Origin of the sequence: Streptomyces gottesmaniae (genome assembly GCF_031845845.1) — a bacterium.
In the GTDB taxonomy this organism is placed as follows: domain Bacteria; phylum Actinomycetota; class Actinomycetes; order Streptomycetales; family Streptomycetaceae; genus Streptomyces; species Streptomyces akebiae.
Window position 1 is genome coordinate 57672 of the sequence record NZ_JAVRFJ010000015.1, and the last position, 112561, is coordinate 170232.

The following is a 112561-nucleotide window of genomic DNA, read 5'->3' on the forward strand; positions in this document are numbered from 1 at the left end:
GCAGGGAGGTGGTCGGGGCGGCGACGATGCCGCCGGTCGGCTGGTACGTCAGGGCCTTGAGGGTGATCAGGGAGCGGGCGACGGCGTCACGGTAGGGCCCGTCGTAGGTGAGTCTGCGCAGCCAGCGGCGCCAGTACGACTCGGTGCTGCGCAGTGCCTCGAAGGCGTCCACCTGGTGCGGTGCGGACAGGTGGGAGGGGTGCCAGGTCAGCACGAAGGGGATCCGTTCGCCCGCCGTGACCGGGAAGACGGCGGTGTGGGCCGTGCCGTGGGCGACCGGCCGCACGGGCGTGCGCAGCCACACCGACTCGGGTCCGGCGGTGCCCGTCAGCGCGCCGCCGCGGCGGCGCATCCAGGGCAGGACACGCCCGTAGTCGAAGCGGAGCCGCAGGTCCATACGCATGTCGACGGTGCCGGAGAGACCTTCGACGATGCGGACGACGCTGGGGGCGCCGGTCTTGCGGCACGGCATGAAGTCGGTGACCAGGACCTGGCCGGTCGTCGTCTCCCACTCCGTCTCCAGGATCGCCGTGTCGTCGCGGTAGCGGCGGCGGGCGTACGGGCCGTCCTCGTCGGCGGGGGCGATGCGCCAGCGGCCGTTGTCCTCGTCGCCGAGCAGGGCGGCGAAACAGGCGGGCGAGTCGAAGCGGGGGAGGCAGAGCCAGTCGATGCTGCCGTCCTTGCCCACGAGGGCGGCGGTGAGGAGGTCGCCGATGAGAGCGTAGTCCTCGATGCGGCTGGGCTGTCCTGGCATGGGGTCAGTTTCGGGGGACCGGGGGTGCGCGGCATGCGGGGTGGAGCGTTCGAGTTCCGCCGTGACCGACCCGTGCGCGGGAGGACTGACGAGGGGTCGGCCCGGTACTCGGCCGAGAAGGTGAGGGCGGGCAGGGGGTGGGCGGCGAGGGCGCGACCGAGGTTCTTCACCTTCCGGACGGTCGCGGGCAACGCCACCGCAAGGACCACTCCCCCGCACGGACCGAAGCTGCTCACGACCCTGTTCAGCTGCTCACGACCCTGTTCCGAGTACCGCGCCACCCCGTACCGAGTCCCGACGGCTCGACCGCGACACCGGTGAACGCCCACGGAAAGGACCAGCTCTTGACCGCCTCCACGAAGACCCCGGAGATCTCCCCGACCGAGCGGATCCGTACCCTCGCGCACATCCTCTCCGGCAGGATCACGCCGAGGGAGGCCGCCCGCCGCCACGACCTCCCGGTGCGGGTCGTCCGGCAGTGGCTGCGAGAGATCCCGGTGGCCGCGCCGACGGACGCGGCGGACCGAAGCGACCGGCCGGCCCGAGCGCACCCGACGGGGCCGGCCGGCCGAACCGACCTACCGGACCCTGCGGACCGACCCGACCTACCGGCCCCTGCGAACCGAGCCGACAGAGGCTCCGTCGAGGACACGGCGCCGGCGCGAACGGACCGGCGCCCGTTGCCCCGCTGTCGGGTGGTCGTCGACCAGATGGTGCAGGGGCTCGGGCTCTGACCGACCGCCTCCTCAGCCGCTACGCTCCCCACCATGAGACTGCGGAACACCCGCCCCCTGGACATCAGTTCGGCTCATGTCATCGTCACCGGCGGGTCGAGCGGCATCGGTCTGGCCACGGCCCGGCTGCTGGCGGCGCGCGGCGCGAAGGTCTCGCTCGTCGCGCGGGGCGCCGAGCGCCTGGAGGCGGCGGCGAAGAAGATCTCGGCCGCCGGCGCCCCGGTCCCTGACCACACCCGGGCCCCGGTCGCCGCGCGGGCCGCCGACGTCGCCGACCGGACGGCCCTCACCCGTGCCATCGCCGAGCTGGAGGCCGAACAGGCGCAGCCCTGCGACATCCTGATCACCTCGGCCGGGCTCGCCCGCCCGGGCCACTTCCTCGAACTGTCCGACGAGGTCTTCCGGCAGATGATCGAGGTCGACTACTTCGGCACGCTCCATGCCGTGCGCACCGTCGCCCCCGGCATGGTGGAGCGCGGACACGGCAGCGTGGTCGCCGTGTCGTCCGCCGCCGGGCTGCTCGGCATCTTCGGCTACAGCGCCTACGGGCCGGCCAAGTTCGCCGTACGCGGCCTGATGGAGTCGGTACGGGCCGAGCTGACCCCGCGCGGGGTGCATGTCGGCGTCGTGTTCCCGCCGGACGTGGACACTCCCCAGCTCGCCGAGGAGAACCGATGGAAGCCGGAGGAGACCCGTGTCGTCGGCGGCACGATCAGACCGCTCACGGCGGAGAAGGTCGCGGCCGCGATCGTGAAGGGCATCGACCGGCGGCGTTTCACCATCTGCCCGGACACGGGCACCCGCGCTCTGGCCCGCTTCGGCAGTGTGCTCACCCCGCTGCTGAACCGGGAGTTCGACCGGCGGGTGCGGGCGGTCCAGCGGTCGACGCCGAGCACGTGACGTGACCGCGACGGCCCTCACCGACACGCTCCCCCTTCGACGGGGCGCCCCGGTGTGGTGGTCCTCCGTCGACTCAGACCGCCGCCGCGACCCGAAAACCTATGTTCCCCGCAGCGCTGTCGGGGGTGTTGGAGGAGCGGGCGGCCACCCGGTAGCGGTTGCAGTAGGAGGCGTGGCACATGTGGGAGCCTCCGCGCATCACCCGGGCCGGGCCGTCGGGCGGCCCCGTCGGGTCCGTGCGCGGGCCGGTGCGATGGAAGTCCGGGCTGAACCGGTCGGCACACCACTCCCACACATTGCCGACGGTGTTGTACAGGCCGTAGCCGTTGGGTGCGAAGGCGTCCACGGGGGCTGTCGAACCGTGGCCGTCGGCCGCGGTGTTGTCGGTCGGGAAGGTACCGCGCCAGATGTTGCAGGTGTGCCGGCCGTCGGGGGCCAGGTCGTCGCCCCACGGATAGCGCCGCTGCTCCAGGCCACCGCGGGCCGCGTACTCCCACTCGGCCTCGGTGGGCAGACGGGTGCCCGACCAGGCGCAGTAGGCCTGCGCGTCGTTCCAGGACACGTGGACCACCGGGTGGTCCGGGATCGCCTCGGCCGAGGAGCCGGGTCCCGTCGGCCGTCGCCAGTCGGCACCCCGGACGCCGCGCCACCAGGGGGTGCCGGGGACGCGCGGTGAGACGGCGCGCAGTTCGTCGGGGAGGAAGCCCTCGAAGACGAAGGAGAAGTCGAAGCGCTCGGACTCGGTCACATGTCCGGTCGCGTCCACGAACTCGGCGAACCGCTCGTTGGTGACGGTCGTGGCGGCGATACGGAACGGGCTCAGCACGACCGCACGCACCGGGCCCTCGCCGTCCGCCGGGTAACCGACCTCGTCCTCGGACCCCATCAGGAAGGACCCGCCGGGCAGCGCCAGCAACCGTTCGTGGTTCGGCTCAGCCGAACCCCGAACTCCGGCCGACGGCAGGGCGAGCGGACCGCCCGACGGCTCTCGGCCGGGGGCGCAGCAGGGCTTGTCGTCGGACATCGCGCTGTCCTCGGGAACGTAGGGCGGTGTGTGCGGCGTGGTGCGGTGCGGCGTGGTGCGGTGCGGTGCGGCGTGAGGACGTGGCCCCACCCCGTGCCGTGCCGTACCTGAAGAGTAGCCCGCGCCCCATGCCGCCCCGCCCGGCCGGGACGCGCTGTCGGGGTATTCCACGGCACAGCGCCATGTGACATAGTACTGGCGTGACCGAGCGACTGACCTGCGACGTCGTGGTTGTCGGAGCGGGAATGGTGGGTGCGGCCTGCGCCCTGTACGCGGCCCGGGCGGGTCTGAGCGTCGCCGTGGTGGACCGCGGCCCGGTGGCCGGCGGCACGACCGGCGCCGGTGAGGGCAATGTCCTGGTCTCCGACAAGGAGCCCGGTCCCGAACTCGAACTCGCCCTGCTGTCCACCCGCTTGTGGGCGGAGCTGGCCGCCGAGCCGGGCCTGGGTACGGCGTTCGAGTACGAGCCCAAGGGTGGGGTCGTCGTGGCGTCCGCGCCGGAGGGTCTCGCCGCGTTGGAGCTGTTCGCTGCCGGGCAACGGGCAGCCGGTGTCGAGGCGTTCACCGTAGCCGCCGATCAACTCGCCGACCTGGAACCACACTTGGCACCCGGCCTCGCGGGCGGCATCCACTATCCCCAGGACGCCCAGGTCATGCCGACCCTGGCCGCCGCCCGTCTCGTACGGGCCTCCGGGTGCCGACTGTTCACCGGCCGGACCGTGACCGAGGTGCTGCGCACGCGGGCCGGTGCCGTGCGCGGCGTACGGACCGACCGGGGCGACGTCCACGCCACGGCGGTGGTCAACGCCGCCGGGACCTGGGGCGGTCGACTGGCCGCGCTCGCCGGGGTCGGCCTCCCGGTCCTCCCCCGGCGCGGCTTCGTACTCGTCACGGAACCGCTGCCGCCGATGGTGCGGCACAAGGTGTACGCCGCCGACTACGTGGCCGACGTGGCCAGCGACTCGGCGGCGCTGCAGACCTCCCCGGTGGTCGAGGGCACGGCCGCCGGACCCGTGCTGATCGGCGCGAGCCGCGAACGGGTGGGCTTCGACCGGTCGTTCTCGCTCCCCGTCGTGCGGGCGCTGGCGGCGGGCGCGACCGGGCTGTTCCCGTTCCTTCAGGAGGTGCGCGCGATGCGGACGTACGTCGGCTTCCGGCCGTACATGCCGGACCATCTGCCCGCGATCGGGCCGGATCCCAGGGTGCCGGGCCTGTTCCACGCCTGCGGGCACGAGGGCGCCGGGATCGGGCTCGCCACCGGTACCGGCCATCTGATCGCCCAGTTGCTCTCGGGCGGGACGCCCGAGCTGGATCTCGCGCCGTTCCGCCCGGACCGGTTCGCGGAGCACGAGGGGGACGCGGCATGAACCCGCTGGAACTGGCGCGGGCGGTGCCGGGGCCCGCCTTCACCGTCACCCTCGACGGGCGGGAGCTGGAGGCGCTGCCGGGCCAGACGGTCGCGGCCACGCTCTGGGCCGCCGGCGTGACGTCCTGGCGCACCACCCGGGGCGCGGGGCGGCCACGCGGGATCTTCTGCGGCATCGGTGTCTGCCACGACTGCCTGGTCACCGTCAACGAACGGCCCAATCAACGGGCTTGTCTGGTTCCGGTACGACCGGGCGACGCGATCCGCACGCAGGAGGGCACGGGCCATGAGCACTGAACCCGGGCCGCCCCGTCTGACGATCGTCGGCGCGGGTCCCGCGGGTCTCGCCGCGGCCCTGGCGGCAGCCGGACGAGGCGTACGGGTCACCGTGGTCGATGCCGCCCGGGCGGCCGGTGGCCAGTTCTACCGGCAGCCCTCGGCCGGGCTCGGCGCGCGGCGGCCGCAGGCCCTGCACCATCAGTGGCGCACCTGGCAACGGCTGCGCGACGGCCTCGCACGCGAGGTCGCCGCCGGACGCGTCACCCATCTGACGGACCACCATGTGTGGTGCGTGGAGCGGCACTCGGACGGCTCCGGGCGCTTCACCGTGCACGCGCTGGTCGGGCCCGAGCAGGAGAAGCCCGTCGAGGTGCGCGCGGACGCCGTCCTGCTCGCGACCGGCGGCTACGAGAAGGTGCTGCCCTTCCCCGGCTGGACCCTGCCGGGCGTGGTCACCGCCGGCGGTGCGCAGGCCATGCTGAAGGGCACGCTCGCGGTGTCGGGCCGTACGGCCGTCGTCGCCGGGACGGGCCCGCTGCTGCTGCCGGTGGCGACCGGGCTCGCGGCGGCTGGAGTCACGGTCGCCGCGCTGGTGGAGTCCGCGAACCCGGCGGCCCTGGTGCGGCGGACCGGGGCATTGACGCGCAGGGCGGACAAGCTCGCCGAAGGGGCCTGGTACGCGGCGGAGTTGCTGCGCCACCGGGTACGGACCCTCGTACGCCACACCGTCGTCGAGGCGCACGGCGACGACCGGTTGGAGGCCGTGACCGTCGCCGCGCTCGACGCCGAGGGCCGGGTCCGGCGCGGTACCGGGCGGCGCATCCCCTGCGACACGCTCGCCGTCGGACACGGCTTGCTGCCGCACACCGATCTCGCCGAGGCGCTCGGCTGCCGGATCGAGTCCACGGGTCCGCGCGTCCGGGTCGACGAGGAGCAGCGCACCGATGTGCCGGGCGTCTGGGCGGCGGGCGAGACCACCGGGATCGGCGGCGCGGCCCTCTCCCTCGCCGAGGGCCACATCGCCGGCCGGTCGGCCGCCGCCCGCCTGGGGGGCCGGGTGCCGGACCCGGGCGAGTGGGCGGGGGCCGCCAAGGCCCGTGAGGAACTGCGGGAGTTCTTCGGTGCCGTCGACGCCGTGTACGTCCCACCGGCGCACTGGACCGAGCAGGTCACGGACGACACGGTGGTCTGCCGGTGCGAGGAGGTCACCGCCGGAGCCGTCCGCGAGGCCGTCGGGGAGCTGGGCGCGGCGGACGTCCGGACCGTGAAGCTCCTCACCCGTGCCGGGATGGGCTGGTGCCAGGGCCGGATCTGCGAACCGGGGGTCGCGGGCATCGCCGGATGCGGGCAGGCCGTGGCCCGGCGACCGTTCGCCCTACCGGTGCCCCTCGGCGTGTTGGCGCGGGCGGGCGAGAGCGGGGAGGACGACGGGGACGGCGGCCCGCCGTGAGCCCAGACCCTGATCACCACACCATCAGTGACATGTCACACCTCATGGAGAGGGGCACCACACATGGCGACCGAGAGCACCGAGAGCACCGAGAGCACCGAGAGCACCGAGAACCGTCCCTGGCGCGGCGTCCTCGTCGCCACCGCGCTCCCCCTGCGTGACGACCTCTCCGTCGATCACGACGCGTACGCCGAGCACTGCGCCTGGCTCGTCGAGAACGGCTGTGACGGCGTCGTACCGAACGGCTCGCTCGGCGAGTACCAGGTGCTGACGCCCGAGGAGCGCGCCGCGGTGGTGGAGACCGCCGTCGCCGCGATCGGGGGCGCGCGGGTGATGCCGGGCGTCGCCGCGTACGGGTCCGCCGAGTCCCGGCGCTGGGCCGAGCAGGCGAGGGACGCGGGCTGCGCGGCGGTGATGCTGCTGCCGCCGAACGCGTACCGTGCCGACGAACGGTCCGTGCTCGCGCACTACGCCGAGGTCGCGAAGGCGGGCGTCCCGGTCGTGGCGTACAACAACCCGATCGACACCAAGGTCGACCTCGTCCCCGACCTGCTCGCCAAGCTGTACGGCGAGGGGTGCATCCGGGCGGTGAAGGAGTTCTCCGGCGATGTGCGCCGGGCCTACCAGCTTGCCGAACTCGTCCCGGAACTGGACCTGTTGATCGGCGCGGACGACGTACTGCTGGAGCTGGCGCTGGCCGGCGCCAAGGGCTGGGTGGCCGGATACCCGAACGCGCTGCCCGCCTCGACGGTGGAGCTGTACCACGCGGCCGTGGACGGCGACCTCGCCACGGCGAAGAGGCTCTACGAGCAGTTGCACCCGCTGCTGCGCTGGGACTCCAAGGTCGAGTTCGTGCAGGCCATCAAGTTGTCGATGGACATCGTGGGCCGGCCCGGGGGACGCTGCCGGCCGCCTCGGGTGGAACTGCTGCCGGAGCAGGAGGCCGTGATCCGGGCGGCCACGGAGAAGGCCGTCGCCGCGGGCCTCGCGTAACCCGCGCGGGACGCGGCGAGAACGAGCGAGAAGGAGACCGGAGCATGCGCAGCACACTCGTCCTGCACGCCGTCGACTCGCACACCGAGGGCATGCCCACCCGGGTGATCACCGGCGGGATCGGCACGATCCCCGGCGCGACCATGAACGAACGCCGACTGTGGTTCCGTGAACACCGCGACGACATCAAGCAGTTGCTGATGAACGAGCCGCGCGGGCACGCGGCGATGAGCGGCGCGATCCTCCAGCCACCGACCCGCCCCGACTGCGACTACGGCGTGGTCTACATCGAGGTCTCCGGCTATCTGCCCATGTGCGGCCACGGCACGATCGGCGTGGCGACCGTGCTCGTGGAGACCGGCATGGTCGAGGTGGTCGAGCCGGTCACCACCATCCGCCTCGACACCCCGGCGGGCCTCGTCGTGGCCGAGGTGGCGGTGGAGGACGGCGCGGCCAAGGCGGTCACCCTGCGGAACGTGCCGTCGTTCTCCGTCGGCCTCGACCGCGAGGCCACGCTCGCCGACGGCCGGACCGTGACCTACGACCTCGCCTACGGCGGCAACTTCTACGCGATCCTGCCGCTGGAGCAGTTCGGACTGCCCTTCGACCGTGGCCGCAAGGACGACATCCTGCGGGCGGGCCTCGACCTGATGGAGGCCATCAACGCCGAGGGGGGACCCGTGCATCCGGAGGACCCGTCGATCCACGGCGTCCACCACGTCCACCTCTACGCCCCCGGCGCCACCGCCCGCCACTCTCGGCACGCGATGGCCATCCACCCCGGCTGGTTCGACCGCTCCCCCTGCGGCACGGGCACCAGCGCGCGCATGGCCCAGCTCCACGCGCGCGGCGAACTCCCGCTGCACACCGAGTTCGTGAACGAGTCCTTCATCGGCACCCACTTCACCGGCAGGCTGCTCGGCGAGACCGAGGTCGCCGGGCTCCCGGCCGTCCTGCCGAGTTTCACCGGCCGCGCCTGGGTCACCGGCACCGCCCAGTACCTGCTCGACCCGTCCGACCCCTTCCCGTCCGGGTTCGTCCTCTAGGATTCCGGGACTTCGAACTTCAGGAGAGACCGCATGCCCCCCACGGAGTCGCGGCGCGGCGGCGTACCGTCCGTCTCCACCGCTGCCGCCGCCGCTCCCCCGGCCCCCGCCCTGCCGGTGCTCGGCGGCAAGAAGAGCAGCTACCGCGAGCGGGTCGCCGACGCGTTGCGGGCCGCGCTGATCGCCGGTGAGCTGCGGCCGGGCGAGGTGTACTCCGCGCCGGCGCTCGCCGGCCGCTTCGGTGTCTCGGCGACGCCGGTGCGCGAGGCGATGCTGGATCTGGCCAAGGAGGGGCTGGTCGACACCGTGCCCAACAAGGGGTTCCGGGTCACCGCCGTCACCGAGCGGCAGCTCGACGAGTACACGCATGTCCGCTCGCTGATCGAGATCCCGACCACGGCCGGCCTGGCCAGGACCGCCGACCCGGTCTCCCTTGAGGCCCTGCGGCCCGCCGCCCGCGAGATCGTCGCCGCCGCGGCCGCCGGTGACCTCATCGCGTACGTCGAGGCCGACACCCGCTTCCACCTCGGTCTGCTCGCCCTCGCGGGCAACGCGCACCTCGTCGAGGTCGTCGGCGACCTGCGCAAACGCGCCCGCCTCTACGGCCTGACCGCGCTCGCCGAGTCGGGGCGGCTGCTGTCCTCGGCCCAGGAGCACCTGGAACTCCTGGACGCGCTGCTCGCCCACGACGAGGAGGCCGTACGCGGGGTGATGACCCGCCACCTCGGTCATGTGCGCGGAATGTGGGCCGCGCAGGAGTGATCGTCCACGCCGCGCATGGGGACGGAGCGACGGGGCATCTCTGACAGGTGTGATCGGAGCGACGCGCGCTCCGACTGACGTTGAAAGTATGATCAGCCAATGTCTGACATGACCGAAACCACGCCGGGCTGGCTGACGTCCGACGAGCTCGAGTCGGCGCGCGCCAGGATGCCGATCCTGTACGTCGAGGCCGTGCCCGTGCGCGTCGACGACAGCGGCGAAGTGACCAGCATCGGCCTGCTGCTGCGTATCGGCCCGGACGGAACGGTCAGCCGCACGCTGGTCTCCGGCCGCGTGATGCACCACGAGCGGGTGCGTGACGCGCTGCTGCGCCATCTGGAGAAGGACCTCGGCCCGGTGGCGCTGCCCCGCGTCCCGTCCGCCCTCCAGCCCTTCACCGTCGCCGAGTACTTCCCGACGCAGGGCATCACCCCGTTCCACGACCCGCGTCAGCACGCGGTCTCCCTCGCCTACATCGTCCCGGTGTCCGGCGACTGCCGCCCCCGGCAGGACGCGCTCGACCTGGTGTGGTTCAGCCCCCAGGAGGCGGCGTCGGCCTCCGTCCAGAGCGAGATGCCGGGCGGACAGGGAGTCCTGCTGAAGCAGGCCCTGGCACATGTGGGCTGTCTGGGCTAGCGGAGGGGGCGGGCGGGGGGCGCCCTCGCCGAGGCTCAAGGTTCCCGGCCGGGACTCGGCTCGGCCTAGGGCTTTCGGCCGGGCTCGGCCCCAGGCACTCCGGCCGGGCTCAAGCCTCCCGGCCGGCACGCGGGATTCACGCCGGGCTCAGGGTTTCCGTCCGAGGTGGGTGACGTGCCGGTTCCCGCTCAGCCTCGCCGCGGCGGGGGCCGCCAGTTCGGTCGCCGTGGCGCGGGCGACGGCGGCGCGGCCCGCTTCCCCGAGGGCGTCGGCGAGGCGGGCCCGGCCGAGCCAGTTGTAGGGGCTGTGGGGGCTCAGACCGGCACGTTCGCCGAGCAGGAGCCGGGCCAGGTCGTCCCGGCGTGCGCGGAGTGCCGCCTCCAGGAGGGTCCGCTGGACGGCGTCCCGCTGGGCGTGGCTCCCACCGAAGGTGTGCAGTCGCCGGCGAACGGGCCACAGCAGCTCCACCACGGTCGCGTAGTCCTCACGGACGAACGCCACCAGCGCCTCGCACACGGGCAGCCCGATCTCGGCCGTCATCACGCGGTTGGTGCGGGGCCGGGCGCCTTCCCGGGCCGCGCCCAGCCAGCGCCGCCGGTCGGCGACGAACTCGTCCGCCGTGTCCAGCCGCCCCGCGCCCGCGAAGGCCATGACGGCGTGCACGTCGTTGAAGGCGTAGAACGGCGGGTCCTCGCGGGCGGCCCACGCGTCGGCCAGCGCCTGCCAACGGGCTCCCTGGTCCGAACCGTCCAGGAGGAACCGCCACAACAGCGAGGCGGCGTCGAGGAGTTCCATGACGAAGCCGGACGAGTCCTCGTGGTGCAGCACGGCGTCGTAGATCCGCAGGGCCGCTGCGGTGTCGCCCGCCTCCAGCGCGTACAGGGCGTAGTGCCACCAGCTGTGCACGGTCAGCAGGCTGCCGCTCGCCCAGTCGTCGAGGCGCGCGTCGAGGAAGTCGAGCCCCTCGGCGAACCGGCCCTGCATCTCGTGCACATGGACGACCGCGTGGATGGCCCAGATGTCACGGGAGTTCCGCTCGACGGCGGCGCTGGCCACCTCCTGGGCCCGGTCATAGTGGCCCGACTCCTCCAGGCCGAACGCGTACATGCCCAGCAGTGGCCCCCGGTGCGGCTCGTCCGTGTCCCACGCCGGCAGGGCGCCGCCGATCCTGTCCCGCAGCCGCGTGGCGTCCCCGGTGAAGAAGTCGAGCTGATGGCCCACCGCGAGGGCGAGCGGATCACGGGGGCACTCGACGACCAGATCCTCCAGGATCCGGCCGGCCCGCCCCAGGTCACCGCCGAGCCAGGCCTCGGCCGCGGCCATGTGCATGCGCTCCCGCCGGGGCAGCGCCGAACGATCCAGCCCTGCGCTGAAGTCCTGGAACGTGCGGCCCGCCTGCTCGGCGTCCCGCGGCTCGGTCCCCAGCATCCCCAGATACGCCGCGAACGCCTGGGCCAGCGGCGCGCGCGGACACGCGGCCACGGCGTCCGCGACGGCGGTCGGGAACTCCGGCCGGAAGAACAACAGCCCTTCCACGGCCCGGTCCAGATGCCCCGCTCCGTCGGCGGTGCACTCGTACAGGCGGTTGCCGTACCGGTCGGTCACCATCGCAGCTCATCTCCGGCGCGCGTCGAGTGTCGTCGATCGGCCCGCGGCCCCGTCGACCGTGACACCGCGGACCAGCCCGAGTCCCCATCCAACCGACCACCCCACCGCCAAGTCCACCGAGCACCCCTGACACGCCCCCCATCACCACCGCGCGCCGCGAGACCGGGTACGCGCACCCAGCACCCAGCACCCAGCAGGAGCCGCGTTCTGCTGCTCACCCGTCTCGTGTTCGGCGTACAAGCACCCCACACCACGCTCGATCCACACCACGCTCGATCCGCCGTCGCGGAGCAGTGCGAGACAGGTGCGGACATCGGCCGGCAGCCGCGGGCCCCCGACCCCGCCGTGGCCGGGCACGACCACGCGCGGATGCCGCGCCCACAGCCTGGAAACCGTCGCGCGTCACCGGCACCATCGAACCGGCCCTGATCCGTCTCCCGGCCACCCCCGCTCCGGAAGGACAGCCATGCACGCGAAGCACACGACTTCGTCCCACCCCTCCGACTCCTCCGGCGCGTTACCCAGGCGCGCGCTGCTCGGGGCCCTCGGCGCCGTCGCCGTGACCGGTGCCGTCTCCCGTCCGGCCGCGGCCGCCGGCTCGGCCATCGCCAGTTCCCGGTCCGCCTCCGCGTCCGCCGCCTACGTCCTGCTGTCGCGGCAGGCCTGGGGCGCGGACGAGAGCCTGCGCTTCGGCCCGGACGGCAGCGAGACCTGGCCGCCCGACTACCACCCGGTGCAGACCCTGTCCGTGCACCACACCGGCAGCGCCAACGGCGAGGCCAACCCCGCGGCCCGGGTCCGCACCATCTACCGCGACCAGACGGTCGGTCAGGACTGGGGCGACATCGGCTACCACTATCTGATCGACGCGGCCGGACTGGTCTACGAGGGACGCTGGTCCGGCACCGACGGAGACCCCGCGCACAACGCGGCGGGACGGCTGGTCACCGCCGCTCACATCGCCACGTACAACTCCGGGAACGTCGGGATCGCCCTGCTCGGGACATTCACCACCAGCGCGCCCACGTCCGCCGCGCGCGGCGCACTCGTCCAACTGCTGGCGGAACTCGCCACCCGGCACTCCATCGACCCCCTCCAGCAGAAGGTGGGCTACGTCAACCCGGTCAACGGCGCCACCTGGAGCGGCCCGGCCATCTCCGGCCACCGCGACTGGGCGGCCACCGCCTGCCCCGGCGGCGTACTGCACGCCCAACTACCGGCGATCCGCGCGGACGTGGCGGCCCTGATGGGGTGACGCGACCGGCACGCCCGCACGGCCGCGTCGATACCAGCGGCGACACGACTGGCGCTTCTCGTGCAGGGCTGCCGCACCTCGTGCACGGCTGACGCACTCCGGGCGTGGCTGACGCATCCTGGGCGCCGTCGGCCATGCCCGCGCGCCGCCGACGGCACCCGTGCCGTCGGCGGTGCCCCTGGTCCGCGGTGCCCCGGACGGCGAGCGAGGCGCCGCTCACCGCACGGTGATCACCGCCTTTCCCCGGGCGTGGCCCCGCTCCATGTGGCGTACGCCCTCGGCCGTGTCCGCCAGGGGGTAGGTCCGGTCGACCACCGGGGTGAGTTCGCCGGACTCGATGAGGGCGGCGACGGCGAGCAGGTCGTCGTGGGTCGGTCCGGACGGGGGCGAGGGCAGGATCGGGCGGAGCCGTCGGCGGGTGACCAGGTCGGCCGCGGCCAGTCGCGCCATGGAACCCATCGCCCCGAACACCCGGCCGGGCGAGCCGCCGCCGTTGGCCAGCAGCGTCCCCGCCGGCGTGAGCGCCCGGCGCAGTCGCCGCAGCGGACGGTTGCCCACGTTGTCGAGGATCACGTCGTAGCACGTACGCCCTGCGGTGAAGTCCTCCCGGGCGTAGTCGACGGCGTGCGCGGCGCCCAGGGAGCGCACGAGATCGACGCTGCGGGCGCTGCACACGCCGGTCACCTCGGCGCCCAGGGCCACGGCGATCTGTACGGCGAACGTGCCCACGCCGCCGCCCGCCCCGTTGACCAGTACCCGCTGCCCGGCTTTCACCCGCCCCACGGTCCGGATTCCGCGCAGGGCGGTCACCGCCGCCACCGGCACAGCCGCGGCCTGCTCGAACGTGAGGTTCGCGGGCTTGCGCACCAGCAGATCCGCAGTGGTGCACGCGAACTCCGCGAACGAACCCGGGCAGAAGCCCATGACCTCGTCCCCGGGCCGCAGCCCCCGCACCTCGGCACCGACCGCCTCGACCTCGCCCGCCGCGTCGATCCCTGCGACCCGGGTCTTCGGCCGGGTCAGCCCCACGACTCCCGACAGCCGCGCCACGTACGGGTCGCCGCGCATCATGTGCCAGTCGTACGGATTGAGCGCGGCGGCGCGTATCCGTACGGACACCTGGTCGGCTCCGACCTCCGGACGGTCGATGTCCGTCAGCCGCAGGATGTCCGGCGGACCGAACCGCTCCTGCACGATCGCCTTCATCGCCCTCCCCCTCACTTCGTGGCCCCCGGTGTACGGCGTACACCTTCTTGGAGGCAAGGTAGGTGTACGCCGTACACCCGTCAAGGGGCGCGGCTCGGTGGGGGCGTTGGGTTCCGGGGGTTCAGGCAGTCGCCGACGGATCGGCGCGGGTCAGGGCGCGCGGAGGAGCCGCTCCAGGCCGTCCAGCGTCAGGTCCAGGGCGAACTCGAACTCGAACTGGTCGTCACAGCCCGAGCCGACGACCGAATCACGGTCGTGGGCGACCGCCATGGCCAGCGCGGTGATGTGCGGGTAGCGCGCGGCCATCTCCTCGGGCGACAGGGCGTCCGGGTCGGGCGCACGGCCGGCGGAGTCCGAGAACAGCTCCTGGGAGAAGCCCAGCAGGCGGCTGCCCATGACATGCATCGCGTGATGCGTCAGATCGAGCGAGAAGCCCCCGGCCCGGAAGATCCCGATCATCGAGTCCAGGTACTCCATGACCGCGGGTGTCGGGGCGGTCCGCGCCTTGATGCGCGACTCGATGACCTCGGGCGCCCACGGGTGGCGCAGCAGCATACGGCGGGCGGAGAGAACCCGTCCGCGGACGGCGGTTCTCCAGTCGGCGTCGGCGACCGGCGGGTCGATCTCGCCGACGAGGGCGTCGATCATGCCGTCCAGCAACTCGTTCTTGTTCGCCACGTGCTTGTAGAGCGCCATGGGCACGACGCCGAGCGCCTGCGCGATCTTGCGCATGCTCAGCGCGTCGACTCCACCCTCGTCGGCCAGGGCGACGGCGGCAGCCAGAACACGCCCTCTGCTCAAGGGCGTTCGCGACTCCCCGACGGGGCCCGCCTGCGTGCTCGTCTCCACGATCCCCTCTCGTACGGTGCGCTCACCGTCCGAAGTCGACCACCTTCCCGTCGCCGACGGTACAGCGTCCCCCGATGCCACCGAAGCCGCCGGAGCCGCGCCGGAACACACCCTCATGACATCAACCGATGATCGCACCATCGAGCCCGTGGCCGAATCCGCTCACTCTCCGGCGGGATTTCCACTGATGCTTGTCGGATGCCGCACCCATCCAGGCCGAGCTGGTCGGGAGGCCGGGCCCGGCCGGCCGACATCGGCCACACCCTGGCCCACCGCCGCCGAACGCGCGGGCCGAGTGAACACCGCCTCGAACCCCGACACCGGCGGACTGCTGGGTCTTCCCCGGCATGGGCCCGCGGGGTGGGCGATGGGACGCCGGCGGGTCGCTGACCGAGGAACTCGCCGCCGACGAGCGCAGTCCCGCATGACCGGGACCTGGCTCGCCCAGCCCCCAACTTCGCCCTCCACATCGGGCTGGCCGCGCTCTGTCTGACGGACCGTGCCCGGGACCTTGCCCGGCCCCGGTCCCGTGTACCGCCACTGCCGCGTTCATCGACCGGGGTGCGACGCGCAGGTCGCGGGCAGTTCCACGGTGACGCTGATCCCGCCGACGGGGCGCGGCGTGACAGTGAGGGTTCCGTCGTGTGCGTCGGCGATGGTCTTGACGATGGCCAGGCCGAGGCCGACGCCGGCGTGGTCGGTGTGTACGCGTTCCGTGCCGCGCCGGAACGGTTCGGCGAGGGTCGAGGCCAGTTGGGCGGTCAGCTTCTCGCCGGTGTTCTCGACCGTGAGCACGACGGTCTTGGGATGGACGTCGGGGTTCACTCCGGTGTTCACCCACACCGCGCCCTGGTCGGGCAGGTTGTGGACGATCGCGTTGTGCACGAGGTTCGTGGTCAGCTGCAGCAGGAGCGCCGGTGATCCGTTCGTGAACGCGATGTCCCCGCCGGTCTCGATGGTGACGCCGTGCTTCTCCGCGAGGGGCAGTAGCGTCTCGGTGGCTTCTTCGGCCATGAGGGACAGGTCGACGTGCTCCCGGGTGAAGGAGCGCCGCTCGGCGCGGCTGACCAGCAGCAGTGCCTCGGTGAGGTCGATCGCTCGGGCGTTGACGCTGTGCAGGCGTTCGATGAGTGCGCCGGTGTCGTGGTTCGGATCGGTGCGGGCCACGTCGAGCAGCGCCTTCGAGATCGCCAGGGGGGTGCGCAACTCGTGAGAGGCGTTGGCAGCGAACCTCCGTTGTTCGGCGATGTGCGCTTCGAGCCCGGCGAGCATCGTGTCGAAGGCGTCGGCGAGTTCGCGGAACTCGTCCTCGCGGCCCGGAAGCCGGATCCGGTGGGAGAGTGATCCGTTCGTGGCCATGCGGGTGGCGTGGGTGATGCGGGACAGGGGGGCGAGCATGCGACCGGCGAGGATCCACCCTCCCAGGAGCCCGAACACCAGCAGGAACGCCAGTACCGCGGCCGCCTTCGGGGCGAAGACGTCCAGGAGGGCGGACCGGACGGGAAAGACGCCGTGCCCCGGCTGGTCATCGGGGTTGATGAGCATCGCCCGGTCGGGGACGTACCGCAGCAGGAACACCCACACCGCCGCGAGCAGCAGGACACCGGCGAGCATGAGGAACCCGGCGTAACTGAGGGTGAGCCTGACGCGAACGCTCAATCCAGGTGGCCTATCCACGTCCGTCTCCCTCCCGTCCGGCCTCAGGCCGGGTGTCGATGCGGTAGCCGACACCCGGCACGGTGGCGATGATCCAGGGTTCGCCGAGCCGCTTGCGCAGGGCGGAGACGGTGATGCGCACGGCGTTGGTGAACGGGTCGGCGTTCTCGTCCCACGCGCGCTCCAGGAGTTCCTCGGCGCTGACCACACCGCCTTCGGCGGCGACGAGGACTTCGAGGACGGCGAACTGCTTCCTGGTCAGCGCGACGTAGCGGCCGTCGCGGTAGACCTCTCTGCGGAACGCGTCCAGGCGCAGACCCGCGATCTCCCGCACGGGTGGCCTGCTGTGGGCGCGCCTGCGGTCGAGGGCTCGGAGACGGAGCGCGAGTTCCTGGAGTTCGAACGGCTTCGTGAGGTAGTCGTCGGCTCCGAGCGCGAACCCGGAGACCTTGTCGTCGAGCCGGTCGGCCGCGGTGAGCATGAGGATGGGCATCCCGCTGCCGGAGGCGACGAGGTGTTCGGCGATCTCGTCACCGGAAGGTCCGGGGACGTCACGGTCGAGGACGGCGATGTCGTAGGTGTTGACGCTCAGCAGTTCCAGAGCGGTGTCGCCGTCACCGGCGATGTCGGCCGCGATCGCTTCCAGGCGCAGACCGTCGCGGATGGCCTCCGCCAGGTACGGTTCGTCCTCCACCACCAAGACACGCATGCTCCGAGGCTACGAGCCCACGCGTATCGACGGCGTATCGAGAACCGCATACGTGCCGGCAACACCGCGCCGCCTTGGCTGGCCCCATGACGCGAACAGTGACCGGCGATGAGCGAGGACGGACGACGGCGCGGGTGGGCACGGCGGAGACCCGACAGGGCGACGCCGGACGCCCCGACCCCGCCTCCGGTACCCGGCGCGCGGGCATCCGCCGGGCGCTCCGCATCGCCTCCCGGCCCGAGCACTGGAGGCGCGGCCCGGTCCTGGCGTCGTCGGCGCTCCTGCTGGGCCTGATCATGCTGCTCCACGCGGAGATCCCGAACCGGATCGGGAACGTCGGCAGCCTGGTGGAGACCCTCCTGCCGTGGTTCGGCCTGTTCATCCCGGTGCTGCTGGCCGCGTCGCTCCGGCGCCGCTCGGCCTCCGCGGTGGCCGCGCTGCTGCTGCCGCTCACGGTGTGGCTGAACCTCTTCGGCGGGCTGCTCGGTGACAAGTCCCAGCCGGGCGGCGACCTCACCCTGGTCAGCCACAACGTCGGCGCCGACAACCCCGACCCGGTCGGCACCGCCCGCGCCCTGGCCGCCTCCGGCGCGCAGGTGCTGGCCCTGGAGGAGCTGACCGAGCAGGCCAGGGGCACGTACGAGAAGGAACTGGCGAAGGCGTACCCGCACCACACCGTGCAGGGGACGGTCGGGCTGTGGAGCAAGCTGCCCCTGTCGGACACCCGGCCGGTCGACATCGCGCAGGACGTCGGGCCGCTGGCGGACTCCAAGCCGGTCGACGTCAAACTGGCGTACAACCGGGCACTGCGCACCACGGTGGCCACGGACCAGGGACCACTGGCGGTGTACGTCGCCCACCTGGGGTCCGTACGGCTGAACCCCAGGGCGGGCTTCTGGACGGAGTCGCGGGACAGGAACGCACAGGCGCTCGGCGAGGCCGTCGCCGCCGAGCGGAACGAACGGGTGGTGCTGCTCGGCGACCTGAACGGCACGATGGACGACCGGGCGTTCGACGCCATCACCTCGCAGTTGCGCTCGGCGCAGACCGCCGCCGGGGACGGCTTCGGCTTCAGCTGGCCGGCGAGGTTCCCGGTGGCGCGCATCGACCAGATCCTGGTCCGCGGTGTGCAGCCGCGGAGCTCATGGGTCCTCCCCGCGACCGGCAGCGATCACCTGCCGGTCGCGGCCCGGATCAGCTGATGAAGGAGGGAGGCGGCCGTGTGGAACCCGACCGGCGGACGACTCGCGAAGGGGCTGTATCCGATCTCTCTCCGGCACGGGGATGCGCATCGCGCCCCGTGCCGTGCGTCGTCAGTCCGCTCTCATCGGATGCGTGAGGTTCGCTCCGGTCCCCGGGTCGAACACGTGGGCCTTGGCCATGTCGACCCGCAGTTCCACCGGTTCGCCCTCGCGGGCCCGTGTGGCGGCGTCCAGGCGGGCCACGATGTGCTGGGTGTCGGTGCCGGTGTCGCGCAGGCCCGAGTCCTTGGCGAGCTCCTCCAGTTCGGTGGTCGTCGCGGGCCCTCCCTCCGCGGTGAAGTAGACGTACGCATCGGAGCCCAGCGACTCCAGTACCTCCACGGTGACGGTGAGGACCGGGCCCGTGCGGGCCCCCTCGTGTGACAGGGCCGCGTCCTCGAACGCCTCCGGTCGCAGCCCGACGATGACCTCGCGGGGCGCGTTCTGGCGTTCCAGCGCCTGCCTCGTGCGGTCGTCGAGGGTGAGGTCGCCGAGGGACGAGCGCAGGGCACCGGCCTCCAGGGTGGCGTTCAGGAAGTTCATCGCCGGGGAGCCGATGAAGCCCGCGACGAAGAGGTTGCGCGGCAGGTCGTACAGCTCGGCCGGTGTGCCGATCTGCTGGACCAGGCCCTGTCTCATGACCACGACGCGGTCGCCGAGCGTCATCGCCTCGGTCTGGTCGTGGGTGACGTACACGGTGGTCGTGCCGAGGCGCCGCTGCAGCCGGGAGATCTGGGTGCGCATCTGCACCCGGAGTTTGGCGTCCAGGTTGGACAGCGGCTCGTCCATCAGGAACGCCTTCGGATCACGGACGATTGCCCGTCCCATGGCCACCCGCTGGCGCTGACCGCCCGAGAGGTTGGCGGGCTTGCGGTCCAGGTGCTCGGTGAGGTCGAGGATCCGGGCGGCGTCCGTCACCTTGGCGTCGATGGTGGCCTTGTCCACCTTGGCCAGGCGCAGCGGGAAGCCCATGTTCTCCCGGACGTTCATGTGCGGGTACAGGGCGTAGCTCTGGAACACCATGGCGACGTCGCGCTCCTTGGGAGCCAGGTCGTTGACGACTCGGCCACCGATGCGCAGGGTGCCCTCGGTGATGTCCTCAAGTCCGGCGATCATGTTCAGCGTGGTGGACTTGCCGCATCCCGACGGGCCGACCAGGATCACGAACTCGCCGTCGGCGATGGCGAGGTCCACGTCCTTCACGGCGAGCGCCCCGTCGGGAAAGCGCTTGGTGACTCCCTCGAGGATGATCTCGGCCATGGTGGTGCCTCCTTGCCTTCCCCGTTCAGCCCTTGACTGCCCCGGAGGTCAGTCCGGCGACGATCCGCCGCTGGAAGAGCAGGACGAAAACGATGATCGGGATGGTGATCACCACGGCGGCGGCGGCGATCGACCCTGTGGGCTGCTGGAACTGGGAGCTGCCGGTGAAGAACGCGATCGCCGCGGGCACGGTGCGCGCGGACTCGGTGGACGTCAGCGAGATCGCGAACAGGAAGTCGTTCCAGCAGAAGATGAACACGAGAATGGCCGTGGTGAACACGCCCGGTGCGGCCAGCGGCACGATGACCAGCCGGAAGGCCTGCGCGGGCGTCGCCCCGTCGACCTTGGCGGCCTTCTCCAGGTCCCAGGGGATCTCCCGGAAGAACGCCGACAGGGTGTAGATCGCGAGCGGCAGGGAGAAGGTCATGTACGGGATGATCAGCCCGATCCAGGTGTCGAAGATCCCGATGATCCGCTCGATGTTGAACAGCGGTGACACCAGGGAGATCGGCGGGAACATGGCGATCAGCAGTGACATGCCGATGAGGACCCGCTTGCCGGGGAACCGCAGCCGGGCCACCGCGTAGGCGGCCATGGTGCCCAGCGCCACGGCGATCACCGTGGCGATCAGCGCGATGCCGATCGAGTTGATCAGCGCCCGGGTGAACTCGGCGGTCTCGAAGATTCCTCGGTAGTTCTCCCAGGTCCAGTCCGTGGGGATGTAGTTGCCGTCCGTCAGGGTGCTGGGGTCCTTGAACGACAGCGCGGCGATCCACCACACCGGGAACAGGGCGTACAGCACGACCACCACGTTCAGGACGCCCCATCGGGTGGCGTGCGTCTTGCCCACGGCGGCCATCAGCGCTTCACCTCCGCACCGGGTGCTGCGGTGCCGAACAGTTTGACGAAGGTGAAGGCGATGATCCCGACGCAGATGAAGATCAGGACCGAGATCGCCGACCCGATGCCCAGGTTCAGCGCGGTGAACAGGTTGTCGTACCCGAGGATCGACACGGATCCGGTGCCCTGGGCGCCCGCGGTCAGGATGTAGATGTTGTCGAAGATCCGGAACGCGTCCAGGGTGCGGAAGAGCAGTGCCACCAGGATGGCCGGTTTCATCAGCGGCAGCATGACCTTGGTGAAGCGCTGCCAGGCAGTGGCACCGTCCACCATGGCTGCCTTCAGCGTCTCCTCGGGGACGAGCGCGAGGCCCGCGAGCAGCAGCAGGGCCATGAACGGCGTCGTCTTCCACACCTCGGCGAGGATGATCAGCCAGAGGGCGGGCCACTGCTCGGTCAGCGGGGCCTCCCCGCTGGGCAACAGCTCGGCGAGGTAGCCGAGTTCCGGGGTCCAGGCGTACTGCCAGGAGAAGGCGGCGACCACGGTGACGATCCCGTACGGAACGAGGACCGACGTGCGGACGACGCCGCGCCAGAAGATCGTGCGGTGCATCACCAGGGCGAGCCCCATGCCGAGGACCAGTTCGATCGCCACGGACACCGCGGTGATGAACAGCGTGACCCAGAAGGCGTCCCACCAGAACGGGGAGGACAGCACCGCGCCGTAGTTGCTCAGACCCACGAACTCCGCCCGTCCGGGAAAGCGCAGGTCGTACCGCTGGAGGGACAGATAGACGGCGTACCCGATGGGGTAGGCGGTCACGGCGATCATGACGACGACGGCGGGCGCGCAGAGCAGCCAGCCGAGCCGCCGCTCCTGCCGGGCGCCCGCCGAGAGTTCCGCCCGGTCCGGCCCCGCCTGCTCCGTCCGCGCTTCCGGGGGCGGTGGGGTTCCGGCGGGTCGCGCCCGCGTGCTCATCGCGGGCCGCCCGGGGACGAGGCCCGCGCGCCGGGGCGCCGGGCGACGCAGTGGCGCGGGAGGTGGTGCTTCACGGGATGGTTCACGGGATCACACCCTCGGATCGCAGGGCATCGTCGATCTGCTCGCCGATGGTGTCGACGGAGCTCTCCGGTTCGATCCCGGACGGCGGGGACAGCGTGTGGGAGACCGCGATCGACACGTTCTGGTAGACCGGGGTGATCGGGCGCACGCTCGCCGACTCCAGGGCGGCCAGAACGTCCTTGGAGAACGGGTACTCCTTCATGAACGCGGGCTCGTCGTACAGGGCGCGCAGGGTGGGCGGCAGACCGCCCTCCAGCGCGGCGCTGAGCTGGTTCTCCCGGTTGCGCAGGCACAGTGCCGCCTCGAAGGCCAGGTCGGGGTGGCGCGAGTAGGCGCTCACCGCCAGATCGATGCCGCCGATGGTGGGCCGCGCGGGGCGGTTCGGATCGACCCGGGGGTACGGCGCCCAGCGGAAGTTCTTGAACAGCTCGGGGTTGTTCGCCTTCATCGACGGATAGACGAACGGGTAGTTGAGCTCGAACGCCGCCGTCCCCGACTCCATGGCGAGCCGGTTCTGGTCCTCCATCTGGTTGGGCAGGGAGGGGTCGGCCGCCGGGGACCTCGCCAGATCGCGCATGATTCCGGCGGCCCGCACAGCTGGCCGGCCGAGAGAGGGCTCGGTCGCGTTCGCGTTGAGGATGGAACCGCCGGCACTGTTGATCAGCGTGTTGAACCAGACGGTCAGGCCCTCGTACTGGGCGCCCTGGATCTCCACGAAGTGCGGCTTGCCCTGCCGGGCGAGGGCGCCGGCCATTTCCAGCATCTCGGCCCAGGTCCTGGGCGGGGTGGGCACCAGGTCCTTGCGGTACCACAGGAGTTGGGTGTTGGTGTTGTACGGGACGGCGTACAGCTTGCCCTTCCAGGTGGAGGTCCGCAGCGGTACGCGCAGGGTGCCCTCGACGGCCTGCCGCTTCGCCGCCCCCGTCCATTCCCGGATCCAGCGCGCCTCGGCGAACTCCGCCGCCCAGGTGACGTCCAGGCCCAGGATGTCGAGCGAGTCGTCCTCGGCGGCGAGTCTGCGGACGAGCTGCTGGCGCTGGCCGTCCGCGGCGCGAGGGAGCTTGTTGTAGCTGATCGAGTAGCGACCGCCCGACGCCTGGCTGCACCGGTCGGCCGCCTTCTGCAGCGCCCCGGAGTCGTCCGGGAAGTTGTACCAGTTGAGGGTGGGCCTGCCGGAGCCCTCGTCACCGCCGCAAGCGGCGAGCACCGACGCCAGCAACGGCATCACGGCGAACGCCCGCAGCCATCGCGTTGCTCCGCGACGTCCCTTCTGACCTGAAACCGGCCGGCAGCCGCACCTCGCGTGCACGCGCTCCACACCTCGTTTCCGGACGGTGGCACGGGACTGGGATCTCGCAGCTCTCGCTCCCGGCGAACACTAAAGTCCACATAAGGGACGATCAAGCACATAAGGCGTGATCAAGCTGATGAATCACCCGATCGCCCGGCGGTACACCCCGTGACGGTCGACCCCGATCCGGCCCAAAAACGATCAAGGGCCGGTTTCGGATTTCTCCGAAACCGGCCCTCATCTGCGACTTTCTCAAGTCGGGACGACAGGATTTGAACCTGCGACCCCTTGACCCCCAGTCAAGTGCGCTACCAAGCTGCGCCACGTCCCGATGCCCGTCTGACCTGGGGTTTCCCCTGGTTGAACGCGCACGGAAACAATACCGCACTCGGGCCGGTGGTCGCGCACGCGTTTATCGGGGCGCGGCGGGAACGCAAGGCCTCCGACGCCACCCCTTGACCTGAAGCTTGGTTGAGGTTGCAGGCTCTCCCCCATGACGACGACGTACGGATTCACGGAGCTGCCCGAGCTGATGGGCCTGATGACGGGCGCGGAGAAGCACGGACCGGCGGCCACGTCCACGCTGGACGTGCTGTGGGTGCTCTACGACCGGGTGTTACGGGTGGAGCCCGGGCGATCGGAGGACCCGGAGCGGGATCGGTTCCTGCTGTCGAAGGGACACGGGCCGATGGCGTACTACGCGGTGCTCGCGGCGAAGGGCTTCGTGCCGGTCGAGTGGCTGCCCGGCTTCGGCTCGTACGACTCGCCGCTCGGCCACCACCCGGACCGGGTGCTGGTGCCGGGTGCGGAGATCGGCAGCGGATCGCTCGGGCACGGCCTGCCGATCGCGGTCGGGACGGCGCTCGGGCTGCGGGCCCAGGGGCGGGTCGACCCGGCGGTATGGGTGCTGATCGGGGACGCGGAGCTGGACGAGGGCAGCAATCACGAGGCGATCGCGTACGCCGGTCCCGCCGGGCTCGACCGGCTGCACACCGTCGTGATCGACAACTCCTCGGCCAGTCATGCGCTGCCGGGCGGGATCGCCGCGCGGTTCGAGGTGGCGGGCTGGTCCGCCGAGACCGTGGACGGGCGCGACCACGAGGCCTTGCACGCCGCCTTCACCGCGCCGCACCCGGGGCGGCCGCGGGTCGTGGTGGCCCGTGCGGAGCCGAAGAACGCCTGACCCCCGCCGGAAGCCCGCGCAACCACCTTGAAAGGACGAAAGACTTCATGGACACCATGCGTGACCGTTTCGCACCCGTCGTCTCCGGCATGCTCGACGCGGATCCCCGGGTCGCGGTGGTCCTCGCCGAGATCGGCCGGGACGGCTTCGTGGAAGCGACGCGCCGCCATCCGGACCGGGTGATCAACGTCGGCATCCGGGAGCAACTGCTGATCGGCGCGGGCGCGGGCCTGGCGCTGGCCGGGATGCGGCCCGTGGTGCACACCTTCGCGAGCTTCCTCGTGGAACGGCCCTTCGAGCAGGTGAAGCTGGATCTGGGGCACCAGAACGTGGGTGCGGTGCTGGTCAGCGCCGCCGCGTCCTACGACTGGCCCGCCGGCGGCTTCACCCACATGGCACCCGGCGACGTGGCCGTCCTGGACACACTGGACGGGTGGACCGTCCATGTGCCGGGGCACCCCGACGAGGCCGAGACGCTGCTCCGGCACGCGGTCGGCGCGGGCGAGGGCAAGGACGACAAGGTGTACGTGCGACTGTCCGCGCAGTCCAACGAGCAGGCACGGGGCGGTGGACGGACAGCGGTTCCTCACCGTGCGGGAGGGGCGCCGCGGGGTGGTCGTCGCCGTGGGGCCCATGCTCGACGCCGTCCTCGCGGCCACCGAGGGGCTCGACGTGACCGTGCTGTACGCATCGACCGTACGTCCGTTCGACTCTGCCGCGTTGCGCCGGGCCACCGACTCGGCCGGCGCGGACGTCGTCCTCGTCGAGCCCTTCCTGGCGGGCACGTCGACTGCTGCCGCCAATGACGCGCTCCTCCATGTGCCGCACCGGGTGCTCGGGCTGGGGGTGGGCCGACGAGAGCTGCGGCGCTACGGGCAGCTCGGGGAGCATGTGGCCGCGCACGGGTTGGACGCGGCCTCGTTGCGGGAGCGGATCACGGGCTTCCTGCGGTAGCGGCACGCCGGGCCGGGGCTCCTCAGCCGTCGGCGGGGAGCCCCAACTCGGGGTAGGCGTCGAGGAGTTCGGTCGGTGCCGCCTGACGCCAGGAGTCGGCGAGGACGTCGCGCAGCTCGGCCTCGTCCTCCAGGGCGGAGAGCCGCACCCGCACCCAGGCGAACCCTGCCTCGTGGTCGGCGATCCAGAACTTGCCGGGCTCGGCGAGGACCAACTCGTCCCGCTCCACCTTGGGGCAGCGCACGGCCATGGACGTCTCGTCCTCCGGCAGCGTCGCGAACATCTTCCCCGCCACCCGGAAGGTGGGCATGTTCCAGGCGACCTTCTCCGTACTGTCGGGCAGGGAGAGGGCGACACGTCGTACGTCTTCTGCATCGGGCATGCAACGCACGGTAGCGGTGACCACTGACAATCACCGAGGGGCCCAGGGCCCCTCACCAGTTCGTCAGGCGGAGATCCCGGCTTCGGCCCCAGCCCCGACTCCCACCCGCTTGTAGTAGATCGACGTAGGCCGCAGCCTCCCGTGCGGGTCCGTCGCGTAGTCGGGGATCGTTCCGATGCGGGTCCAGCCGGCCCCGCCGTAGAGGCGCTCGGCGGGGCTGTCGGTCTCGGTGTCCAGGTGGAGCAGGGTGACGCCCGCGTCGGCGGCGGCGCCCTCGGCGGTCGCGAGGAGCGCGCGGCCGAGACCCCGGCCCCGGGCGGCCCGGTGCACCATCAGCTTGACGAGTTCGGCGCGGTGGCCGCTGTTGGGCTTGTCCGGGAGGGCCAGGCCGACCGTGCCGACCACTCGGCCGTCGTCGCGCGCCACCCACACGACGAGCGCGCCCGCCGACACCGCATCGACGCGCCGCTGCCACCAGTCGACGGCCGCCGCACGGTCGAGCGGCGCAAGAAAGCCGACCGACGCCCCGCCGTCCACGGTGTCCACCAGCAGATCCGCCAACTCGTCGATCAGGGCCCGGAGTCGGGCGCCGTCGAGGCGCGTGATCACGCTCATGGCCGCACCACCACCAGTGCGTACCGCACGTCCTCGGGCCCCGGGCATCGGAACCGCGTCGCCCCCCACACCCGCATCCGCAGACAGTCCCCGGTGGCCAGCCGGTGTTCGACGTCCCGGTCGGTGACCCGGAGGGTGCCGTCCAGGACCCAGATGTGCTGTTCGAGGCCGGGCACGGGCGGTCCGTCGTAGGCGATGTCGGCGCCCGCCGTGAGCCGTCCCTCCACGAGCTCGCCGCGCAGCCCGGCCGTCGGCGGCGACACGGACCGCCGTACGAATCCGGACGCGCCGTCCGCCCAGACGGACTGCTCCGCCGCGCGCACGACGGAGACCGGCTCGGACTCGACCTCGCTGAGCAGCTGGGACATCGTCCTGCCGTACACCTGGCAGAGGCGGTTCAGCAGAGCCGCCGTGGGGCTGGTCTCCGCACGCTCGGCCCGCGAGAGCGTCGAACGGCTGACACCGCTGCGGTCCGCCAACTCCCCGAGAGACCAACCCTGTTCGGCCCGAAGTTCGGATAGGCGGGCGGCCAGACGGAGGTCTACCTGGTCCGGTCCCGGCCCTTCTTCAACGCTTCCCATATTAGAGATGTTATCCCGAATACGGGAAGCGCTGGGTGCGTGAGGTGCCGTCCTGCTCGGCCGCTTCCCCCAGCGCCTCCAGCACCGGCCGGATCAGCGGGTGCCCCTCCGCACCACGGCGCACTGCGGCGAAGACCCGGCGCGTGGGGGCCACGCCGTCGACGGGGCGTACGACGACGCCCGTGAGGTCCGTGCCGCGCAGCGCCGAGCGGGGCACGAGGGCGACGCCCGCGTCGGCGGAGGCGAGGGCGACCACGGCACGGAAGTCGTCGGAGGAGTGTTCGAGACGCGGCTGGAAGCCGGCGTTCTCGCAGGCCAGGACGACGACGTCATGGCAGGGGTTGCCGGGATAGGGGCCGATCCAGGGGTCCTTGGCCAGTTCGGCGAGCGGCACCTCGGCCGAGTCGGCGAGGCGGTGGCTGACGGGCACGACCGCGTCGAACGGCTCGGCGTACAGCGCGACATGGGTGAGGCGGGGGTCGTCGGCGGCCGGCGCGCCCCGGTACTCGACGGCCACCGCGATGTCGACCTGTCGGTCCAGGACCATCGGCAGGCTCGCGTCGCCCTCGGCGTCCTGGACGCGGAGGCGGATGCCGGGCGCGGACTCGGCCAGGCGGGCCAGCGCGGGTGCCACGACCTGGGCGATACCGGTGGCGAAGGAGGCGACCGTGACGGTGCCGGCCTCGCCCGAGCTGTACGCGGCCAGCTCAGCCGCCGCCAGTTCCAGCCGGGCGAGGACCGCGTTGGTGTGGCCGAGCAGGATCTCGCCCGCCGGAGTCAGCCGTACGCCCTTCGCGCCCCGCTCGACCAGACGGTGCCCGGTCTCCTGTTCCAGGGCGGTGAGCTGCTGGGAGACGGCGGAGGGGGTGAGATACAGCGCGGCGGCAGCCGCCGTCACCGTGCGGTGGTCGGCCACCGCACGCAGGATGTGGAGCCGCCGTGCTTCGATCATGGGATCGATTCTCTCAAATGCCCGCTTTCCCCCCGAGCCGCGCGCTTCGGGCCTCCGCCTCTGCCGAACCGCTCCGTTCAGCGCTCCAGCTCGGCCCGCGCCGCCACGAACGCGTCCACCGCCCGGTGCACGTCCGCCGTCGAGTGCGCGGCGGAGAGCTGGACGCGGATGCGGGCCTGGCCCTGCGGGACGACCGGGTAGGAGAAGCCGATCACATAGACGCCGCGTTCCAGGAGCAGTTCGGCCAGGCGGCCCGCCTTCGCCGCGTCGCCGATCATGACGGGCGCGATGGGGTGGTCACCGGGGAGGATGTCGAAGCCCGCCTCGGTCATGCGCCCGCGGAACAGCGCCGTGTTCTCGGCGAGGCGGACACGCAGGTCGTCGGCCGACTCCAGGAGGTCGAGCACCTTCAGGGAGGCCGCCGCGATCACCGGGGCGAGGGTGTTCGAGAAGAGGTACGGGCGGGAGCGCTGGCGCAGCAGGGCGACGATCTCGGCGCGGGCGGCGACGTAGCCGCCGGACGCGCCGCCGAGGGCCTTGCCGAGGGTGCCGGTGATGATGTCGACGCGGTCCATGACGCCGTGCAGCTCGGGGGTGCCGCGGCCGCCGGGGCCGGTGAAGCCGACGGCGTGGGAGTCGTCGACCATGACCATGGCGTCGTGACGGTCGGCGAGGTCGCAGATCTCGCGGAGCGGGGCCACGTAGCCGTCCATGGAGAAGACGCCGTCGGTGACGATCAGCTTCCGGCGGGCACCGCCCTCGGCGGCCTCCTTCAACTGCCGTTCCAGGTCGGCCAGATCGCGGTTGGCGTAGCGGAAGCGGCGGGCCTTGGACAGCCGGATGCCGTCGATGATGGAGGCGTGGTTGAGGGCGTCGGAGATCACCGCGTCCTCGGGGCCGAGCAGGGTCTCGAAGACGCCGCCGTTGGCGTCGAAGCAGGAGGAGTAGAGGATCGTGTCCTCCTGGCCGAGGAACGCCGACAGCCGCGCCTCCAGTTCCTTGTGGACCTCCTGGGTGCCGCAGATGAAGCGGACGGAGGCCATGCCGTAGCCCCAGCGGTCGAGGGCCTCGTGGGCGGCGGCGATCACCTCGGGGTGGTCGGCGAGGCCGAGGTAGTTGTTGGCGCAGAAGTTGAGGACCTCACCGGGACGGCCCCCGGCGGTGACCGCGACGGTCGCCGACTGCGGGCTGCCGATGACCCGCTCGGGCTTGTGCAGTCCGGCGGCCCGGATCTCGTCGAGGGTGGCGCGCAGGTCGTCGCGCACGGAGTCGAACATCAGGGAGCTCCTAGGGTGCGATGAAGAGCGAGTGAGCCGAAAGGGACACACCTGTGGCGAGAGGGGCGAGCATGATCGGCCTCGCGACACTGGCTTTGGCGCCCCGGGAGGCGAGCCGAGCCAAGACTCAGACAGACCAGTCGAGGATGACCTTGCCGCCGCTGCCGCTCGCCGCGTCCGCGAACGCCGCCTCGTGGTCGCGGTAGCCGTACCGGCCGGTGATGACGGGGGCCAGGTCGAGGCCGCCCTCCAGGAGCACCGTCATCGCGTACCAGGTCTCGAACATCTCTCGGCCGTAGATCCCCTTGATGGTGATCATGGACGTGACGACGCGGGACCAGTCGACGGCGAACTCCTCCGACGGCAGCCCGAGCATGGCGATCCGGCCGCCGTGCGTCATGTTGGCGATCATGTCGCGCATCGCGGCGGGGTTGCCGGACATCTCCAGGCCTATGTCGAAGCCCTCCCGCAGACCGAGGGTCCGCTGCCCGTCGGCGATGGTCGACTCCCGCACGTCGAGCGCGAGGCTGACCCCGATCTTGCGGGCGAGTTCCAGCCGGTCCTCGCTGACGTCCGTGACCACGACATGCCGGGCGCCGGCGTGCCGGGCGACGGCGGCGGCCATCAGGCCGATGGGGCCCGCCCCGGTGATCAGAACGTCCTCACCGACCAGCGGGAAGGAGAGCGCGGTGTGCACGGCGTTGCCGAACGGGTCGAAGATCGCGGCCACATCGAGGTCGACGGGGACGCGGTGCACCCAGACGTTGCTCGCGGGCAGGGCCACGTACTCGGCGAAGGCGCCGTCGCGTCCGACGCCGAGGCCGACGGTGGCACGGCACAGGTGGCGGCGGCCGGCGAGACAGTTACGGCACTTTCCGCACACGAGGTGGCCCTCGCCGCTGACGCGGTCGCCGACCTGGATCTCTGTGACGGCACGGCCGGTCTCCACGACCTCGCCGACGAACTCGTGGCCGGCCACGAGCGGGGTGCGGATGGTCTGCCGGGCCCAACCGTCCCAGGACCGGATGTGCAGGTCGGTGCCGCAGATCCCGGTCCGCAGGACCTTGATCAGCACGTCACCGGGGCCGATCTCGGGCTCCGGGACGTCGACGAGCCACAACCCGGGCTCCGCCTTCTCCTTGACCAGCGCTTTCAACGCTACGGCTCCTGTGGGTGCGCCCCCGGCGCGGTCCATGACGAGCGGTCCATGACGAGCGGTCCATGACGAACAGGCCCGTACCGGGGAGAGAGGTGGGATCGCCGATCAATCTGCCGCACGCCGGCACCCCGGGTCCATCGAGGTTTTCTTAACCTCCGCCGCAGCTTTCCTTCACACCCCCACCGCGCCCGGCACCGCGGAGTAGAACGATGTGCTCATGACCAACGAGCCCGAGGAGCGCCCAGGACCTGGATCGCCGACGAGTAGCCTCATCCGCGATCCGCCATGAAGTGCCACCCGCTTCGCAGGTCACGGGAACGCCTCCCGCCCCTCGATCCGGGCGGCCAGTTCCGCGGCCATCGACTTGATGGTCTCCAGTCCCGCCCTGCCCCAGGGGCGCGGCTGCACGTCCATGACGCAGACCGTGCCGAGGGCGATGCCCGTGCGGTCGAGGAGAGGCGCCCCGAGATAGGAGCGAATGCCGTGGTCGTCGACGACGGGGTTGCCGGCGAACTTCGGGTATTCACGCACGTCTTCGAGGACGAGCCCTTTGCGGCGGACCACCACATAGGGGCAGAACCCGTGGTCACGGGCGAGGTGACGATCGGCCCCGAGGACCGTGGTGTCCGCCGTGGGCTGCGCCGACACATGCAGGCCGGCGAAGAACTGCCGTTCCTCGTCGATGAAGTTGACCGTCGCGTACGGCACCGCGGCGACCTCTGCGAGCCGGTCCGCGAAGGCGTCGAAGGCCGGTTCGGCGTACTCGCCGAGCCCCAGCAGCCGCAGCCGCCGCACGCGCTCGGGAGCGTCCCGGTCCTCAGGGGTGAGCAGCAGCCGGCCGACCGGACGCGGCGGGTCGTACGTCACGTGTGGGCTCCGTGGCTCGGCAGCTGCGCCGGGGTGTGGGCGAGGAGGTGCCGGACGAGGGTGAGCAGGGTCTGGACGCCCGAACTGGAGATACGGGCGTCGCAGCAGACGACGGGGATCTCCGGGTCGAGGTCCAGGGCCGCGCGCACCTCGTCGGCGTCGTAGCGGAAGGAGCCGTCGAACTCGTTGATGGCGACGATGAAGCCGAGGCCGCGCTGTTCGAAGAAGTCGACGGCGGCGAAGCAGTCCTCCAGGCGGCGCGTGTCGGCGAGGATGACCGCGCCGAGGGCGCCCTCGGAGAGTTCGTCCCACATGAACCAGAACCGCTGCTGTCCGGGGGTGCCGAACAGGTAGAGCACATGGCGCGGATCCAGGGTGATGCGACCGAAGTCCATCGCGACGGTCGTCTCGACCTTGTTCTCGATGCCGTCGAGATTGTCGGTGGCGGCGCTCACGGTGGTGAGCAGTTCCTCCGTGCTCAGCGGCGCGATCTCGCTCACCGCGCCGACGAAGGTCGTCTTGCCGACCCCGAACCCTCCCGCCACCAGGATCTTGAGTGCGGTGGGGAAGGGGTCAGAGCTGTCGTCGTAGTCCATCGAGCACTGCCTCCAGAAGAGACCGGTCTGTCGGGTTGTGGTGGAAAACCGGGGGCTTGGTGGTGAGGGCTCCGCAGTCGACGAGGTCGGACAGCAGCACCTTGGTGACCGTCGCCGGCAACTTGAGGTGCGCGGCGATCTCGGCGACCGAGACGGGTGCCCGGCACAGGTCGAGTGCGGTCGCGTGCTCGGGGCCCAGATAGCCGAGGGGGGTCGCCCCGGTGGCCATCACCTGTGAGAGGAGATCGAGCGCGGTGGTCGGCCGGGTCCGGCCGTTGATGACGGTGTAGGGGCGCACGAGACGCCCGGCGGCGTCGTCGTACAGGGGTCCGTCGCCGGCCTCGGGCACGGTCAAGGCCTCATCGCGGAGGGTTCGACGGCTTGCCGGGGCTGGGTGACCAGGTACGGGCGGACGCTCTTGACCAGCATCGCCATCTCGTAGCCGAGGACGGCGGCGTCGGCCTCCCGTCCGGCGAGCACGGCGAGGCAGGTGCCGGAACCGGCGGTGGAGACGAACAGCAGGCTCGAGTCGAGTTCGACGACGACCTGTCGGACGTCGCCGCCGTCGCCGAAGCGGACGCCTGCGCTGCGCCCCAGGGAGTACAGGCCGGAGGCCAGGGCCGCCATGTGGTCGGCGCTGTCCGGGTCGAGGCCGTGGACCGACTTCACCAACCCGTCGCAGGAGAGCAGCACCGCGCTCGTGGTGTGCGGTACGCGCTGGACGAGGCCGCTCATCAGCCAGTCGAGGTCGGATACATGGCCGGTCGGCGCATCGCTCGCCATGGTGGATCGACTCCTTGGGGTGCGTTGGTCTGCGGGAGCGCAGGGGGTGGGGACCGCGGTGGGGGTGGTGAGGGGGGTGGTCATCCGGCCGGGGTGCTCCCGTCCTGCCGGGACGTGAAATCGTGTGCCGCGTCGAGGGTCGACGGGGGTACGGCTATGGGGGCGCCGCCCCTTGGGTGTCCGCCCAGGGGTTGCACGGCGTCCTTGTGGGGTGCGTCCATGTGGGCCAGCTCCATGTGGAGAGCGGCGCCGCCCGTGCCGCCGTGCGGTGCAGGGTTCGGGTGGCCCGTGTTCGGGTGGCCCGTGTTCGGGTGGCCCGTGTTCGGGCTCGTGCGCAGCTGTCCCGTGTCGATGCGGGAGGCGGCGTCGGGGGCGGGCGGTGCGAAGTCGGCGGGGGCGGCGAAGTCCGCCGGGGGCGTGTCCAGGGTGGAGGTGTCCCAGTCGGAGCTCTCCAGCTGGCGTGCCTCGGCGAGTCCGATGCCGCGCTGGAAGGCGGCCATCAGCCCGGGGTCGTGGCCGACGTAGTGGTCGGGGTCCTGGCGGGGCGTGGGCGGGGGGCCGCCGCGGAGCTGGGGCACGATGTGCTGCTGGGCGCGGCGCCGGGGCAGCTGGGGCTTGCCCATGGTGCCGCGGACGGCGCCGCCGACCCGGGGGGTCGGGGGCTTGCCGGTGTTCTCCTCGACGGTCCGCCGGTCGTCGGGGCGGATGCCGGGCACGGCCTCGGCCGGGTTGGGCCGCTCCTCCCGGGCGCCACGCACCGGCAGCGGGGTCGGGCCGGTGGTCCCTCTGGCCGAGCCCTGCTGGCCACTGCCCCGGCCGGGGCCCTGCTGCCGGGGCACGGTGGCACGCGCGGGGCTCGGGACGCCGCGGTGGCCGGGTTCGGGACGCGTGGACGGCGCGGGGGCCGGACGGCCGGACCGGTCGTTGGCGTTTGCGGCGCGGGCGGGTCCGCCGGTGGTCGGGCGGTCGGCGGGGCCGGGCGCGGACGCCCGTGGGGGCGTGGCCGCCTGTGTGTGGAGCGGTCCGGCGGGTCGGCGTGCGCCGGTGCTCTGCTCGGGGACGCCGTGGGTGTGCGGCAGATCGCCGGGCTCGCTGCCGAGGAGGCCCTGGGGGACGACGAACGCGGCTTGGACCCCGCCGTAGATGTTGCTCTGGAGTCGGACCTGGATGCCGTGGCGGCGGGCCAGCTGGGAGACGACGAAGAGGCCGATGCGGCCGTCCTGGAGGAGGCTGGCGACGTTGACCTGGTCGGGGTCGGCGAGCAGGGCGTTCATCTTGTTCTGCTCGGTGACGGGCATGCCGAGGCCGCGGTCCTCGACCTCGACGGCGAGCCCGGAGGTGACGAGGTTGGCGCGGAGCAGTACCTGCGTGTGCGGGGCGGAGAACACCGTGGCGTTCTCGACGAGTTCGGCGAGGAGGTGGATGACGTCGGCGACGGCGTGCCCGCGCAGGGTGCCGTCGACCGGGGGCACCAGCTTGACCCGGGAGTACTGCTCGACCTCGGCGATCGCGGAGCGCAGCACCTCGGTCATGGAGACGGGGTTGCTCCACTGGCGGCGGGAGACGGCGCCGCCGAGGACGGCGAGGTTCTCGGCGTGGCGGCGGATGCGGGTGGCGAGGTGGTCGACGTGGAAGAGGCCCTTGAGCAGGTCCGGGTCCTCGATCTCGTTCTCCAGGTCGTCGAGGATGGAGATCTCGCGCTGGACGAGGGACTGGAGCCGGCGGGCCAGGTTCACGAAGACTTCGAGCTTCTGTTCGCTACCTGCGTGGCTGGAGAGCTGGGAGGCCTGGACGACGGCGGTGACGGCGCTGTCGTGGGCGCGGGCGAGGTCGGCGGCGAGTGGCTCGAAGTCGTCGGCGCCGGCGGCGGTTCTGACGCGGGGCCCGCGGGCGGGCGGCTGGTCGCCGCGCCGGAGCGCGTCGACCAGGGAGCGCAGGTCGTCCTCGCTCCTGCTGCTGGCCTGACGCAGGCTGCCCAGCCGCTCACGGACGGACTTGGCGGTGCGCCCGGCGGCCACGGCGCCGATGGCGATGCCGGTGAGGGCCACGGCGGCGGCTCCGGCGAGAACCGCCCACAGGGTGAGGCTGGGGCGGGCGCCGCCGGCGCGGAAGGTGAAGAGGACGGCGGCGCAGGCGCTGAGGGCGACCGCGGTGGGGGGCAGGACCGCGAGTCGTACCAGCTGTGGCCGTATGTGGATCTCGGGCAGCGAGGGGACGGCGGCGCGGGCGGCCGATCGCCCGTGCCGCCCGCCCTCCCGGCGGTCTGCGCGGGCGGCCGGTGCGCGAAGGTGAGACATCAGCGTCCTCGTACTGGTCCGTCTGGGGTGTGGGGGGTGCCGCGTCTGGGCGACTTGGGCATGCGCCATCGCGTGTCGGTTGCGAGAGTCGAAGAATTCGGCTCAGCGTCGTCCGACGGCGACTCACAGTAGTCGCCGACGCGTCATGTGCGGTGCGCAGTTGACAAAGAGCGCCGTAATGCGTCCCGCTCTGGTATGAGGCTTCGTGCGACAGTCCGATAATTATTCGGACGCCTGTTCCCGCTGAATTCTTTTTGCGCCCGCATTTCGATCAGAGCTGATCAGAATAGGTCGACAAAAGACGATGAGGGCCGGGGAGCGTTGTGCTCCCCGGCCCTCGACGTCCTTCGAAAAATCACCCTGTCGGGAGAATTCCCGACCCGTTTCTCAGCCCTCCGCCACCAGGTCCAGCCGCTCCCCCACCGGGGGCCAGGCGGCCCAGCCGCCGACCGGCTGCTGGGAGACCGCACGCCACCACGGACTCACCGGCGGGGTGTTCTTCGGCTCGAACGGCTCCCCGGGTCGCGGCGCGGCCATCGTGACCCCTGCGGCGTGGGTGGCCCACATCATGCGCTCGCCCGGCTCCGCCCAGGCGTGCATCGCCAGATTGAACGTCGCCCAGTGGATCGGCATCATCACCCCGCCGGGCTCGCCGCCCTGAAGGTCGAGGTGGGTCTGCAGCCCCTCGTCGGGCGTCATGTGGATGTCGGGCCAGAACTCCGAATAGGCACCCACCTGGATCATGGTGAGGTCGAACGGGCCGTGCGCGGCGCCGATGTCCTTGAACCCCTTGAAGTACCCCGTGTCGCCGCTGTGGTAGATCCGGTGCTCGTCACCGGCGACGACCCAGGAGGCCCAGAGCGTGTGCTGGGTGTTGCGCAGACCCCGGCCGCAGAAGTGCCGGGCGGGGGTCGCGGTCAGGGTGAGGCCGCCGACCTTCGTGGCCTCGTGCCAGTCCAGCTCGCGGATCCGGTCCGCGGAGACACCCCAGTGCTCCAGATGGGCACCGACGCCGAGAGGAACAGCGAAGAGCGTGTCCGTACCCGCCAGCTCCTTGATCGAGGGCATGTCGAGGTGGTCGTAGTGGTCGTGCGAGATGACGACGACGTCGACCGGGCCGAGCGCGGCCAGCGGCACCGGCACGGGGTGCAGCCGCTTGGGCCCGGCGAAGGGGAACGGGGAGCAGCGCTCACCCCAGACCGGGTCGAAGAGCACCCGGTGGCCGTCGATCTCGGCGAGCACGCTGGAATGTCCCATCCAGGTGGTCCGCAGTCCGCTCGCCGGGGGGCGGGCCAGGTCGGCGAGGGTCGTGGAGTGCACGGGGATCAGCCCCGCCGGGGCCCGCCGCACCCTCTCGTCCTTGCGGAAGTAACTCTTGGCCATCTCCACGGCGGCGCCCCCCGAGGGGCGGACCTGGGCGCCCTCGGGGTTGACGAAGACCCCGTTCGCGAAATGCGGGGATCTGCGGATCCGCTCCATTCGGGCACCGCTCGGATCCGCGCCGAAGGCGGCGGGCCGCGCAGCGCGCAGCCCCGAGCTCAAAGAACGGGATCCGGAACCGGACACGGCACCTCCAGGTGGATTCGCTCAGGCATCCCATTATGGTCCGCCCCTCCGACAGCGCCGGGTCCGACTGTCCCCGCACGATGCAATACTGACCAACTATTCAGTAGATCCTTTTGTTCCCGGGGAGCCTCATGACCATCACTCCTTTCATGTCGCTCGCCTGGACCGACCACCTCACCGGTCGACAAGGCTTCCTCGTCGTGGACCGGTTGGTGCGCGGGGTCTGCAGCGGCGGCCTGCGCATGCGCCCCGGCTGCACGCTGGACGAGGTCGCCGGACTCGCGCGCGGCATGACCATGAAGGAGGCGTTGCACTACTCCCCCGAGAACCGCTACGTCCCGCTCGGCGGCGCCAAGGGCGGCATCGACTGCGACCCCCGGGACCCGGAGGCCTACGGCGTCCTGGTGCGCTACCTGCGCGCGATGCGCCCGTACGTCGAGAGCTTCTGGACCACCGGCGAGGACCTCGGTCTCACGCAGGACCTGGTGGACCGCGCCGCGGCCGCCGAGGCGGGCCTGGTGTCGACGATCCAGGCGGTGTACCCCCTCCTGGACGACGAGGGAGCGGCCCGACGGCGTCTCGCGGACGCCTTCGCCGTCCAGGTGGACGGGATCGGCCTCGACGAACTGGTCGGCGGCTGCGGTGTCGCCGAGTCCGTGCTCACCGCCCTGGACCGGACGGGTACGCCGTACGCCGGGACACGGGTCGCCGTGCAGGGCCTGGGCACCATGGGCGGCGCCACCGCCCGCTTCCTCGCCCGCGCCGGCCTCACGGTCGTCGCCGTCGCCGACATCAAGGGCACCGTCACCAACCCGGCCGGCCTGGACGTCGAGGCCCTGCTCGCCGCGCGCGACGCGCACGGCACGATCGACCGCACCGCGCTGCGGCCCACGGACCACGAGACCTCCGCCGACGCCTGGCTGGCCACCGAGGCCGACGTGCTCGTCCCCGCGGCCGTCTCCTACGCGATCGACACCACCAACCACCACCTCGTCACGGCCCCTCTGATCGTGGAGGCGGCCAACATGCCCGTCTTGCCGGAGGCCGAGGAAACGCTCACCTCCCGCGGCGTCACCGTCCTGCCCGACGTCGTGGTCAACTCCGGTACGAACGCCTGGTGGTGGTGGACCCTGTTCGGCGACATCGGCCCCACCGCCGACGAGGCGTTCGCCCACACCCGCCGTTCCATGCGCGCCCTCGTCGACCTGATGCTGACCCGGGCCGAGGCCGACGGCACCACGCCCCGCGCCGCCGCCCACGCCATCGCCGCCGACCGCCTGCCGACGATCACGGACCGCTTCGGCTGGCACCGCTGACGGCCCCCGCCCCGCCGGGGTGGCTCGAAGCCAGCGGCGCCGCGCGGGGGCCTGGGTAGGGTTGCCATGTGGGCAGGGTGCGGTTGAGCGTGGCCGAGCGGCGAGCGGAGCTGCTCCGGGCCGCCATCGAACAGATCGAGGAGCGGGGCGTCGCGGCCGTACGGATCGCCGACGTGGCCGCCGTCCTCGGTGTGAGCAGCGCCCTGGTGCTCTACCACTTCTCCACCAAGGAGAGACTGGTGGCCGAGGCCTTCCGCCATGCCGCCGAGGACGACCTGGCCCATCTGCGCAAGATCCTGGGCCGCCGCACCACGGCCCTGCGCCGACTCCGGGCGGCTGTCCGCTGGTACGCCCCCACCGGCCAGGCCAAGGGCTGGCGGCTCTGGATCGAGGGGTGGGCCGTGTCCCTCCGTGACCCGGCCCTGCGCGAGGTCACCCGCGACCTGGACCGCCAGTGGAAGGCCGCCCTCACCGAGGTCATCGAAGCCGGCGTGGCCGCCGACGAGTTCCGCTGCCCGGACCCCACGGCGTCCGCCCTCCGCCTCACCGCGCTCCTGGACGGCCTGGCCGTGCAGATGACGACCTACGACGGAGCCGTCTCCCGCACCCGGGCCCAGAACTGGGCTGACAGGGCCCTGGCCCACGAACTGGGCCTGGACCCCGCGTCGTTGACGCGCGCCGACCGCTGAACGCGACGAGGCCCCCGCCCGAAGGGGGCGCGGGGAACCGCGCTTGCGACCACGCCGGACCGACGCCGCCCACGGAGCAGCACGCGCCGCACGGCGAGGACGCGCACGACGAGAACGCGCCCGTCGCGGGGCTCAGGCCACGGACTCGATCCGCAACCTGATGTCGTCCGGCGACAGCTGTCCCTTGGCCGACACATGGTCCCCGGAGGACTCCCCCCGCAGCCGCCGACCGATCCACGGCACGAGATACTCCCGCGCCCAGGTGATGTTGTCCCGCCGCATCTCCAGCGTCCCGCGCGGCGGCAACGGCGGCCACGGCTGATCGGGATCGGCCGGAACGTCGACCCCCAGCACCTGCCCGGCCCGCAGGGCGACCCGTGTGTGCCCCTCCGGCGAGAGATGCAGCCGGTCCAGGTCCCAGGCCCGACGGTCCTGCACCGTCTTCAGCGACCACAGGTCCAGCACGGGGCATCCGTACCGGTCGGCGATGGCCCGCACATGCAGGTTGTACGTGGCGATCTTGCCCCGCAGATGCTTCAGCACCGGCACGTCACGGGTGTCGAACCCGGTGGTCACCATGACCGTGCCGACGGCCGAGGTGAGCCTGACCACCGCCCGCTCGAACCGCTCCGCGACCTCGTCGGGGTCGGTGCCCGGCCGGATGATGTCGTTGCCGCCCGCGCAGAAGGAGATCAGATCGGGGGCGAGCTCCAGCGCCCTCGGCACCTGGTCCTCCACGATCTGGTCGAGGAGTTTCCCCCGCACGGCCAGGTTGGTGTAGTCGAAGTCGCCCTCGGGCAACCGGTCCGCGAGAAGCACCGCGAACCGGTCGGCCCAGCCGACGAACCGTCCGTCGGGCCCGGGGTCGCCGACGCCCTCGGTGAAGCTGTCCCCCAGCGCCACGTACGACCCGATCATTGCTCTGCTGCCATTCGAATCGTCTGCCACATCGGGACATGATTCACCTTCGGATGTGACCTACGCGACCGTAATAAGCACTTGACGGACGGTGAGATAGACCACGTGTCAAGTGTTGGTCAATCCGGAATACGCACGTCGTGTCGGTGGGACCCCCACACACGGAAGTCCTCGATCCGGAAGTGGCTCCAGGTGGTCCGGAAGGCGAAATGCCCACTCGTGTACGGCTCGGGATCGCGGTAGTCGAACACGAGCCGTCCGTTGTTCCACCATCGGACCTTCGACCCGTCCGAGACGATCCGCACGCGATGCGGCTCGTTCGCGACGAGCAGCGGCTCGGTGTAGTCGTAGATCAGCGGCCGCACCCCCGCCTCACCCACATAGCGCCGCAACCGCGTCGTCGTGTTGGTGTTGGCCCCGTACCCGACGTAGTACGTCCTCAGATGGTCGTACTCGGCGAGCGCACCCCCTCGCGGAGTGGCGAAGAGATCGTCGGGCGATCGCACGTCGACGGCGTTCCAGAAGTTGTTCAGATCGGACACCCGGTCGTTGGCCCCGCCCGCGGAGACCGGCGTGGCCGTGTACTCGACGGCGTACGGACCTCGCAGCCGGCGCTTGAACCAGAGGGTGGCCCCGGCCGGTACGTCGACCTCCAGCACACCGCGCGAGGCCGTGACCGTACCGCCCCGCTCCAACTCCACGACCCACTGCCCGAGTCCGTGCCGGAAGTCGTCGGCGGCGATCAGCCGGTTACGGCCCCGAGACGTGTGGGCGGACGCGGCCCCCGCCGGAGCGACGGCCGCGAGGGCGGCACCGGCGGCGAGTGCTCCGAAAGCTCTACGGGTGGTCATAGGACGCCTCTTCCGTCATCGCAGAAAGCGCTTGCGGAGATCACTGTGACCGCACATCCCGGCCCCTGTCGAGACGTCGATCAGCCATGCCACATGACCGCAATGCGGTGGCCATGGAGTCGCGGAACGTCGAAGGCCGGACCCCGCATCACGGGGTCCGGCCTTCGACGGGTGCGGCGGCGTGGGTCAGATGCCGACGCCCTTCGAGCGGAGGTAGGCCAGCGGGTCGATGTCCGCACCGTAGTTGGGGGTGGTGCGGATCTCGAAGTGGAGGTGCGGCCCGGTGACGTTGCCGGTCGCGCCCGAGAGGCCTATCTGCTGGCCGCCGCTGACGGACTGACCCGCGGAGACGGAGATCGAGGACAGGTGGGCGTACTGGGCGTAGTAGCCGTCAGCGAGCTTGATGACCACCTGGTTGCCGTACGCGCCGCCCCAGCCGGCGGAGACGACGGTGCCCGCGCCCACGGCCTTGAGGCTGGTCCCGGTCGGGGCCACGAAGTCGACGCCCGTGTGGTAGCCGCTGGACCACATGCTGCCGGCGGTCTTGTACGCGGTACCGACGGTCGCGCCCTGGATGGGCCGGCTGAAGCCGGAGCTGCCGGTCGTCGAGGACTGGCCGCTCGCCGTGGAGGTCGACGCCTGGGTGTCCTTCGACTCCTGCTTCGCGGAACCGGAGGACTTCGCCGGCTTGGAGGCCTCGGTGGACTCGGTGGGCTTCGAGGACTGCGACAGCTGCGGCTTCGACGACGAGCGCGACGTCTCGCTCGACGCGGCCCGCTCACCGATCGACAGCTTCAGCCCGGGGTGGATGAGGGAAGGGTCGGAGCCGATCGCCTCACGGTTGTCCGAGTACAGCCGCTTCCAGCCACCCTCGACGTCCTGCTCGTCCGCGATCTTCGCGAGGTAGTCGCCGACCTTCACCGAGTAGGTCTTGGTCGCCGCCTTCTTGCTGGTGGTCTTCTGCGCCTGCGCGGCCTTCTCGGCCTGCTCCAACCGCGCGCCCGCCTCGGCCACGGCCTTCTCGGGGGTGATCGTGGCCGTCTTCTCGGAGACACCGGAGACGGCGGCTGCCGGGGTCGCGGCGTTGGCGCCGGCGGCACCGATCAACGGCAGCGCGAGCGCCGCGCCACCGGTCCCGGCGGCGGCGATCGAGCGAGTGAAGCGCTGGGACTTCGGACGGCGGTGCTTACCCTTCGCGGGCATGGCGAATTCCTCTCCGTCGCCTGCGAGGTGAGCTGTCGGGTGCGGACTGGAGATGTCCGGCCGTGCTTGCGCACGGCTGTACCCCTAGCCGTTCCGGAGACCGGAACAGGCGGTGATTCCTGTGGGTCCCCCGCTCCTGCCGTGGATCGGGTCGGTACGCGGCTCCGGTCGGCGGCAGGATTGGGCGTCCGTCCGGATTGACGCCGAACGTAAGCGACTTGTGCCCACAGGTACAACCATTGGGACTTCCTGTGCGTCTTCCTCCCTGATCCTTACTTCAATTCACCATCACGCTCCGTAATAGACAGGTCTTGGGCGCATTCCAACCACCCTGGAAATCCCTACGAATTACGTGGACATGACGGCAACGGAACGTCACGAATATGACGCTGCTCACGCACCTACGGCCCAGTAGGCTTTATTCCAGACCTTGTTGGAATTACGGCTGCATTTCGGACAGATCGCTCAAGTGTGCCGAAGGCGGATAACTGCCGCATCGAAGTCGCCGTGCAGCCCCGTCCGCAATCCGTGATGCGCCAGCACGGCACCCCGGTACTTTTCGCCCGTTTCGCGGCACTCATACGTTCCCGTCGGATCCAGTCCGCGCAGCCGGAGCGGGGCGAGCGGCTCGCCGTAGTGCTGCGCCTGGAGCCAGGCGAGGACGACGACCTCGTCACCGTGGACGTACTGCACGGCACTCAGCCCCCCTGCCGGAGGACGCAGCCGATACAGGTCACCGCGCTGCACGACCGGCCGGATCTCCTTGTACAGCTCCACCCACTCCCGGGCCTCGGCCAGCTCCTCCTCGCTCCACTCGGTGAGATCGCCGCCCACCCCGAGCACACCCGCCATGGCGCTGACGAACCGGAACCGCAGCGAGCTGACCCGCCCGTTGAGCTGGTTGTTCGGGCTGTCGGTGACCCACGCGGCCATGGTCCGGGCCGGATGGATCTGGGTGAAGCCGTGCTGGATGGCGAGCCGGTCGAGCGGATCGGTGTTGTCGGAGGTCCACACCTGATCCGTCCGCGCCATGACCCCGAGGTCGATCCGGCCGCCGCCGCCCGAGCACGACTCGAACGCCACCCCCGGGTGCGCGGCCCGCAACCGGTCCAGCAGTGCGTAGAAGGCGTGCACGTGCTCGACCCACAGCTTCTGCGGATACGGCTCACCGGGCCAGCCCGCGTCGGTGAAGCAGCGGTTGAAGTCCCACTTCACATAGTCGATCGGCGCGCTGGACAGGAGCGTGTCGAGCCGTTCCCAGAGGTATTCCTGGACGTCCTCGCGCGCGAGATTGAGCACGAGCTGATTACGCAGTTCCGTCCGCTTTCGCCCCGGTTGGAACTGTGCCCATTCGGGATGCGCCCGGTACAGCTCACTGTCCGGATTGACCATTTCCGGCTCGACCCAGATACCGAACTGCATCCCGAGGGCGTGCACCTGGTCGGCGAGCGGGCGCAGCCCCTTCGGGAAGCGGTCCGGATTCGGCGTCCAGTCCCCGAGCCCGGCCCGGTCGCTCGTCCGCGCCCCGAACCAGCCGTCGTCCACCACGAACAGCTCGACCCCCATGGCCGCCGCCCGCCGCGCGAGGGCCCCCTGCTGCTCCTCGGAGATGTCGAACTCGGTGGCTTCCCAGGAGTTGAAGAGCACCGGCCGATCCTGGTCCGCGTCCGGGATGACGTACGTCCGCTGGTACGCGTGCCAGGCGCGGCTCGCCCCGCCGAAGCCACCGTCGTGCCACAGGCCTGCGAAGACGGGCGTGGTGAACGTCTCCCCGGTCTCCAGCCTCAGCAGTCCGGACTCGTCGTATCCGGCGCCGCCGGTGATCTGCACGCGCGCGTCCGGGAGTTGGGCCACCGCGATCCGCCAGGAGCCCGACCAGCCCAGGGCGCAGCCGTAGACCTCGCCGCGCTCCTCGGTGGCGTCGGTGTCGAGGGCGACCCAGGGCAGGTGCTGGTGCCCGGTGTGCCCGCGCCTACTGCCGATGACCTTCTCGCCGTAGGTGAGGTCGGCGCGCACCAGCCGGGACTCGGCCGCCCAGCGCCCGTGCAGCTGGGAGAGGCGCCAGTTCTCCTCCGCGCGCGGCGGCAGCGTCCAGGTCGCCGAGTCGGCCCGCAGCAGCTCCGCCGCCGGGCCGTCGTTGACGAGCGTCACCCAGCGCTCGACCACGTCGTCGCGCATCCGGTAGTGCAGGGTGATCCCGAGTCCGTCGTCGGTGAACCGCAGCCGCAGCTCGTCGCCGTCGGCCTCGTACGCCCGGAAGGTCCACTCGGTGCCGCGTCGCTCGTCCGTGCGCACGGACAGCGCCGGTCGGGTGAAGCGGGGTCCGCCCTCGACGGGGTACTCCTCGTGTCCGTCGACCGGAGCCTCGAACGGCCAGTACGGCAGCTGCTGCCGTACGGCCAGCTCCTCGGCGTCGGCGAGGGCGATCCGGGGACCCCAGTGCAGGTGCAGCAGCTCGTCGTTCTCGGTGAGCCGCAGGGCATAGCTGCTCCTGGTCCCGGTGAGAAGCCAGGTCCGGCCGTCAGCTCCGATTTCCAACATCAAGCCCCCACAGATTCGAACAGGTGCGATCGGGCTTCAACATCATCGCAGGTCGTCGCGGGCGCTCGACGGCGCCTGTGGACAACCGCCGACGCATCTGCGGAGTGGCCTGTGGACAACCGCTCCGGGTGCCTGGACCCGGCTGTGGACAACTCATTGGGGTACGCACGCATGTCGTATGGTCGAGTGCGCGCCTCGATGTCGAGGGCGTGCCCGTCGGCGCTCGGCGCGGACGGCCGGATGGGAGGGAGCCCCAGTGACGCAGCAGATCCCGTCGACCGAACCCGAGCTGACCGGAGTGCGCAATTTCCGCGATGTGGGCGGTCTGCCGACCGTGGACGGCCGGCGGGTGCGTCACGGGGTGCTGTTCCGCAGCGGCCACCTGGCCCACGCGACCGACGAGGACGCCGCGTTCCTGGCCTCCCTGGGCCTGCACACGATCTTCGACTTCCGCAACGCGGCCGACCAGAAGCTGGAGGGCCCGGACGTCGAGCTGCCCGGCGTCCTCAATGTGAACCTGCCGCTGAGCGACCCGGCGGACGGCGCCGAGTTCTGGAAGATGGTCCGCGACGGCGACCTGGACCAACTGCGCGCGCTGCTGGACGACGGCAAGGCGGCCGGCCGGATGATCGCCTCGTACCGGACGATCATCCGGCATCGCACGGCGGAGCACTCCCGGGTGCTGCACGCCCTGGCCGAGGACAGCGTGCCGGCGCTGATGCACTGCGCGGCGGGCAAGGACCGTGCGGGCCTCTCCGTCGCCATCACCCTGCTGGCCCTGGGTGTGGAGCACGAGGCCATCGTCGCCGACTACCTGGAGTCGAACGCCAAGCACCGCCGCTACAAGGTGCACCGCAGCAGCAGCGCGGCGAACGCCTACTCCCCGGAGGTCATGGAGCTGCTGAGCCCGCTCTTCGACGCCCGCGCCGAGTACCTGAAGGCGGCCTTCGACACCGTCGAGGAGACCTGGGGCGATGTGGACACGTACCTGGAGCAGGGTCTGAAGGTCACCCCGGCGACCCGGGAGCGGCTGCGCGAGCGCCTGCTGGACTAGGGCGCTTCAGATGGATCTCCGTGCCGCGGAGATCCATCAGAAGCGCCCTCTAGGGCGTCTCGCCCGTCCCGACGGTCGGCTCACTGGTTGGCGCCCACCTCGAACAGCAGATAGATGAAGGCCGCGAAGACATGGCCGACCGCGATGTAGATGATGAGCCGCACCCACAGGGCGCGGGGGAACTTCTCTTCCAGGTCGGTCATGGCGTCTCTCCGGACGTGGTCGGCCCGAGACACAGCGCGGCGGTCGGGCTCTGCAGAAGGGTGTGGACGAACAGGAGGTCGGCGCCGTCGTGGTCGGCGGCGGCGATGCGGTGCGGGGTCAGCGAGTCGAAGTGGGCGCTGTCGCCCGGCGCCAGCAGGTGCGCGGCGTCCCCGAGGCGCAGCCGCAGCCGCCCCTTGAGGACGTAGAGCCACTCCTCGCCGGGATGCACGCGCACGATGTCGCCCTGCGAGCCGTGCGGCACATGGACGCGCAGCGCCTGCATCCCGCGCCCGGACGCGCCCGCCTGCCAATACGTCCAGCCACCGGCCCGGGTGGGCTCCGTGTCGGGCGCCCGCAGCACGGCGTCCCGTTCGACGACGGTCTCGCCGAGCAGCTCGGAGACGGTCGTACCGTAGACACGGGCCAACGCGAGCAGCATCGGCAGCGAGGGCTGCCGCTGTCCGGTCTCCAGCCGGGAGAGATGGGCGGGCGACAGTCCGGCGGCGCGGGCGGCGGCCTCCAGGGTGAGGGCGGCCCGGCGGCGCAGGCCCCGCAGCTGCGGGGCGACGGCGGGCAGTTCCGTGTCGACCGGAGGCTCGGGAGGGTGCGTACCCTCGGAGGGGCTCATGCCCTCCATTCAGCCGGATCTTTGCCTCTGCGGCAAATTTCTTGCCTCAGAGGCAAAGCCCGAGCGCACCACAGGCGGCCCGGCACACCGTCCGCGTCAGCGGTTGGCGACCGCCTGCTTCACCAGCGTCCTGCCGAAGTCCCACATCAGCCCGCTCCCGCTGTGTGCGTCGTCCATCACCTCCGTGAACGCGGCGACGAACCGGTCCACCTCCCGCTCCCCGATGACCAGCGGCGGGATCAGCTTGATCACCTCCAGGTGGTCGCCCGAGACCTGGGTGAGGATGCGGTGCCGTCGCAGCAGCGGTACGACGACCATCTGCGCGAAGAGCCCCTTGCGGGCCGCCTGGAGCATGGTCCAACGGCTGCGCAGTTTGAGCGACTTGGGCCTGCCGAACTCGATGCCGATCATCAGGCCCCGGCCGCGTACGTCGCTGAGCAGCTCGTACTTGTCGACGAGCGCCGTGAGCCTGCTCTTCAGCAGCTCCCCCGTGGCCCGGGCATGGGCCACGATCTGCTCGTTCTCCATGACCGAGAGGACGGCGAGGCCGGCGGCCATGGCCTGGGCGTTGGAGCCGAAGCTCGCCGAGTGGACGAGGACACGGTCCATCGACGAGTAGACCTTCTTGAAGATCCAGTCCTTGCCGAGGGTCGCGCCGACCGGGACGTAGCCGCCGGAGAGCGCCTTGGCCACGCACACCAGGTCCGGTTCGACGCCGTCCTCGTGCTGGTAGGCGTAGAAGTCCCCGGTCCGGCCGAGCCCGGTCTGCACCTCGTCGACGATCAGCAGCGCCCTGTGCTGGTGCAGCAGTTCCTGGGCGGCACGCAGATAGCCGGGCGGCGCCTCGTGCACGCCCTTGCCCTGGATGGGCTCGACGACGAGGGCGGCGACGTCCCCCTTCCGCAACTCCCGTGCCAGCGCGTCGAGATCACCGAGCGGTACGGCCGTGTCGGGCAGCAGCGGCGCGAAGCCGTCCCGGAAGCCGTCCTCGCCGTTCACGGAGAGCGATCCGGTGGTGAGCCCGTGGAAGGCGTGGTCGCAGTAGAGGACGCGGGGTCTGCCGGTGGCGTACCGGGCGAACTTCAGCGCGGTCTCGACCGCCTCCGTGCCGCTGTTGCCGAAGAACACCCGGTCCAGGTGCGGGCTGTGGGTGAGCAGTTTCTCGGCGAGCAGGCCGGGCAACGGCTGGCAGTCGAAGCGGGTCAGGTCGGCGAGCCCCGCGTCGAGCGCGTCGTGCAACGCTCTGCGCACCACGGGGTGGTGGCGGCCGAGCCCCATCACCCCGAACCCGGCCAGCATGTCCAGGTAGTCGGCACCGTCCGCGTCCCAGAAGTACGCGCCCTCGGCCCGCTCGTAGACCTTGTCGAAGCCGATGGTGTGCAGCATCCGCGGGAGTTGGTGGTTGAGGTACCGGGCGTGGAGTTCGTAGCGCTCGCCACCGCGCTCGGCGAGGAGTCCGCCGAGGTCGAACTCCTCGGTCCCCGTCGCTGGTTCCAGGGTGGTCATCGCGGTTTCTCCTCGGCAGGTCCGGCCTTCGGCAGGTCGTGCTCGGCGAACTCGTCCCGGGCGGCCAGCGACGCGCTGATCCGCCCGGCGATCTCGACCGGCGTCAGCCCTATGTCCGCCAGCACCTCCCCGCGTTTGGCGTGCGCGAGGAACTGCTCCGGGATGCCGAACCGCCGTACGGGTACGTCGACCTCGGCGTCCCCCAGAGCGAGGGCGACGGCCGAACCGACCCCGGCGGCCCGGCTGTTGTCCTCCACGACGGCCACCAGCCGGTGTTCGTCGGCGAGCCACGGCAGCGCCGGATCGACCGGCTTGACCCAGCGCGGGTCGACGACGGTGCAGCCGATGCCCCGGGAGCGGAGCAGTTCGGCGGTCTGCAGACACACCGACGCCATCACGCCGACGGCGACGAGCAGCACCCGCGGTCGGTCCGAGGACGTGGCGCTCGTCGCGGACGGCGAGCGGTACAGCACGTCCATGCCGCCCACCCGCTCCAGCGACGGGATCCGCGGCCCCACCGACTCCTTCGGGAACCGGATCAGGGTGGGAGCGTCGTCGACGGCGACCGCCTCCCGCAGCTGTGCGCGCAGTTGCTCGGCGTCGCGGGGCGCGGCGATCCGCAGCCCCGGCACGACCTGGAGGATGGACATGTCCCACATGCCGTTGTGCGACGCGCCGTCGACGCCGGTCACCCCGGCCCGGTCCAGGACGAAGGTGACCCCGCACCGGTGCAGGGCCACGTCCATCAGCAGTTGGTCGAAGGCCCGGTTGAGGAAGGTCGCGTAGACCGCCACGACCGGGTGCAGCCCGCCCGTCGCCAGTCCCGCGGCCGAGACCGCGGCGTGCTGCTCGGCGATCCCGACGTCCCACACCCGGTCGGGGAACTTCTCCGCGAACCTGCCGAGCCCCACGGGGTGCAGCATGGCCGCCGTGATCGCCACGACGTCCTCGCGCTCGTCCCCGATCCTCACGATCTCGTCGCCGAAGACGGACGTCCAGGACGGTCCACCGGCGGGCGTGAGCGGCTCGCAGGTCAGCGGGTCCATCACGCCGACGGTGTGGAAGTGGTCCTCCTCATCGGCGAGGGCGGGCTCGTAGCCGCGGCCCTTCTGCGTCAGGCAGTGGACCAGGACGGGCCCGTGGAAGCGCTTGGCGCGGCGCAGCGCCGACTCGACCGCCCTGGTGTCGTGCCCGTCGATCGGTCCGACGTACTTCAGGCCAAGGTCCTCGAACATGCCCTGCGGCGCGAAGGCGTCCTTGAAGCCCTTCTTCGCTCCGTGCAGGGCCTCGTAGACCTCCTTGCCGACGACCGGGGTGCGCAGCAGGACGTCCTTGCCCCAGGCGAGGAACTGCTCGTAGCCGTCGGTGGTCCGCAGGGTCGCGAGGTGGTTGGCGAGGCCGCCGATGGTCGGTGAGTAGGAACGTTCGTTGTCGTTGACGACGATGATCAGCGGCCGGTCCTTGGCGGCGGCGATGTTGTTGAGCGCCTCCCAGGCCATGCCGCCGGTCAGCGCGCCGTCTCCGATGACCGCGACCACATGGCCCTGCTCCCCCCGCACCTGGCGGGCCTTGGCCAGACCGTCCGCCCAGCCGAGGGCCGTCGAGGCGTGGCTGTTCTCGACGATGTCGTGCTCGGACTCCGCGCGTGAGGGATAACCGGACAGGCCGCCCTTGCCGCGCAGTTTCGAGAAGTCCTGACGGCCCGTCAGCAGCTTGTGCACATAGCTCTGGTGACCGGTGTCCCAGACGATGCGGTCCACGGGTGAGTCGAAGACCCGGTGGAGCGCGACGGACAGTTCCACCACCCCCAGGTTGGGCCCCAGATGCCCCCCGGTCCTGGCGACCGCCTGCACCAGGAACTCCCGGATCTCTGCCGCCAGTTCGCCGAGTTCCGCCTCGGTCAGCGCCTTCAGGTCGCGCGGTTGCCGGATGTTCTCCAGAATCGTCACGTCGGGCCCCCTCTCGATCCGTGCTCTTCAGCCCGTGTCGTCAACTCACGGTGACCGCCGGTTCCCCCGACGCGACGCCGTCCTTCTCCATCTGCTCGGCGATCTTCATCGCCTCGTCGATGAGGGTCTCCACGATCTTCGACTCGGGCACGGTCTTGATGACCTCGCCCTTGACGAAGATCTGCCCCTTGCCGTTGCCGGAGGCGACCCCCAGGTCCGCCTCCCGCGCCTCCCCGGGTCCGTTGACGACGCAGCCCATGACCGCGACCCGCAACGGGACCTCCATGCCTTCCAGCCCGGCGGACACCTCGTCCGCCAGCCGGTACACGTCGACCTGCGCCCGTCCGCACGACGGGCACGAGACGATCTCCAGCCGCCGCTGCCGCAGGTTCAGCGACTCGAGGATCTGGATGCCGACCTTGATCTCCTCGACCGGCGGGGCGCTCAGCGAGACCCGGATCGTGTCGCCGATCCCCTCGCTGAGCAGCGCCCCGAAGGCGACGGCGGACTTGATCGTGCCCTGGAACGCCGGACCGGCCTCGGTCACGCCCAGGTGCAACGGATAGTCGCATTGGGCTGCCAGCTGCCGGTACGCCTCGATCATCACGACGGGGTCGTTGTGCTTGACCGAGATCTTGATGTCCCGGAAGTCGTGCTCCTCGAACAGCGACGCCTCCCACAGCGCGGACTCCACCAGCGCCTCGGGCGTCGCCTTCCCGTACTTCTGCAGCAGCCGCCGGTCGAGCGAGCCGGCGTTGACCCCGATCCTGATGGGGGTGTCGTGGTCCTTCGCCGCCCGCGCGATCTCCTTGACCTTGTCGTCGAACTGCTTGATGTTGCCGGGGTTCACGCGTACCGCCGCGCAGCCGGCCTCGATCGCCGCGAAGACGTACTTCGGCTGGAAGTGGATGTCCGCGATCACGGGGATCTGCGACTTGCGGGCGATGGTGGCGAGGGCGTCCGCGTCGTCCTGCGTGGGACAGGCGACCCGGACGATCTGGCAGCCGGACGCGGTGAGTTCCGCGATCTGCTGCAGGGTGGCGCCGACGTCCGACGTACGGGTCGTCGTCATCGACTGCACCGACACCGGGGCACCGCCGCCCACCGCCACCGGGCCGACCTGGATCCGCCGCGAGGGGCGGCGTTCCGCGATCGGCCGGGCGGGCAGTTCGGGGAGGCCCAGCGACACGGCGGTCATCCCATCACCCCTGGTTCCCGTGGTTCCCGGAGACGGTCTCGCGCAGGGCGCGCAGGGACTCCTTCAGCGACCCCATGGTGGCGAGGACGGCGGTCGGCTCGTAGCCGCAGTGCGCCATGCAGTTGGCGCAGCGCGGGTCCTTGCCTCGGCCGTACGCGTCCCAGTCGGTGTCCTCGATCAGCTCCCGGTACGTCGTGACGTATCCGTCGCTCATCAGGTAGCAGGGCTTCTGCCAGCCGAAGAGGGAGTAGTTGGGGATCGCCCACGCCGTGCAGGGGAAGTCGACCTTGCCCTCCAGGAAGTCGAGGAACAGGGGCGAGTGGTTGAGCCGCCAGCGCCGCCGGTTGCCGCCGGAGAAGGCCTTCTTGAACAGCTCGCGGGTCTGCTCGACGCCGAGGAAGTGCTCCTGGTCGGGGGCCTTCTCGTAGGCGTAGGCGGGCGAGATCATCATCTCGTCGACCTGGAGGTCGTCGTTGAGGTAGTTGAGGACCTCGATGATGGTCTGCGGGGTGTCGGTGTTGAAGAAGGTCGAGTTGGTGGTCACCCGGAAGCCGCGCCGCTTGGCCTCCTTGATCGCCGCCACGGCCTCGTCGAACACCCCTTCCTTCGCCACCGACTCGTCGTGCCGCTCCCGCAGCCCGTCGATGTGCACGGCGAACGCGAAGTACGGCGAGGGCTTGAACTTGTCCATCTTCTTGCGCAGCAGCATGGCGTTGGTGCACAGGAAGACGTACTTCCTCCTGGCCACCAACTGCCGCACGATCTCGTCGATCTGCGGGTGCATCAGGGGCTCGCCGCCGGCGATCGACACCATCGGCGCTCCGGACTCCAGGACGGCGCCCACGGCCTGCGCCACCGGCATGCGCTGTTTCAACACGCCCGCCGGGTGCTGGATCTTGCCGCAGCCCTCGCACTTCAGGTTGCAGGCGTAGAGCGGTTCCAGCTCGACGATCAGCGGGAACTTGTCCCGCTTGCGAAGCTTCTGTTCGGCGAGATACGTCGCCACCTTGATGGACTGGCGGAGCGGCATGGCCATCTGGCTCACCTCCTGGGGAGCAGCAAAGAACGGTGCCATTCGTAATAAGCGGGAAGGACGGCACGAAGAACACGGAAGGCTGATATTCCCCCGCGTACCGTGCCGATCCGGACCAGTTCATGTGCTGGGGCGTCCACGACCACCCGGACGGCCGCAACCGGGCGTGGGCCCGATCTCACGGCGCGGTGGAGCGTGACCGCGGACTCCATGTCGACCGCGATCGCGCCGGTCGCGAACAGGTCCGACCGTTCCTGACCACGGACGACGTGGTCCGATCCGGTGAGTGGGCCAGTGTGGATCGTGCGCCCGGGTACGGCCCTCGCCAGTTCCTTCACCAGCAGTTCGGTGCCCACGCAGGGCGTGACGGCCCCGCCCGGGCCTCGGGTCTCCTCGGCGACGACCAGATCGCCGGGGTGCGTGCCCGGGGCGAGTCCGGCGCAGAACCCGGTGGCCAGGACCGCCGCGTCGCGCAGTTCCGGGCCGGCGAGCAGCCGGGCGACGGACCGCTCGGCCGCCCTCGGCCCCATGCCGGTGCGTACGACGGTGACCGGGCCCCCGGCGCCACCCCGGTCGCCGCTGCGCAGGGCGAGCTGCTCGATGCCGAGCGCGCAGGCGATCAGCAGCGGGGCCGGGGCGGCGGGCGTGTCCATCAGCGCCCCTGGGCTTTGAGGACGGCCGGTTCGCCGTTGACGTACCGGCCGAGCGCGGTGAGCGGGAAGACCTGCCGGTAGAGGTGGTAGTTGATCGAGAAGTCCCAGGGGAAGCCGGTGCCGGTGAAGTACGGCTCGTCCCAGGAACCGTCCTCCCGCTGGGTCTGGGCCAGCCACTCGACACCGCGTTCGGTGGATTTGGCGTCCCGCTCCCCCGCCGCCAGCAGCGCGAGCAGCGCCCACGCGGTCTGGGAGGCGGTGGAGGCGCCCTTGCCGCCCCACTCCGCGGGGTCGGGGTAGGAGCGCAGGTCCTCTCCCCAGCCGCCGTCGTCGTTCTGCACGGTCTCCAGCCAGGCCACGGCCCGGCGGATCGCGGGGTGCGCGGCGGGCAGCCCGGCGGTCACCAGCGCGGGCACCACCGAGCCCGTGCCGTAGACGTAGTTGACGCCCCAGCGCCCGAACCACGCGCCACTGGGCTCCTGTTCGGCGAGCAGCCACTCGATGCCGCGCCGGGTACGGGGATCGTGCGACAGGCCCTCGACCGCGAGCATCTCCACCACGTGCGCCGTGACATCGGCGGACGGCGGGTCAATGACCTCGCCGAAGTCGCAGAACGGCAGCCGGCCCGGGAACGGGCTGGTGTTGTCGACGTCGAAGGCACCCCACGCCCCGTTCCTCGACTGCATGCCGACGGTCCAGCGCACCCCTCGCCGGACGGCCTTCTCCACGCGCTCCGGGTCGTGGTGGGCGACCCGGCGCAGCGCGAGGACGACCTCGGCGGTGTCGTCGATGTCGGGGTAGTTGTCATTGTGGAACTCGAAGGCCCAGCCACCCGGCGGGAGGTGGGGGCGCTTCACCGCCCAGTCGCCCGGGCGGACGATCTCCTCGCCGAGCATCCAGTCGGCGGCCTTGACGAGTTGGGGGTGGTCGGCGGGCAGGCCCGCGTCGGCGAGCGCGACGGTGGCGAGGCAGGTGTCCCACACCGGCGACTGGCAGGCCTCGATCATCCGGGCCCCGTCCTCGCGCCACACGGCGAACCGGTCGAGCGACTCCAACCCGGCCCGCATCACGGGGTGTCGCAGGTCGTAGCCGAGCAGGTGCAACGCGATGAGCGAGTACACGGCCGGCGGCTGGATGCCGCCCCAGCAGCCGTCGTTCTCCTGCCGCTCGATGATCCAGCGGGCCGCGCTGTCCATCGCGGCCTTGCGCAGCCGCTTCAGCGCCACCTTGTGGTAGCCGTGCAGAAGCCTGTCGATCCTCTGGAAGGCGCCCTCCCAACTGGTCGGCGGCTCAAGGGGCTTGGGCGGGTTCGGGCGTCCGGGGTCGGTGTGCAGCTCGTCCAGCGGGAACGGCGCGGGCCGCACCGGACGCTTCGCCGAGACCACCGTCAGCGGCACGATCGTCTGCCGGGCCCAGCATCCGAAGTCGTAGATGTTGAGCGGCATCCACTTCGGGAACCAGATGATCTCCGGCGGCATCTCCGGCAGGTCGTCCCACTTCCACCAGCCGAACAGCGCCAGCCAGATACGGGTGAAGACCCGGGCGGCGGCGATCCCGCCCCGCTCCCGGATCCACGCGGAGGCCCGCGCCATGTGCGGCGCGCCGGGGTCGTCCCCGGCCAGTCGCAGCGCGACGTACGCCTCGACGGTGGCGGAGAGGTCGGGCGGGCCGCCGTAGAAGGTGGCCCAGGTGCCGTCCGGGCGCTGCTCGCCTCTGATGAACAGGGCGGCGGCCCGGGTGGTCTTCTCGTCGCGGATGCCCAGGAACTGGCGGAGCAGCAGGTCCTCGGCGTCCATGGTGACGTTGGTCTCCAGGTCGCCCTTCCACCAGCCCTGGGCGTCCTGCTGGGAGAGGAGGAAGTCGGTGGCGCGTCGTACGGCGCGCGCGGCGGCGTCCTGGACACCGGCCGTCGGCGGGGTGTCGTGGTCGGTGTCGCTGGCCGAGGGGGCGCGGGGCGGCAGTGCCCCGGTGCTTCCGTCGGTCGTCGCTGTCATGGCTTCCCCTTCGTGCAGTGGACGGATCTCTGCGGTGGGTCAGCCGTCGGCCGGTGCGTGTCCGGAGCGACGGGCACCGGCCGGCGACTACGCGAGCGCTATTCGACCGATGACGGTCGGCTCCTGGGGGATGGCGATCATCTCTTCCGTACGACGACGAAGTCCGCGAGTGCCGCGAACTCCTCCCGGACCCGCTCGGGCATCCGGATCGAGTCCAGCGCGTCGATGGCGATCCGGTGCTGGCGGCGTGCCTCCTCGACGGCCCACTCGCGGCCGCCCGCCTCCTCGATGAGGGCGGCGCGCGTGGCGAACTCCTCCTCGGAGAAGTTCTCGAAGTCGGTGGCCTTGGCGTCGGCGGCGAGGAGTTCGCCCAACTGTTCGGATGCCGGGCCGCCCGCCGCGAGCGCGGCCACCACGGGCAGGGACTTCTTGCGCTGGCGCAGATCGCTCCAGGTCTGCTTGCCCGTGGAGACCGGGTCGCCCCAGATGCCCAGCAGGTCGTCCACGGCCTGGAAGGCGAGGCCGAGGTGGTAGCCGTACTTCTCCAGCGTGTCGGCGGTGCGGTCGTCCGCGCCGCCGAGGACCGCGCCGATGGAGCAGGCGCAGGCGAGCAGGGCGCCGGTCTTGTTGCCCTCCATCTCCAGGCACTCCTCGACGGTGACCCGCTCGCGGTGCTCGTAGGAGATGTCCTGGGCCTGTCCGTCGATGAGCGCCCGGGTCGCCGTGGTGACGCGGCGGGTGGCGCGGGCCGCCTCGACGGTGCCCAGTTCGAGGAGGATCTCGTTGGCGAGGACCATCAGGGCGTCGCCGACGAGGATGGCCTGGGCGGGGCCGTGCACCTTCCACACGGTGTCGCGGTGGCGGCGCTGTTCGTCGCCGTCCATCAGGTCGTCGTGCAGCAGCGAGAAGTTGTGCACCAGCTCCACCGCGACCGCGCCGGGGATACCGACCTCGGGTGCGGCGCCGGTGACCTCGGCGGACATGACGGCGAGCGCGGGGCGTACGGCCTTGCCGCCGTCGCCGTCCGCCGGGTTGCCGTGGGCGTCGATCCAGCCGAAGTGGTAGGCGGCGACGGTGTCCATGGGGGGCGCCAGCCGGTCGACGGCCGCCCGCAGCACGGGGGTGGCCAGGGTCCGCCCGCGCTCCAGGAGCGCGGTCACGTCCACCGCGGTCCTCGCGGCGGCCGTCACGGCCGGGGGCACAGTGGGCACAGTCTCTCCAGATGTCGATGTGTTCGCGGTACCGAGAGCGCGGGAACCGGTCCGGTGCGCTTCGAGCGTCATGCCGCCTCCTCGTGGTCGAAGAGGTGGTTCCGGGGCCGGCCCGCGGCGGCGAGGGCGGCGTCCGCCGCCGCGATGCCGCTGCGGACCGCACTCTCCATGGTCGCGGGCCACCCGGTGGCGGTCCACGCTCCGGCCAGGTACAGGCCGGGTGCCTTGGTGCGGGCGCCGGGCCTGAGCCGTCCGACGCCGGGGGTGGGAGCGAAGGTCGCGGTGCGCTCCCGGGTCACGAAGAAGTCCTTCACCCCGGCGCCGCGCGCGCCGGGCAACAGCCGTTCCAGCTCGGGCAGGTACCGCTCACGCAGGACGGCCACCGGGGCGTCGATCTCGCTCTGCGCGGCCGACTGCGACAGCGCCAGGTACTGGCCGTCGCGCAGGCCCGAGGCCTCGGTCCGGTCGAAGACCCATTGGACGGGCGAGCCGAGCGCCGCGAAGAAGGGCCTGCCGAGCACCCTCCGGTCGTACACGACATGGACGTTGAGGATCGGGGCGGTGCCGATCTCCAGCAGCCGTCCGGGCTCGTCGAGGGCTCCCTCGGGCAGCAGATCGTGCGTCTCGCGCTGGGGTACGGCGAGCACGACCGCGTCGGCGTCGAGGGTCTCGCCGGGCACCTCGACGCGCCAACTCCCGTTCTCCGCACGGCGGACGGAGGTGACGCGGGCGCGGAGGACGGTACGGACGCCCGCGGAGTCGAGCGCCTTGCGGGCCTGCCGGTCGTGCAGTTCACCGAGTGGGACATGGGCCCAGCCGATGTCGGCGGCGCCCGGCTCGGACAGCAGGCCGGTCTTGAACACCATCGCGGCGAGCGCGAGGGAGGCGTCGCGGGCCACCGCGTTGAGGGTGGCGACCCCCACGAGGTCCCACAGCGCCTCCACGGCCCGCGCCGACTGCCCCTGTGCGGCCAGCCAGCCGCCGAAGTCCTGTTCGTCCAGCGCGGGATCGGTGAGGTCGAGCGCCTTGAGCGCCAGCGCGGCCCGCCCCACCTTCGCGCGCTCGGCGAGCGAGAGATGGGTGTACGTGGCGAGGCTGCGCCCCAGGTGCAGCGGTACGGGCAGCGCGTCGCGCCGGAGTCTGCCGAGCCGCCTGCCCGGCCGGCCCTCGGCGTCGAGAACCGGTACGTCGAGACGATCCTGCAGAGGTGCGAGCGCGGTCGCGTCGACACGGTCGAGGAACCAGCGGTAGGCGGTGCAGCACCGCAGGTACACATGCTGGCCGTTGTCGACGGTCAGGTCGCCGCGCTGGAAGGAGAAGGCGAGTCCGCCGAGGCGGGGCCGCCCCTCCAGGAGGGTCACCTGTGCGCCGGCGTCGGCGAGCGAGAGCGCGGCGGTGATGCCCGCCAGCCCTCCGCCGACCACCACGGCCGTGCTCCGGGGCCGGCCCTCGCGGTCCGCCTCCGGCAGTGCCTCCGACTGTGCGCCGTCGGTCATCGTGCACCCTCCCCTGCCGGTCCGCCGGGGTGCCGGAGCGGTTCGCGGCAGACCGTCGGAGACTGGGACGCCCTTACGGTGCGGAGGGTTGCGTACCACTTTTCGCCGATGGGTTCGCCTTGGACCGGATTGTCCATCAGACACGCCTCCTGACGGTACGGCGTGACGCATGACGGGCGTCCAGACCGGAGAGGCCACGCACGGCGACGTACGCCTTCTCCCGGCCGGGCAGCGAGACGCGCCCGCGCAGCACGGCCTCGGGATCGCGCTCGATGCGGTCGAGCAACCGACGGTAGATGCCGGCCATGGCGGCGACACAGGCGCCGCTGCGGCGGTCGAGCATCGGCAGCAGCCGGTACCCCTCGGCGAACAGGGCGCGGGCCCGGCGCACCTCGAAGTGCACCAGACCCGCGAAATCGGAGTCGGCGGGTGGCAGGGGCCCGGCGAACCCGGCCGAGCAGCCGAACTTCGCGAGGTCGTCGGCGGGCAGATAGATGCGCCCGCCCTCCGCGTCCTCACGAACGTCCCTGAGGATGTTGGTCAGTTGGAGTGCGAGTCCGAGGGTGTCGGCGTACTCCGGCGCGCGCTCCGCACCCCGCGCCCCGGGTTCCGTGCCGAAGACGCCGAGGGAGAGCCGGCCGATGGCCCCGGCGACACAACGGCAGTAGATCTTCAGGTCGTCCCAGGTCTCGTAGTGCTCGCCGTGCACGTCCATGAGGACGCCGTCGATGAGTTCGTCGAGGGCGTCGAGGGGGATCGGGAAGGCGGCCGCCGCGTGGGCGAGGGCGACCGCGACGGGGTCGGTGTCGTCCTCGTCGACCGAGCCGCCCCTGACCCGGGTCAGCAGCGCTCTGGTCTCCTCCAGCCGGGCCGCCTTGACCTCGATCGCGAGGGCGCCGTCACCGATGTCGTCGACGCGCCGGGAGAACGCGTACAGCGCGGACATCGCGCGGCGCTTGGGTGTCGGCAGCAGCCTGATGCCGTAGGCGAAGTTGCGGGCCTGTTGTCCGGTGACGGCCTCGCAGTAGCTGTAGGCGGCGAGTACCGGCGCGGACACGTGTGGTTCCGACTCCACGGACCGGATCACCCCTCTCCTCGCAGGGTCGCGCCCACCTCGCGCAGCAGCCTGAGCTTGCCGGGCTTGGGCGGGCCGGGAAGTACGTCGAATTCGGCGGCGGCGATCGCGTGGACGGCCGCCCTTCCTCCCGCCACGAACCCCGCGAGGAGCAGCCTCAGCCTGCCGTGGACGCTACCCACGAGGGGGGCGCCCTCATTCAGGAGATTCCGGGCGCGTTCCGCCTCGTACGCGACCAGGGCGCGCACCGACGCGCCCGCGGAGGGCGCGGCGAGGTCCGCCTCCTGGACGTGGAAGCGCTTCATGTCCGCGGCGGGCAGGTAGACGCGGTCGCGGCCCAGGTCCTCCGCGACGTCCTGCAGATGTTCGACGATCTGCAGCGCGGTGCAGATCGCGTCCGAGCGCCGGACCCGCTCGGGGGTGGTCGCGCCGGTGACGGCGAGGACCAGGTGGCCGACGGGGTTGGCCGACAGCGCGCAGTAGGCGAGCAGGTCGTCGTACGTCTCGTACCGCTTGACCAGCTGGTCCTGGCGGTTGGCGGCGATCAGCGCGAGGAACGGCTCGGGGGTGAGGGAGCGGCGGCGGACGGTGTGCCGCAGCCGGCGCAGCAGGGGGTGGTTCGGGGTGCCGTCGAAGACCTTGCCGAGGTCGGCCTCGAATGCGTCCAGGAGGAGCAGCCGGTCGTCGGCGTCCTGCGGGGCGAGGCCCAGGAGGCGGGCGTCGGCGCCGCCGGGGGCGAGGTCGCCGTCACCGATGTCGTCGACGAGTCGGGCGAAGCCGTAGACGGCCATGAGGTCGTCGCGCCAGGCCCGGGGCAGGAAGAACGGGGCGACGGGAAAGTTCTCGGTCCCGGCCTTGTCGAGGGTGTCGCGCTCCGGGTCCCCGGTGCGCGCCGTCCCGGTTTCGGTCACCGCTCGTCACCCGGCGCGGGCACGGCAGAGGCGTGATTGAGCTGGGGAGTCTCCGAAGCCATGGCCGTCACATCTCCCGTTCTACACTGCCGACCCAATACCCACTATTTCGGACACGCCGCCCAGGGGGCGGCGTCTGCGGCTGATGCCGGGTGTCGCGCATTATGGCCCCACTTGCCGCGATTCGGCACCGGTACAGCTTACGTTGTACAACGCACCATGCTCCGTGGGGGTGTCCTGCACATCACAAGAAAGCACCGATTGCCCTCAAGATTCCTATGGGCGGCCGGAGTTGACACTTCCTTGCCGAAGTTGGCGCTTCCTTTGCGGATGCCGTCCCCGGTGTGCCGGACGAGCGCCTCGCCCCGGTATCCCTCGCAGACGCCGGGCCCCGCCGGAGCAGTTCCGGCGGGGCCCGGGTCGCACGGGACTACTTGCCCGTGAACTTCTCGTATTCCTTGAGCACCTCGTCGGTCGGGCCGTCCATGCGGAGTTCGCCGCGTTCCAGCCACAGGACGCGGTCGCAGGTGTCGCGGATGGACTTGTTGTTGTGGCTGACCAGGAAGACCGTGCCGGCCTCCTTGCGCAGCTCGCGGATGCGCGCCTCGGAGCGCTTCTGGAAGGCGCGGTCACCGGTGGCGAGGGCCTCGTCGATCATCAGCACGTCGTGGTCCTTGGCGGCCGCGATGGAGAAGCGCAGGCGAGCCGCCATGCCGGAGGAGTAGGTGCGCATCGGCAGGGTGATGAAGTCGCCCTTCTCGTTGATGCCGGAGAAGTCGACGATCCCCTGGTAGCGCTCCTTGATCTGGTCCCGCGACATGCCCATCGCGAGGCCGCCCAATATGACGTTGCGCTCGCCCGTGAGGTCGTTCATCAGGGCGGCGTTGACGCCGAGCAGCGAGGGCTGGCCGTCGGTGTAGACCTTGCCCTTCTCCGCCGGCAGCAGACCGGCGATCGCCCGCAGCAGGGTGGACTTGCCGGAGCCGTTGGAGCCGATCAGACCGATGGCCTCGCCGCGGTAGGCGATGAAGGACACGCCCTTGACGGCGTGCACCTTGCGCACGCCCCGCTCCTCGCCGCGCTTGAGGATGCGGCTCAGGGCGGCGGTCGCGCTGCCCTTGCCGGTCTTGGCGCCGTTGACGCGGTAGACGATGTGCAGTTCGTCCGCGATGACGGTGGGGATGAGTGACTCAGCCACGGCCGTACCTCTCCTCCGCCTTCCAGAAGTACACGAAACCGCCGAGCGCGATCAGCACGGCCCAGCCGCCGGCGACCGCCCACACGTGCGGGGGCAGGTTCTCGGAGCCGTAGCCGTCGATCAGCGCGAAGCGCATCAGGTCCATGTAGATCGCCGCCGGGTTCCACTGGAGGACGTCGGCGATCCACTTGGGGTGGTCGGCGAGCATCACCGGGATCGAGAACATGACGCCGGAGGCGTACATCCAGGTCCGCATCACGAACGGCATCAGCTGCGCGAGGTCCGGGGTCTTCGCGCCCATGCGGGCCATGATCAGCGCGAGGCCGGTGTTGAAGAGGAACTGCAGCACCAGCACGGGGAGGATCAGCAGCCAGGAAAGCCGCGGATAGCTGCCGAAGCCGACCGCCACGCAGAACAGCACGATCATCGAGAACAGCAGCTGCTGGAGCTGCTGGAGCGCGAACGAGATGGGCAGCGAGGCGCGCGGGAAGTGCAGGGCGCGCACCAGGCCGAGGTTGCCGGAGATCGCGCGGACGCCCGCCATCACCGAGCTCTGGGTGAAGGTGAACACGAACACACCCGTGACCAGGAACGGGATGTACACCTCGCGCGACATGCCCCGGTCGGCGTTGAGGATCAGGCCGAAGATCAGGAAGTACACCAGCGCGTTGAGCAGCGGAGTGGCCACCTGCCACAGCTGGCCGAGCTTGGCCTGGCTGTACTGCGCGGTGAGCTTCGCCTGGGAGAAGGCGAGGATGAAGTGGCGCCGCCCCCACATCTGGCGGACGTACTCCACGAGTCCGGGCCGGGCGCCGCTCACGGCGAGCCCGTACTTGGCGGCAAGTTCCGTCGCGGAGAGCCCGTCGTCGGGCGACGGACGGTCGCTCACCACAACCCTGCCGTCATGCGTTGTCTCACTCACAAATGGAAACTTTCGTCCTCAAAGTGCGCAGCCTGGTCGGGCCGAGGCGGAAACCTGGACCGGGTACGGCCGAATGCTCTCAGATTTCGAGCTTGTCAGATGACGGGAGGCCGTCCCAGCCGGGTCAGCCGCCACACCGTACGCCACTTCATGGGCCGACGGGGACCACAGGGGCTCGTCCAGCCCTCCTTGAAGCCGCCGAACCAGGCCTTCAGCGCGGGCCCGGAGGGCTTGCGGAGCAGCGTCAGCAGCAGCCAGACGCCCAGGTAGACCGGTACGAGCGGCGCCGGGAGGTTACGGCGCGCGAGCCAGACGCGGTTGCGCGCGACCATGCGGTGGTAGACCGCGTGCCGGGAGGGCGCGGTCGTGGGGTGGTACAGCACCATGTCGGACCGGTAGTCGATCGTCCAGCCCGCGTCGAGGGCCCGCCATGCCAGGTCGGTTTCCTCGTGTGCGTAGAAGAATTCGTCCGGGAGACCGCCGACTTCGGCGAAGACCTGGGTGCGTACGGCGTTGGCGCCGCCGAGGAAGGTGGTGACCCGGGAGGAGCGCATCGGGTCGGCGGCCCGCAGCCGGGGCACATGGCGCCGCTGGGTCTCACCGGTGTCGGGGTCGGCGATCCGGAAGCTGACTATGCCGAGTTTCGGGTCCTCCTCGAAGGCCCGGCGGCAGAGTTCGGCGGTGTCGTGGTGCGCGAGCAGGCCGTCGTCGTCGAGGAAGAGGAGCACGTCGACGTCCCGGCCGCTGGGGCCGAACGCCTCGATGCCTATGTTGCGGCCGCCGGGGATGCCGAGGTTCTCGGGCAGCTCGACCGTCCGTACGCCCTCGGGGACGTCCGGGACGGGCGAGCCGTTGCCGACGACGACCGCCTCGACCCGGTCGCCCTCCTGCTTGGCGACCGAGTCGAGGAGGGCGCGGAGTTCGTCGGGGCGGTTGCCCATGGTGATGATCACAGCGCCGACCTTCATGGCGCCGCTCACTTCAGCCTGCTGGAGACGAGGATCGACACCAGGTGCAGCAGGGTCTGGAGCAGGGCGATGCCGGCCAGGACGGCGACGCCCACCCGGGAGAAGAAGAGGTCCCCCCGCATCTGGTCCACGACGGCGAGGACCAGGATCAGCAGGGAGGCCTCGACGCCGAGGATGAGCCGGTGGAACTTCAGGGCGGCGGCGGCCTTGCGGGCCAGCGCCATGCCGGAGGAGCGCGGCTCGGCGGCCGACTCCTGGACCGGCGGCTTGCCGGTCTGGTGCCGGGCGACACCGACGAGGTCGGTCTCGGCCTTGATCAGGATGGCGCCGAGGGCGGCGAGGGTGCCGAGGAAGGCCCACAGCCAGTCGATCCGGCCGGTGCCCCACAGGTCGGCGGCGCGCAGCCCGAAGCCGACGAGGACGGCCGCGTCGCAGAGGTAGGCGCCGACCCGGTCGACGTAGACGCCGGTCATCGAGTACTGCTTGCGCCAGCGGGCGATCTCGCCGTCGACGCAGTCGAACAGCAGGTACAGCTGGACCATCAGGACGCCGAGGACGGCGCCCGGGATGCCCGGCACCAGCAGGGCCGGGGCGGCGAGGACGCCGAAGACGGTCATCAGGTAGGTCAGCTGGTTGGGCGTGACCCGGGTGTTCACCAGGTGCCGGTCGATGCGCAGCGAGATCTCGCGCATGTAGAGCCGGCCGGCCCAGTGCTCACCGCTCCGCCGGTCCTTCACACCCGGGGGGTGAACGACCGGGCGGAGCTCAGCTACTGATGGCTTTGGCATAGTCGGCGTAGGCGTCCTTGATCTGTTCGGTGCTCAGTTCGAGGTGTTCCAGGATGGTGTAGCGGCCCGGCCGGGTCTGCGGGGCGAACTTGACGACCTGGACGAACTCGTCGACGGTGAAGCCGATCTCGTCCGGGAGGACGGGCAGGCCGTGGTGGCGCAGCACCTCGGCCATCTGGCCCGCGATCTCGTGGTGGCCCCGCAGGAAGGTGGCGAACGCGCCGCCGAGACCGCACTGTTCGCCGTGCAGGGCGTTCCGCTTGGGGAACGTCAGGTCGAACGCGTGGCTGATCTCGTGGCAGGCGCCCGAGGCGGGACGGCTGTCGCCGGCCACGGACATGGAGATCCCGCACAGGACGAGGGACTCGGAGAGCGTGGTCAGGAAGTCGTCGTCGCCGACCCCGCCGGGGTGGCGCAGCACGGCCTCGGCGGCCTGGCGGGCCATGGCGGCGGCCAGTCCGTCGACCTTCTCGCCGGTCTCCCGGCTGGACAGCTCCCAGTCGGCCACGGCGGAGATCTTGCAGATCACATCGCCGATGCCGGCCCGCACGAAGCGCACCGGGGCCTCACGGATGACGTCCAGGTCGATGACGATGCCGATCGGGTTCGGCACCCCGTACGAGCCGCGGCCCGCGTCGTTGTCGAGGGTGGCGACCGGGGAGCACAGACCGTCGTTGGCGAGGTTGGTGGCGACGGCGACCAGCGGCAGACCGACCCGGGCCGCCGCGTACTTGGCGCAGTCGATGACCTTGCCGCCGCCGAGCCCGACCACGGCGTCGTAGTGACCGCCCTTCTTGATCGAGTCGGCGAGCCGTACCGCGCCGTCGATGGTGCCGTCGGCGTCGCAGAACCAGTCCGCCTCCGGAAACGCGGGGGCGAACCGGTCGCGCAGCGCCGCGCCGGAGCCGGCGCTGATCGCGAAGGCCAACCGGCCCGACGGCGCGATGCGCTGGTCCGACAGGATCGTCGCCAGGTCATCGAGCGCGCCGGGACGGATGTCCACGACGACCGGCGAGGGGATGAGCCTCGTCAGTACTGGCACGCGATCTCACGTCCCTTGGCGAGGTCGTCGTGGTTGTCGATCTCGACCCACTTGACGTCACCGATGGGGGCCACGTCGATGCGGAAGCCGCGGTTCACGAGCTCCTGGTAGCCGTGCTCGTAGAACTGCTGCGGGTCCGTCTCGAAGACGGTCTTCAGGGCGTCGGCCAGTTCGTCGGCGGCCTCGCCCTCGATGAGGGTGACGCCGATGTACTCGCCCGTCGCCTCGGCGGGGTCCATCAGCTTGGTGATCTTGGTCATGCCGCCCTCGGGGCCGACGACGACCTTCATCTCCTCGTCGGCGAGGGACTTCACCGTGTCGAGGGCGAGGATGATCTTCTTGCCGTCGCCGCGGGCGGCGAGCAGGGTCTTCTCGACGGAGACCGGGTGCACGGTGTCGCCGTTGGCGAGGATCACCGAGTGCTTGATGGCGTCACGGCCGCACCACAGGGAGTAGGCGTTGTTCCACTCCTCGGCCTTGTCGTTGTCGATGAGGGTGATCTTGAGCCCGTACTTGGCCTCCAGCGCCTCGCGGCGCTCGTAGACGGCCTCCTTGCGGTACCCGACGATGATCGCGACCTCGGTCAGGCCGATCTCGGCGAAGTTGCCGAGGGTCAGGTCGAGAACCGTGAGGTGCTCCGCGTCTCCTTCCACGGACCCTTCGGGCCCGACCGGCACGAGTGCCTTGGGGAGCGTGTCGGTGTAGGGGCGAAGACGCCGTCCGGCGCCGGCCGCCAGCACGAGGCCGATCATGCGGGTTCTCCTTCATCGTGTACGGCGGGTGCGCCGGTTTTATGGGCGGACACCCAGAAGCGGATGCTCTCGACGAGCACCAGCAGTGCCACGGCCACGGCGAGAGCCGTGAGCGCGACGGTGAACTCTGTGGGCGCGAGCAGCGCGGCCAGCACGGTGACCAGCAGGGTCCTGCCTTCGTGACCGCCGATCGCCCGCACCAGCCACTGCGGTGGCGCGCCGGCGTCGCCGCGGATGCGGTACACCGTGTCGTAGTGATGGTAGGCGACGGCCCCCACCAGCCCGAAAGCCGCGGGAAGGGCTCCGTTCACGTCGGCTTCGGCCGCGAGTACCAGGACGGTGCAGTACTCGGCGGCACGGAAGACGGGGGGAACGAGCCAGTCCAGGGCGCCCTTGAGGGGGCGCGCGACGGCACCGCCCGCGAAGACCGCGTAGAGGACGGCAGCCATGATCGTGAGGGGGCTGCCGAAGGGCTCCGTCCACGCGAAGAGCATCACGAAGGCCGCCCCAAGTGCCGCGATCAGCACCGGCGAACGGAAGAACGGACGGACCTGCGGTCGTCGTCCTGCCCGGGCCACGAGCTCGGCGATCCCACCGGAGTCCGCGAGGTCCGCGAGCACCGTGGCCGCGCGGTCCGTGCGCTCCGCCTTGCGCGTCAGCGAGCGCAGCACACGGCCCGCTGTGGTGTAAGTCGCGGCGAACGCGCACCCGATGAGCAGCGCGTAGAAGGTGATGCGGGGCGTGGTGAGCGCCGTGAGGACGGCGATCAGGGCCCAGCGTTCACCGATCGGCAGCACGATCATGCGCCGCACCCACACCGTCCAGCCGACGCTGTCGAGCTTGCCGGAGAGGGCCGCGGTGGGGCTGGTGTTGGCGGTGCCTGCGGGATCCCCGACGTTCGCCTCGTTGAAGGAGAAGTCGACGACGTGGCGGCAGGTCTGCAGGACCATCGCGCCGAGGGCGAGCGCCCATACGTCGTCCCCGCCCCGGGCGGCGCCGAGGGCGAGGCCCGCGTAGTAGGCGTACTCCTTGGCGCGGTCGAAGGTGGCGTCGAGCCAGGCGCCGAGCGTCGAGTACTGCAGCGAGTAGCGGGCCAGTTGGCCGTCGGTGCAGTCGAGGACGAAGGAGAAGAGCAGGAGGAGGCCGGCCGCGACGAACCCGCCACGGGTGCCGGTGGCCGCGCAGCCCGCCGCGATCAGGGCGGTGATCAGCGAGGCCGTCGTGACCTGGTTCGGGGTCAGGCCCCGGCGGGCGCACCAGCGGGCGATGTAGCGGGAGTACGGGCTGATGAAGTACGTGGTGAAGAAGCCGTCGCGGGACTTCACCGCCGTGCGCAGCCGTACGGCCTCGTCGTCGACGGCGGCGACCGCCTGGCGGGCCTCGTTGCGGGCCTGCGGGTCGGCGGGGACGACGGCGACCAGGGTGCCGAGCTCGGGCCGGTAGAGGCTGACGTCCTCGGCGTCGAGGGCGGCGACGACCCGGTCGGCGACGCCGTCGACGGCCACGGCCGTGGTGCCGCCCGCAGGCGAGCTCGCACGGGCCAGCGCCCGGGTCAGCGCCTGACGGGCGGCGGGCCGCACGGTCACCGCGCCGGGGAGGGCGGCGGCGTCGAAGCGGGGGTCGGTGAGTCCCAGGCGCAGGGCGTGCACATGGCCGACGAACCGGGCGTCGACGATCGCGACCCGCTGGTCCGCGGGCACCGTCGCCAGGAGCGTCTCGGCGTCACCGGCGTCGGAGGCGGTCCGCACGTCGAAGCCGAGCGACCGCAGATCGCCCTCCAGCGACGACCCGGGGACCGGCTGACCGGTGAGGATGGCGGTCGACAGACGAACTCACTCCCTGGGTGCCGACGCGATCGCGCCGGACATGTACGTGGTGGGGGCGCCCCGGCCCGCTGCGACCCGGCGGCGTGTCGGCAGAGGTTATCGGATGAAGAGAAGCGGGCGTTCACCGCCCGTTCACGGCCAGATCAGTTCGGCCTGCTCAAGCCGTCGGCCCTCCGCCGCGATCATCATCGGGGATGTGGGGGTTGCGCCACAAACTCCGGTGCGGATATCGGTTGATAGGGGGCAAAGGCATGGACTCACCGTGTGAGAGAGGTCGCGTTCCGCGCGCCGCGAGGGGCACGGAGCACTGCGTGGGCGACCACCGCCACCCCTCCCGCCCGCCAACCCTGCACACCCCCTACGGCGAACAGGCACAACACACCCCCCGCATAAGGTGAGCGCATGACATGGCTGATCACAGGCGGGGCGGGCTACATCGGCGCACACGTGGCGAAGGTCATGACCGCCGCCGGCGACGAGGTCATCGCACTGGACGACCTCTCCGCAGGGGTCCGCGGCCGCCTGCCCGAAGACATCCCGCTGATCCACGGGTCCGCCCTCGACGGCGACCTCCTCAAGCGTGTCCTCACGGAGCACGCCGTGACCGGTGTGGTCCATCTCGCGGCCCGCAAGCAGGTGGGCGAGTCCGTCGCCCAGCCCACCCGCTACTACCAGGAGAACGTCGGCGGTCTCGCCACGCTCCTGGAGGCGGCGGCCGCCACCGGGGTCGAGCGCTTCGTCTTCTCCTCCTCAGCGGCCGTCTACGGCAACCCGGACGTGGACCTCATCACGGAGGAGACGCCGTGCGCCCCGATGAGCCCCTACGGCGAGACCAAGCTGGCCGGGGAATGGCTGGTGCGGGCGGCGGGGCAGGCGCACGGCATCGCGACCGTCTGTCTGCGCTACTTCAACGTGGCCGGCGCCGCCGAACCCGCCCTGGCCGACACCGGCATCTTCAACGTCGTCCCGATGGTCTTCGACCGCCTCACCCGTGACGAGGCCCCGAGGATCTTCGGCGACGACTACCCGACCCCCGACGGCACCTGCGTCCGGGACTACATCCATGTCGCCGATCTCGCCGACGCGCACCTCGCGGCGGCCCGACACCTCACCGCCTCCGACGTCCCGGGCGACCTGACCGTGAACATCGGCCGGGGCGAAGGCGTTTCGGTCCGCGAACTCGTCGACCTCATCGGCGAGGTGACCGGGGACCGCCGTCCCGCACTGGTCGAGCCCCGCCGCCCCGGTGACGCGCCGCGCGCGGTCGCCTCGGCCGAGCGGGCCCGGCGCGAGCTCGGCTGGACGGCCCGGCGCGGGGTGCGCGAGATGGTCGAGTCGGCCTGGGCGGGCTGGCGGCTGCACCACGGTCTCTGACCTTTCCCGGCCGCTTCCCCGATCATGGCAGCGCTCTGACCTGCAGGTCGTTTCCGCAGGTCAGAGCAGATGACAACGGTGTTCAGTGCCGCGTTGCCGGATACCCCCCACCCGTAGTTCACTGTGATCCGGAGCAGAACACACGAACGCATGGGAGAGGCGGATCACATGGGGGCCGGTCACGACCACGGGCACGCGCATCACGCGCCGACCAGCGGTACGGCCGCGGCGGCGTACCGCGGGCGGCTGCGGATCGCGCTGTCGATCACGCTCACCGTCATGGTGGTCGAGATCGTCGGCGGCGTGCTCGCCGATTCGCTGGCGCTCATCGCCGACGCGGCGCACATGGCGACGGACGCGGTGGGCCTCGGCATGGCGCTCCTCGCGATCCACTTCGCCAACCGTCCCCCGAGCGGCAACCGCACCTTCGGCTACGCCCGGGCCGAGATACTCGCGGCGCTCGCCAACTGTCTGCTGCTGCTCGGCGTCGGCGGCTATGTGCTGTACGAGGCGATCCAGCGGTTCGTCACACCGGTCGAGACCGAGGGCGGGCTGACGGTCGTCTTCGGCGCGATCGGTCTGGTCGCGAACATGATCTCGCTGACCCTGCTGATGCGGGGCCAGAAGGAGAGCCTGAACGTCCGGGGCGCCTTCCTGGAGGTGGCAGCGGACGCGCTCGGTTCGCTGGCGGTGATCATCTCGGCGACGGTCATCCTGCTCACCGGCTGGCAGGCCGCCGACCCGATCGCCTCGCTCATCATCGGTCTGATGATCGTCCCGCGTACGGTGAAGCTGCTGCGCGAGACCCTCGACGTGCTGCTGGAGGCGGCCCCGAAAAACGTCGACATGGCCGAGGTACGGGCCCACATACTGGCCCTGCCGGGTGTGGAGGACGTCCACGATCTGCACGCCTGGACCATCACCTCCGGCATGCCGGTGCTCTCCGCCCATGTGGTGGTCAGCTCGGACACGCTGGACTCCATCGGCCACGAGAAGATGCTGCACGACCTCCAGGGCTGCATCGGCGACCACTTCGACGTCGAGCACTGCACCTTCCAGCTGGAGCCGGGCGGCCACGCGGAACACGAGGCGAAGCTGTGTCACTGACCACCGACTGGACCACGCGACCGGAGACGTCCGCCGACCGCGAGGGGGTGTACGGCGTCAACGCCGCCGCCTTCGAGACCGACGCCGAGGCCGGACTGGTCGACGCGCTGCGCGAGGACCCCGGCGCATGGCTGCCGGACCTGTCGTACGTCGCCGAGGCCCCGGACGGCACGATCGCGGCGTACGCGCTGATCACCCGCTGCCATGTCGACGAGGTGCCCGCGCTGGCGCTCGCCCCCGTCGCGGTGCTGCCGGACCATCAGCGGCAGGGGGCGGGAACGGCCGTCGTACGGGCGGTGCTGGAGGCGGCTCGCGCGCGTCGGGAGCGGCTCGTCCTCGTCCTGGGGCATCCCGAGTACTACCCGCGCTTCGGCTTCGTACGTGCGTCCGAGTACGGCATCCGGCCGGGATTCGAGGTGCCGGACGAGGCGATGATGGCGCTGGTCCTGGACGGTTCCGCGGCGGTGGCTCCCGGCACCATCAGGTATGCGGCGGCCTTCGGGGTCTGACACACATGTCCGACACACACGTCGTAGGTGTCTTCGGCAGGGGTGTGCGGGTAGGACATGCGGGTCTACCGCGAAGTGCCGGGAGCGCCGGTTTCGTGCGGCAGACTTGAGGCTCGAAGAACGAGGCGAAGGATGGGCATGCCGATCACACCTGCCACCGCGATGCACAGTCCCGAGAACGGCACCACGGAAGCGATCCTGCTGGAGCTGGTCGACGAGGACGGCACCACGATCGGCACCGCGGAGAAGCTGGCCGCTCACCAACCGCCCGGTCAACTGCACAGGGCGTTCTCCGTCTTCCTCTTCGACGAGCGCGGGCGGCTGCTGCTGCAGCAGCGGGCCCTCGGCAAGTACCACTCCCCCGGTGTCTGGTCGAACACCTGCTGCGGCCACCCCTACCCGGGCGAGTCGCCCTTCGCGGCGGCCGCGCGGCGGACGCACGAGGAGCTGGGGGTCTCCCCGGCGCTGCTCGGCGAGGCGGGCACGGTCCGCTACAACCACCCGGACCCGGACTCGGGCCTGGTGGAGCAGGAGTTCAACCACCTGTTCGTCGGGCTGCTCCAGTCCCCGCTCCGGCCGGACCCGGACGAGGTCGGGGACACCGCGTTCGTCACCCCGGCCGAGCTGGCGGAGCGGCATGCCAAGGACCCGTTCTCGGCCTGGTTCATGACGGTCCTGGACGCGGCGCGGCCGGCGGTCAGGGAGCTGACGGGGCCGGCCGCGGGCTGGTGACCGCGGCGTTCGACCCGGGGCCGGTGCCCCTCACCCCTGGATCAGATGTGCGGGCTTGAGCGGCACGGCGACCCAGACCACCTTGCCTCCGCTCGCGGTGTGCTCCACGTCGCAGACCCCGCCCGCCTCCAGGGTGATCTCCCGCACCAGGAGCAGACCGCGGCCGCCCAGTCGGCCGTGGTCGGTCTCCAGGGCGGTCGGACGGTAGGGGTGGTTGTCCTCCACCGAGACCCGCACCCACTCGGCTCCGACGGCGACCTCGACGGCGAGTGTGGGCGACAGGAGCGCCGCGTGTTTCACGGCGTTGGTCACCAGCTCGGAGACGATCAGCAGGAGCCCCTGGACGAGGTCGTCCGAGATCGGCACGCCCTGGCGGGCGAGCAGGTCCCGGACGGCGCGCCGCGCCTGCGGCACCGAGGCGTCGACCGCGGCAGCGGTGAACCGCCAGACCCCTTCGTAAGGCAGTGGCTCCGGCGGCTTCGGGTCGTCGGGTCCGTGCCCGCCGCCGTCAGGGCGTGGGTCGCTCCCGCGCCCTTGGTCGTCCATGGTCAGGTCGCCACCCTCGCGCTCGATTGTCACCACATGTCGAGTGTTGGTAACGCGACGCCGCGCGCGGAGAACTGAACAGAAGTCAGCGTGTATCGGCGACTTTAGGCGCGCTCGTGAGCGATTCAGTCGGGCGCATGACAGCGTTTTATCGAGATACGTCGCTTTCGGAACTATTCGGGTTGTACGGGTTGGACGCCCCTCTCGCCCGCTTCCTCCCCTTGCCCCTCACTCTGCGTGCATCACCCGGAGGGCGAGTGGCTAGCATCCGGGGCATGGAGCCTCAGCTGCTGGACACCGTCGCCGACGGGATCGCGACCGTCGTCATCCACCACCCCGCCAAGCGCAACGCCATGACGGCCGGGATGTGGCGAGCGCTGCCGCCGCTGCTCGACCGGCTGGCCGCCGACCCCGGCGTACGGGCACTGGTGCTCACCGGGGAGGGCGGGACGTTCTGCGCGGGGGCCGACATCTCCACACTGCGAGGGGCGCCTGAGGAGGCCCAGGAGCTGGCGGGCCTCGCCGAGGAGGCCCTCGCCGCCTTCCCCAAGCCGACCCTCGCGGCGATCCGGGGGCACTGCGTGGGCGGCGGCGCGCAGCTGGCGGCGGCCTGCGATCTGCGGTTCGCGCGGGAGGGAGCGCTGTTCGGGATCACCCCGGCGAAGCTGGGGCTCGTCTACCCCGCTTCCTCCACCCGCCGGCTGGTGTCGCTGGTCGGGCCGAGCACCGCCAAGTACCTGCTGTTCTCGGGAGAGTTGATCGACGCGGAGCGTGCGCTGCGCACGGGTCTGGTGGACGAGGTGCTGCCCGCCGGTGAACTCATGGAACGGGTGGCGGAGTTCACTCGGATACTGGTCTCGCGCTCGCGGCTGACGCAGGCGGCGGCCAAGGAGTTCGCGAACGGCCGCACCGACCGCGACGCCCACTGGGCCGAGCAGGCGCGGGGCAGCGGCGACACCGCGGAGGGCGTCGCCGCGTTCCTGGAGCGCAGACGGCCCCGGTTCACCTGGTCGGCGTGAGGGCCGCGCCGAGGGCGGTCACATCAGGGCGAAGCGGCTGTTGGTGCGGAACTCCTCCACGAGGTGGGCGGGCGCCTTGTGCGGGGCTCCGGCGTCGTAGGGCGGCTGGGGGTCGTACTCGATCATCAGCTGTACGGCCTGGGCGTGTTCGTCGCCCGCGATCCGGCCGATCAGCGTCAGCCCCATGTCGATGCCGGAGGAGACCCCGGCCGCGGTGGCGTACTTGCCGTCGATGACGACCCGCTCCCCCGTCGGCTCGGCGCCGTACTGCTTCAGGAAGTCCAGCGCCAGCCAGTGGGAGGTGGCCCGGCGGCCTTCGAGGAGCCCGGCGCCGGCCAGGATCAGGGAGCCGGTGCACACGGAGGTCGTCCAGGTGCTCGTGCGGTCGGCCGCGCGCAGCCAGTCGAAGAGGGTCTCGTTCTCCATCTGTTCGAACTGGCCGGGGCCGCCCGGCACCACGACGACGTCGGGACTCGGGACCTCGGCGAGCGTCCTGTCGGCGGTGAGCGCGAGTGCGCGGGTGTCGGAGCGGACGGGGCCGCGCTCCTCGGCGACGAAGACGAGTTCGGCGTCGGGCAGACGGCCGAGGGTCTCGTAGGGGCCGACGGCGTCCAGGGCGGTGAAGCGGTCGAAGAGGACGATGGCGATCTGCATCGGGTTCCTTTCAGCGGATGCGGGCGGGGGCGGAGACGGGGGCCGAGGCCGCGGCCGGGCGGAAGCGGCGGCGGTACTCCGCCGGGGAGGTGGCGAGCGCCTTCACGAAGGCGCGGCGCATGGCCTCGGCGGTGCCGTAGCCGCAGGCCCGGGAGATCTCCTCCACCCCGTCGGAGGTGTCCTCCAGGAGGCGGCGGGCGTGTTCGAGGCGGACGCGGTCGACGTACCGGCCCGGGGTCATGCCCGTCTCGGCCCGGAAGGCGCGGGCGAAGTGGCGGGGCGAGAGGCGGGCGCGGGCGGCCAGGTGGTCGACGCTCAGGTCGTCGCCGGGGTGCTCGGTGATCCACTGCTGGACCTCGCGGAGCGGTTCCCGTTGTGCGGTCTGGGCGGCGAGCTGGGCGCTGAACTGGGCCTGGTTGCCCGGGCGGCGCAGGAAGACGACGAGCTGGCGGGCGATGTCGAGGGCGGCCTCACGGCCGATGTCCTCCTCGACGAGCGCGAGGGCGAGGTCGATGCCGGAGGTGACGCCGGCGGAGGTGGCGACATGACCGTCGCGGACGTAGATGGGGTCGGGGTCGACCTCGATCGCCGGGTGGTGGCGGGCCAGTGTGTCGCAGTACGCCCAGTGGGTGGTCGCCCGGCGGCCGTCCAGGAAGCCCGCCTCGGCGAGCAGGATGGCGCCGGTGCAGACGGATACCAGGCGGTCCGCGCGCGGACCGTGCTCGCGCAGCCAGTCGACGACCTCGGGAGCCGGGTTCCGCGTGCCCCGGCCGCCCGGGACGAGCAGGGTGTGCGGGGCGGGGGCGGTGGCGAGGGTGTGGTCCGGGACGAGGGTGAGGCCGCTGGAGGTGCGTACGGGTGCGCCCTCCAGGGAGGCCGTGCTGATGCGGTAGGTCCCCGGTGTGTGCTGCTCGGCGCCGGCGAAGACCTCCAGAGGACCGGTGACGTCGAGGCTCTGCACGTCGTCGAAGAGGACGACCAGGACAGTTCGCATGCCTTCGATTCTTGGGCCGGCCGGACCATGACCGCAATGACGAGCACCCCACCTTTCCTGCCATGGTGGGAGGTGGACGAGGCCGCGGGGCGAGGGCGCCCCCACTGGCGTACCAACCAGTCGGTAACCTGCCGGGCATGACCTCTTCCCTTCCGGAGCGCGCCGGGCGGCGCTGCCACAGCCTCCTCAATCCGTTCCACTCCGCGCACTACTTCTCGCCGGACCTCGGGCGGGAGCTGGCCGCTGTGGGGATCGACGACCCGCAGGCGGCGTACTTCGCCGTACGGGCCGCCGCCCTGGGCGCCGTCGGAGCGGGTGTCGTGACGGCGACGTTCTTCAACTTCCGGCACGAGCTGGTGGCGGAGCACGTGCCCGCCGTGTGGGGGACGGCGTCGCCGTCCGTGGTGCTGGCGGCCCGGGAGCGTGCCGTGGACGCCACGCTGCGACGACTGCTCGGCGAGGAGCTGCTGGACTCCGCGGAGGTCGCCGAGGCGGCGGAGCTGGCGCTGCGCGCCACGGAGGCGTGCGTGCGGACCGCGCGCCCCTTGTACGCCGCGCACGCTGATCTGCCCGTACCCGAGCGCCCTCATCTCGCGCTCTGGCACGCGGCCACCCTGCTGCGCGAGCACCGGGGCGACGGACATCTCGCGGTGCTCCTCGACGCCGGTCTCGACCCGGTCGAGGCCCTGGCCAGCCACGCCGCGACAGGGAAGGGCATGTCCCCGAAGTGGGCCACCGCCACGCGCGGCTGGACGCGGGACGAGTGGGACGCCGCGAGCGCCCGGCTCCAGGAGCGCGGGCTGCTCGACACCGAGGGCGGGCTGACGGAGGCGGGCGTGGCCCTGCGCGGGAAGATCGAGGACGCGACGGACCGTCTGGACCTGGCCCCGTACGAGCGTCTGGGTGCGGCCGGGGTCGAGCGGCTCACCGAACTGATGACCGGCCTGGTCACGACGATGCTCGGCGCGGGGGCGTTCCCGGCGGGGATGATCGGCAAGAGCTCGGCACGGACGGTACAGGCATGAACGGTGCCGGACGCGGTACCCGGTCGTTCCTGGCCCACCCAGCCGGGAGACGAAAGGGGAAGTACGTGTTCCGTGCGATCGCAGACGTGTTGCGGCAGATCGGTGGGGCCATCGCGACGGTGGTCACGCTGCCGTTCCGGGCTGTGGCCCGGCTCTTCGGGGGCGCGTCGAGCTCGACGCGCCGCACCGGGCGGGCCCGCCGGGCCTGAGGACGGCCAGGCCTTCTTTGTCACCGGGGAGCCGGACGCGTGGTCGCGTCCGGCTCCCCCGCTGTCCGGGATCCGCGCGTTTCCCTCCCTGGGCCACCGTTGTCCGTGCCACCTGCCACAATTGCCGCGCAACCTCAGTGGAGAAGGCGGTACGGGATCGTGACGACACCCGAGTCCATCGACGTAGGGTCCATCGAAAGCAGGATCGCCGAGGAACTCGGCGTACGGGAGCGGCAGGTCAGGGCCGCGGTGGAACTGCTCGACGGCGGTTCGACCGTGCCCTTCATCGCCCGCTACCGCAAGGAAGCGACCGAGATGCTCGACGACGCGCAGCTGCGCACGCTCGAGGAGCGGCTGCGCTATCTGCGGGAGCTGGAGGAGCGGCGGACCGCGATCCTCGACTCGGTGCGCGAGCAGGGCAAGTTGACCCCCGAGGTCGAGGGCCGGATCCGCGGCGCCGAGACCAAGGCCCGCCTGGAGGACATCTACCTCCCCTTCAAGCCCAAGCGGCGCACCAAGGCGCAGATCGCCCGCGAGGCCGGCCTCGAACCGCTGGCCGACGGCCTGCTCGGCGACCCGACCGTCGAGCCGCTGGCCGCCGCCGCGGCGTTCGTGGACGCCGACAAGGGCGTCGCCGACCCGCAGGCCGCCCTCGACGGCGCCCGGGCGATCCTCACCGAGCGGTTCTCCGAGGACGCCGACCTGATCGGCGAGCTGCGCGAGCGCATGTGGGTACGGGGCCGGCTCGCCGCCAAGGTCAAGGAGGGCAAGGAGGAGGCGGGCGCCAAGTTCGCCGACTACTTCGACTTCGCCGAGCCGTTCACCGAACTGCCCTCCCACCGCATCCTGGCGATGCTGCGCGGCGAGAAGGAGGACGTCCTCGATCTCGTCCTGGAGCCGGAGGAGCCCTCCGAGCAGCCCGGCCCCTCGTCGTACGAGGGGATCGTCGCGCATCGCTTCCAGATCGCCGACCGGGGCCGGCCCGGCGACAAGTGGCTGACGGACACCGTCCGTTGGGCCTGGCGGACCCGCATCCTCGTCCACCTCGGCATCGACCTGCGGCTGCGGCTGCGGACCGCCGCCGAGGACGAGGCGGTGAACGTGTTCGCGGCGAACCTGCGCGACCTCCTCCTCGCCGCTCCGGCCGGGACGCGCGCCACGCTGGGCCTGGACCCCGGCTTCCGTACGGGCGTGAAGGTCGCCGTGGTGGACGCCACCGGCAAGGTCGTCGCCACCGACGTCATCTATCCGCACGTCCCGGCCAACAAGTGGGACGAGGCCATCGCCAAGCTGGCGCGCCTGGCCAAGGAGCACGCGGTCGAGCTGATCGCGATCGGCAACGGCACGGCGTCCCGCGAGACCGACAAGCTCGCCGGTGAACTGATCACCCGGCACCCGGAGTTGAAGCTCACCAAGGTGATGGTGTCCGAAGCGGGCGCCTCGGTGTACTCGGCGTCGGCGTTCGCCTCGCAGGAGCTGCCCGGGATGGACGTCTCGCTGCGCGGCGCCGTCTCGATCGCACGCCGCCTCCAGGACCCGCTCGCCGAGCTGGTGAAGATCGACCCCAAGTCGATCGGGGTCGGGCAGTACCAGCACGACCTGTCCGAGGTGAAGCTGTCGCGTTCGCTGGACGCGGTGGTCGAGGACTGTGTGAACGGCGTGGGCGTGGACGTGAACACGGCCTCCGCGCCGCTGCTGTCCCGAGTCTCCGGCATCTCCTCCGGGCTCGCCGAGAACATCGTGGCCCACCGCGACGCCAACGGCCCCTTCACCTCGCGTTCCGAGCTGAAGGGCGTGGCGCGGCTCGGCCCCAAGGCGTACGAGCAGTGCGCGGGCTTCCTGCGGATCCGGGGCGGCTCGGACCCGCTGGACGCCTCCAGCGTGCACCCGGAGGCGTACCCGGTGGTGCGCCGGATGGTGAAGACGGCTGGCAGCGAGGTCGCCGCGCTGATCGGCAACACGAGTGTGCTGCGGTCGCTGAGGCCCGGGGACTTCGTGGACGAGACGTTCGGTCTGCCGACGGTGACGGACATCCTCAAGGAGCTGGAGAAGCCGGGTCGGGACCCTCGGCCGGCCTTCAAGACGGCCACCTTCAAGGACGGCGTCGAGAAGATCTCCGATCTGGAGGCCGGGATGGTCCTGGAGGGGGTCGTGACGAACGTCGCCGCCTTCGGGGCGTTCATCGACGTCGGTGTCCACCAGGACGGGCTGGCGCACGTCTCCGCCCTGTCCCGGACGTTCGTCAAGGATCCGCGTGATGTGGTCAAGCCCGGGGACATCGTGAAGGTGAAGGTGCTCGATGTCGACATCCCGCGGAAGCGGATCTCGCTGACGCTGCGGCTGGACGACGAGGCCGCGCCCAAGGGGCAGGGCGGCGGGCAGGGGCAGTCCGGTGGTGGGGGCGGTCGACCGCAGCGGGGAGCCCGTGGGGGGCAGCCGCCTCGGCAGCAGGGGCGTGGGGGTGGTGGCGGTTCCCGGCAGGGTGGCGCGGCTCCGGCCAACAGTGCGATGGCGGATGCCTTGCGGCGGGCTGGGTTGGTGGACAAGAAGCGCGGCTGAGGGTGTCGGCGGGGGCGGCATTTCTCGCCCCCGCCGTCCCGCCCCGGCCCGTTCTCCAGGGGCTGCGCCCCGTTGACCGCCAGGTGCGGGTCCGGTGGGGGCTGGTCGCGCAGTTCCCCGCGCCCCTGAAGCAGCAGGGGCTGCGCCCTGCTGCTTCAGGGGCGGGAGGGCCCGTGGGCCCTTCAGGAGCCGGACGTCCTCAGTTCTCCGTGACCTTGCCCGCCTCCACGGCCAGACGGCGGGTCACCTGCACCGCGTTCAGCATGCGGCGGTCATGGGTGACCAGGAGGAGCGTGCCCTCGTAGGAGTCCAGGGCCGACTCCAGTTGCTCGATCGCGGGGAGGTCCAGGTGGTTCGTGGGCTCGTCGAGGACCAGGAGGTTGACGCCTCGGCCCTGGAGCAGGGCGAGGGCCGCGCGGGTGCGTTCGCCCGGGGAGAGGGTGACCGCCGGGCGTAGGACATGGTGGGACTTCAGGCCGAACTTGGCCAGGAGCGTGCGTACTTCGGCGGGCTCGGTGTCGGGGACGGCCGTGCAGAAGGCGTCGAGGAGGGCCTCGGGGCCGTGGAAGAGGGCGCGGGCCTGGTCGACCTCGCCGACCAGGACACCGGAGCCCAGGGCGGCGTGGCCCGAGTCCAGGGGGACCCGGCCGAGCAGCGCGCCCAGGAGCGTCGACTTGCCCGCGCCGTTCGCACCGGTGATGGCGACGCGGTCCGCCCAGTCGATCTGCAGGGACACCGGTCCGAAGGCGAAGTCCCCCCGCCGCACCTCGGCGTCCCGCAGGGTGGCGACCACGGCACCGGAGCGCGGGCCCGCCGCGATCTCCATGCGCAGCTCCCACTCCTTGCGCGGCTCCTCCACCACGTCGAGCCGCTCGATCATGCGCTGGGTCTGGCGGGCCTTCGCGGCCTGCTTCTCACTCGCCTCGCTGCGGAACTTGCGGCCGATCTTGTCGTTGTCGTTGTTCGCCTTGCGCCGCGCGTTCTTGACGCCCTTGTCCATCCAGGAGCGCTGCATCTGGGCGCGGTCCTGGAGCGCGGCCCTCTTGTCGGCGTACTCCTCGTAGCCGTCGCGGGCGTGCCGACGGGCGGTCTCGCGCTCCTCCAGATAGGCCTCGTATCCGCCGCCGTAGAGGTTGATCTGGTTCTGGGCGAGGTCGAGTTCCAGGACCTTGGTGACCGTGCGGGTGAGGAATTCGCGGTCGTGGCTGACGACGACCGTGCCCGCGCGCAGGCCGGAGACGAAGCGTTCGAGCCGTTCCAGGCCGTCGAGGTCGAGGTCGTTGGAGGGCTCGTCGAGGAGGAAGACGTCGTAGCGGGAGAGGAGGAGGGAGGCGAGTCCGGCGCGGGCGGCCTGGCCGCCGGAGAGGCCGGTCATCGGCTGGTCCAGGTCGACGCCGAGGCCGAGGGTCGCGGCGACCTCCTCCGCACGCTCGTCGAGGTCGGCACCGCCCAGGTCGAGCCAGCGCTCCAGGCTCACCGAGTACGCGTCGTCGGCGCCCGGCGCGCCGTCCACCAAAGCCTGGGTGGCCTCGTCCATCACGCGCTGGGCCTCGGCCACCCCCGTACGCCGGGCGAGGAACTGCCGGACGCTCTCGCCCTCCCGCCGCTCCGGTTCCTGCGGCAGGTGGCCGACCGTCGCCGTGGGCGGGGACAGCCGCAGCTCGCCCTCCTCCGGCGGGAGCAGGCCGGCGAGCATGCGGAGCAGCGTGGACTTGCCGGCGCCGTTGGCGCCGACCAGCCCGATCACGTCCCCGGGGGCGACGACGAGGTCCAGCCCGGAGAAGAGTGAGCGGTCGCCGTGTCCGGCGGCGAGGTTCTTGACGACGAGGGTGGCGGTCACAGGGGGCGATCCTAACGACAGGGCGGCGCCCGGGTCGCGTCGCACCGGCCGGAGCGCTCTCAGCGGGCCATCGGTTCCACCAGCACCGTCCCCGAGGTGCGGGCCACGATGAACGATTCTCCCTTCACCGCTTTCGGGTCCAGGCCGATGCGGTGCCGGCCCGCCGGGAGGATGCCGTCGAAGAAGCGGTAGGTGTGGGGGCGGTAGAGACGGTCGAGGCGGTAGGCGGTGAGCTCCACCCGGCAGGTGGAGGTGATCTCGATGCCGGCCTGTCCACCGGCGGCGACGAGTCGGGTGAGGCGGCGCTGTTCGGCCGGGCTGCGGTCGAGGGCGTGTTCGATCTGGGCGACGAGGAGCGGGATGATCGGGGCGAGCCCGTCGACGTACGCGACCTGGACGCCCGCGCGGTCGAAGGCCAGCCGCACGGCGGCGCGGTCCGCCTCGGCGACGGCCCGTCCGAAGGCCACGGCGCCGTAGGCGCGCAGTTCCTCCGGGGGCACGCCGGTGGCGTCCTGCGCTATGTCGGCGCCGATCCCGATGGCGCGCAGGGCGGCGGCGAGTCTGGCGAGCACGGAGACGCGGGCACCGATGAGCAGGACCCGGCGTCGGGCGGACGGCTCGGCACCCGCCTCGCGCAACAGGGATCGCAGGGCACCGCGGTACTCGGAGCCGTGGAACCGGAAGGGTCCGATGCCGGTGTAGCCGTTGAGCTTGAGGTCGGCCTCCTCCTCCGTCTGCCAGGCGAAGTCCCGCCACACGAAGTCGTCGCCGTCCCGCTCTATCACCGCGGTCACCGCTCCGCAGGCGAGGTCGGCGCACTCGGGGCAGCCGTAGATGACGTAGCGGCCGCTTGTCAGGGGTGCCTCGGCTTCCAGGAGCAGACTGCGCACCTGGGCGGTGAAGATCGAGGGCGGGACGTCGGAGGCGAGGGGGGAGACGGCATCGAGGTCGGAGAGCTGGAACAGCAGCGGGCGTCCGTCGACGATGAAGTCCACGAAATCCCGGTGCACTTGGTAGGCACCGTTGGCGAGGACGCCACCGGCTCGCATCGCCGGTGCCAGGCCGAAGGTCGCGTACTCGGCAGACATGGTGTGAGTATCCCCACAAAGGCAGACTTGTGAGCACGGCATGACATATTCCGTTAACGTCCCTGGGTGACCAGTGAATCGAACAGTGATGTGATCGTGGTCGGTGGCGGAGTCGTCGGTCTCACGACCGCCGTCGTTCTGGCGGAGAGCGGCAGACGGGTCCGGGTGTGGGCGCGGGAGCCCGGGGAGCGCGCGACGTCCGGCGTCGCGGGTGGACTGTGGTGGCCCTACCGGATCGAGCCGGAGGAGTTGGTCGGCGACTGGGCGCTCGACACCCTCGCCGTGTACGAGTCGTTGGCGGCCCGGCCGGACGAGACAGGCGTACGCATGGTCGAGGGCGTACATGGCGAGACGTCGCTGGACGGGCTCGGCGCGTGGGCCGCACGCGTGGCCGGGCTGCGCGTGGCGACGGCCGAGGAGTACCCGGGTGCCGGACTGTGGGCACGGCTGCCGCTGATCGACATGCCGGTCCATCTGCGGTGGCTGCGCGAGCGGTTCGTGGCGGCGGGCGGCGCGGTGGAGGAGCGCACGGTGACCGACCTCTCCGCCGTCGACGCGCCCGTGGTCGTCAACTGCACGGGGCTGGGCGCCCGCGAGCTGGTGCCGGACCCTTCCGTACGGCCGGTGCGGGGGCAGTTGGTCGTCGTGGAGAACCCCGGGGTCACCACCTGGCTCACGTCGGTGGACCACTCCGGTTCCGAGAGCACGTACTTCATGCCGCAGCCGGGCGGGCTGATCCTCGGCGGTACGGCGGAGGAGGACGCCTGGTCCCTGACACCGGACCCGGTGATCGCGGAGGAGATCGTGCGGCGGTGCGCGGCGGTTCGGCCGGAGATCGCGGGGGCCCGGATCATCGAGCACCGGGTCGGGCTGCGGCCCTCGCGCCCGGCGGTTCGTCTGGAACGCGAACTCCGGTCGGACGGGCGGGTGTCGGTGCACAACTACGGGCACGGTGGGGCCGGGGTCACGGTGGCGTGGGGATGTGCGAGGGAGGCCGCGCGGCTCGCCGCCGGTTGACACGTCACGGGCGCGGGGAGCGGTGCCCACGACTCGCCGTCGGGTGACCCGGCACGGGCGCGGGGAACGACGCGACCGGCCACGACGGGCCTGCGGTGTCCGATCCCCGCGCCCCGGCGGCGTTCCCCGCGGCCGTCCTCACTCCGCGCGATGACCGATCGGGTCCCCCTCGATCTCCGTGCCCTGGCCGGGGCCGACCCGGATCTCGAACTCGCCGTCGTAGCGCTTGTGGCCCTCGATGACGGCGAGTTCGACCGCCTCGGAGGCCATCTCCTCGCGGACCATCACGGGGTCCCGGCGCAGGTCGCGCATCATCGCGACACACATGCCGATCATGACCAGGACGAACGGCGCGGCGGCCAGGATCGTGAGGTTCTGCAGGCCGGTCAGGGCGTCGCCCTGGCCGCTGCCGACGAGGAGCATGATCGCGGCGACGGCCCCGGTGACGATGCCCCAGAAGACGACGACGAAGCGGCCGGGTTCGAGCGCGCCACGCTGGGAGAGCGTGCCCATGACGATGGACGCGGCGTCGGCGCCGGAGACGAAGAAGATGCCGACGAGGATCATCACGAGCAGGCTGGAGACCGTGGCGGCGGGGAACTCGTGCAGGACGGCGAAGAGCTGGCCCTCCGGTGTGGCCTCCTCACCGAGCCGGCCCTGATCCCGGAGCTTCATCGCCGCGCCGCCGAAGACCGCGAACCAGACGAGGCTGACGGTGCTGGGCACGAGGATGACGCCGCCGACGAACTGGCGGATGGTGCGGCCGCGGCTGATGCGGGCGATGAACATGCCGACGAAGGGCGTCCAGGAGATCCACCACGCCCAGTAGAAGACGGTCCAGCTGCCGAGCCAGTCGGCGACGCCCTCGCCGCCGGACGCCTCGGTGCGGCCCGCGAGCTGCGGCAGGTCGCCGAGGTAGGAGAAGACCGAGGTGGGCAGGAGGTCGAGGATCAGGATGGTGGGTCCGGCGACGAAGACGAAGATCGCGAGTACCAGGGCCAGCACCATGTTGGTGTTGGACAGCCACTGGATGCCCTTCTCCACCCCGGAGACGGCGGAGGCGACGAAGGCCAGGGTCAGGACGGCGATGATGGCGACGAGCAGTCCCGTGCTCACCTTGTTCATCCAGTCCAGTTCCCGGAACCCGGAGCCGATCTGGAGGGCGCCGAGGCCCAGGGAGGCCGCCGAACCGAAGATCGTGGCGATGATCGCCAGGATGTCGATGGCCCGGCCCGCGGCGCCGTTGGCGTGCTTCTCGCCGATCAGCGGGGTGAAGACGGCGCTGATGGTCTGGCGGCGCTGCTTGCGGAAGGTGCTGTAGGCGATGCCGAGTCCGACCACCGCGTAGATCGCCCAGGGGTGCAGCGTCCAGTGGAAGAGCGTGGTCGCCATCGCCGTTTCCATGCGTTCCCCGGAGCCCGTGGGGCTGGTGCCCGGCGGGGGCGCGGTGTAATGGGCGAGGGGCTCGCTGACGCCGTAGAACATCAGGCCGATGCCCATGCCGGCGCTGAACATCATGGCGACCCAGGAGACCGTGCGGAACTCGGGTTTCTCGCCCTCGACGCCGAGGTGGATACGGCCGTAGCGGCTGACCGCGAGCCACAGGGCGAAGACGACGAAGCAGGAGGCGGCCAGCATGAACGCCCAGCCACCGTTGTGGATCAGGCCGTTCAGCATCTTGCCGGAGACGGTTTCGAGTGCGTCGGTCCAGATGGCGCCCCAGAGCACGAAGGCCAGGGTGAGCGCCGCCGTCACACCGAATACGACGCGGTCCGTCCGGGGCCGCCCGCCGCCGGGGAGACCCGCCTCCGAACCCGGAAGCGCGCCTCCCCCGTGGTGGGTGGTGCGATGATCGTGCGTCACAGGTGGAACCTTTCAGCGAGTGGCCGGAACTGACCTTCTCCTGCCCAGGAACCCCTACCACATGTGACCTCGATGCTTTCTCGTTCAACAGGCGGTGTCGGGCACCCCCTGCGTCAGGCGGTACGGCGCCCGCTCGTCGAGCAGCAGCGGGACCAGCGCGCGCAGGTGCTGGCGCAGCGGTACGAGGACGCCGTCACCGTCGCTTTTCGGCCTCACACGGACACCGTGCAGCGCCAGCTCGTCCGCGAACTCCTCGTACTGCTGTGCGCTGAGCCGGTAGCCACAGGGTGGGTCCTGGATCACCTCCGCGGGTTCGGCGGGGTCGTTGTCGGCGCCGCCGACATAGACCGGGCCGGTGTCACGGAGGCCGACGAGCCGGGCCGCGCCGGTCACCCGGTCGACCTGCCGGCCGCGTTCGACGGCGAAGCCGAACAGGCCTTTCAGCGCGGCGAGTTGGGAGTTCACCCGGCGCAGGTTGTTGGCCGGTTCCGGGGTGCCGGCCGTCAGGGGTTCCACCCGGCTCTCGATCAGCAGCCCGACCGAGTGCTTGATTCCGGACATGTTGCGCAGGATGCGTTCCTGGCCGTCACCGGCGACCTGGCGGATCGGATCACCGGTGACCGGGTCGGTCCAGATGCCGTAGGTGCCGGTCGAGTGGCCGGCGGCCCCGGCGGCCGGACGTACGTGGTCGAGGGAGAGCTTGCGGGCCTCGCCGTGGACGGCCGGGTCGGTGTTGAGGTTGCGCGGCCAGAGGTCGAAGAGGTCCTTGTCGTAGTACTGCGGGGTGGCACCGTATTCGTGCAGGTCGTAGACGATGTCGGGTGTGCGGTCGCGCAGGACCGCGGCGAGTGCCCGCGCCTCGGCGGTCCGCAGGGCGAGGTGGTCGCGGTTGATGTCGACGCCGTCGCCGTTGCCGCGGGTGTCGGCGGCCCGGCCGTCCGGGTTGGCGGTGGGGACGACGAGCACGGTGGTGGATCTCAGCAGCCGTTCGGTCCGCCCGTCCCTGGCGAAGGCGAGGTCGCGAACGGTGGTGAGGCAGGCGTCCCGGCCGGAGGGCTCGTCGCCGTGCTGACTGCAGATGAGCAGGACCGTGCGCGAGGTGGGGCGGGTGCCGATACGGACGAGCTGGAGCGGGCGGCCCTGCTCGGTCGTACCGATCCGGGTCGTCGACACCCGGTCGCTCGCCCGGTCGACGGCGGCCAGGAACGCCTGCTCCTCGGGCTGGCTGGTCCAGCGTGCGCCGCCCGACCGCTCGAATCCCGTGCGCGGCGGGGTGGTGCGGGGGGTGTCCGTCGCCTGCGCGGGCGTGGACAGCAGGGGCACCGCGAGCGCCGTGGCGATCAGTGCCGCGATCCGGGCCCTCATGCTCCACCGCCCGGGACGCGGGCGGCCCGGCTCGGGTCGCGGACGCCGTCGAGGACCGAGGACTCCGGACGGGCGTCGGCTCCCGCGGTGGCCTTCGCGAAGGCCGCGCTGCCGCCGACCAGCGGGACCTGCGCGGAGGTGCGCTCGAGGTCGATGGTCAGGGTGGGCGTGCTCGACGGCGGGTCGATGAGGTCCTCGTCGGTGCCCGCGATGATCAGCGCGAGGCGGTGCCCCGCCGGGACGACGTGATCGCTCGCGTGCAGGTCGAGGGTGATCGTGTACGGGGTGCCGGGGGTGAGCGGGGCTCCCGTGGCGGAGGAGTGGTTGCCGAGGTCGGCCCAGCCGCGACTGAAGATCGTGTAGTCGACGTCCGCGGTCTTGGCCTTCGTCTCCCGGAAGCAGGAACTGTCACCGGTGGTGCTCGGGCCCCAGCAGGTGCGCTCGGCGAGGGTGGTGATGCCCTCGCCGGTGGTCGCGTAGTCGCGGATGGTGTCCGGACCGAGGTCCACGAGGACCGCCGAGAGATGCGCGGTGGAGGTGGTGGGCGTGGCGGTGACGGTCACCTTGGAGGAGCCGGACAGACGCAGGTCCCTGCCGAGGGGCGCGGTGACGAAGCCCGCCTTCTCCGGGGTGGACCTGTCGACGTGGGCGGCCCAGTCGGTCTCGTTCAGCGCGGGGTCGTCGGTGAAGGTCTCGGTGCCGGACCGTTTGCGCAGTCCGAGGGTGCCGACGCCGGGCTCACCGCCCTCGGCCGGACGGAGGGTCGTGGCGCTGGTGGCGCGCGGCGGCCAGACCGTGGACGTCTCCCACCGGTCCGGGTGGCGTTCGATGTCGGCCATCGGCTCGTCGTCGATGCCGTTGTCGTAGCCGAGGAGTTCGTGGTCGAACCAGCGGTGCAGCGTGTCGACCCAGGCGGCGCGGCGGAAGTCGAAGGGGTCGACGTGGCCGACCTCGGAGAGCCAGATCTTGCGCTCGACGCCGTGCTTCGCGAGGGCGTCCCACCACTGGCCGAAGTGCTTGGGGCGGACGTTGAGGTCCTGCTGCCCGTGGATGACGAAGACGCTGGCGTCGATCTTCCGGACGTCCTTGACGTAGTCGCGTTCCGTCCACAGCGGGGTCCGGTCCCCGGTGCGCGGGGCGCCGTCGACGAGTTCGCGCTGGACGTGGCCGCACTTGGCGCGGGCGTCGGGACTCTCGACGTAGTCGGACAGCCACTCGGGGCCCGAGTTGTAGAGGGGGGCGCCCTTGGCGAAGTAGTAGTCGTACCAGGAGGAGATCGCGCCGATCGGGACGATGGTCTCCAGTCCCTCGACTCCGGTGGCGGCCACGCCGTTGGCGATCGTGCCGTCGTAGCTCTTGCCGATCATGCCGGTCCTGCCGTTGGTCCAGCCGGCCCTGGCCTTCGTGGTGCCCGTGCGGGTGGTGTAGGCCCGGCCCCGGCCGTTGAGCCAGTCGACGACAGCCTTGGCCGACTGGATGTCGGAGCGGCCGCCGACGTCCACACAGCCGTCGGAGCGGTTGGTGCCCGCGAGGTCGACGGCGACGAAGGCGTAGCCGCGCGGCACGAAGTAGTTGTCGTAGAACAGCGGCATCTGGACGACGTTCCCGTTCGCGTCGTACGTCTTGCGCTGCCCCTCGTTGCCGCGTCCACAGCAGGAGTAGTAGGGGCTGGCGTCCATGATCACGGGAATCTCGCGGCCCCGCCGGGCGGGTTCAGTCGGGCGGACGATGTCGACGGCGACCCGGTCCGGCCTCCCGTCGCGGTCACCGTCGAGCCCGGTGTCCACCCAGACGGATTCGCGGACGGCGTCGTCGTACGAGTAGATCGGCTCACTCGTCCGGGACGTCGGGGTGCCGGCGGCCGCCGGGGTGAGGAACGTGGCCGTGAGGGCGGCGGCCGCGGCCGCCGTCGCGAGCGATCTCCAGGTCGTGAAGCGTGTGCGTCGCACAGGTATCGGCATGCGCGGACGGTACTGCGGTCAACTCCCGTGCGACAGAGGGACTATCGGGGACTCGCGGGACTTCGGCCATGGTGTGGCCGGAAAGGAGCGTGGGGCCGGATCGCTCGTGACGGCCGAATGGCGATCCTGTGGCGGGAGCGGCCATGGACACGTCCGGGCTCGCAGGGACTCGACAGACGCCGAACGGCTTCGCGTCGGCGGCTTCCCCACCGACGCGACAGCGCTCCCCCGGTTTCGCCCCCTTTCAGGGACGCGGGCGGACCTTCGCCTCGATCGGTTCTCCGATGATCCTGGCGGCCAGATCCGAGGCCAGTTCCGCTACGTGGACGCGGAGTTCGGCCTCGGCTGTGGCGCGGTCCGCGGCGAGGCGGGCATGACCCTCGGCGAGCAGGGTGGTGTACTCGCGCCGGCCGTCGGCGCGGGCCTCGGCGATCAGGGCCGTGCCCTCCTCGACGGCGCGCTGACGGATGCGGGCGGCCTCGTGCCGGGCTTCGGCCAGGGCCGCCGCCACCTCGGCCCGCTTGATCCGGGCCTGCTCCCGCAGGGCTTCGGCCTCGGTCTCGGTCCCCTTCGTCGCGGCCTCCCGTTCGTCCAGGACGCGCTGGATCCGGGGCACGAACCGGACGAAGAAGAGGAACACGAGCACGAACAGCACTGCCGCGACGACGAGTTCCCCGACGACGGGGTTCAACGGGCCGATGTCCATCGGGAGAAGATCCATACCGGTGCCCTACCCGTTCCCACGGGTGCGGTACCGCGCTCCGGCCCGGGATCAGTCCCCGTGGTCGTACACCGTCACCGATATCCCGCGCCGGACCAGTCGGTCGGTGATCAGGGGCTCGACCCGGGACCACTTGCCGCCCGCGAGTCCGCAGCCGATGCGGGGCATGTGGACCGAGGCGTCCAGCTCCAGGGCCTTGTCGGCGAGCAGGCCGAGGGCGGTGTCGATGGCCTCGTAGCGAACGGGCACCCCCTTGCTGCCGGTGCGGATGCCGCGCTGGCCTATCAGGTTGGCGACCCAGGTGTAGCGGCCGACCTGGACGAACTGGGCGGCACCGAGTCCGAAGTCGTTGGTCGCTCGGTCGCGGTGCCAGGCCCGGTAGGCGGCCTCGGGCTCGGGCCAGCGGCGGGACAGGGCGAGGACGAAGCCCTTGCCCCAGCCGCCCAGGTCGTTGCTGACGTGGGCGATGACCTTGACCCCCTTGCCCATCGGCAGGGTCGCGTCGCCCCGTATGTACGTGATCCCCGACATGACGCCACCGTACGGGGCGGCACCGACAGTCGGTGCCGACCGAGGTGTCACAGCACTGGTGGGACAGCGATACTGCTGTGCATGACGACCGACATCGGGGAGAGCTCCGGCTCCGGCTCCGGCTCCGGCTCCGGCTCCGGCTCCGGCTCCGGCTCCGGCTCCGGCTCCGAGGACATCGTTCTCACCGTCGACGAGCTGGCCGCGCGGGCGGGGGTCACGGTGCGTACGGTCCGCTTCTACGGCACTCGGGGCCTGTTGCCGCCGCCGGAGATCGGGCCCCGCCGGGTCGGGCACTACGGCCCGGACCATCTCGCCCGGCTCGCGCTGATCGAGGAGCTGCAGCGGCAGGGCATGACCCTGGCCGCCATCGAGGGGTACCTGCGCCGGCTGCCGCCGGACCTCACCCCGCGCGACCTCGCGCTCCAGCGCGCGGTGGTGGCCTCCTGGGCACCGGACGCGGTGGCGACGCTCACGCGGGAGGAGCTCGACCGGCGGGCGGGACGGTCCCTGGGCGAGCGGGATGTCGAACGGCTCGTGGCGATGGGCGTGGTGGAACGGGACGGTGACGGTCTCCGCGTGGACCCGGGTCTGCTGCGACTGGGCGTGGAGCTGCTCGGCGTACCGCTGTCGGAGGAGTCGATCCGCGCCGCGCGGACCGTACTGATCGAGCACTCGCGCGCGGCGGCCCAGGAGTTGTCGCGGCTCTTCCGCGACGCGGTGGCGGAACGGGATCCGCAGGCCGTGAAGTCGCTGTCGGCGCATATGCAACCGCTGGTCGTGCAGGCGTTGTTGACGACCTTCCAACGGTCGTTGAAGGACGAGCTGAGCCAGTGGACGGCTGAGTCCTGAACACCTTTCACAGCCAGGCTTCGCGCTCGCGCCGCGGGAGGGGGGTCTGTCGTGCTTGCTCGCCCCGGCCCGGGGCTCACCGCACGGCGCGGTCCAGGTGGGTGATGACGGCGGGCACGTCGTCGCTCTCGGTGCCGCGGATCAGCTGCAGGGCCGGTCGGACGAGGCCGCCGGGACGGGCGATCAACCGGGCGAGGACGGCGGCCCGGATGTCGAGCCGCTCGATGGTGGCCGCGCGTTCCTCCTCGCTCTGGCCCGCGAGCAGCACGGCGTTGAACCAGGCCTCCTCTCTTGACCGTCGCACGCTGAAGTCGAGGATCCGCTCGTCGGTGCGGGCTCCCACCTGATCCAGCAGCGACATCAGCGGCGACAGCGCGCCGAGCGAGTCCTGCACCGCCAGCACCACCCGCCCGAGGATGTCGTTGATCAGGAGGAAGTCGCGTCGTAGCGCGTGGATGTCCTCGCCCGGGCTGGTCCGCGCGGCGGCGACGGCCAGGTCCAGGTTGATGTGCGCGTTCACGCCGAGGAGCATGTGCTGGACGATGACGGTGTCGGGGTCGTCGAGCAGCCCGAACGTCTCGCGCCAGCAGCGCGGCCCGCTCCGGTCACGGCGCCAGGCGTCGTGGGCCTCGAAATAGCGGTTGCCGAAGAGTGTGTCGAAGCGGTCCATGCGGGGGCCGTCGTCGAACAACCCCTCGTGGATGGCCGTGCGGACCTCGACGGTCACCTGCCGGTACAGCGCGGCGAAGTACCCCACCCGGTCACGGTCCCGGCGCGCCTCCCGCACCACCCCGGCTAGCCCGTCCACGACCTCGTCGATGTTCCCGGCCACCACCATGCCCAACTCCCTCCCGCCGCCGAATGGTTCGGCCCCACTCGGACGATGAACCGCGCCCGTCAGGAGCGCAGCCCGTGGTGGACGGGACGGGCAGGGACGGCGGGGGCGAGAAGAGCCCCGGCCGCCCCACGACCTCACGCGTCCTCGAACCGCTCCCCCTTCTGCGCCTTCTCCACCAGCAGCGCCGGCGGCTCGAACCGCTCCCCGTAACGCCCGGCCAGCTCACGCGCTCGCGCGACGAACCCCGGGAGCCCACCCTCGTAACCGTTGATGTACTGCAATACCCCACCGGTCCACCCGGGGAACCCGATCCCGAAGACGGACCCGATGTTGGCGTCGGCGACGGAGGTGAGAACGCCCTCCTCCAGCAGCCGCACGGTGTCCAGGGCCTCCGCGAAGAGCATCCGCTCCTGCATGTCCTGGAAGGGGATCCGGTACCCCGGCCGCGTGAAGTGCTCGCGCAGCCCGGGCCAGAGCTTGGCGCGGCGGCCGTCGGGCCCGTAGTCGTAGAACCCGGCGCCACCGCTGCGGCCGGGGCGGCCGAACTCGTCGACCATGCGGTCGATCACGGCCTCGGCCGGATGGACGGTCCATGTCCCGCCCGCCTCCTCCACGGCCCGCCGGGACTCCGCGCGGATCTTGCGGGGCAGGGTGAGGGTCAGCTCGTCCATGAGGGAGAGGACCTTGGCGGGGTAGCCCGCCTGGGCCGCCGCCTGTTCGACGGACGCGGGCTCGATGCCCTCGCCGACCATCGCGACACCCTCGTCGATGAAGTGGCCGATGACCCGGGAGGTGAAGAAGCCGCGCGAGTCGTTGACGACGATCGGGGTCTTCTTGATCTGACGGACCAGGTCGAAGGCGCGGGCCAGGGCCTCGTCGCCGGTCTGCTCGCCCTTGATGATCTCGACGAGGGGCATCTTGTCGACGGGCGAGAAGAAGTGCAGGCCGATGAAGTCGGACCGGCGGACGACGCCCTCGGCGAGCTCGGTGATGGGGAGGGTGGAGGTGTTGGAGCAGAGCAGGGCGTCCGGTGCCACGACCCCCTCGATCTCCTGGAACACCTTGTGCTTGAGCTCGGTGTTCTCGAACACGGCCTCGATGACGGCGTCGCAGCCCGCGAGGTCGGCCGGGTCGGCGGTGGGGGTGATCAGGGCGAGGAGGGCGTCGGCCTTCTCCTGGGTGGTGCGGCCCTTGGCGACCGCCTTGGCGCAGAGCTTCTCCGAGTACCCCTTGCCCTTCGCGGCCGCTTCGGGCGTCACGTCCTTCAGGACGACCTCGATGCCCGCGCGGGCGCAGGAGTACGCGATGCCGGCGCCCATCATCCCGGCGCCGAGGACGGCGACCCTGCGGACCTGGCGGGGCGCGATGCCCTGGGGGCGGTTCGCGCCGGAGTTGACGGCCTGGAGGTCGAAGAAGAAGGCCTGGATCATGTTCTTGGAGGTCTGCCCGGCGGCGAGCTCCACGAAGTAGCGGGCCTCGATGACCTGGGCGGTCTCGAAGTCGACCTGGGCGCCCTCGACGGCGGCGGCGAGGACTCTGCGCGGCGCCGGGTAGGGCGCGCCGTTCGTCTGCTTGCGCAGGGTGGCGGGGAAGGCGGGCAGGTTCGCCGCGAACTTCGGGTGGGCGGGGGTGCCGCCGGGGATGCGGTAACCGGGCCTGTCCCACGGCTGCTGCGACTCGGGGTTGGCGTCGATGAACGCGCGGGCCTTGTCCATCAACTCGTCCTGGGTGGCGGCCACGTCATGGATCAGGCCGTTCTCCAGGGCGCGCTGCGGGGAGTACTGGGTGCCCTGGAGCAGCACCTTCAGCAGGGCGTCGGTGATGCCCAGCAGCCGGACGGTGCGGACGACGCCGCCGCCTCCGGGGAGCAGGCCGAGGGTGACCTCCGGGCACCCGATCTTGGAGCCGGGGGCGTCGAGCGCGACGCGGTGGTGGCAGGCGAGGGCCAGCTCGTAACCACCGCCGAGGGCGGCGCCGTTGATCGCCGCGACGACCGGCTTGCCGAGGGTCTCGATGCGGCGCAGGTTGCGCTTGATCTCCAGGCCGCCGTCGAACAGCTGCTGTGCGGTGTCGGGGGTGACCTTGATGAGGTCGCGGAGGTCGCCGCCGGCGAAGAAGGTCTTCTTGGCGGAGGTGATGATGACGCCGCGGACGGTGTCCTTCTCGGCCTCCAGGCGGTCGGTGATCACCGCGAGGGAGTCGCGGAACGCCTGGTTCATGGTGTTCGCGGACTGGTCGGGGTCGTCGAGGACGAGGGTGACGAGGCCCGTGCGGTCCTGTTCCCAGCGGATGGTGGTGCTCTCGGTCATAGCGGGGCTCTCCGTAGAAGTCTCTTGGTTCCGCCGGGTTTCAGACGCGTTCGACGATCGTCGCGATGCCCATGCCGCCGCCCACGCAGAGCGTGGCCAGCCCGTACCGCTTGTCCTGGCGCTCCAGTTCGTCGACCAGCGTGCCGAGGATCATCGCCCCCGTCGCGCCGAGCGGGTGGCCGAGCGCGATCGCGCCGCCGTTGACGTTGACCTTGTCGAGCGAGAGGCCCATGTCCTTGACGAAGCGGAGCACGACGGCGGCGAACGCCTCGTTGATCTCGACGAGGTCGATGTCGTCGATGGTCAGCCCGGCCCGGGCGAGGGCCTTGCGGGTCGCGGGCGCGGGGCCGGTGAGCATGATGGTGGGCTCGGAGCCGGAGACGGCGGCGGAGACGATCCGGGCGCGCGGGCGCAGGCCGTAGCGCTCGCCGATCTCCCTGGTGCCGATGGCGACGAGGGCCGCGCCGTCCACGATGCCGGAGGAGTTGCCCGCGTGGTGGACGTGGTCGATCTCCTCGACCCAGTGGTACTCCTGCAGCGCCACCGCGTCGAAGCCGCCCAGTTCGCCGATGTCCGCGAAGGACGGCTTCAGCTTGGCGAGCGAGTCGGCGGTGGTGCCGGGCCGCAGGTACTCGTCGTGGTCGAGGACGACGAGTCCGGCGCGGTCCTTGACGGGGACGACGGACCGGTCGAACCGGCCGTCCTTCCAGGCGGCCGCCGCGCGCTCCTGGGACAGTGCCGCGTACTCGTCCACGTCGCGCCGGGAGAATCCCTCGATCGTGGCGATGAGGTCGGCGCCGATGCCCTGCGGTACGAAGTTGACCGCCAGATTGGTCATCGGGTCGTTGAACCAGGCGCCGCCGTCCGACGCCATCGGCACCCGGGACATCGATTCGACGCCACCGGCGAGCACCAGGTCCTCCCAGCCCGAACGGACCTTCGCGGCGGCCAGGTTGACGGCCTCCAGGCCCGAGGCACAGAAGCGGTTCTCCTGGACGCCGGCCACGGTGTCGGGCAGTCCGGCGGCGATCGCGGCGGTCCGGGCGATGTCGGAGCCCTGGTCTCCGACCGGACCCACGACACCGAGCACGATGTCGTCGACGGCGGCCGGGTCGAGGCCGGGGAAGCGGCCCTGGACCTCGTGGATCAGTCCGACGACGAGGTCGATCGGCTTGGTGCCGTGCAGGGAGCCGTTCGCCTTGCCGCGGCCGCGCGGGGTGCGGATCGCGTCGTACACGTACGCTTCGGTGCTCACGAGTCTGGCCTTTCCAGTGGCGGGAGGGTGCGGCCCGGAGGCCGGTGTCAGTCGGTGTCCTTCGCGGGGCCGTCCTCGGCGGGCGCGTCCTCGGCCCGCCTGTCGGGCAGGAGGCCCGCTATGCCCCAGTCGTGGGCCACCTCCGCCGTGTCGGCGCCCGGCTGGGCGGGTCCGGTGCGGACCGAGGTGTGGGTGGCGGAGAAGCGGGGCGCGGGGGCGGGCTGGGTGATGCCGCCGAAGTCGGTGAAGGTGCCCCGGGCCGCGAGATGCGCGTGGTGCGGGGCCTCGCGGAGCGACAGGACGGGGGCCACACAGGCGTCGGAGCCCTCGAAGACGGCCGTCCACTCGTCCCTCGTACGGGTCTTGAAGCGGGCCGCGACCGTCTCGCGCAGGTCGCCCCAGGCGGCTGTGTCCTTGCGGGCCGGGGCCCGGTCCCCGATGCCCAGGAGGTCCACGAACTCCTCGTAGAACTGCTGTTCAAGGGCGCCCACGGCGACGTACCGGCCGTCGGCGGTCTCGTAGGTGCCGTAGAAGGGGCAGCCGCCGTCGAGGAGGTTGGCGGCGCGGCGGTCCTGCCAGCCGCCGGCGGCGAGCATGCCGTGGATCATCGCGGACAGGTGCGAGGTGCCGTCGACGATGGCCGCGTCCACGACCTGCCCGGCGCCGGTCGCGCGGGCGTGGTGGAGGGCGGCGAGGACGCCGACGACGAGATAGAGGGAGCCGCCCGCGTAGTCGCCGAGGAGGTTGGCGGGAGCGACGGGCGGGGTGCCCGGCGCTCCGGTCATGCCGAGGGTGCCGGTCAGGGCGATGTACGCGATGTCGTGGCCGGCGCGCTGGGCGAGCGGCCCCTGCTGGCCCCAGCCGGTCATCCGGCCGTAGACCAGTCCCGGGTTGCGGGCGTGGCAGGTCTCGGGGCCGACGCCGAGGCGTTCGGCGACGCCCGGCCGGTAGCCCTCGATCAGGATGTCGGCGCGTTCGGCCAGACCGAGGACGGTGTCCGGGCCGTCCGGGGACTTCAGGTCGACGATCACCGACCGCTTGTTGCGGTTGGTGACGTCGTACAGCGGGTTCACCGCGAGGCCGGCGCCGCCCGGTCGGTCGACGCGGACGACGTCGGCACCGAGATCACCGAGGAGCATGGCGGCGAACGGTCCCGGGCCGATGCCCGCGAGTTCGACCACGCGCACACCGGCGAGCGGACCGTGCCCGGGCGTCTTCGCCACTGACATCGAGCCCCCAAGCTCTATGACACAAACGATGTAACACCAGTGATGCTAAGAACGTGTTCCACTCCGCACAAGCCCCGTATGAGCAAACGCTTAGTCACCCGCTCGGTCATTGTGCCCGGAGTCGCGGCAGGTGTCAGCCCGGCCTCGTCGGACCCGCGGAGCGGCCCTCAGCGGGCGTCCAGCTCCGCTATCAGCCGCTTCGGGGCGATCACGCGGTAGCTCTCCTCCACCCAGTCGCACAGCAGCTCCGCGCCCGGGGCACCCTTCTCCTCCAGCGGGACACGCACCCAGCCGGACCTGCCCAGGCCGTACCCCGCGGGTTCGGCGCCCGGACAGGTCAGGGCGTGGGCATGCGTCGCCTCGTCCCTGAGCTTGACGGTGACGCCCAGCGGATAGCCGCCGTCATCGGTCCCTAGGAACACGAACACCTTCTTGTTGACCTTCGCGACGCTCTCGCCCCACGGGAACTCCTCGACCGCGCCGGGCATCCCGAGGGCGAACTCGCGCACCTTCTCCCATTTTTTCAGGGCGTTCTTCGGTACGGTCACGGCCACCTCCGGATCCCGCGCACTCGACTGCTCGTCCCTCACGCTAGCCTCAGCCACCGACAACGGCGCGTGGGCGGGCCGTGGGCGAGTGCTGAGGGGTTCCATGAGCAAGGGGCAGGACAGGGCCGAGCGGGCCGAGCGGGCGTACGACATCGTGCTCTACGGGGCCACGGGGTTCGTCGGGGAGCTCACCGCGCGGTATCTCGCCGAGAACGCGCCCGAAGGACTGCGCTGGGCGATCGCCGGGCGCAACGCGGAGAAGCTCGCCGCGCTGCGCGAACGGCTGCCCTCAGGCGCGGGGATCGGTGTGCTCCGGGCGGACGGGTCCGATCCGGACGCCGTGCGCGAACTCGCCCGCCAGGCGCGGGTGGTGGCCACGACCGTCGGGCCGTACATCACCCACGGCGAGGAGTTGGTGGCCGCCTGCGCGGACGAGGGCACCGACTATCTGGATCTCACCGGCGAACCCGAGTTCGTCGATCTCACGTACGTCCGTCACGACGCACGCGCTCGCGAGACCGGCGCCCGCATCGTGCACGCGGCCGGCTTCGACTCGATACCGCACGACCTGGGCGCGTACTTCACCGTGCGGCAGCTCCCGGAGGACGTGCCGATCACCGTGGACGGTTTCGTGCGCGCCGAGGGCATGTTCTCGGGCGGCACGTTCAACTCCGCGCTCACCGGGTTCTCCCGCGGCCGGCAGACGATGGCCGCCGCGCAGGACCGCAGGCGGCACGAACCGCGCCTCGTGGGGCGCCGGGCGTACGCGCCGGTGAGCGCGCCCCGGTTCGCCAAGGAGGTCGGGGCGTGGGCGCTGCCGCTGCCGACCATCGACGCGCAGGTGGTGCAGCGCTCCGCGCGCGCCCTGCGGCGCTACGGTCCGGACTTCCGCTACCGCCACTACGCGGCCGTCAGGACGCTCCCCTTCGCGGTGGGCGGCGTCGCGTTCGTCGGCGCGGTCGTCGCCGCCGCCCAGGTGCCGCCCCTACGGCGCTGGTTGGGCGACCGGCTCAAGCCGGGTGAGGGCCCGAGTGCGGAGAAGCGGGCGAAGAGCTGGTTCTCGGTGCGTTTCGTCGGCGAGGGCGGCGGACGCCGGGTCTTCACGGAGGTCGCGGGCGGCGACCCCGGCTACGGCGAGACGGCGAAGATGTTCGCCGAGTCCGCCCTGTGCCTGGCCTTCGACGACCTCCCCGCCACGGCGGGACAGGTCACGACGGCGGTCGCGATGGGCGACGCGCTGATCGAGCGGCTGCGCGCCGCGGGGATCAGGTTCCGGGTGGCGGCGACCCGGTGACCCGGTGAGGCGCCGACCGGCCTACTGCGCCCACCCGGTCAGCGTGTAGACCATCCCGGCGATCCAGGCCAGTCCGGCGAACACGGCGAGGAGCAGACCGGTCGTCACGGCCCGCTCGACGGGCTGGGTGGGGCTGGCGGCGGGCTTCGGGGCTCGGTGCGTCGTCATACGGCACAGCCTGCCGATCATGACGAGGCGCCGGCATCCGTACAGGTACTCAGTTCGTACTCAGGTACCCGGTCCGCGCGTGCGCCCGACCGGTGCCCCGACGGCCTCGTACGGCGGGCGCTCCGGTGTGACTCGGCGGCCGGCACGCCGGCGCGTCGGTGGGCCGGTGGGCCGGGCAGCCACCGGTCCCGGCGGCCCAGCGGTGCCGTCGCGGCCGGGACGATCAGGCGATCGCGAAGGTCATGACGGGCAGATACGCCTCCATCCGGCCGGGGCGCGCACCGAGCCGCGGCCGGTGAGGACGCCGAGGTGCGCGGCGAGGCCGAACCGGCGCGGATGCGCGAGGCGGTCCGGGGCGCCGCCCCCTGCCGGAGTCAGGCGGTCGTGGTCCGCAGGGCCCGGCGGCACAGGGAGTCGGCTCGGCGGGTGGTTTCCGGGAGGCGGTAGGACGGGGTGAGGGCGAGGGTGTGGGCGCAGGCGTTGTCGAGGTCGACGCGGTGGCCGACGGAGACGAAGACCGGCTTGACGCCGTCGCGGGTGCGCAGGGCGCGGCCGACCTCCTCGGTGCCCGCGAGGAGCGGGGACGCGCTGCCGCGCGCCGTGCCGGGGTCGTCGTAGGTGAAGGTGAAGGGGTTCTTGGCGACGCCGATCGTGGCCAGGCCGGTGAGGACCCCGAGGTGCGCGGCGAGGCCGAAGCGGCGCGGATGCGCGAGGCCGTAGCCGTCGCAGACGACGAGACCGGGGTCGCACGGCAGCGCGTCGAGCGCGGCCAGCACCGTCGGGATCTCGCGGAAGGCGAGCAGGCCGGGGACGTAGGGGAAGGAGACCTGCCCGGTCGCCGTGGTCTCGGCGACCACGTCGAGGGTGGCCGCGTCCAGCACCACGGCCGCCGCCACGACCACGTCCCGCTCGTCGTCGTACGCCACGTCGACGCCGGTGACCCGTCCGGTACCCGGGGGCGGTCCGCTCTCGTCGAGGACGACCCTGCTCCGCAACTCGTCCTGCACGGCCAGAGCTTGCTCTTCGGTGGCGGGCCAGCCCGCGGGGATGCGTACGGTCGTCATGGTGTCCACGAGCGTACGCATCCCGGCACGAGCGCACGGCCCCGGGCTACTTGTCGCCGAGGGCGCGCTTGAGCTGGCTCTTGTTCATGTCCGAACGACCCTGGATGTTCCGTCGCTTGGCCTCGGCGTAGAGCTGGTCGTACGTGGGCCCCTCGGATCCCTTGTGCGAACGTTGCCCACCGCGCTTGCTCGACGACATGTCCTGGGTCGAGCTGCGGCTCGCGGTCTTGGACTCGCCGGAGCGGGCGCGTTCCTTGTTGACGGTCCGGGCGGCGATCTCCTTGGCGCGGGACTCGCTCTCACCGCGGTCCTCGGCGCTCTCCTTGATGTGCTCGTACTGGCGTTCCCTCTTCGGGCTCGAACCGCGTGGCATGACCGATCACTCCTTTCGTGATTCGAACACGCCACAAGTACCCCTCTCGGCCGGACCAACCCCGCACGCGCCCACCTGCCGGAACGCCCCCGCACGGGTCACTTCTCCAGCCGGGCCGCCCGCCCCCGCTCCCCCGCCGCCCAGCAGCCCCGGTCCGGGGTGCAGTCGACCGTGTCGTACGACCCGGTGTCGACCGTGCGCCAGGTGCGGCCGCCGTCGGTGGTCAGATCGGTGCCGGTGGGGCCGACGGCGAGAGCGGTCGTACGGCTGTGCGGGAGCCAGGCGACGCCCGACCGGTAGGCCGGCGGCGGTTGCGCGGCCGTCGTCCAGGCGCGGCCCGCGTCGCCGGTGGTGGCCGCGGCCCGCGGGGACGGCTGGTCGGCGCGGTAGTCGCCGCCGACGGCGATGCCGTGCTTCCGGTCCCGGAAGGCCAGCGCGAAGACACCCCGGGCCGGATCGCCGGCCGGCACGGGCGTGTCGGCGACCGTCCAGGTGAGCCCCCGGTCGGCGGAGTGCAGCACGCGCGCGCGTGCCGCCCCTCCGGTCGCCAGCCAGACGTCGCGCGGCCCCGAACCGACCAGGCACTGCCCGCTCGCCGCGAAGCCCGCCTCACCCTCCAGCGCCGGGGGCATGCCCTCGTTCGGCAGGACCTTCCAGGAGCGGCCGCCGTCCTCGGTGGACAGGATGCGGAATCTCCCGTCCACCGGGTCGCTCATGGCGAGCCCGTGGCGGGGGTCGAAGAAGGTGAGGCAGTCGTAGAAGGCGCGCGGATCGGTGTTGCGGAAGGACTCGGTCCACGTCGCACCGCCGTCGTCCGTGCGGTACACGCGGGAGGCCTCCCCCTCGCCGATGGCCAGGACGACCGCCCTGCGTGCGTCGAATGCCTCGATGTCCCGGAACTGCAGATCCTGTGCGCCGGGCGGTGAGACGTTGCGCCAGGTCCTGCCCCCGTCGCCGGTACGGAGCACGGTGCCGGCGGAACCCGCCAGCCACGCGTGGGTCCGGCTGACCGCGGCAAGACCGCGAAAGCGCACGTCAGTGCCGGTCTCCTTCAGTTCCCAGCGCGGTGGACGGGCGTCCCCCTTCGCCTGCGCGGGCACCGCCAGGGCGGCGGCGAGTGCCACCGCGGCCAGGCCCGTCGTCATCGTCCGACTCGTCCGACTCATCCGCCTCGACTGCCCCAAGCCCCTCATGGCGGGCGAAGCTAGTGCACCGACGAGGTGCCGTCCAGATGCCCTCGCCCGGGAACCACCGGGCGGCGTCCGGTGTCCTCTCCCATATCCCGGAACGCGGGATGAGAAATCGATCACCACAGTGATTGGGCCCGGTGACAGAGGTCACTCGACCCTCATGTGCACGGATCGGCCCGATCCGGCGTCTTTGCAATTGCCCGGCCTCAGTCAACCGGAATCCGTCCACCCGTCACAAGGGAGCAAGGCGTTGTCCATCGTCATCGAGCAGCCCGTCGAGGCCCGTCTCGTCGCCGCCGCGCCGCGGATGCCGAGCATTCCCGCAACGCTCCACTACGACCGTCGCGATCCCTTCGCCGTCCGTATGACCTTCCCCGCCCCGGCCACGCTGGAGGGCGTCGAGGTCTGCTGGACCTTCGCCCGCGAACTGCTCGTCACCGGCATGGAGGACTCGGTCGGCTTCGGCGACGTACGGGTCCGCCCGTACGGCTACGACCGGCTGGTCCTGGAGTTCCACGCCCCCGAGGGCACGGCCGTGGTGCACGTCCACGCCGATGAGGTACGCCGCTTCCTGGAGCGTTCGATGGATCTGGTGCCGCTCGGCCTGGAACACCACCAGGTCGACCTGGACCACGACCTGGCGGAACTGATGCGCGACGCCTGCTGAGGCCACACCCCAGACGCCGCCCCGCTCCGCCGGGGGCGGCCGCTCCGGGTGCCGGCCCGGAAGCCGGTCGGGTCGTTAATCGCGTTGACACCCTTCCGGCCCCTCCGTACGTTGTTCCACGGTCCTGTTGCCGTCGATTGGAGAAGGACGTTGCTCGTCTGAGGTCCTGAGACACCGCGTCACACACCCCGCCGTATCCCGGCGCCCCTGTGTGCGTTGCGTGCGACCTCGGCGTACGAGCCGTCCCCTCGGCAGCGGGCTTTTCTCTTGCCCCCGCCGTATGTCGCCCTCGCGGTGTTTCGAACGCGTCGCCCCTGGCCGCTTCCCGCACCCGCGAGGTTCCTCATGTCTACTCCCCTTTCCCTCACCTGCGCCTCCCTGTCCTTCGCCTGGCCCGACGGCACCCCCGTCTTCGACGATCTGCAGATCGCGTTCGGCCCCGGCCTGACCGGGCTCGTCGGCGTCAACGGGTCCGGGAAATCAACCCTGTTGAAGCTGATGGCCGGTGAACTCACCCCGACCGACGGCACCGTCCGGGTGGCCGGCGAGGTCGGCTACCTCCCGCAGAACGTCACGCTCGACACCGGCCTGAAGGTCGACGAGGCGCTCGGTATCGCCACCGCCCGCGCCGCGCTGCACGCCATCGAGGCGGGCGACGTGGCCGAGGAGCACTTCGCGGCGGTCGGCGACGACTGGGACGTCGAGGAACGCGCACTGGCGACCCTCGGCCAACTCGGGCTGGGCCACGTCGACCTGGACCGCACCATCGGTGAGGTCTCGGGCGGCGAGTCGGTGCTGCTGCGGCTGGCCGCACTGCTGCTGCGCCGCCCGGACGTCCTCCTCCTGGACGAGCCGACCAACAACCTCGACCTGTACGCGCGGCGCCGGCTGTACGACGCGGTCGAGGCGTGGTCCGGGGTGATGGTCGTCGTCAGCCACGACCGCGAACTCCTGGACCTGGTCGACCAGATCGCCGATCTGCACTCCGGTGAGGTCACCTGGTACGGCGGCAACTACTCCGCGTACGAGGAGGCGCTCGCCACCGAACAGGAGGCGGCCGAGCGGATGGTCCGGGTCGCCGAGTCCGATCTGAAGAAGCAGAAGCGTGAACTCGTCGACGCACAGGTCAAGTTGGCCCGGCGCAAGAAGTTCGGGCAGAAGATGCAGGACCAGAAGCGGGTACCGAAGATCGTCGCGGGCGGGCGCAAGCGGGCGGCCCAGGAGTCCGCGGGCAAACACCGCATCCTGCACGAGGAGCGGCTCGCCGGGGCGAAGGAACGCCTCGACGAGGCGGTGGAGGCCGTACGGGACGAGGACGAGATCCGCGTCGAGCTGCCGTACACGGCCGTGCCGCCGGGCCGTGGCGTCCTCACCCTGCTGGACCTGGAACTGAAGTACGGCGCCCGGGTGAAGGGCGGCCTCGACCTGCGCGGCCCGGAGCGGATCGCCCTGGTCGGCCGCAACGGGTCGGGCAAGACCACGTTGCTGCGGACGATCGCCGGAGAGCTGGAGCCGGTGGCCGGCGAGACGACGGTCCATGTGCCGATGCGGTTCCTGCCGCAGCGCCTCGACGTCCTCGACGACGAGCTGACGGTCGCCGAGAACGTGGCCCGGTTCGCGCCGGACGCCACCAACAACCGGATCCGGGCGCGGCTGGCCCGCTTCCTGTTCCGAGGCGCCCGTGCCGACCAGCAGGCGGCCACGCTCTCCGGCGGGGAACGCTTCCGGGCCGCCCTCGCCGCCCTGATGCTCGCCGAGCCCGCCCCGCAGCTGCTGATGCTGGACGAGCCGACGAACAACCTCGACATGGCGAGCGTGCGGCAGCTGACGACCGCGCTGGAGGGGTACGAGGGCGCCCTGATCGTGGCCAGCCACGACCTGCCGTTCCTGGAGTCGATCGGGATCACCCGGTGGCTGCTGATGGAGGAGGGAGAGCTGCGGGCGACCACCCCGGAGGAGATCGGGACGGCGGACTGAGGCGGGCGGCCGGCGGGGGCGGCGACCGGGCACGCGGCTACCGCCGAGTATCTCAGGAGGGCCACAGCCTGCCCGCGGGGGTTTTGTCCTGGTGGGCCGGGACTGCATGATGGCGGACCGGCGTCGCTTCACGGACGCCGGAAAACCGTCGTTCGATTCGGAGTCACCCACGTGCCCAGCAAGAAGGCCCTCGTCCGCCGTCCCAGCCCCCGCCTGGCCGAAGGCCTCGTCACGCACGTCGAACGCACCGAGGTGGACGTCGACCTCGCGGTCGAGCAGTGGGAGGCGTACGGCGAAGCCCTGCGTGAACACGGCTGGGAGACGATCGAGGTGGACCCGGCCGACGACTGCCCGGACTCGGTGTTCGTCGAGGACACCGTCGTCATGTACAAGAACGTGGCGCTCATCGCGCGCCCCGGAGCCGAGTCCCGCCGGGACGAGACCGAGGGGATCGAGGAGGCCGTGGCCGCGCTCGGCTGCTCGGTGAACTGGGTCTGGGCCCCGGGCACGCTGGAGGGCGGTGACGTCCTCAAGGTCGGCGACACCGTGTTCGTGGGCCGGGGCGGGCGCACCAACGCGGCCGGGATCCAGCAGTTGCGGGCCGCGTTCGAGCCGCTCGGGGCGCGGGTGGTCTCCGCGCCGGTGAGCAAGGTGCTGCATCTGAAGTCGGCGGTCACGGCGCTGCCCGACGGCACGGTCGTCGGGCACATCCCGAAGATGGACACCCCGTCGCTGTTCGGGCGTTTCCTGCCGGTGCCGGAGGAGGCCGGGGCGCATGTCGTGCTCCTCGGCGGCGACAAGCTGCTGATGGCGGCGAGCGCGCCGAAGACGGCCGAGCTGTACTCCGACCTCGGCTATGAGCCCGTCATGGTCGACATCAGCGAGTTCGAGAAGCTCGAGGGCTGTGTGACATGCCTCTCGGTGCGGCTGCGCGGTCTGTACGCCTGACGGAGCGATCGCTTCGGCTCTTCGGCCCCGGGACCTGCTGGTCCTCGGGGCCTTCGGCATGCCGCCGATCGCTTCTGGGGAACCCGCTGATCAGCGGTCTTTACAGCACACTTAACCTACGGCATCGTAACCTACGGATTCGTAGCCTACGATGCCGTAGGTTCAGGTCGCCCGCCCGTGGCAGCACCGAACGTCCCGTTCCCTGTACGTCCCCCTGGAGCCTCTGTGTCGATCACTTCTCCCCACCTCGGCAGCCCGTCCGGCGAATGGACCGACGCGCGGCTGCTGTACGCCCTGGAGGAAGTCGTCGAGAAGGAACTCAACCGGCATCTGAAGGTCACCAAGGACTGGATGCCGCACGAGTACGTGCCGTGGAGCGACGGCCGTAACTTCCCCGGTTTCTTCGAGGACGGCGAGGCCTGGGAGAAGGGGCAGTCGAAGGTCTCGGAGGTGGGCCGGATCGCCCTCGTGGTGAACCTGCTGACCGAGGACAACCTGCCGAGCTACCACCACGAGATCGCCTCCCTCTTCGGCCGTGACGGCGCCTGGGGCACCTGGGTGCACCGCTGGACCGCGGAGGAGGGCCGGCACGGCATCGTGATGCGCGACTACCTGCTCGCCTCGCGCGCGGTGGACCCGGACAAGCTCGAAGAGTTCCGGATGTCCCACATGAGCGAGGGCTTCGAGTCGGACAACCGGCACTCGATGCTCCACACCGTCGCGTACGTCGCCTTCCAGGAGCTCGCCACCCGCGTCTCGCACCGCAACACCGGCCACCACTCCGGTGACCCCGTGTGCGACCGCATGCTGGCGCGCATCGCGACCGACGAGAACCTGCACATGATCTTCTACCGGAACCTGCTGAAGGCCGCGTTCGAGTTCGCTCCCGACCTCACCATGCAGGCCGTCCGGGACGTCGTCGTGAACTTCCGGATGCCCGGCCACGGCATGCCCGGCTTCGAGCGCGCCGCCGCGCAGATGGCCATCGGCGAGGTCTACAACATGCGCATCCACCACGACGACGTCCTCGCGCCCGTCATCCGCTTCCTGAAGATCATGGAGATCGACGGCCTCGGCCCCGAGGGCATGAAGGCACAGGAGGAGCTCGGTCTCTACATGGGCGGGCTCGACGCGGAGGCCCGCAAGTTCGACGAGAAGCTGGCCGCGCGCAAGGCACGGATGGCGGCGCGCGCCGGGGCGTGACAGCCGCGCGCCGCGAGTGTTGCGCGGCGCGGGGGGCATGCGGCGCAGGGGGGCGGGGCGGCTGGATTCGAACCAGCGTGTTCCGGTTTTGGAGACCGGCGCGCCTGCCTCTGCGCTACGCCCCGCCCTTGGACGCGAGCCTAGCCAGTTCCCTCACCACTCCGCCTCCCGATAGTCCTTGAGGAACACTCCCGAGACCGGGTCGCCCGCCTCGCCGCGCACGATCGGGTCGTAGACACGGGCCGCGCCGTCGACGATGTCGAGCGGGGTGCGGAAGCCGGCGCCGGCCATGCGGTGTTTCTTGGGGGCGGGGTTCTCGTCGGTGATCCACCCGGTGTCGACGGCGCACATGTGGACGCCCTGGTCCGCCAGTTCAGCGGCGCTGGTGCGGGTGAGCATGTTGAGGGCGGCCTTGGCCATGTTGGTGTGCGGATGCCCGGCCGTCTTGTTGCGCACGGCGAAACGGCCCTCGACGGCGGTCACGTTGACCACGTAACGGCGGGGGCGTGGAGAAGCGAGCAGCAGCGGCAGCAGGCGGTCGCAGAGGAGCGCCGGGGCGAGGGAGTTGACCAGCTGGGTCTCCAGGACCTCCGCGGGGTCGAGCTCCCCCAGCCGCGCCGACCAGGAGTTCTCCGGGGCGGGGTCGGGCAGCAGCCCGGCCTCGTCGGCCTCGCGCAATACGACGGGCAGGGTGGCGGCCCCGGCCCTCAGCATCCGCATCGGCGTGAACCCCGGTGCCTGCCGCGCCCCTTCGGGCAGGGCGTCGTACTCCCCGGCGGCCAGCAGCGCGTACGACTCCGGCGGCCGCCGTACCGTCTGGGCCGCGTTGTTGACCAGGATGTCGAGCGGCTCGCCCTCCTGCCTCAACTGCTCGCACAGGCCCAGTACTTGGCGCGGGTCCCGCAGGTCCACGGCGACGACGGTCAGCCGGTCGAGCCACTTCGCGCTGCCGGGCTCGGCGCGGAAGCGGCGCACGGTGTCGTGCGGGAAGCGGCTGGTGACGAGCAGTTCGGCGCCGTCGCGCAGCATCATCAGCGCCAGCTGGAAGCCGATCTTCACCCGGCCGCCGGTGAGCACAGCGCGGCGCCCGCTCAGATCGGTGCCGAGGGCGCGGCGGGCGGTGTTCTCGGCGGCGCAGTCCGGGCACAGCCGGTGGTAGAACGGGTCGACGTGTCGATAGGACGTCTTGCAGACATAGCAGTGACGCGACTTCAGAAGGACTCCCCCACCGCCCGCCGCCCGCTCCGGCAGCGGGGCGTCCTCGCGCCGGTCCAGGGCTCCGGTGGCTGTCGCGGCCATCACGGCGGCGTCCGCGGCGGACTTCCGGGCGCTGAGCGCTTTACGGCGCCGCTTCCAACCGTCGCGCGCGAAGGACGCGGCGACCCGCTCGGCCCGTAGCCGCACGGGGTCGTCGACGGGCAGCGCCCGCAGCCGGCCGACCGTACGGTGGAAGGCCGCCAGTTCGTCCTCGGTGATGCCGCCGTCCTCGGTGACGCAGCCGTCCTCGGTGACGCAGCCGTCCTCGGTGACGCAGCCGTCGTCGGTGATGCCGCCGTCGTCGCTCATGAGTGCCCCGCCCCCGTGTGTCCCGTGCCATGTCGCGGCTGCTCCGCCGGCCCACGCGGCCTTCGGAGCAGCAAACGCCATGCGTCGGGCGCGCGGTGCGCCACCGTGGAGAGCGGTCCGGACGACCGGATTCGAACCGGCGTTTCCGCCCTGACAAGGCGGTGCGCCTGCCTCTGCGCTACGTCCGGACCGCGTCCCCGGATCCTATGCGCCTGCTCCGGCAGCCGCCCACCGATTTACGACCGGACCGGAGGGCCGACGATCCGACCGATCCGACACCGAACATGCCTGCGGAGCCGGGGTGTTCGCCACCGTGGGACCTGTGCGCCACAGGCCCGGTCAGCCGTTGTCGCTGCGCCGGAGCCGCAGTCTCTCCTTCTCGGAGAGTCCGCCCCAGACGCCGAACCGTTCGTCGTTGGACAGCGCGTACTCGAGACATGCGGTACGCATCTCGCACATGCCGCAGATGCGCTTCGCCTCACGCACCGAGCTGCCGGGCTCGGGAAAGAAGAAGTCTGCCCCCGTCTGCGCACACAGCGCCCGCTCCTGCCAGGCACGGTCGATCGGGGTGATCGTGTCGTTGTGCATGCACGGCATCGTGCCGGGCACCGAAAAACGTTCGATCAACGTGCCATCAACACGATGCTCCCGGCCTCCATGGTCCCCTCGTCCACCGGGGTGACACACGGCGGCGCACGGGAGGGGCGCGCATCTCTTTCCGCGGCGCGTCCGGCCGATGCGCGGGCGGTCACGCGTGGGCGGTGCCAGACTCGGCAGTGCGGCAACGGACCCCTCGGACCTCTTCAGAGGAGCGCAGCCATGCTCACCACCCGCTCTGTCACCGGCGCCCCGAACTGGATCGACCTCGGCACCCCCGACATCGAGGGCGCAGCTTCCTTCTACCGGCACCTCTTCGGCTGGCAGTTCGAGTCGGCCGGCCCCGAGATGGGCGGGTACGGGTTCTTCCGGCTCGACGGCCGTACCGCCGCCGCCGGTATGCAGAACCCGCCGGAGCAGGGCCCGCCGTCCTGGAACATCTACTTCCGGACCCCGGACGCCGACGCCACGGCCAAGGCGGTCGAACAGGCCCACGGCTCCGTGCTGATGCGGCCCATGGACGTGGCGGACGAGGGCCGGATGGCGATCCTCGCCGACCGGGCGGGGGTGCCCTTCGGTGTGTGGCAGCCCCAGCGCATCACCGGGCTGGATGTCGTCATGGACCCGGGCGCGCTGTGCTGGCTGGAGCTGTACACGCCGGATCTGCCCGCGGCGGCCGGGTTCTTCAACTCCGTGTTCGGCTGGGAGACCTCCGCGATCGACATCGCCGGCGGCAGCTACACCTGTGTGAACCCGGCGGGCACCGAGCCGGAGTCGATGTTCGCCGGCATCGTGCCGCTCGACGAGGACCCGAGCGAGGCGGGGTCCGGACCGTACTGGCTGCCGTACTTCGAGGTCCCGGACACGGACGCGGCGGTGAGCAGGGCGCTGGAGCGCGGCGGGGGTGTCCGGCTGCCCGCCACCGACCTCCCGGGGGCGGGGCGCTTCGCCAAGCTCACCGACCCGTACGGGGCCCGGTTCGCGGTGATCAGGAGCGAACAGCCGCAGGGTTAGCGCCCTCGGCGTCCTCACCATCCTCGGCACAGGGGCCCCGAACACCGTTCGACTTGTCGTCACCTCATGAACCCACCCGCCTTCTTGAGAGCGCTCTCAGTCATAAGTCTTGACGGCTCAACTTCCCCTGGGAACAGTGGGGGAACCACAGCAGGGGCCCCGTCCGCTGTGCCTCCACTCCCCCACGTCCCAGGAGGCCATCGTGATCTCCCGCCGTACGTTCCTGTCCACGACCGCTGCCGCGGTCGGCGCCACCGCCGTCGGAGGTGCCCTCGGCGCTCCCGCCCACGCTGCGCCCGCGACCTGTCAACTCGCCCTCCGCAACGCCTCGTTGCCGGGTACGGTCCGGGCGTACGTCACCGGTCACGAGCAGTCGACGGGCGCCTGGGTGCTGCTGCGGGCCGACGGGAGCGTCTACCGGCCGACCTCGCCCTCGGCACCCCAGACGCCCCTGCCCGTCGACTGTGCGATCCCGCTCGGCGCGGCGGGCTCGGCACCCAAGGTGCTGACGCTTCCCCAGATGTTCGGCGCGCGCGTCTACTTCGTACGGGACAGCACCCTGGAGTTCTTCCTCAACCCGGGCCCCGCGCTGGTCGAGCCCGCCTTCGCGACACCCGCCGACGCCAACTACGGCAAGACGTGGTCGTTCTGCGAGTTCACGTTCAACACCACCCAACTCTTCGCCAACATCAGCTATGTCGACCTGGTGACGGCCCTGCCGATCGGGCTGACCCTGGAAGGCGACGGCACGCACACGGTCGCCCCGCTGCCCAACGGGGCGGTGGACCGGATCGCCGCGGATCTGGTGGCGCAGTCGGCGCGGGACGGTCAGCCCTGGGACCGGCTCGTCATCCGGGGCGGTGACGGCAGGGTGCTGCGGGTCATCTCACCGCAGAACCTGATGGCGCCGTACTTCGACCGGCCGGACCAGATGCCGTTCCGCGCCTACTGGGCCTCCTACATCGACCAGGTGTGGGCCAAGTACCGGTCGACGGACCTGAGGATCGACCTCCAGGGCGGTCGGGGCGTCCTGGCGGGGCGGGTCTCGGGCGACACCCTCACCTTCGCCGGCGGCCACTCCTTCGCGAAGCCCACCTCGAAGGACATCTTCACCTGCAACCACGGACCGTTCACCAACAACCCCGGTGACCCCGACGACAAGAAGGCCCTCCTCGCCCGTCTCGCGGCCGGCTTCAACCGCTCGATCATGCTCACCCACCCCACCCAGCCGAACGGCGCGACGGCGGCCGACTACTACCGGGGGACGGTGACGAACCACTGGTCACGCGTGGTGCACGCCAACTCGCCCATCGGGTACGCCTTTCCGTACGACGACGTGCGGCCCGACGGGCAGCCCGACGTGTCGGGCGCGGCCCACGACGGCAATCCGCGCCGGTTCACGGTGACGGTGGGCGCCTGAGCGCTCGGCCGCTAGGCGGAGGCGCGTCGTACCAGGGTGGTCGGCAGGACCACCCTGGACGGCGTGCCCGCCAGGCCCTGATCGCCCTGCTCGCCGGGGGCTCGCCGTTCGAGGCCCCGGAGCAGGAGCCGGGCCATCAGACGCCCCATCTCCTCTATGTCCTGACGGACCGTCGTCAACGGAGGGTCGGACTGCTCGGCCACCGGCAGCATGTCGTCGAAGCCCACCACGGCGACGTCCTCGGGAACCCGTCGCCCGAGTTCCCGCAGCACCCGCAGCGCGCCGGACGCGGACACGTCGTTGGCGGCGAACACCGCGTCCAACTCGGGGCAGCGGCCGAGCAGTTCCCGCATCGCCCGCTCCCCGCCCGCCGGGGTGAAGTCGCCCTCCACGATCAGCCGGGGGTCGGCGTCCACCATGACGTCCCGGAACCCGTCGAGCCGGTCCACGGCGGAGGTCTGGTCGAGGGGCCCGGTGATGTGGGCGATCCGGGTGCGGCCGAGGCCGACGAGATGGCGCACGGCGTCCCGCGCGCCGCCCCGGTTGTCGCTGTCGACGTACACGGTGGTCGCGTCGCCGCGCATGCCGTCGGCCCAGCCGGGACGGCCGCCGAACACGGTGGGTACGCCCGCGCCCTGGATCAGCGCGGGCAGCGGATCGTCGAGGTGCAGCGAGAACACGAGTGCCCCGTCGACGTGTCCGCCGGCCAGATACCGTCCCACCCGGGCGTAGTCCTCGGGTCCTTCGGTGAGCAGCAGCACGAGCTGTGAGTCGTGCGCGGTCAGCTCCTTGCTGATGCCGCGCAGTTGCAGGGCGAAGAAGGGGTCGGCGAAGACCCTGGTCTCCGGCTCGGCGATCACCACGGCCACGGCGTCGTGCCGCCGGGTGACGAGGCTGCGGGCCGCCTGGTTGGGCACGTACCCGAGTTCCTCGACCGCTTTCCGCACCCGCTCGACCAGGGGCTCCCGAACGCCCTCGCCCCCGTTGACGACCCGCGACACCGTCGCCCTGGACACCCCGGCCCGCGCGGCCACGGCCTCCAACGTGGGACGCGACGCTGTCTCGGTCACTGCGGAACACTCCTCGGGGGCGGCTCCGCTCAGGATAGCCCTGGCGGAGAGCCCTCCGAGAGCGCTCCCCGGAGCCCGGCCGGGACGTTCACGGCGGCCTGCTCCGTACCGCGATCGACGAGGTGGCCGAGGTCGTCGGGCGGCGGGACACGGCCGTGCGGGCGCGGACCGGACCGTCTTCCCCTCCCTGACGCTCAGTGAGCGTGGGACGCCCCGGACCCCTTGGTGGTGTGGGGCTCGTGCGGCTCGTACCCCGGGATCGTCCCGTCCGTCCTGCGCACCAGGAACAGGCCCACCATGCCCATGTCGGAGTGGCTCTGGACATGGCAGTGGTACATCCAGGCGCCCGCTCCCACCCCTTCGCCCGCGACGACCTGGAAGCCGAAGGAGTCGGCGGGGCCGACGATCTTGTTGTCGACGACCTGACTGGGGTCGTCGGGGCCGGTCAGCATGCCGGTGCGATTGTCGGCCCAGCGGTGACCGTGCAGGTGGAAGGTGTGGTAGTACTCGCCGTGCGTGATGACGACGAACTCGACCCGGTCGCCCACGGTCGCGTCGAAGTTGGGGCCCGAGTGCGCGGGCTTGTTGTTGATCAGCAGGTCGTTGAAGACGACGGTGACGGTCTTGTCGGGCAGCACGTCGCCCTTGCGGCGGACGATGACGGGACCGTAGAGACCCTTGCGGACGCCGACCGTGCCGTGTTCGGTGCCGACGACATGGTCGTGGTAGTGCCAGTAACCGGCGCTGCCCGCACGCCAGGTGCCGTCCTTGCGGAGGCCGGGGGCGTGGGTGCGCCAGGTGTAGGTGCGGGTGCCTCCGGGTTCGACGTCGCTCCGGCTCAGTCTGGTGCCGTCGCTGGAGATCTCGTAGTCCAGGCCGTGGACGTGGAGGCTCGCCGCCACGTCCATCGTGTTCTCGAACTCGATGTGCACGGTGTCGCCCTCGTTGAGCTCGATCAGTGGGCCCGGTATCGAGGCCTTGCCCTTCTCGAAGCCGTAGCCCATCTGCCCGTCGGGCAGCTTCTCGGCGTACATCTTGAGGTGCCGGACCTCGCCGCCCGCCGGGGCCGTCCTCGCCTGCGTGGCGGCGCTCGCGGCCCCGGAGGTGCCGACGGTCTCGATGGCCACGGACAACGATGTCGCGGCGGCCGCGCCACCCAGCAGCATCCGCCGGTTGAACCCTCGTCTGTCCATCCCGTCCATGCGGAACTCCCCACGCTGATAAGGATCTTGCGGAGACGCATCTGTGATCAACCTGTGAGACGGTAGCGGCCGCGCGACGGTTTATCCACACCCAGGACAAAGTTCGGACCATTCCGGTCATAGCCCTTGGCGAGTCGCGCCGAAGAGGGCTAGCTTCCTTGGCGCTGTTGCTGTGACCGAGGAGGTGCCCATGTACTTACGAGGGTTGAGCGACGCGAAGAGACGGGCCTGGGCGGCCACCCTGACCGCCTCGGTCGTCACCGCGGGACTTCTGTCGGGCCCCGCGGCCCAGGCGCGACCGGCGCCGGAACCACCGCTGACAACGATGTCGATCAAGTCGCCGCCGGGCGGCTCCGGCCCGCAGGTGCTGATCTTCCACGGCTCCGCGGCGGCCGGGGACGAGTCCCCCGTCGTGAACGCCGGGATCGAGGCGATCGAACGGATCGGGCTGTCCGGCCCGGCCGCCGAGCGGTTCGGGGTCGTGGCCACCGACGACGCCTCCGTCTTCACCGACGAGACCCGCCTGAGCGGCTTCAACGCCGTCGTCTTCCTGACCGGCGGTGGTGACGTCCTGGATCCCGAGCAGGAGGCGGGACTCGAAACCTATATGGAGGCGGGCGGCGGTTTCGTGGGCGTCCACGACGCGGCCCGCGCCGAACCGTACTCCGACTGGTTCACCGGTCTGATCGGCGCCCGGCCGGCCGCGTCCAGCCCGACGACCGTGCAGCGGGCGACGGTCGAGGTCGGTGACCGGCGGCACCCGGCCACCAAGGACCTGCCGGTGCAGTGGAAGCGGCCCGACAAGTGGCTCAACTGGACGAAGAACCCATCGGGTTCCGTGCACACCGTGGCCCGGGTGCGCGAATCGACGTACCAGCCTGGTGGCGGCGCGGGCGGCTGGGACCATCCGGTGAGTTGGTGTCGAGACTACGACGGCGGCCGCTCCTTCTACACAGGCATGGGCGGGACCGCTTCCGCGTACGACGAGGCCGATTTCCGTACCCATCTGCGCGGCGCCCTGCTGTGGACGTCCCGCCTGGTCCGGGCCGACTGCAAGGCGACGATCACCGCCAACTACAAGGCGGAGCGGCTGACCCAGCCCAACCAGCCGGGGCAGAACGACCAGATCGGTGAACCGCACGGCCTGGTCACCGCACCCGACGGACGGGTGCTGTACATCGGCCGGGGCGGCGCGGACTCCTCCCAGCCCGTCGTCACCGACTGGAACAACCCCGACATCGGCAAGGGCAAGGGCGAGGTCCACGTCTACGACCCGAGGACGAAGAAGGTCACGCTCGCGGGCGCCCTCACCGTCTTCGGCAACAAGGGCGGCGGCGACGAGCTGATCAAGGTCGAAGAGGGCCTGCTGGGGCTCGAGTTGGACCCCGGCTTCCAGCAGAACGGCTGGGTGTACCTGCACTACACGCCGCACTCGCGGATCGACCGTGACACCCGAATGGCCGAGCGCCGCGTCTCGCGCTTCACCCTCGACCTCGCGAGCAACAAACTCGACCTGAGCAGCGAGAAGGTACTGCTCACGTGGCCGGTGCAGATCCACAGTTGCTGTCACGCGGGCGGCGGGATGACCTGGGACTCGAAGGGCAACCTGTACATCGCGACCGGCGACAACAACTCCAGCGGCTTCAGCGCCGGTTACTCGGGCAACAACCCCGAACCGAACTACAAGGGCGTCTCCTTCGCCGACGCGCGCCGCACCGCCGGCAACACCAACAACCTCAACGGCAAGATCCTCCGCATCCACCCGGAGCCGGACGGCACCTACACCCTGCCCCCGGGGAACCTCTTCACCGGCAAGGAGACCGCCGAGGGCGGCGGCAAGACCCGCGGCGAGATCTATGTGATGGGGGTCAGGAACCCCGCCCGCATCTTCGTCGACCGGCAGACCGACGTCCTCTACGCCGGCTGGGTCGGCCCGGACGCCTCGACACCCTCCACGACCTGGGGCCCGGCCAAGTACGACACCTTCGCCGCCATCACCGAGGCGGGCAACCGGGGTTGGCCGTACTGCATGGGCAACAAGCAGCCCTACCGGGACCGCAACCTGCCGGACCCCTCGAAGCCGCTCGGCTGGTACGACTGCGACCACCCGAAGAACGAGTCCCCGAACAACGACGGGCTCGTCAACCTGCCCCCGGTGACCGGCAACAACATCTGGTACTCACCGCAGGGCGGCGCCCCCGACTTCCCCCGGGACGCGAGCGGCATCCCCTCGTACAAGAACGAGGAGGCCACGTATCTGCTGCCGTGGCTCAAGGGCGGCGGTCAGGCGACCATGAACGGGCCGGTCTACCGGTACGCCGCGTCCGGCGACGACTCCGGCCGCTGGCCGGCCTACTGGGACGGCAAGTGGTTCGTCGGCGACTTCTACGACGCCGACCAGCCGCGCCACGCGGTGGTCATGGACCCGAAGAACCAGGGCAACGGCGGACTGCCGGTCCACGCGGAGTCCCTGAAGAAGATCGTGCCGGTCGGGGCCGACGGCATCAGGAACCTCATGGACTGGAAGTTCGGTCCGGACGGCGCGCTGTACGTCCTCGACTACGGACGCGGCTTCTTCACCTCGGACGCCAAGTCGGCGTTGTGGCG

103 protein-coding genes, 3 tRNA genes, 1 pseudogene and 1 riboswitch (2 of these 108 only partly in view) are annotated in these 112561 nt (G+C 71.4%); of the genes and pseudogenes, 34 read left to right on the plus strand and 73 right to left on the minus strand.

Going from position 1 to position 112561, the window contains the following annotated elements; translation table 11 throughout:
* Nucleotides 1-754 carry the start of a glycoside hydrolase family 15 protein gene (locus tag RM704_RS18520; RefSeq protein ID WP_052146240.1) on the minus strand. It extends 1112 nt beyond the left edge of the window, so only the first 754 of its 1866 coding nucleotides appear in the window; it begins with the start codon at nucleotides 752-754; its stop codon lies off the left edge, out of view.
* 344 nt (nucleotides 755-1098) lie between these two features.
* Between RM704_RS18520 and RM704_RS18525 the strand changes: the two genes are divergently transcribed.
* Together RM704_RS18525 and RM704_RS18530 are read left to right on the plus strand one after the other, a co-directional pair.
* Nucleotides 1099-1488, plus strand: coding sequence for a hypothetical protein (locus RM704_RS18525; protein ID WP_033529971.1), 390 nt, complete (start codon nucleotides 1099-1101; stop codon nucleotides 1486-1488).
* A gap of 33 nt (nucleotides 1489-1521) precedes the next feature.
* Nucleotides 1522-2388 carry an SDR family oxidoreductase gene (locus RM704_RS18530; protein WP_052146241.1) on the plus strand — a complete coding sequence of 289 codons (867 nt, stop codon included), beginning with the start codon at nucleotides 1522-1524 and terminating at the stop codon, nucleotides 2386-2388.
* Nucleotides 2389-2461: 73 nt separating this feature from the next.
* Here the strand turns inward: RM704_RS18530 and RM704_RS18535 are convergent, their stop codons facing one another.
* Entirely contained in the window at nucleotides 2462-3412 is a 951-nt protein-coding gene (locus tag RM704_RS18535) for a formylglycine-generating enzyme family protein (RefSeq protein ID WP_052146242.1), read from the minus strand.
* Nucleotides 3413-3612: 200 nt separating this feature from the next.
* Between RM704_RS18535 and RM704_RS18540 the strand changes: the two genes are divergently transcribed.
* From RM704_RS18540 to RM704_RS18570, 7 genes are all read left to right on the plus strand, one after another.
* Complete coding sequence (locus tag RM704_RS18540; RefSeq protein ID WP_033529535.1) at nucleotides 3613-4779, plus strand: NAD(P)/FAD-dependent oxidoreductase; 1167 nt, start codon at nucleotides 3613-3615, stop codon at nucleotides 4777-4779.
* Nucleotides 4776-5075 carry a (2Fe-2S)-binding protein gene (locus RM704_RS18545; RefSeq protein WP_033529536.1) on the plus strand — a complete coding sequence of 100 codons (300 nt, stop codon included), beginning with the start codon at nucleotides 4776-4778 and terminating at the stop codon, nucleotides 5073-5075. Before RM704_RS18540 ends, RM704_RS18545 begins: the two co-directional genes overlap by 4 nt.
* Complete coding sequence (locus RM704_RS18550) at nucleotides 5065-6507, plus strand: FAD/NAD(P)-dependent oxidoreductase (RefSeq protein WP_033529537.1); 1443 nt, start codon at nucleotides 5065-5067, stop codon at nucleotides 6505-6507. Before RM704_RS18545 ends, RM704_RS18550 begins: the two co-directional genes overlap by 11 nt.
* A 63-nt stretch (nucleotides 6508-6570) precedes the next feature.
* Nucleotides 6571-7500 carry a dihydrodipicolinate synthase family protein gene (locus RM704_RS18555; RefSeq protein WP_033529538.1) on the plus strand — a complete coding sequence of 310 codons (930 nt, stop codon included), beginning with the start codon at nucleotides 6571-6573 and terminating at the stop codon, nucleotides 7498-7500.
* Nucleotides 7501-7544: 44 nt separating this feature from the next.
* Nucleotides 7545-8546: a proline racemase family protein gene (locus tag RM704_RS18560; protein ID WP_033529539.1), complete on the plus strand. Its 1002-nt coding sequence runs from the start codon at nucleotides 7545-7547 to the stop codon at nucleotides 8544-8546.
* Nucleotides 8547-8579: 33 nt separating this feature from the next.
* Nucleotides 8580-9308: a GntR family transcriptional regulator gene (locus RM704_RS18565; RefSeq protein ID WP_033529540.1), complete on the plus strand. Its 729-nt coding sequence runs from the start codon at nucleotides 8580-8582 to the stop codon at nucleotides 9306-9308.
* Nucleotides 9309-9416: 108 nt separating this feature from the next.
* Complete coding sequence (locus tag RM704_RS18570; protein WP_033529541.1) at nucleotides 9417-9944, plus strand: NUDIX hydrolase family protein; 528 nt, start codon at nucleotides 9417-9419, stop codon at nucleotides 9942-9944.
* Nucleotides 9945-10091: 147 nt separating this feature from the next.
* On the opposite strand, the gene RM704_RS18575 is transcribed toward RM704_RS18570, so the two are convergent.
* Nucleotides 10092-11552: a tetratricopeptide repeat protein gene (locus tag RM704_RS18575; RefSeq protein ID WP_033529542.1), complete on the minus strand. Its 1461-nt coding sequence runs from the start codon at nucleotides 11550-11552 to the stop codon at nucleotides 10092-10094.
* 466 nt (nucleotides 11553-12018) lie between these two features.
* Between RM704_RS18575 and RM704_RS18580 the strand changes: the two genes are divergently transcribed.
* Complete coding sequence (locus RM704_RS18580) at nucleotides 12019-12807, plus strand: peptidoglycan recognition protein family protein (RefSeq protein WP_033529543.1); 789 nt, start codon at nucleotides 12019-12021, stop codon at nucleotides 12805-12807.
* Between the two features lie 216 nt (nucleotides 12808-13023).
* Here the strand turns inward: RM704_RS18580 and RM704_RS18585 are convergent, their stop codons facing one another.
* The 4 genes from RM704_RS18585 to RM704_RS18600 form a co-directional block, all read right to left on the minus strand.
* Nucleotides 13024-14013 (minus strand): NAD(P)-dependent alcohol dehydrogenase, encoded by a 990-nt coding sequence (locus tag RM704_RS18585; RefSeq protein WP_033529544.1) that lies wholly within the window; start codon nucleotides 14011-14013, stop codon nucleotides 13024-13026.
* A gap of 150 nt (nucleotides 14014-14163) precedes the next feature.
* Nucleotides 14164-14814, minus strand: coding sequence for a TetR/AcrR family transcriptional regulator (locus RM704_RS18590; protein ID WP_311590858.1), 651 nt, complete (start codon nucleotides 14812-14814; stop codon nucleotides 14164-14166).
* 597 nt (nucleotides 14815-15411) lie between these two features.
* On the minus strand, nucleotides 15412-16521 hold the full coding sequence (locus tag RM704_RS18595) for a sensor histidine kinase (protein ID WP_052146243.1): 1110 nt from the start codon (nucleotides 16519-16521) through the stop codon (nucleotides 15412-15414).
* A gap of 10 nt (nucleotides 16522-16531) precedes the next feature.
* Nucleotides 16532-17227: a response regulator transcription factor gene (locus tag RM704_RS18600; RefSeq protein WP_033529546.1), complete on the minus strand. Its 696-nt coding sequence runs from the start codon at nucleotides 17225-17227 to the stop codon at nucleotides 16532-16534.
* A gap of 86 nt (nucleotides 17228-17313) precedes the next feature.
* On the opposite strand from RM704_RS18600, the gene RM704_RS18605 reads away from it, so the two are divergent.
* Nucleotides 17314-18429: an endonuclease/exonuclease/phosphatase family protein gene (locus RM704_RS18605; RefSeq protein WP_078937273.1), complete on the plus strand. Its 1116-nt coding sequence runs from the start codon at nucleotides 17314-17316 to the stop codon at nucleotides 18427-18429.
* A 111-nt stretch (nucleotides 18430-18540) separates the two neighbouring features.
* Here RM704_RS18605 and RM704_RS18610 read toward each other — a convergent pair whose 3' ends face one another.
* The 5 genes from RM704_RS18610 to RM704_RS18630 form a co-directional block, all read right to left on the minus strand.
* Entirely contained in the window at nucleotides 18541-19728 is a 1188-nt protein-coding gene (locus RM704_RS18610; protein WP_033529547.1) for an ABC transporter ATP-binding protein, read from the minus strand.
* A gap of 25 nt (nucleotides 19729-19753) precedes the next feature.
* A complete protein-coding gene (locus tag RM704_RS18615; protein WP_033529548.1) occupies nucleotides 19754-20587 on the minus strand; it encodes a carbohydrate ABC transporter permease in 834 nt (277 codons plus the stop codon).
* Nucleotides 20587-21546, minus strand: a complete 960-nt coding sequence (locus RM704_RS18620) for a carbohydrate ABC transporter permease (protein ID WP_033529549.1) — start codon at nucleotides 21544-21546, stop codon at nucleotides 20587-20589. Before RM704_RS18620 ends, RM704_RS18615 begins: the two co-directional genes overlap by 1 nt.
* A gap of 82 nt (nucleotides 21547-21628) precedes the next feature.
* Nucleotides 21629-22855, minus strand: a complete 1227-nt coding sequence (locus RM704_RS18625; protein ID WP_311590862.1) for an ABC transporter substrate-binding protein — start codon at nucleotides 22853-22855, stop codon at nucleotides 21629-21631.
* A 323-nt stretch (nucleotides 22856-23178) separates the two neighbouring features.
* Nucleotides 23179-23252, minus strand: a tRNA-Pro gene (locus RM704_RS18630).
* 162 nt (nucleotides 23253-23414) lie between these two features.
* Between RM704_RS18630 and RM704_RS18635 the strand changes: the two genes are divergently transcribed.
* A complete protein-coding gene (locus RM704_RS18635) occupies nucleotides 23415-24104 on the plus strand; it encodes a thiamine pyrophosphate-binding protein (RefSeq protein WP_033529550.1) in 690 nt (229 codons plus the stop codon).
* A gap of 47 nt (nucleotides 24105-24151) precedes the next feature.
* A pseudogene (locus RM704_RS18640) lies at nucleotides 24152-25058 on the plus strand (transketolase family protein).
* Nucleotides 25059-25080: 22 nt separating this feature from the next.
* Here the strand turns inward: RM704_RS18640 and RM704_RS18645 are convergent.
* The 12 genes from RM704_RS18645 to RM704_RS18700 form a co-directional block, all read right to left on the minus strand.
* On the minus strand, nucleotides 25081-25440 hold the full coding sequence (locus RM704_RS18645) for an MmcQ/YjbR family DNA-binding protein (RefSeq protein WP_033529551.1): 360 nt from the start codon (nucleotides 25438-25440) through the stop codon (nucleotides 25081-25083).
* A 63-nt stretch (nucleotides 25441-25503) separates the two neighbouring features.
* A complete protein-coding gene (locus RM704_RS18650; protein WP_033529552.1) occupies nucleotides 25504-26055 on the minus strand; it encodes a GNAT family N-acetyltransferase in 552 nt (183 codons plus the stop codon).
* Nucleotides 26052-26636, minus strand: a complete 585-nt coding sequence (locus tag RM704_RS18655) for a helix-turn-helix domain-containing protein (protein WP_033529553.1) — start codon at nucleotides 26634-26636, stop codon at nucleotides 26052-26054. Before RM704_RS18655 ends, RM704_RS18650 begins: the two co-directional genes overlap by 4 nt.
* A gap of 10 nt (nucleotides 26637-26646) precedes the next feature.
* A complete protein-coding gene (locus RM704_RS18660; RefSeq protein ID WP_052146245.1) occupies nucleotides 26647-27588 on the minus strand; it encodes a LysR family transcriptional regulator in 942 nt (313 codons plus the stop codon).
* A 77-nt stretch (nucleotides 27589-27665) separates the two neighbouring features.
* A complete protein-coding gene (locus RM704_RS18665) occupies nucleotides 27666-28865 on the minus strand; it encodes a glycine C-acetyltransferase (protein WP_033529554.1) in 1200 nt (399 codons plus the stop codon).
* Between the two features lie 127 nt (nucleotides 28866-28992).
* A complete protein-coding gene (gene tdh, locus RM704_RS18670) occupies nucleotides 28993-30021 on the minus strand; it encodes an L-threonine 3-dehydrogenase (RefSeq protein ID WP_033529555.1) in 1029 nt (342 codons plus the stop codon).
* Between the two features lie 312 nt (nucleotides 30022-30333).
* A complete protein-coding gene (locus tag RM704_RS18675; RefSeq protein ID WP_033529556.1) occupies nucleotides 30334-30891 on the minus strand; it encodes a GAF domain-containing protein in 558 nt (185 codons plus the stop codon).
* Nucleotides 30888-31487: a GTP-binding protein gene (locus RM704_RS18680; protein ID WP_033529557.1), complete on the minus strand. Its 600-nt coding sequence runs from the start codon at nucleotides 31485-31487 to the stop codon at nucleotides 30888-30890. The genes RM704_RS18675 and RM704_RS18680 overlap by 4 nt, the downstream gene beginning before the upstream one ends.
* Nucleotides 31465-31836, minus strand: a complete 372-nt coding sequence (locus RM704_RS18685) for a DUF742 domain-containing protein (protein ID WP_033529558.1) — start codon at nucleotides 31834-31836, stop codon at nucleotides 31465-31467. Before RM704_RS18685 ends, RM704_RS18680 begins: the two co-directional genes overlap by 23 nt.
* Nucleotides 31837-31838: 2 nt before the next feature.
* Nucleotides 31839-32270 (minus strand): roadblock/LC7 domain-containing protein, encoded by a 432-nt coding sequence (locus RM704_RS18690; RefSeq protein ID WP_033529559.1) that lies wholly within the window; start codon nucleotides 32268-32270, stop codon nucleotides 31839-31841.
* A gap of 80 nt (nucleotides 32271-32350) precedes the next feature.
* Entirely contained in the window at nucleotides 32351-34567 is a 2217-nt protein-coding gene (locus tag RM704_RS18695; RefSeq protein ID WP_037658008.1) for a sensor histidine kinase, read from the minus strand.
* Nucleotides 34568-34954: 387 nt separating this feature from the next.
* The gene (locus RM704_RS18700) at nucleotides 34955-36133 is read right to left on the minus strand and encodes an MBL fold metallo-hydrolase (protein WP_192829751.1); all 1179 of its coding nucleotides are present in this window, start codon (nucleotides 36131-36133) and stop codon (nucleotides 34955-34957) included.
* A 131-nt stretch (nucleotides 36134-36264) separates the two neighbouring features.
* Between RM704_RS18700 and RM704_RS18705 the strand changes: the two genes are divergently transcribed.
* Both RM704_RS18705 and RM704_RS18710 read left to right on the plus strand, forming a co-directional pair.
* On the plus strand, nucleotides 36265-37449 hold the full coding sequence (locus RM704_RS18705; protein ID WP_033529561.1) for a Glu/Leu/Phe/Val dehydrogenase dimerization domain-containing protein: 1185 nt from the start codon (nucleotides 36265-36267) through the stop codon (nucleotides 37447-37449).
* Between the two features lie 89 nt (nucleotides 37450-37538).
* Nucleotides 37539-38138, plus strand: a complete 600-nt coding sequence (locus RM704_RS18710; RefSeq protein ID WP_033529562.1) for a TetR/AcrR family transcriptional regulator — start codon at nucleotides 37539-37541, stop codon at nucleotides 38136-38138.
* A 132-nt stretch (nucleotides 38139-38270) separates the two neighbouring features.
* Here the strand turns inward: RM704_RS18710 and RM704_RS18715 are convergent, their stop codons facing one another.
* The 4 genes from RM704_RS18715 to RM704_RS18730 all read right to left on the minus strand — a co-directional run bounded on the left by RM704_RS18715 (nucleotide 38271) and on the right by RM704_RS18730 (nucleotide 43651).
* The gene (locus RM704_RS18715; RefSeq protein WP_033529563.1) at nucleotides 38271-39056 is read right to left on the minus strand and encodes an SGNH/GDSL hydrolase family protein; all 786 of its coding nucleotides are present in this window, start codon (nucleotides 39054-39056) and stop codon (nucleotides 38271-38273) included.
* 119 nt (nucleotides 39057-39175) lie between these two features.
* Nucleotides 39176-39907, minus strand: a complete 732-nt coding sequence (locus RM704_RS18720; RefSeq protein ID WP_033529564.1) for a DUF6250 domain-containing protein — start codon at nucleotides 39905-39907, stop codon at nucleotides 39176-39178.
* Between the two features lie 186 nt (nucleotides 39908-40093).
* Nucleotides 40094-41110, minus strand: coding sequence for a M23 family metallopeptidase (locus RM704_RS18725; RefSeq protein ID WP_033529565.1), 1017 nt, complete (start codon nucleotides 41108-41110; stop codon nucleotides 40094-40096).
* 4 nt (nucleotides 41111-41114) lie between these two features.
* Nucleotides 41115-41273, minus strand: a riboswitch (cyclic di-AMP (ydaO/yuaA leader).
* A 302-nt stretch (nucleotides 41274-41575) separates the two neighbouring features.
* Nucleotides 41576-43651, minus strand: coding sequence for an alpha-galactosidase (locus RM704_RS18730; RefSeq protein ID WP_033529566.1), 2076 nt, complete (start codon nucleotides 43649-43651; stop codon nucleotides 41576-41578).
* A gap of 256 nt (nucleotides 43652-43907) precedes the next feature.
* On the opposite strand from RM704_RS18730, the gene RM704_RS18735 reads away from it, so the two are divergent.
* Complete coding sequence (locus tag RM704_RS18735) at nucleotides 43908-44705, plus strand: tyrosine-protein phosphatase (RefSeq protein ID WP_033529567.1); 798 nt, start codon at nucleotides 43908-43910, stop codon at nucleotides 44703-44705.
* Between the two features lie 80 nt (nucleotides 44706-44785).
* On the opposite strand, the gene RM704_RS18740 is transcribed toward RM704_RS18735, so the two are convergent.
* The 20 genes from RM704_RS18740 to RM704_RS18830 form a co-directional block, all read right to left on the minus strand.
* Nucleotides 44786-44908 (minus strand): DUF6126 family protein, encoded by a 123-nt coding sequence (locus tag RM704_RS18740; RefSeq protein WP_033529568.1) that lies wholly within the window; start codon nucleotides 44906-44908, stop codon nucleotides 44786-44788.
* Nucleotides 44905-45537: a helix-turn-helix domain-containing protein gene (locus RM704_RS18745; protein ID WP_033529569.1), complete on the minus strand. Its 633-nt coding sequence runs from the start codon at nucleotides 45535-45537 to the stop codon at nucleotides 44905-44907. The genes RM704_RS18740 and RM704_RS18745 overlap by 4 nt, the downstream gene beginning before the upstream one ends.
* A 96-nt stretch (nucleotides 45538-45633) precedes the next feature.
* On the minus strand, nucleotides 45634-47043 hold the full coding sequence (locus RM704_RS18750; protein WP_033529570.1) for an aspartate aminotransferase family protein: 1410 nt from the start codon (nucleotides 47041-47043) through the stop codon (nucleotides 45634-45636).
* Nucleotides 47040-48992: a 1-deoxy-D-xylulose-5-phosphate synthase gene (dxs, locus tag RM704_RS18755; RefSeq protein ID WP_033529571.1), complete on the minus strand. Its 1953-nt coding sequence runs from the start codon at nucleotides 48990-48992 to the stop codon at nucleotides 47040-47042. Before dxs ends, RM704_RS18750 begins: the two co-directional genes overlap by 4 nt.
* Before the next feature lie 40 nt (nucleotides 48993-49032).
* Nucleotides 49033-50190: a flavodoxin-dependent (E)-4-hydroxy-3-methylbut-2-enyl-diphosphate synthase gene (gene ispG, locus RM704_RS18760; protein ID WP_033529572.1), complete on the minus strand. Its 1158-nt coding sequence runs from the start codon at nucleotides 50188-50190 to the stop codon at nucleotides 49033-49035.
* 4 nt (nucleotides 50191-50194) lie between these two features.
* The gene (gene hpnH / locus RM704_RS18765; protein ID WP_033529573.1) at nucleotides 50195-51226 is read right to left on the minus strand and encodes an adenosyl-hopene transferase HpnH; all 1032 of its coding nucleotides are present in this window, start codon (nucleotides 51224-51226) and stop codon (nucleotides 50195-50197) included.
* A 5-nt stretch (nucleotides 51227-51231) separates the two neighbouring features.
* Nucleotides 51232-51876 (minus strand): phosphorylase family protein, encoded by a 645-nt coding sequence (locus tag RM704_RS18770; RefSeq protein ID WP_033529574.1) that lies wholly within the window; start codon nucleotides 51874-51876, stop codon nucleotides 51232-51234.
* The gene (gene shc / locus RM704_RS18775) at nucleotides 51876-53870 is read right to left on the minus strand and encodes a squalene--hopene cyclase (RefSeq protein WP_033529575.1); all 1995 of its coding nucleotides are present in this window, start codon (nucleotides 53868-53870) and stop codon (nucleotides 51876-51878) included. Before shc ends, RM704_RS18770 begins: the two co-directional genes overlap by 1 nt.
* Before the next feature lie 137 nt (nucleotides 53871-54007).
* A complete protein-coding gene (locus tag RM704_RS18780) occupies nucleotides 54008-55153 on the minus strand; it encodes a polyprenyl synthetase family protein (RefSeq protein ID WP_107072369.1) in 1146 nt (381 codons plus the stop codon).
* A complete protein-coding gene (gene hpnE, locus RM704_RS18785) occupies nucleotides 55150-56577 on the minus strand; it encodes a hydroxysqualene dehydroxylase HpnE (RefSeq protein ID WP_033529577.1) in 1428 nt (475 codons plus the stop codon). Before hpnE ends, RM704_RS18780 begins: the two co-directional genes overlap by 4 nt.
* Entirely contained in the window at nucleotides 56574-56714 is a 141-nt protein-coding gene (locus RM704_RS45170) for a DUF6380 family protein (protein ID WP_369015705.1), read from the minus strand. Before RM704_RS45170 ends, hpnE begins: the two co-directional genes overlap by 4 nt.
* On the minus strand, nucleotides 56714-57664 hold the full coding sequence (gene hpnD, locus RM704_RS18790) for a presqualene diphosphate synthase HpnD (RefSeq protein ID WP_033529578.1): 951 nt from the start codon (nucleotides 57662-57664) through the stop codon (nucleotides 56714-56716). The genes RM704_RS45170 and hpnD overlap by 1 nt, the downstream gene beginning before the upstream one ends.
* Nucleotides 57661-58563, minus strand: coding sequence for a squalene synthase HpnC (hpnC, locus tag RM704_RS18795; RefSeq protein ID WP_033529579.1), 903 nt, complete (start codon nucleotides 58561-58563; stop codon nucleotides 57661-57663). The genes hpnD and hpnC overlap by 4 nt, the downstream gene beginning before the upstream one ends.
* 430 nt (nucleotides 58564-58993) lie before the next feature.
* Nucleotides 58994-59761, minus strand: a complete 768-nt coding sequence (locus RM704_RS18800) for an ABC transporter ATP-binding protein (RefSeq protein WP_033529580.1) — start codon at nucleotides 59759-59761, stop codon at nucleotides 58994-58996.
* Entirely contained in the window at nucleotides 59754-60683 is a 930-nt protein-coding gene (locus RM704_RS18805) for an ABC transporter permease (protein WP_033529581.1), read from the minus strand. The genes RM704_RS18800 and RM704_RS18805 overlap by 8 nt, the downstream gene beginning before the upstream one ends.
* A 95-nt stretch (nucleotides 60684-60778) precedes the next feature.
* A complete protein-coding gene (locus RM704_RS18810) occupies nucleotides 60779-61651 on the minus strand; it encodes a glycosyltransferase family 2 protein (RefSeq protein WP_438828928.1) in 873 nt (290 codons plus the stop codon).
* Nucleotides 61652-61659: 8 nt separating this feature from the next.
* Nucleotides 61660-62388, minus strand: coding sequence for a CDP-alcohol phosphatidyltransferase family protein (locus RM704_RS18815; RefSeq protein ID WP_033529583.1), 729 nt, complete (start codon nucleotides 62386-62388; stop codon nucleotides 61660-61662).
* A gap of 28 nt (nucleotides 62389-62416) precedes the next feature.
* A complete protein-coding gene (locus RM704_RS18820; RefSeq protein WP_033529584.1) occupies nucleotides 62417-63481 on the minus strand; it encodes an iron-containing alcohol dehydrogenase family protein in 1065 nt (354 codons plus the stop codon).
* A complete protein-coding gene (locus tag RM704_RS18825) occupies nucleotides 63469-64233 on the minus strand; it encodes a phosphocholine cytidylyltransferase family protein (protein ID WP_033529585.1) in 765 nt (254 codons plus the stop codon). Before RM704_RS18825 ends, RM704_RS18820 begins: the two co-directional genes overlap by 13 nt.
* On the minus strand, nucleotides 64230-66059 hold the full coding sequence (locus RM704_RS18830; protein WP_033529586.1) for a DUF5941 domain-containing protein: 1830 nt from the start codon (nucleotides 66057-66059) through the stop codon (nucleotides 64230-64232). The genes RM704_RS18825 and RM704_RS18830 overlap by 4 nt, the downstream gene beginning before the upstream one ends.
* Before the next feature lie 402 nt (nucleotides 66060-66461).
* On the opposite strand from RM704_RS18830, the gene galE reads away from it, so the two are divergent.
* The 4 genes from galE (at nucleotide 66462) to idi (ending at nucleotide 69781) form a co-directional block, all read left to right on the plus strand.
* Nucleotides 66462-67433 carry a UDP-glucose 4-epimerase GalE gene (gene galE / locus RM704_RS18835; protein WP_033529587.1) on the plus strand — a complete coding sequence of 324 codons (972 nt, stop codon included), beginning with the start codon at nucleotides 66462-66464 and terminating at the stop codon, nucleotides 67431-67433.
* Between the two features lie 168 nt (nucleotides 67434-67601).
* Nucleotides 67602-68540 (plus strand): cation diffusion facilitator family transporter, encoded by a 939-nt coding sequence (locus tag RM704_RS18840; protein ID WP_033529588.1) that lies wholly within the window; start codon nucleotides 67602-67604, stop codon nucleotides 68538-68540.
* Entirely contained in the window at nucleotides 68531-69049 is a 519-nt protein-coding gene (locus RM704_RS18845) for a GNAT family N-acetyltransferase (protein WP_033529589.1), read from the plus strand. Before RM704_RS18840 ends, RM704_RS18845 begins: the two co-directional genes overlap by 10 nt.
* 138 nt (nucleotides 69050-69187) lie before the next feature.
* Nucleotides 69188-69781, plus strand: coding sequence for an isopentenyl-diphosphate Delta-isomerase (gene idi / locus RM704_RS18850; RefSeq protein WP_033529979.1), 594 nt, complete (start codon nucleotides 69188-69190; stop codon nucleotides 69779-69781).
* Nucleotides 69782-69811: 30 nt separating this feature from the next.
* Here the strand turns inward: idi and RM704_RS18855 are convergent, their stop codons facing one another.
* Nucleotides 69812-70327 carry an ATP-binding protein gene (locus RM704_RS18855; protein ID WP_052146278.1) on the minus strand — a complete coding sequence of 172 codons (516 nt, stop codon included), beginning with the start codon at nucleotides 70325-70327 and terminating at the stop codon, nucleotides 69812-69814.
* A gap of 275 nt (nucleotides 70328-70602) precedes the next feature.
* On the opposite strand from RM704_RS18855, the gene RM704_RS18860 reads away from it, so the two are divergent.
* Complete coding sequence (locus tag RM704_RS18860; protein WP_033529591.1) at nucleotides 70603-71346, plus strand: enoyl-CoA hydratase/isomerase family protein; 744 nt, start codon at nucleotides 70603-70605, stop codon at nucleotides 71344-71346.
* An 18-nt stretch (nucleotides 71347-71364) separates the two neighbouring features.
* On the opposite strand, the gene RM704_RS18865 is transcribed toward RM704_RS18860, so the two are convergent.
* A complete protein-coding gene (locus tag RM704_RS18865) occupies nucleotides 71365-72000 on the minus strand; it encodes a DJ-1/PfpI family protein (RefSeq protein ID WP_033529592.1) in 636 nt (211 codons plus the stop codon).
* Nucleotides 72001-72010: 10 nt separating this feature from the next.
* Complete coding sequence (locus RM704_RS18870; protein WP_033529593.1) at nucleotides 72011-72994, minus strand: GlxA family transcriptional regulator; 984 nt, start codon at nucleotides 72992-72994, stop codon at nucleotides 72011-72013.
* Between the two features lie 137 nt (nucleotides 72995-73131).
* On the opposite strand from RM704_RS18870, the gene RM704_RS18875 reads away from it, so the two are divergent.
* The 3 genes from RM704_RS18875 to RM704_RS18885 all read left to right on the plus strand — a co-directional run bounded on the left by RM704_RS18875 (nucleotide 73132) and on the right by RM704_RS18885 (nucleotide 76787).
* Nucleotides 73132-74019 (plus strand): SCO6745 family protein, encoded by an 888-nt coding sequence (locus RM704_RS18875; RefSeq protein WP_033529594.1) that lies wholly within the window; start codon nucleotides 73132-73134, stop codon nucleotides 74017-74019.
* Nucleotides 74020-74084: 65 nt separating this feature from the next.
* The gene (locus tag RM704_RS18880) at nucleotides 74085-74228 is read left to right on the plus strand and encodes an LPFR motif small protein (RefSeq protein WP_169797823.1); all 144 of its coding nucleotides are present in this window, start codon (nucleotides 74085-74087) and stop codon (nucleotides 74226-74228) included.
* Nucleotides 74229-74387: 159 nt separating this feature from the next.
* Nucleotides 74388-76787 carry a Tex family protein gene (locus tag RM704_RS18885; RefSeq protein ID WP_033529595.1) on the plus strand — a complete coding sequence of 800 codons (2400 nt, stop codon included), beginning with the start codon at nucleotides 74388-74390 and terminating at the stop codon, nucleotides 76785-76787.
* A 199-nt stretch (nucleotides 76788-76986) separates the two neighbouring features.
* Here RM704_RS18885 and RM704_RS18890 read toward each other — a convergent pair whose 3' ends face one another.
* Both RM704_RS18890 and RM704_RS18895 read right to left on the minus strand, forming a co-directional pair.
* Complete coding sequence (locus tag RM704_RS18890; protein ID WP_033529596.1) at nucleotides 76987-78627, minus strand: ABC-F family ATP-binding cassette domain-containing protein; 1641 nt, start codon at nucleotides 78625-78627, stop codon at nucleotides 76987-76989.
* 59 nt (nucleotides 78628-78686) lie between these two features.
* Nucleotides 78687-79715, minus strand: a complete 1029-nt coding sequence (locus tag RM704_RS18895) for a hypothetical protein (protein ID WP_033529597.1) — start codon at nucleotides 79713-79715, stop codon at nucleotides 78687-78689.
* A gap of 66 nt (nucleotides 79716-79781) precedes the next feature.
* On the opposite strand from RM704_RS18895, the gene RM704_RS18900 reads away from it, so the two are divergent.
* Nucleotides 79782-80732, plus strand: a complete 951-nt coding sequence (locus tag RM704_RS18900) for an FAD-dependent oxidoreductase (protein ID WP_078937274.1) — start codon at nucleotides 79782-79784, stop codon at nucleotides 80730-80732.
* Nucleotides 80733-80870: 138 nt separating this feature from the next.
* On the opposite strand, the gene RM704_RS18905 is transcribed toward RM704_RS18900, so the two are convergent.
* The 5 genes from RM704_RS18905 to RM704_RS18925 form a co-directional block, all read right to left on the minus strand.
* Entirely contained in the window at nucleotides 80871-82595 is a 1725-nt protein-coding gene (locus RM704_RS18905) for a BCCT family transporter (protein ID WP_033529599.1), read from the minus strand.
* Between the two features lie 84 nt (nucleotides 82596-82679).
* On the minus strand, nucleotides 82680-83960 hold the full coding sequence (locus tag RM704_RS18910) for a M14 family metallopeptidase (protein ID WP_033529600.1): 1281 nt from the start codon (nucleotides 83958-83960) through the stop codon (nucleotides 82680-82682).
* Entirely contained in the window at nucleotides 83957-85921 is a 1965-nt protein-coding gene (locus tag RM704_RS18915) for a Xaa-Pro dipeptidyl-peptidase (RefSeq protein ID WP_033529601.1), read from the minus strand. The genes RM704_RS18910 and RM704_RS18915 overlap by 4 nt, the downstream gene beginning before the upstream one ends.
* A gap of 244 nt (nucleotides 85922-86165) precedes the next feature.
* Nucleotides 86166-86642 carry a F0F1 ATP synthase subunit B family protein gene (locus RM704_RS18920; RefSeq protein ID WP_033529602.1) on the minus strand — a complete coding sequence of 159 codons (477 nt, stop codon included), beginning with the start codon at nucleotides 86640-86642 and terminating at the stop codon, nucleotides 86166-86168.
* 51 nt (nucleotides 86643-86693) lie between these two features.
* On the minus strand, nucleotides 86694-87173 hold the full coding sequence (locus RM704_RS18925; RefSeq protein WP_033529603.1) for a macro domain-containing protein: 480 nt from the start codon (nucleotides 87171-87173) through the stop codon (nucleotides 86694-86696).
* Between the two features lie 81 nt (nucleotides 87174-87254).
* Here RM704_RS18925 and RM704_RS18930 point away from each other — a divergent pair, with 81 nt between their 5' ends.
* A complete protein-coding gene (locus RM704_RS18930; protein ID WP_033529604.1) occupies nucleotides 87255-88022 on the plus strand; it encodes a MerR family transcriptional regulator in 768 nt (255 codons plus the stop codon).
* A gap of 76 nt (nucleotides 88023-88098) precedes the next feature.
* Here RM704_RS18930 and RM704_RS18935 read toward each other — a convergent pair whose 3' ends face one another.
* From RM704_RS18935 to RM704_RS18955, 5 genes are all read right to left on the minus strand, one after another.
* On the minus strand, nucleotides 88099-88860 hold the full coding sequence (locus RM704_RS18935) for a DUF5995 family protein (RefSeq protein WP_311590875.1): 762 nt from the start codon (nucleotides 88858-88860) through the stop codon (nucleotides 88099-88101).
* Nucleotides 88861-88994: 134 nt separating this feature from the next.
* Nucleotides 88995-91169, minus strand: coding sequence for a 3-hydroxyacyl-CoA dehydrogenase NAD-binding domain-containing protein (locus tag RM704_RS18940; protein ID WP_033529605.1), 2175 nt, complete (start codon nucleotides 91167-91169; stop codon nucleotides 88995-88997).
* 40 nt (nucleotides 91170-91209) lie between these two features.
* Nucleotides 91210-92424, minus strand: a complete 1215-nt coding sequence (locus RM704_RS18945) for an acetyl-CoA C-acetyltransferase (RefSeq protein WP_033529606.1) — start codon at nucleotides 92422-92424, stop codon at nucleotides 91210-91212.
* A gap of 47 nt (nucleotides 92425-92471) precedes the next feature.
* The gene (locus RM704_RS18950) at nucleotides 92472-93653 is read right to left on the minus strand and encodes a CaiB/BaiF CoA transferase family protein (RefSeq protein ID WP_192829754.1); all 1182 of its coding nucleotides are present in this window, start codon (nucleotides 93651-93653) and stop codon (nucleotides 92472-92474) included.
* Nucleotides 93654-93820: 167 nt separating this feature from the next.
* Nucleotides 93821-94201 (minus strand): MmcQ/YjbR family DNA-binding protein, encoded by a 381-nt coding sequence (locus RM704_RS18955; protein ID WP_033529982.1) that lies wholly within the window; start codon nucleotides 94199-94201, stop codon nucleotides 93821-93823.
* A gap of 103 nt (nucleotides 94202-94304) precedes the next feature.
* Between RM704_RS18955 and RM704_RS18960 the strand changes: the two genes are divergently transcribed.
* Nucleotides 94305-95495, plus strand: coding sequence for a saccharopine dehydrogenase family protein (locus RM704_RS18960; protein WP_033529607.1), 1191 nt, complete (start codon nucleotides 94305-94307; stop codon nucleotides 95493-95495).
* Nucleotides 95496-95516: 21 nt separating this feature from the next.
* On the opposite strand, the gene mmpA is transcribed toward RM704_RS18960, so the two are convergent.
* From mmpA to RM704_RS18980, 4 genes are all read right to left on the minus strand, one after another.
* Nucleotides 95517-95663 (minus strand): morphogenic membrane protein MmpA, encoded by a 147-nt coding sequence (gene mmpA, locus RM704_RS18965; RefSeq protein ID WP_192829773.1) that lies wholly within the window; start codon nucleotides 95661-95663, stop codon nucleotides 95517-95519.
* A gap of 374 nt (nucleotides 95664-96037) precedes the next feature.
* On the minus strand, nucleotides 96038-96727 hold the full coding sequence (locus RM704_RS18970; RefSeq protein ID WP_192829755.1) for an endonuclease V: 690 nt from the start codon (nucleotides 96725-96727) through the stop codon (nucleotides 96038-96040).
* 46 nt (nucleotides 96728-96773) lie between these two features.
* Nucleotides 96774-97100, minus strand: a complete 327-nt coding sequence (locus tag RM704_RS18975; RefSeq protein WP_033529609.1) for a plasmid stabilization protein — start codon at nucleotides 97098-97100, stop codon at nucleotides 96774-96776.
* 98 nt (nucleotides 97101-97198) lie between these two features.
* Nucleotides 97199-98245 (minus strand): WD40/YVTN/BNR-like repeat-containing protein, encoded by a 1047-nt coding sequence (locus RM704_RS18980; protein ID WP_033529610.1) that lies wholly within the window; start codon nucleotides 98243-98245, stop codon nucleotides 97199-97201.
* Between the two features lie 295 nt (nucleotides 98246-98540).
* Between RM704_RS18980 and ssgD the strand changes: the two genes are divergently transcribed.
* From ssgD to RM704_RS19000, 4 genes are all read left to right on the plus strand, one after another.
* The gene (gene ssgD / locus RM704_RS18985) at nucleotides 98541-98957 is read left to right on the plus strand and encodes a spore wall synthesis regulator SsgD (RefSeq protein ID WP_033529611.1); all 417 of its coding nucleotides are present in this window, start codon (nucleotides 98541-98543) and stop codon (nucleotides 98955-98957) included.
* 345 nt (nucleotides 98958-99302) lie between these two features.
* Nucleotides 99303-100934, plus strand: coding sequence for an ABC-F family ATP-binding cassette domain-containing protein (locus tag RM704_RS18990; protein WP_033529612.1), 1632 nt, complete (start codon nucleotides 99303-99305; stop codon nucleotides 100932-100934).
* A 171-nt stretch (nucleotides 100935-101105) separates the two neighbouring features.
* The gene (gene ddaH, locus RM704_RS18995) at nucleotides 101106-101882 is read left to right on the plus strand and encodes a dimethylargininase (protein WP_033529613.1); all 777 of its coding nucleotides are present in this window, start codon (nucleotides 101106-101108) and stop codon (nucleotides 101880-101882) included.
* A 225-nt stretch (nucleotides 101883-102107) separates the two neighbouring features.
* Entirely contained in the window at nucleotides 102108-103085 is a 978-nt protein-coding gene (locus RM704_RS19000; RefSeq protein WP_033529614.1) for an acyl-ACP desaturase, read from the plus strand.
* Between the two features lie 52 nt (nucleotides 103086-103137).
* Here RM704_RS19000 and RM704_RS19005 read toward each other — a convergent pair.
* From RM704_RS19005 to RM704_RS19020, 4 genes are all read right to left on the minus strand, one after another.
* A tRNA-Trp gene (locus RM704_RS19005) sits at nucleotides 103138-103210 on the minus strand.
* 28 nt (nucleotides 103211-103238) lie between these two features.
* Nucleotides 103239-104651 (minus strand): SDR family NAD(P)-dependent oxidoreductase, encoded by a 1413-nt coding sequence (locus RM704_RS19010; RefSeq protein WP_311590880.1) that lies wholly within the window; start codon nucleotides 104649-104651, stop codon nucleotides 103239-103241.
* A 116-nt stretch (nucleotides 104652-104767) separates the two neighbouring features.
* Nucleotides 104768-104839: transfer RNA gene (locus tag RM704_RS19015), tRNA-Asp, on the minus strand.
* Between the two features lie 151 nt (nucleotides 104840-104990).
* Nucleotides 104991-105239: a WhiB family transcriptional regulator gene (locus RM704_RS19020; protein ID WP_052146248.1), complete on the minus strand. Its 249-nt coding sequence runs from the start codon at nucleotides 105237-105239 to the stop codon at nucleotides 104991-104993.
* 231 nt (nucleotides 105240-105470) lie between these two features.
* On the opposite strand from RM704_RS19020, the gene RM704_RS19025 reads away from it, so the two are divergent.
* Nucleotides 105471-106262 (plus strand): VOC family protein, encoded by a 792-nt coding sequence (locus RM704_RS19025; protein WP_033529616.1) that lies wholly within the window; start codon nucleotides 105471-105473, stop codon nucleotides 106260-106262.
* Nucleotides 106263-106464: 202 nt separating this feature from the next.
* Nucleotides 106465-107682: a glycoside hydrolase family 64 protein gene (locus RM704_RS19030; protein WP_033529617.1), complete on the plus strand. Its 1218-nt coding sequence runs from the start codon at nucleotides 106465-106467 to the stop codon at nucleotides 107680-107682.
* A gap of 11 nt (nucleotides 107683-107693) precedes the next feature.
* On the opposite strand, the gene RM704_RS19035 is transcribed toward RM704_RS19030, so the two are convergent.
* Together RM704_RS19035 and RM704_RS19040 are read right to left on the minus strand one after the other, a co-directional pair.
* Nucleotides 107694-108752, minus strand: coding sequence for a LacI family DNA-binding transcriptional regulator (locus tag RM704_RS19035; protein WP_033529618.1), 1059 nt, complete (start codon nucleotides 108750-108752; stop codon nucleotides 107694-107696).
* Between the two features lie 194 nt (nucleotides 108753-108946).
* Complete coding sequence (locus tag RM704_RS19040; protein ID WP_033529619.1) at nucleotides 108947-109954, minus strand: multicopper oxidase domain-containing protein; 1008 nt, start codon at nucleotides 109952-109954, stop codon at nucleotides 108947-108949.
* A gap of 190 nt (nucleotides 109955-110144) precedes the next feature.
* Between RM704_RS19040 and RM704_RS19045 the strand changes: the two genes are divergently transcribed.
* Nucleotides 110145-112561: the 5' portion of a ThuA domain-containing protein gene (locus RM704_RS19045; RefSeq protein ID WP_192829756.1), read on the plus strand. 64 nt of this gene lie beyond the right edge of the window; 2417 of the gene's 2481 nt are visible here — the first part of the coding sequence; it begins with the start codon at nucleotides 110145-110147; its stop codon lies beyond the right edge, outside the window.

Excerpts from the sequence above, each read along its gene's own strand:
- RM704_RS18840 (WP_033529588.1), top strand. The coding sequence starts at position 67,602 with ATGGGGGCCGGTCACGACCACGGGCACGCGCATCACGCGCCGACCAGC.
- RM704_RS18610 (WP_033529547.1), bottom strand. The coding sequence starts at position 19,728 with ATGGCCGAGATCATCCTCGAGGGAGTCACCAAGCGCTTTCCCGACGGG.
- RM704_RS18745 (WP_033529569.1), bottom strand. The coding sequence starts at position 45,537 with ATGAGCCCCTCCGAGGGTACGCACCCTCCCGAGCCTCCGGTCGACACG.
- RM704_RS18810 (WP_438828928.1), bottom strand. The coding sequence starts at position 61,651 with ATGAAGGTCGGCGCTGTGATCATCACCATGGGCAACCGCCCCGACGAA.
- RM704_RS18715 (WP_033529563.1), bottom strand. The coding sequence starts at position 39,056 with ATGATCGGGTCGTACGTGGCGCTGGGGGACAGCTTCACCGAGGGCGTC.
- RM704_RS18660 (WP_052146245.1), bottom strand. The coding sequence starts at position 27,588 with ATGATCGAAGCACGGCGGCTCCACATCCTGCGTGCGGTGGCCGACCAC.
- RM704_RS18600 (WP_033529546.1), bottom strand. The coding sequence starts at position 17,227 with ATGCGTGTCTTGGTGGTGGAGGACGAACCGTACCTGGCGGAGGCCATC.
- hpnH (WP_033529573.1), bottom strand. The coding sequence starts at position 51,226 with ATGGCCATGCCGCTCCGCCAGTCCATCAAGGTGGCGACGTATCTCGCC.
- shc (WP_033529575.1), bottom strand. The coding sequence starts at position 53,870 with ATGACAGCGACGACCGACGGAAGCACCGGGGCACTGCCGCCCCGCGCC.
- RM704_RS18980 (WP_033529610.1), bottom strand. The coding sequence starts at position 98,245 with ATGACGACGGGCCTGGCCGCGGTGGCACTCGCCGCCGCCCTGGCGGTG.
- RM704_RS18690 (WP_033529559.1), bottom strand. The coding sequence starts at position 32,270 with ATGGCGAGCGATGCGCCGACCGGCCATGTATCCGACCTCGACTGGCTG.
- RM704_RS18730 (WP_033529566.1), bottom strand. The coding sequence starts at position 43,651 with ATGTTGGAAATCGGAGCTGACGGCCGGACCTGGCTTCTCACCGGGACC.
- RM704_RS18865 (WP_033529592.1), bottom strand. The coding sequence starts at position 72,000 with ATGCAGATCGCCATCGTCCTCTTCGACCGCTTCACCGCCCTGGACGCC.
- RM704_RS18570 (WP_033529541.1), top strand. The coding sequence starts at position 9,417 with ATGACCGAAACCACGCCGGGCTGGCTGACGTCCGACGAGCTCGAGTCG.
- RM704_RS45170 (WP_369015705.1), bottom strand. The coding sequence starts at position 56,714 with ATGGACAATCCGGTCCAAGGCGAACCCATCGGCGAAAAGTGGTACGCA.
- RM704_RS18550 (WP_033529537.1), top strand. The coding sequence starts at position 5,065 with ATGAGCACTGAACCCGGGCCGCCCCGTCTGACGATCGTCGGCGCGGGT.
- RM704_RS18770 (WP_033529574.1), bottom strand. The coding sequence starts at position 51,876 with ATGGACACGCCCGCCGCCCCGGCCCCGCTGCTGATCGCCTGCGCGCTC.
- RM704_RS18935 (WP_311590875.1), bottom strand. The coding sequence starts at position 88,860 with ATGGTGGTGGCCGGGAACATCGACGAGGTCGTGGACGGGCTAGCCGGG.
- RM704_RS18680 (WP_033529557.1), bottom strand. The coding sequence starts at position 31,487 with ATGGACTACGACGACAGCTCTGACCCCTTCCCCACCGCACTCAAGATC.
- RM704_RS18750 (WP_033529570.1), bottom strand. The coding sequence starts at position 47,043 with ATGACCACCCTGGAACCAGCGACGGGGACCGAGGAGTTCGACCTCGGC.
- RM704_RS18560 (WP_033529539.1), top strand. The coding sequence starts at position 7,545 with ATGCGCAGCACACTCGTCCTGCACGCCGTCGACTCGCACACCGAGGGC.
- RM704_RS18620 (WP_033529549.1), bottom strand. The coding sequence starts at position 21,546 with ATGAGCACGCGGGCGCGACCCGCCGGAACCCCACCGCCCCCGGAAGCG.
- mmpA (WP_192829773.1), bottom strand. The coding sequence starts at position 95,663 with ATGACGACGCACCGAGCCCCGAAGCCCGCCGCCAGCCCCACCCAGCCC.
- RM704_RS18720 (WP_033529564.1), bottom strand. The coding sequence starts at position 39,907 with ATGACCACCCGTAGAGCTTTCGGAGCACTCGCCGCCGGTGCCGCCCTC.
- RM704_RS18875 (WP_033529594.1), top strand. The coding sequence starts at position 73,132 with ATGACCTCTTCCCTTCCGGAGCGCGCCGGGCGGCGCTGCCACAGCCTC.
- galE (WP_033529587.1), top strand. The coding sequence starts at position 66,462 with ATGACATGGCTGATCACAGGCGGGGCGGGCTACATCGGCGCACACGTG.
- RM704_RS18780 (WP_107072369.1), bottom strand. The coding sequence starts at position 55,153 with ATGACGCTCGAAGCGCACCGGACCGGTTCCCGCGCTCTCGGTACCGCG.
- RM704_RS18545 (WP_033529536.1), top strand. The coding sequence starts at position 4,776 with ATGAACCCGCTGGAACTGGCGCGGGCGGTGCCGGGGCCCGCCTTCACC.
- RM704_RS18695 (WP_037658008.1), bottom strand. The coding sequence starts at position 34,567 with ATGTCTCACCTTCGCGCACCGGCCGCCCGCGCAGACCGCCGGGAGGGC.
- ispG (WP_033529572.1), bottom strand. The coding sequence starts at position 50,190 with ATGACCGCCGTGTCGCTGGGCCTCCCCGAACTGCCCGCCCGGCCGATC.
- RM704_RS18910 (WP_033529600.1), bottom strand. The coding sequence starts at position 83,960 with ATGAGGGCCCGGATCGCGGCACTGATCGCCACGGCGCTCGCGGTGCCC.
- RM704_RS18605 (WP_078937273.1), top strand. The coding sequence starts at position 17,314 with ATGACGCGAACAGTGACCGGCGATGAGCGAGGACGGACGACGGCGCGG.
- RM704_RS18915 (WP_033529601.1), bottom strand. The coding sequence starts at position 85,921 with ATGCCGATACCTGTGCGACGCACACGCTTCACGACCTGGAGATCGCTC.
- RM704_RS18635 (WP_033529550.1), top strand. The coding sequence starts at position 23,415 with ATGACGACGACGTACGGATTCACGGAGCTGCCCGAGCTGATGGGCCTG.
- RM704_RS18855 (WP_052146278.1), bottom strand. The coding sequence starts at position 70,327 with ATGGACGACCAAGGGCGCGGGAGCGACCCACGCCCTGACGGCGGCGGG.
- RM704_RS18990 (WP_033529612.1), top strand. The coding sequence starts at position 99,303 with ATGTCTACTCCCCTTTCCCTCACCTGCGCCTCCCTGTCCTTCGCCTGG.
- RM704_RS19010 (WP_311590880.1), bottom strand. The coding sequence starts at position 104,651 with ATGAGCGACGACGGCGGCATCACCGACGACGGCTGCGTCACCGAGGAC.
- RM704_RS19025 (WP_033529616.1), top strand. The coding sequence starts at position 105,471 with ATGCTCACCACCCGCTCTGTCACCGGCGCCCCGAACTGGATCGACCTC.
- RM704_RS18740 (WP_033529568.1), bottom strand. The coding sequence starts at position 44,908 with ATGACCGACCTGGAAGAGAAGTTCCCCCGCGCCCTGTGGGTGCGGCTC.
- RM704_RS18970 (WP_192829755.1), bottom strand. The coding sequence starts at position 96,727 with ATGACGACCGTACGCATCCCCGCGGGCTGGCCCGCCACCGAAGAGCAA.
- RM704_RS18555 (WP_033529538.1), top strand. The coding sequence starts at position 6,571 with ATGGCGACCGAGAGCACCGAGAGCACCGAGAGCACCGAGAGCACCGAG.
- RM704_RS18940 (WP_033529605.1), bottom strand. The coding sequence starts at position 91,169 with ATGACCGAGAGCACCACCATCCGCTGGGAACAGGACCGCACGGGCCTC.
- RM704_RS18870 (WP_033529593.1), bottom strand. The coding sequence starts at position 72,994 with ATGCGAACTGTCCTGGTCGTCCTCTTCGACGACGTGCAGAGCCTCGAC.
- RM704_RS18655 (WP_033529553.1), bottom strand. The coding sequence starts at position 26,636 with ATGGGAAGCGTTGAAGAAGGGCCGGGACCGGACCAGGTAGACCTCCGT.
- RM704_RS18580 (WP_033529543.1), top strand. The coding sequence starts at position 12,019 with ATGCACGCGAAGCACACGACTTCGTCCCACCCCTCCGACTCCTCCGGC.
- RM704_RS18585 (WP_033529544.1), bottom strand. The coding sequence starts at position 14,013 with ATGAAGGCGATCGTGCAGGAGCGGTTCGGTCCGCCGGACATCCTGCGG.
- RM704_RS18960 (WP_033529607.1), top strand. The coding sequence starts at position 94,305 with ATGAGCAAGGGGCAGGACAGGGCCGAGCGGGCCGAGCGGGCGTACGAC.
- RM704_RS18895 (WP_033529597.1), bottom strand. The coding sequence starts at position 79,715 with ATGTCTGCCGAGTACGCGACCTTCGGCCTGGCACCGGCGATGCGAGCC.
- RM704_RS18615 (WP_033529548.1), bottom strand. The coding sequence starts at position 20,587 with ATGGCCGCCGTGGGCAAGACGCACGCCACCCGATGGGGCGTCCTGAAC.
- RM704_RS18650 (WP_033529552.1), bottom strand. The coding sequence starts at position 26,055 with ATGAGCGTGATCACGCGCCTCGACGGCGCCCGACTCCGGGCCCTGATC.
- RM704_RS18575 (WP_033529542.1), bottom strand. The coding sequence starts at position 11,552 with ATGGTGACCGACCGGTACGGCAACCGCCTGTACGAGTGCACCGCCGAC.
- RM704_RS18920 (WP_033529602.1), bottom strand. The coding sequence starts at position 86,642 with ATGGATCTTCTCCCGATGGACATCGGCCCGTTGAACCCCGTCGTCGGG.
- RM704_RS18930 (WP_033529604.1), top strand. The coding sequence starts at position 87,255 with ATGACGACCGACATCGGGGAGAGCTCCGGCTCCGGCTCCGGCTCCGGC.
- RM704_RS19040 (WP_033529619.1), bottom strand. The coding sequence starts at position 109,954 with ATGGACGGGATGGACAGACGAGGGTTCAACCGGCGGATGCTGCTGGGT.
- RM704_RS18665 (WP_033529554.1), bottom strand. The coding sequence starts at position 28,865 with ATGTTCGACTCCGTGCGCGACGACCTGCGCGCCACCCTCGACGAGATC.
- RM704_RS18645 (WP_033529551.1), bottom strand. The coding sequence starts at position 25,440 with ATGCCCGATGCAGAAGACGTACGACGTGTCGCCCTCTCCCTGCCCGAC.
- RM704_RS18625 (WP_311590862.1), bottom strand. The coding sequence starts at position 22,855 with ATGCCGTTGCTGGCGTCGGTGCTCGCCGCTTGCGGCGGTGACGAGGGC.
- RM704_RS18725 (WP_033529565.1), bottom strand. The coding sequence starts at position 41,110 with ATGCCCGCGAAGGGTAAGCACCGCCGTCCGAAGTCCCAGCGCTTCACT.
- RM704_RS18825 (WP_033529585.1), bottom strand. The coding sequence starts at position 64,233 with ATGATCGGCCTCGTGCTGGCGGCCGGCGCCGGACGGCGTCTTCGCCCC.
- RM704_RS18975 (WP_033529609.1), bottom strand. The coding sequence starts at position 97,100 with ATGCCACGCGGTTCGAGCCCGAAGAGGGAACGCCAGTACGAGCACATC.
- RM704_RS18530 (WP_052146241.1), top strand. The coding sequence starts at position 1,522 with ATGAGACTGCGGAACACCCGCCCCCTGGACATCAGTTCGGCTCATGTC.
- RM704_RS19020 (WP_052146248.1), bottom strand. The coding sequence starts at position 105,239 with ATGCACAACGACACGATCACCCCGATCGACCGTGCCTGGCAGGAGCGG.
- RM704_RS18535 (WP_052146242.1), bottom strand. The coding sequence starts at position 3,412 with ATGTCCGACGACAAGCCCTGCTGCGCCCCCGGCCGAGAGCCGTCGGGC.
- hpnE (WP_033529577.1), bottom strand. The coding sequence starts at position 56,577 with ATGACCGACGGCGCACAGTCGGAGGCACTGCCGGAGGCGGACCGCGAG.
- RM704_RS18565 (WP_033529540.1), top strand. The coding sequence starts at position 8,580 with ATGCCCCCCACGGAGTCGCGGCGCGGCGGCGTACCGTCCGTCTCCACC.
- RM704_RS18950 (WP_192829754.1), bottom strand. The coding sequence starts at position 93,653 with ATGTCAGTGGCGAAGACGCCCGGGCACGGTCCGCTCGCCGGTGTGCGC.
- idi (WP_033529979.1), top strand. The coding sequence starts at position 69,188 with ATGCCGATCACACCTGCCACCGCGATGCACAGTCCCGAGAACGGCACC.
- RM704_RS18860 (WP_033529591.1), top strand. The coding sequence starts at position 70,603 with ATGGAGCCTCAGCTGCTGGACACCGTCGCCGACGGGATCGCGACCGTC.
- RM704_RS18925 (WP_033529603.1), bottom strand. The coding sequence starts at position 87,173 with ATGTCGGGGATCACGTACATACGGGGCGACGCGACCCTGCCGATGGGC.
- RM704_RS18705 (WP_033529561.1), top strand. The coding sequence starts at position 36,265 with ATGACCATCACTCCTTTCATGTCGCTCGCCTGGACCGACCACCTCACC.